The sequence below is a fragment of the Chthoniobacterales bacterium genome, from assembly GCA_035274845.1.
GTDB lineage: Bacteria > Verrucomicrobiota > Verrucomicrobiia > Chthoniobacterales > UBA10450 > AV80.
Window position 1 is genome coordinate 57,672 of sequence record DATENU010000012.1, and the last position, 115,025, is coordinate 172,696.

Below are 115,025 nucleotides of genomic sequence, written 5' to 3' on the forward strand. Positions count from 1 at the left end.
GCCGGTAAATGCTCTCGCCGCTTTGGGCCGCGAGGCGGTCGAGGTTATCCTGATATTCCTGGGCGGCGGTCTGCGGATCGATCTCGCCGCGCATCCGGGCAATCGACTTTTCCGGCACCCCGGCGAGAACGAAAAGTGATTCGCGCGCCATTCGAAAATTGCTCTGCTCGTCATTGGGCGGAACACAACGTTCGTCGCCGAAAGTGAAAAATATCCGGTCCCAGGGAAGGTCCCTCCCGATCCGGACCAGGTCCGAATAAACCGGGCGCGGAGTTCTCCCACCGGAAAGAGCGATTCGGAATTGGTCTCGCTCGGAGAGAGCGGCGCGGGCCTGGTCGAGAATGAACTGGGCGGCATCCGGCACGAAATTTTCCGACCGAATAACGTCCCGCTTCATGCGCTGATCAGAGCGCGCAGTGAGACAGGCCGCGCTTCTCGAGATACCGCTGGTGGTATTCCTCCGCGCGATAAAATGCCGGCGCTGGCTCGATGAAGGTCACAATCGGATTCTTGAACCGGCCGCTCTGGTCGAGCCGCGCCTTCGATGCTTCCGCCGCCGCCTGTTGTTCCGGCGAATGATAAAAGATCACCGACCGATATTGATCGCCCACATCGGGCCCCTGGCGATTCAGCGTCGTCGGGTTGTGGTTCGCCCAGAAAACCTCGAGCAACTGATCATAACTCACGGTCGCCGGGTCGAACTCCACTTCGACAACTTCCGCGTGGCCGGTGGTGTGGCTGCAAACGTCCTCGTAGGTCGGGTTCTTTGTTTTGCCGCCGGTGTAACCGACAATGGCCTCCTTCACGCCGGGAACGGCACGAAAGGTCGCTTCAACTCCCCAGAAACATCCCGCGCCGAAGGTCGCTTTTTCTGTCGCCATTTTACAGCATCAGACGAGAAGGCACCGCGCGCAAGGCACGCTCTAACGCCCAACGAGGCGTTTTCTGGCGCTGATCGAATTGGCGTCGAGCCTGGTAAAATCCTCCACCAGGAGAAGTTCGCAGGCGCCGTTGCCGGTATCGTCACGTCGCAAGGAACTGCGCCATGTTCCAATGCCCGGACCGGTTGCCTCCACCAGTTCGCCCTCGAGATGAATCAGCTCGCCGCCCCGCAGCGATTCGCAAGCGTTCGCGATGGTATCGTTCGCGGGAATGATGTGAATGTTGGTGCTGTGCCGGACGATTTCATCCTGGGGAATCGGGGGTGGCAACCGATATTCATACCAATAAAAGCGCATGCTTTGGCTGATCTTGAGCTGATCGAGCACGGCCTGGTCCGACATGCGTCCCCAACCGACGGCGAGATCCACCGGAACGAGCGCCGATTGGTTATCCCAGCGATACCGCTTTGAATGGAGAAGGCGCGCGTCGATGGAAAAATGCGCGAGCGTTTTCAATTGAAAGCCTCCGTGCTCAATCGACGTCTCGTCAGGCAGATCGGTTTGCTCCGGATCGGAGGCAATCAGAATGCCTGGTGGATAAACGATCGGCGCAGTGAGATGCCGATAGCCTAACCAAAGGAGAGCAATCGCGATGAGCGCGCAGAGAATCTTCACAGACGTCGGCCATCTGTGAAGCAGCTTCGGTGCTACATCACCATCCCGCCATCGACCGTCAGCACCTGCCCGGTGATGTATTTCGCTTCCGGCGAAGCGAGAAACGCCACGGCGCTGGCGATGTCGTCAGGATGGCCAAGCTTTCCGAGTGGCACTTTTTGCAGGATGCCCTGGCGCACTTCGTCGGAAAGCACACCGGTCATGTCGGTCTCGATCAACCCCGGGGCCACGGCATTGACGGTGATGCCGCGGCTGGCCAGTTCGCGCGCGAGCGATTTCGTGAGGCCGATCAACCCGGCCTTGCTGGCGGCGTAATTTGCCTGGCCCGCATTGCCGATCAGGCCAATGACGGAACTGATGTTGATGATCCGGCCGCTCCGTTGCTTGATCATCGGCCGCATCAGCGCCTGGGTGAAATTGAACGCGCCTTTCAAATTCGTGTTCAAAACGGTGTCCCAATCCTCCAGCGGCATCCGCATGCTGAGGCCGTCCCGGGTCACACCGGCATTGTTCACCAGGATGTCGACGCGCCCGAACTCCTCCAGGATTTGTCCGGCCGCTTTCTGGACCGCGTCCTGTTCGGCAACATCGACGGCGTACGCCCTGGCCGCGTCGGCCCGGGTCGCGTTGATCTCCTCGGCCGTCTTTTTCGCATTTGCCTCAGTGCGGCTGACGGAAGCGACCCGCGCGCCTTCGCTGGCGAGACGAACGGCAATAGCGTGCCCAATCCCCCTCCCCGCTCCCGTCACGACCGCGACCTGGTTTTCGAATCTCATGGGACGAATGTTAGGCAACCTTCGTCTCGGGAACAACCATCAAGGAGAAGGTAGGGACGGCGCGCTGCGCCGTCCGCAAACGCGCGGCCACCTAAAAGGACGCCGCAGCGCGGCGTCCCTACCACACAAACACGCTCAGAAAGGCCACTTCGACGGCGAGCGCTTCCTGGATGTTTCGTCCGAGATGATCGCGCATGTCTTCCAGGCGTCGGATTCGCCGCAAAACATCCGGCGTCTCTAGCCGGGCGGCGAGCGCTTCCGTTTCGCGCTTCGCGCTCGGAAGTTCCCGGCGCGCAACGCCCGTATTCGCTCGCAGAACGTCCGACCACCAAAGAAAAAGAATCTCGACCAGACCGGCGCGCCGGCGCAGATACCGGCTTTCGGTCAGCGCCTTATAGTAATCCTCCCGATCATCAAGCCACGCGCCGTCGGTCGTGTTCTTGTAGCGGGCCACTTCAGCCTTCTCCGCCGCGTCATTCTCTTCCTGGATCGTTTGGCGAATCTGGCGAAGCAAACGTTGAAACTGCCCGGCTAAATAATATGCCGCCTGAATCCCCTCCGCTTTCGACTTTGCCGTTTGCCCGAGCAACTCGATCATCTCTTTCTCTTCAGCCGAGAGCACCGCTTTTTCTTCGGCGGCGAGCGGAACGGCCACGCAACGCGAAAGAATCGTGTCGGGCAAAACCTCCGGCATGGCGCTCAGGAGAATCAGAAGCGAATCTTTGGGCGGTTCCTCCAACGTTTTTAGAAATGCGTTCGCGGCTTGCGGCATCAGGCGATCAGCCTCGGCGATAATGGCGACTTTCCGGTGACCATTGCCGCTCCGCATTTGCAAGGTGTGTTCGAGGGCGCGGATCTGTTCGATCACGATCCGGCGTGATTTCGATTCCGGCTCCGCCAGATAGACACCGGGCGGCGGTGCGCTGAACACGTCCTCGGATTGCGTTCCCGAAACCAGATTCGACAGGTCGGAGGCGAGCGCCCGCTTGCCGCTGCCGGGCGGGCCGGAAATCAAATAGGCGTGGCCGAGGCGACCGCGCTCGTGCGCGCGGTTGAGGTACTCGAAGGCGCCGGTGCGGGTGAAGGACATGGGTCAGATTTGCGATTTGCGATTTGCGATTTGCGATTGAACCGCCGTCCAGACCTGGGCTTCGATTGCATCGGCGGATTGGGCGCCGTCGATCAGGATGAAACGATCGGGCTCGGATTGGGCGAGGTCGCGATAGCCGGCGGAGACGCGTTCGTAGAATTCGATGGGTTCCTGTTCCATCCGGTCTTTCACTTCAACCGGACGAACGCGGCGAAGCATCCGTTGCCGAGCGGTCTCGACGTCGACGTCGAGGAGGAAGGTCACGTCGGGGCGGGCGTCGCCGATGGCGAAGGCGTTCAGGGTTTGGACAATCTCCGGCGGGAGCTTGCGCGCGACGCCCTGATAGACGGTGGTCGAATCGAAAAAGCGATCGGAGATGACGATCATCCCCTGTTCCAGGGCGGGCGCAATCGTTTCGCGGACGAGCTGGGCGCGGCTGGCTTCGAAGAGCAGCAGCTCCGTTTCCGGCGTCATGGCGAAACTCTCCGGAGCAAACTGCAACAGGTCGCGGATCTTTTCCCCGATGGCGGTGCCGCCGGGCTCGCGGGTGACGAGCGTGCGCAGACCCGCCTGCTCGAGCCGGGTTGCGAGCCCAAGCGCCTGCGTCGATTTTCCGCAGCCTTCCGAGCCTTCGAATGTGATGAACAGGCCGCGAGCCATGGGAGCGAGTGTGAAACAAACGAGGGCCGTTGTCGAATCGGGCGCAAAATAACAGCATAAGCTTCAAGGAGCGGCGGTTTGAAACCGCCGATGTTTTTCTAGCGGCGCCCTCCATCCGTTGCAGGGGCTATCAACAAATCGATGCCCTACAGCCTCGGTCGGCGGTTTCAAACCGCCGCTCCTTGAAGCTTGTTGGCGGGTCGGAACGTGTTGTACTAATCGTCGCGTGAAACAATTCTGGCTGGTGAAACAGGAACCGTCGGCCTACTCGTGGACCGACTTTGTCCGCGACGGCAAAACAGCGTGGACGGGCGTGCGGAATTTCACCGCCCGGAACAATCTTCGCGCGATGCGCAACGGCGACGCGGCGTTTTTCTATCACAGCGTGACGGAAAAGGCGGTGGTCGGGATCGCGAAGGTCGTGCGGGAAGCGTATCCCGATCCGACGGCAAAAGAAGGCGACTGGAGCGCGGTTGATTTGGCGCCGGACAAGGCGTTGTCCAAACCGGTGCCCCTCGAGGAGATCAAGAAAAACGCGAAGCTGAAGCAAATGGCGCTGCTGCGTTTGTCCCGGCTCTCGGTTCAACCGGTGACGAGCGCCGAATTTGAAGAGATTGTTCGCATGGCAAGGTAGGGAGGCCGCGCTGCGGCGTCCGCGCTAATTGCGGATCGTTCAGCTACAGCGGACGGCGCGGCGCGCCGTCCCTACCATGATCTGCACGCGATCCACCATATTAGGCTTGTTTGCGGGCAACTTGAGATCGAAAATCCGGTGTGACCGGCGCCACTGCGACAACGTTGTCTCCCCTTTTCGCGCTCTCGGCGGAAACGGACCGGGATGCGTTGATCGTGTCGGTGCATGATGTGGCTCCGGTCACTCAGGCTGCGGTCGAGAAAATCCTGAGCGAGCTTTGCCAGCATCGGGTGTCGGTTTGTTCGCTCCTGGTAGTGCCGAATTATCATCACCGCGGCTCCTCGACGGAGGACAAGGTGTTCGTCCGATGGCTCCAGGAACTCGAGGCGAACGGACATGAGATCGTGATCCACGGTTATTTTCACCAGCGGCCCCGGCGAGAGAAAGAAAAGGTAACCCATAAATTTTTTACCCGGCTTTACACCAGTGACGAAGGCGAATTCTATGATCTCGATTACGACGAAGCGTTCCGCCGCATCTCCAAGGCCCGGGCTGAATTCGTCGCGGCGGGACTGACGCCTCGCGGTTTCATCGCGCCCGCCTGGCTTCTCGGCCCCGACGCGGAACGCGCGGCGGCGGAAGCGGAAATGGAATACACGACCCGGCTGACCTGCGTGCGCGACTTGCGGTCTGGAGAGAACTTTCACGCGCGAACCCTCGTTTACAGTCTCCGGAGCGGCTGGCGGCGCCTCGCCAGTCTGGCTTGGAACCGCGCCCTGGCGGCGCCTCTGGCCGACGCGCCCCTGGCTCGCGTTAGTATTCATCCGCCCGATCGAGACCATCCCGATATCTGGGACCAGATTCTGCGGCTGACCGACCGGTTGATCGAAAGCCGGACGGCAACGACTTACCGTGATTGGGTGGCCGAAAGGCGCGCCCGGCGCGGCGCCTAGCCGGCGTGAACCATGAGCCTTTGCGATCTCCATATTCATTCCCGGTTCAGCGCGCGGTCGGAGGAATGGCTGTTCCGGCGGTTTGATTTCCCTGACAGCTATTCCGACCCGCGGGAGCTTTATCGGCTTCTGCGCGAACGGGGGATGGATTTTGTCACGATCACCGATCACGACACGATTGAGGGCAATCTCCAAATCGCCGATCACGCAAATACTTTTATCAGTGAAGAGGTTACGACCTATTTTCCCAATGAACCGTGTAAAATTCATCTCTTGGTTTGGGGTATTTCCGAGACTCAACATTCCGAGATAACGGCTCTCCGGGAGAATATTTTCGAGCTGCAAGCTTACCTCCAGAAAGCGGTCATCGCTCATTCGGTGGCGCACCCCCTTTACAGCATCAATGGCAAGCTCGAGGCCACCCATCTCGAACGGCTGATCCTGCTCTTCAAGCATTTCGAAGGGATCAACGGTTTACGCGACGCTCTTCTCAGCATGCTGGCGCGGGAGCTTCTCTCGGGGCTCACGCCGGCGAAAATCGACGAGCTGGCAAATCGCCACAATCTTCAGCCCACGCATTCCGAGCCTTGGAAAAAAATCTTTACCGCTGGGTCCGATGACCACGGCGGACAGTTCGTTGCGGGCGCTCACACGGAGACGCCGCGGGCCCGCACCGCCGCCGATTTCCTCCAGCACGTTCGCAAGGGCGCCTGCACGCCGCGCGGGGAAGGCGGCACCCCACTGGCTTTGTCCCACGGCTTTTACAATACGGTTTCCTGTTTCATCCAGGACCGGTTCACGGAACGCCTCGGGGCAAGCGCTCCCCTGCTCGAAACCATGTTCTCGCGTTTCATGGAAGGGCGCGATCCCACCGAATTCACGTTGCGCGAAAAGGCGACCTTCATCGCGCAAGGCGTCATGTCGGGAAAAATCTTCGAGCTAGCCAAGCCGAGCAAGGTTTCACTCTGGAAAGGCCTCTCGAAGCATTTCGCGCGGCCAAAGGTGAAGGCGCGGCTGGCCAGGGAAATGGCCGGGGTGACCGAACCCGAGCGTCGAACCTTCCTCATGGCCAATCTCGTCTGCGAACAGCTCGCGTTTCGTCTCTTCGAGAAATTCGTCCAGCAGATCCGGAGCGGAAACGTGATCGAGAGCATGCAGGCGTTGAGCGGGATCGCGCCAATTTTGGTCGTGCTCTCGCCTTACCTCTACGCTTTCTCGAGCCAGGCTCCGTCTCGCAAATGGCTCCGGGAAATTTTCCAGCAAATGACCGGAGCGATTCCGCCCGAGCTGCAAAACCGAAAACGCGCCTGGTTTACCGACACGCTCGACGACGTGAATGGTGTCGCGACCACCATCCGGAAAATGACGGCGGCAGGCAAGGCGGCCGGCGAGAAGCTGATCGTGGTCACCTCGCGCCGGGACCTGCAAGTAGACAACATTCCGATCAAGAATTTCCGGCCGATCGGCGAATTCGAGTTGCCCGAGTACGAGCTGCAACGCCTGAGCTTCCCGCCGATCATGCAGATTCTTGATTACGTCCAGCGTGAGCAATTCAGTGAAATCATCATCAGCACGCCGGGCCCGATGGGTCTCACCGGATTGCTCGCGGCCAAGATGCTGAATCTGCAAACGAGCGGCATCTATCACACCGACATTCCGGAATACGTCCGGATCCTGACCGACGATCGGTTTCTCGAAAGCCTGGCCTGGAGTTACATGCATTGGCTCTACGGGCAGCTCGACACGGTTTTTGTAAACTCGGAGCAGTACCGGAAATGCTGGATCGACCGCGGGTTTGCGCCGGAGAAATTGAAGATCCTGCCGCGCGGTCTCGATACCGATCTTTTTAATCCGACCCGGCGCGATCCCCTGTTTCTGCAGGGACCCGGCGTAAATGGCAGTGAGGTCCGCCTGTTGTATGTCGGCCGTGTCTCGAAGGAAAAAGATCTCGATGTCCTGGTGGCCGCTTACCACAAGGTCCGCGAGACGGGGTTGCCGGTAAGACTTTTTGTGGTCGGGCATGGCCCCTATGCAGAGGCGCTGGCCGAGGCGCTGCCGGATGCGGTTTTCCTCGGCTACCTCAAAGGAGAAGCGCTCGCCAAGGCATACGCTTCCGCAGATGTGTTTGTTTTTCCGAGCACGACCGACACCTTCGGCAACGTGATTATCGAAGCACAGGCCTCAGGGTTGCCCGTGATCGTGTCCGACTTGGGAGGTCCGAAGGAGCTGGTGGAGGATGGGGCGAGCGGAATTATCACCAAGGCGCACGATGCCAATGATTTCGCCAAGGCCATCAGCCGGTTGGCTGGGGACGCGAAATTGCGGGCCCGGATGGGAGAAAAAGCGCGCCGGAGTGTCATCGACCGAAGCTGGCCGGGGGCCTTTCGCAAATTCTGGCAGGCGACCAATTTATAATTTTCATACGATAAAATGATGCAATATGCGCGTCCTTCTCTGCCTCTTGCTCCTGCTAGCCCTCCCCCTTGGACGGCTCAGAGCGGACGAAACCATCCGGCAGGTGCAGGAAGAGCTGCGCAAGCGCAATCTCTATTTCGGCAACATCGACGGTCGGACTAGCGACGAACTCGCCGGCGCCCTGAAGCGCTATCAGAACCGGAAAGGGTTCGTGGTCACTGGTAGCGTCGACCAGGAGACCGCAAATTCATTGCATGTGCAGGCGGCCACCGTCGCGTCAACGGCAACGTTGCCCGATGAGCCAGTCCTGCGAAGCGACTCCGCGAGCGCAATGCCGGAATCCCAACGTCTCGCCCTGCAAAAGGAAGCCGAAGCCAACCCGGACCTCACCCCGAGCCCGGCCCCACCGGCCGAGCCGCCTGCTGCCGGGCAGGACCTGAGTCCGGAGCGGGTGACAAAATTCGTTCAGGATTACTTGCGCGACGGAGAAAGTCAGGACGTGGCCAGCCAGGTAAAATATTACGCGTTTCCGGTCCAATATTTCGACCATGGGACCGTCGCGGAAGAATTTGTTACCAAGGACACCCGCAACTACGTCGAGCGCTGGCCACAACGAAAATATGCCCTGGAGGGTCCGGTGAGCTTTTTCGCAGGGGATGAAGGGACGACGAACATAGAATTTACGTATTCTTTTGAACTTCAGAGCGCGGCCCGAAAGACGAAGAAGAACGCCAGGGGCCGCGCAAAACACCGATGGACCATCCGATCGGAAGGGGGCGAACTAAAAATAGTTGCGATTAAGGAGCAGCGTTTACACGAATAAATAGATGGGGAAACCGTCTGATCGAGTCTGGCTTGCGTGACTCGGCGGCGGTAGGGCCGGGAATCAGGGATCCAGTATGAAAGTCCAAACCAAGATCACGCTTCTGCTTCTCGTCGTGGTCGCCACTTTCATGGCCGGCCTCGGGGCTTTCCGGCTTTACGATCGGCAAAAGTTTGCCCGGATCACCAAGGAGCGGGAAATCGAGCGCAAGCAGTCGTTCGAAGCATTTCTGAAAAAGGACGGTGAGCCGCTCAAAACGCTGGCGGATTACGACACCACCTGGGACCAGATGGTGCAGGCGATCCAGAAAAAGGACGCCGCCTGGTTCGAGGACAACGTCAACAAGGAAACTCTGCTCGGCTACAAAGCGAACGCGGTCTGGATATACGATCGCGACGGAAGCCTGGTCTACTCAAAAAACAGCACCGGCGAAACGCCTGGTCTTCTTCCCCTCCCCCCGGGTGGATTAGGTCAACTTTTCGCCAACGACCCGACGGCCCACTTCTTCGTCACGATCGGTTCCGACCTGTTGGAAATCCGCGGCGCCACTGTCCATGGCTCGATGGACTTCAACCGCCAGACTCCGCGACAGGGGTTTTTCTTTGTCGGCCGTTTGTGGAACGCGGCCGCCGTGGATGAGATGGCGATCTTTTCGAGCAACCAAATCCGGCTGGTTATGCCACCGAGCGAGCGCGAGATCCTGCCCCAGGACCGCGAACACGCCGGGGTGGTGACGTTTTCCCAAATGCTGACGGGCTGGGATGGAACGCCGCTCGCGCAATTGGTGGTTCGAAATGAATCCCCGGTTGTTCGCGAACTGACTCGTTCCAGCGAGCGGCTTCTTCTCTGGTTTTGCATCTTCGCCGTGGTCGTTCTCCTCCTGATTTCCTGTTCGCTCGTGCGTTGGGTTAGCCACCCTCTTCGCCAAATTATGGCGAGCCTGAGACGGAACGATCCGAAGCCGATCGAGGGCATGTGCAAGGATGACTCGGAGTTCGGAGAAATGGCGCGGACCACGAAGCAATTCTTCGAACAGCGCGACAACCTCATCCGCGAGATGGAAGAGCGGCGCGTGACCGAGGAGGCGCTGCGCAAAAGCGAAGAGGAACTCCGGCATTCGCAAAAAATGGAAGCGGTCGGCCGGCTCGCGGGCGGGGTCGCGCATGACTTCAACAACCTTCTCACCGCCATCATCGGTTATGCGGAATTGATCGCCACTCGCACGAGCAGCAATTCACTCGCGAAACAGAACGCCGAGCTGATTCGCAAAGCGGGCGAGCAGGCGGCCGCGCTCACCCGCCAGCTCCTGGCCTTTAGCCGCAAACAAATTCTCCAGCCGAAGGTCATCGACCTCAACACCCTGGTCGTGGAGATGGAGCGCTTGTTGCGGCGCGTTATTGGCGAACGTTTCGATTTGCAATCCCATCCCGACGCCGACGTCGGCCGGGTCAAAGCGGATCCGAGCCAGATCGAACAGGTCGTGCTGAATCTCGGAGTCAACGCGCGCGACGCCATGCCTCGGGGCGGTAAGCTCATCATTCGGACGGACAACGTCACCCTCGATTACAAGGCCGCCCGGCACCTCTCCGTCACTCCGGGCGATTACGTGATGCTCTCGGTCACCGATACCGGCGCGGGAATGGATGAAGAAACCAAGTCCCACATCTTCGAGCCGTTCTTTACCACGAAAGGGCCGGGCAAAGGGACCGGCCTCGGCCTCGCCACGGTTTATGGGATCGTCCGGCAAACCGGCGGCGGAATCTCCGTGGAAAGTGAGCCCGGCAAGGGAAGCACTTTCCGGATTTACCTGCCGCAGGTTTCAGCACCGATCGATTACACTCGAAGCCACTCCGCGCCCGTGGACAAATCGGATAATTTTGAGACGGTGCTCGTGGTCGAGGATGAGGACATTGTGCGCGAGCTGGTCTGCGAAGTTCTCGAAGACCAGGGTTACAATGTCATTTGCGCGGCCGATGGCCTCGAGGCCTTGAAGATGGCGGAGGAGTTCGACGGCACCATTCATCTTCTGGTCACCGATGTCATCATGCCGCATATGAACGGCCACGAATTGGCCGAAAAACTTTCCAGCCTCCGTCCCGAGATCAAGATCCTCTACGTCTCCGGCTACTCCGATAACGACATTGGCGACCACGGAATTCTCGATCCGCGGTTCGAGCTGCTTCAGAAACCGTTCACGCCCCAGACCCTGGCCCGGAAGATTCGCGACGTGATCCTCGAGGGCAAGTATGCCTGCGCCGAGAAATGAGTTGGCGCAGCGCGGACTCCTCCAAATCCGACTCCCGCGCCTGATTACCACGCGTCGGATCGCTGGGGGGTTGTTAGCGGCCACCACGTTGATCTGCTCTGATTGCAAGCGACCGGCCTCCCAAGCGCGGAGGGAACACGCGGAGGAAAAGCCGGCCGCATCGGCGCTCGCTTCCTCGCCGAAAGCGGAACCAGAAAAGAAAGCGGTTGAGCGCGAAGTTCACGCCGTGTGGTACGATGTGCCGGCTGAGTCGCTGGCCAAACGGCGCGCCGGCAACGGTGAATTGACCGCCGCTCATAATCACCTTCCGCTGGGAACGCTTGTCCGCGTGACGCATGTGGCGAACGGCAAGAGCGTGATTGTGCGCATCACGGACCGTGGCATCACCAGTCGACACGCCACCATTGATCTCTGCAAGGAAGCCGCAGAAAAGCTCGATATCCTTCGCGAAGGATCGGCGCTCGTCCGCCTCGAAGTATTGCCCGACGACAAAGGCGCTGCTGCGAAGACCGATTCACCCGCTCCCGCGCTGCCGCCCTAACTTTAGGGCATGCCCGGGGGAGTAGGTGGTGGCAACATTTCGTTTGGCGGCTGGGTGGACGCATCCGCCGGGGCGGCAACGCCGACCGCAGCCCAGACATCGTAGGGATCGCCAAATTGCCGGAAGAACAACAGCTTGAACGCAGCCATCCAGACGAGCGCGGGCAAAAGCAGCACCGTGTTGATGTAAGGCAGGCCGCCGATGCAGCAGGTCACGCATGTCACGATCGTCCCAATGACCGCCACCCCGACCGCCAGCACAATGCCAAACAGGATAAACAGAACAAACGGTCCCGGATTACCAAGAATCAGTTTGGCGACGTCGAGGAACGCCTCCTTCGCCCGGCAGCGCCGCCGATACATGACCGGGACCATAAACGCCGAGACCACTCCAAAGAACAAGGCGAAGGCCATCCAGATCAGGCCGATCACAACTATTCCAATGACGACAAACACTGTTCCGGGATCGGAGTCGCCATGAAACTTAAAGAAACAAAGCCACAGGAACAGCGCCGCGATTGCGACGATCAGGAGCGCGCCGCACGCAATCAGGAGCGAGAATAGGAAAAAGCTGTTGCCTTCGCGGCGATATTCCCGCCAGGGGTCGGCGATGGCCGCGCGGTTTTTCACGATGCAATCCGTGAAGATGAATTTGCCCCGCGCCGAAACCCACATCCAGACCACCGCAAAAACGAGAGCAACAAGAACGATCCCGACGACGATGCCAATGATCCACGGGGTTGCGTCCCAAGGAAGATTGCCGTGTGACTCGGAGCGATATTTCCAGTCACCCTTTCCCAAGTTGCCGAGCTGGCCGCCGGGATTAAATCCGCCGCCGACCGCGCCACTCAAAAAAGCAGCGAAGGCGATGACGAACCATCTCCCTGCATCGAACGGACGAAAAAGCATCGTCTTCATCCATTCGGAGGCCGCCCCAAACGGCGCGAAAATTTCGATCTTCGGTTTCTCCCCGTTCATGCCGGAATTTCACTCCTTTGCTGCGACAGTTTCAAGCTTCGTATCCCGGAATTCTAGCGCCCCGCGGATCGGAAGCTCGCCGCAAGATGGCTTGTCTTCGGAAGCGCCTTCCTTCGGCTGAACTTCGCGATAGAATGAAATCGATGGCGAACCGCAAACAAACCAGGCCCAAAACACCGGACGTCTGTCCAGTCTGCGGCGAAGATGTTCCCCGGGGCGCACTGGCCTGCCCTGAATGCGGCGCCGATCACAATTCGGGCTGGCGCGAAGATGCCGCCGATTATGACGGCCTCGATTTGCCGGACGAGAATTTCGATTACGACGATTTCCTCCGGCGTGAATTTCCTTCTGAAGTCAGACCGCCGGGAATCAAGCCGATTTGGTGGATCACCGCGATCGTGCTTCTCGCGCTTGGCATCGCGTTCTATTTTTTCAGGCACTGAAACGAATGCGTCTCCGCCACGTCTACCTCGCGCTCTGTCTCCCCGGGCTTGTCCTGCCCTACTGGAAACTCGTTCCCTGGATCATCGATCACGGCCTGAACCTGACGTTGCTTTGCCAGGAATTGTTCGCGACCCGCATCGGCGCGTTCTTTGGGCTCGACGTCGTCGTTTCCGCAATCGTCCTTTTCGTTTTTGTCGCGACCGAAGGCCGGCGCCTCGCGATGCCGCGCCTCTGGCTTCCCATCCTCGCCACCCTTCTGGTCGGCGTTTCGCTCGGCCTGCCACTCTTCCTTTATCTTCGCCAGCGCCGCCTCGACGCCGGCCCTCTGTAGCGGCGGTCTCAGACCGTCGACATCGAGACATCGCCCGCGCTCTCGTTGACTTGATTCGGATTGATTTTACGTTGCGGAACCGGTGCCGCGCCGGTTTGAAACCGTGAAAAGCGTCCTTTTCGTTTGTACTGGAAATATCTGCCGAAGCCCGATGGCGGAGGGCCTTTTTCGCCGTCTGCTCGGCAATCGCAAGGACATCGAAATCGCGTCCGCCGGTGTGCACGCAGTCCGGGGGCAACCGCCGAGTTTGCATGCCATTCACGTCTGCGAGCAGGAAGGGGTCGACATCCGCGGATTGCGAAGCCAGCCGCTTACCGCCGCGATGGTCGACCGCGCCACCCACATCTTCGCGATGACGGGCGCCCATCTCGACACGATCCACACCTACTTTCCCCAGGCGATCGACAAAACGTTTCTCCTTCGCGAATTCGAGGAACCCTGCGTGTCGCTCGATGTGCCGGACCCGATCGGGTGCAGCCGGGACGTTTACAACCACTGCGCCGGCACAATCAAAAACGCTTTACCGACCGTGCTCGCGTTCGTAGAACAAAGCGAACTCGCAGTCCCTGCGAAATCGCGCGGCGGCGGAACCTCATCTTTCACCATGGCAGATCCCGACATCTCATCCGGCTCCGGAAAAACATCCACTTCGACCGGAGGCCCGTTGAGCAAGGTCGATCCCGAAATTTTCGCCGCCGTCCAGGCCGAAGAGAATCGGCAACGCGAAAATATCGAGCTGATCGCGTCCGAAAATTTCACCAGCCGCGCCGTGATGGAAGCGCAGGGCAGCGTTCTCACCAACAAATACGCGGAAGGTTACCCGAAGAAGCGCTGGTATGGCGGTTGTGAAAATGTCGATACCGTCGAGCAGCTCGCGATCGACCGCGCGAAGCAGCTCTTCGGTTGCGAGCACGTCAACGTCCAGCCGCACTCCGGCGCCCAGGCGAACATGGCCGTTTACTTCTCGATGCTGAAGCCCGGCGACAAAATTCTTGCGATGAATCTCGCCCATGGCGGCCATCTCACCCACGGCCATCCCGCGAATTTCTCCGGCAAATTCTACGAAGTCTCGCAATACGGTGTCAGCGCCGAGACCGAGCAGATCGATTACGACGCGTTGCAAAAACAGGCCGAGGAGTTTCGTCCCGCCATGATCACGGCCGGCGCCTCAGCCTACCCGCGCATCATCGATTTCCCGCGGATGCGCCAGATCGCCGATTCCGTCGGCGCGCTTTTGTTCATCGACATGGCGCACATCTCCGGCCTCGTCGCCGGCGGCCAGCATCCCAGCCCGATCCCGCACGCCCAGTTCGTCACCACCACCACGCACAAAAGCCTGCGCGGCCCGCGCGGCGGCATCACGATGTGTACCGCCGAACACGCGAAAGCGATTGACGGCACTGTCTTCCCCGGCATTCAGGGCGGCCCGCTCATGCACGTCATCGCGGCGAAAGCCGTCTGCTTCCACGAAGCCCTCCAGCCCGGCTTCCGCGATTACCAGCGCCAGGTCGTGGTCAACGCCAAAGCCCTCGCCGCTGGATTAACCAAACACGGTTACCGGATCACCTCCGGCGGCACCGACAACCACCTCATGCTGGTCGATCTGCGCCCGAAAGATTTGAACGGCAAAGTCGCCCAGGAAGTCCTCGACCGCGCCGGTATCACCGTGAACAAGAACGGCATCCCCTTTGACACCTACCCCATCTTCAAACCCGGCGGCATCCGCATCGGCACACCCGCCGTCACCACGCGCGGCATGAAAGAAGAAGATATGCTGGAAATCGCCGACCTCATCAACGACGCCCTCCAAGCCCGCGACGACCAACCCGCACTCGACCAAATCCGCGGAAAGGTGCGCGAACTGACGCGAAGATTTCCGCTACCGAGCTAAGCCGCGACTGCAATGAAAACGAAAACGGTCGGTAAGCGTATGGCGAAAACCCCTGAGGAGTTTCACTCGCTCGGCGCGCAGCTTGATCTCGAAGCAAGAGCCTTGGATCCGAATCGCCCAACTGGTTTCATCGTAAAATTCCGCACTTGGGAGGATCACGAGCGCTGGGAGAAAGATCGGTTGGTCGAACAGGCACGCCGAGTCCGCGCCGGATGAACGAACAGGCGCCTTTAGTCCGGGTCTGTTCGCTATTAAACAAGCACGACGCGAGATACCTCGTGGTCGGAGCACGCGCGTGCTGGTTGCACGGCTATGTCAGAGCAACGTTGGACGTAGACATCCTCGTTCCTGAGGATTTGCAGAATCACAAGCGCATCATCGCCGCGCTTTCAGAATTAAGGGACGGCTTCGCTGCCGAGCTGAGCCCTCAGGATTTCGTTGAGAACGTCGTGGTAAAAATCGCCGACGAAGTTGAAGTCGATATCAGCACGCGCGCTTGGAAAGTCACGTTCGATGAAGCGGAGAAATCCGGGCTCAATCGGACAATTGAGGGAGTGCGCGTTCCGTATGTTGATTTACAGACCCTGATCAAGAGCAAAACTACTCACCGCGAACAGGACAAGGTGGATGTCGAGCGTTTGCGCGAGATTCAACGAGACAGCGATCGGTGACTTTCAGATCGCCCTCGGCGGGCAATGACTGCGAGATGATATGGCCCATTCCCACCGAAACTTGATGGCATCCGAATCGGCCGACCCGCCGTCACGACGCGCGACATGAAAGAAGAAGAAATGCTCGAAATCGCCGACCTCATCAACGACGCCCTCACCCACCGCGACGACCAACGCGCCCTCGACCAAATCCGCGCCAAAGTCCGCGAACTCACGCCGCGGTTTCCGCTTCCGTCGTAAGTTGTTTACCGGCCCCCGCTCGCTTCACCGCTCCCGCATCCTTTCCGTACCCACCTAAGCCTCTTTGCCCTTGTCGCGCGCAAACGCTTTTGATAAACAAAACTGTGTTTTCCCTTTTGCGCGCATCAGCCGCTCCCCAGAATTGAGTTAAGACCGCTCCAGTAACACGATACCAATGCGGCGAATCTCGCTTATCCTTCTCTTACTTTTAGCCGTCCTGCTTGGACTATTCGTCGCACTCAGATGGTTCCCTGACACAGTTCGCAATGCGGCTCCGACGTTCAGTCTTTTGACCAATGTATTCGCATTCAGCTCTGTGGTCTTCGCGATCGCACTGTTGTCGTGGATTATGCGAACATTAGTGGAATCCGACCCGGATCCGTTCCTCCTTAATCTCACCTTTTTCGCTTTTGCCGGCCAATCTATCAGAACTATCGAGTTCATTTACAATGGTCATACCAACGGTTTTCTCCTCTTTCTTGGGTTGATCGCCGTCGGGATCGTAGGGTGTCAGGCACTCATCCTAAGAGCACATATGCACACAACCAAGACGCACTATAAAGCGCTCCTTGCAGAGTACAAGAAAACCAGTTGCTCTGATCATGAGATCGAGCATTGGGCAAGCGTTGTATTACAAATCACGGGAACGGATTTTTCGCCTGGCAATTATTTCGGCTTTAAGGGGCTCGAGAAAGTCTTCCCGTCGGGCCCCAGAGCGAAGAGCAGAATGGACGCATTATCAATCCTACCTGAAACAGATTTTCGAAAGGCTGGCCCAAGTGGGAGTGGTTTGACCGCTGAATTACTGGTTGTTCCCGCTGAAGACCGAGTAACACTTTGGTGTCTCTATCGTCGGGCATGCGCAGCAGCATGGATCGTTTTCATGATCGCCATACTGATCTCACAAAAGAAATCGTAATGCTACGCCATAACAGAAGCGTTTACGGTCACAGACCAGAGGGCTTTTCCTCCCTGTTTACCCCTTCCGACAGTGTCGACACGGCCTCTAGCGAAAGGCGAATCTCACCGAAAGGGAATATTGGCCCAATCATAAAGTTGCGTCATGTGAGGGTATGGCTAGTTCAATCAATAAGCATCACGAGAATAGTAGCTACGCTTCTATTTGCCGGACTGGCCTTTAAGAACATTTCGCATGTGTTGTTGTCATTGCTTTTTGGGACCGCGGTAGTTACTGATCTAATTGACGGGTATCTGGCACGAAAACTCCAAGTCCAGACGCAGTTGGGTCAGGTGATAGATTTAGTAGCCGATAAATCGTTGACGACTGTTTCTCTGCTATATGCGGCCGCCTGTGGAGTCGATATTCTCCCGATCGCCATAATCGCGATGCGCGATATCATCATGATCGGCATGCGACTGGTCATAGTCCAAGGTACTCAACTTCTTCCCACCAATCGATTGTTTGGCGGAGCCATGGCACTTCTCCTTTGGGCCAATACCCTGGTTCTGATATGTGCGCCGATAGAAGGCGGTTTCTTGCAGATCGCAAGCGGAGTATACTGGGCGTGCGCGATAATTTTCGCATGGAACCTTCTGTCGCGCCTTTACGTTAGCGTTCCGGCGATAAGGACAGCCTCCAACCTCAATTTGTTATCAGAGATAAGCGCAAAACGCGGTCGCCCGAAGCGGTTTTCTACCTCTGAATTATCAATTTCAAAGTTTCGACGTCATTTGGGTCAGGCTGGTGACACCAGGTGACCTTTCGGCTCTCGCAAGGCTGTTTCCTTCCACCACTCGGCGATTCTAGGCACAGCACTGAGGCTGGCGATGATAATCGCGCCGTTGGCGCTCATGAGATCGGAGGAAGCCGAGCGCACGCGGATAGGACGCGTGCGCGATAGCTTGGTTCCCAAGTTATCGGGATGTGGTCGCCGACGTTTCGGCGGCAGGAGGCGCGGGCTTCCTGGACGCGTTACCGTTTCCGGACGAACCCGCGAATTGGCGGATGAAGTCCTCCAGCGGTTTGGAACCGGCGGGGTTTTCCTGGATGTTGATGCCGGCTTTTTCGCTCAGGATGAGGCTGAGCAACGTTTCGAGGACGCTGCCGCCACTTTGACCTTCGCCATCCGTGGCGCCGCCGCTGTTGCTGATGAAGAGACGGCTCGGGACGAGCGGTTGGACGCTTTGCGAGAAGCGGTCGGCGAAGACATTGAGCGCATACAGGCGCGGGTCGCGGTAGGCGCCGACCTTTTGCAAGGTGACCGCGGCTTCGGCGAGACCGACCTGGGCGATCCGTGAGGATTCGCCTTTGCCGATTAGCTCTTTCGAGCGCGCTTCGCCTTCGGCGAGCGTGACCTGTTTCTTGGCCAGCTGCTCGGCCTCGGCGAACTGGGCTTCACCACGATTCGCGGCGATCTCGACGGCGATCGCGCTTTGGGTCAGCTCGGTTTGGCGTTCGGCTTTCGCTTTCGCTTCGTTGAGCGCGACCTGTTGTTGCGCGGCTTCCTCCTGCTTTGCGTAGGTGGCGCGTTGTTCGTCGGCCAAACGGCGCATGCGGAGCTGGTCGAACAACGTTTCGATCGGGTCGGCCTGGCCGGCGGCGATCTCGCGCGATTCGGGCCGGCCGATCAGGACGGCGACGACGTTGATGTCGTATTTTTGGAAACGCGCGCCCAACTCTTCGGTGGCGTGCCGTTGGATTTCTTCGCGTTTCGTCAACAGATCCAGCATGTGCGAGGTCTGCGCGACGTCGCGGAAGTAGGCGGTCAGGATGGGATCGAGCGTCTGGGTGATGAGGCGCTTCACGTCACCGAACCGTTGCACGACGGACGGCGCTTTCTGGTAGTCGATGTGGAGGACGAGCGAGAGCGGCAGGCGCGGCTCGTAACCATCGGCCGTGATCAGGTCGATACTGGTCAGGTCTTCGTCGTAATGGTGCGCTTCGGTCTGGCCGCTGATCCAGCGCAGGACGAAGTTGATCGTCGGGACGAGCTCGACTTTCACCGCATAGGGGTTCAACGCGTACTTGCCAGGCGTGAGCGCGGAACGCCAGACACCACGCTGGCCGGGCTCGACCTGTTCGCCGTAACGGAACGATTCGCCGGTGGTATCGTCGCCGGCGGCGCCGTGATACGACACGACCACGCCGACGTAACCGATCGGGATCAGCGTCTTGGCCTTGATCTCGACGGTGCCGAACCAGCGGTTGATGAAGAACGTGCCGTCCGTCAACACCTGGAGCTGTTTACCGCGTTTGCCTCCGAGGGCGAGGAACGCCTCCGGATCCTGGAAGTAATTGTGATCCTTTCCGGGAATCGCTTTCACTTCCGGCGCGATGATTTCGCCGGAGCCGATGGTCGGACCGTCCTGGATGCTGACGACGCCGATCGTGTCCGTGCTCGGATTGAAGTCGGGCGAGGCCGCGGCCAGTGACGGCGGCGAGCCGGCTTCAGTCGCGCTCGTGTCGCCAAGATGCGCCGTGAATCGGCTCTGCCCGGCGCCGATGACGACCGGATCGAAGGCGCGCAACGACGCGAGCTGCGCTTTCCACGACTCATAACGGTCCGCCGATTCCTTCACCGGCCCGGAGAAGACGCGGTCTTCGGTGATGACCACGAACAGCGCCAGGTTAATGGCGTAGACGCCTTCGCGCAGAATGCCGCGCTGCCGGCCGCGTTGGCCCTGCGCTTCGAGGAATGCCATCGCGTCCTGGAAATGGTTGGAGTCGACGGTGCGGCCGAGCGTTTGGATCGGCTCGAGCGGCACGCCGTCGCGGGCATAGACGTAAGCCATCTTGCCTTCGGCGACGACAACGAGCGGTTCCTTATGAATGCGGTATTGCCACGGATACAATCCGAAGTGAATACCGCCGCGCAGGAACCTGGCCTGGTAACCGGCCTCGCCGTTGCGCGCGATGATCTGTCCTTCGCGCAACGAACCGCGGCTGCTCCAGATTTTTTCGATGATACCGACCTGCGTGTGCGGGATGTAAACAATCCCGAGCAAACGCGGCAGGCAGATCATCAGAATCAGGACTGCAATACCCCCCACCCCATACACCCACGGGGCTTCAGGAAGTGTGAGAGCGATTAGGTTGTTCATATTTTATCCTTTTTTAACCTTCATCGCGTTCGACACCACGCCGCGTCAGACGCTGAATGGGTTCATTCGATTTTTTCCAATAATTCCGTGGGGTGGGCATGGCAGTTGTTGCCGTGTCGCAGCGACAGAAAGACACTGTGGGCCTAACGAGCCGCAGCCATGCAGGTTCCGCGGCTTGGCATGCGGATTGAAACCAAGGAGCGGCGCTTTCCGAACCGCCGTCTTTCCGCGCTTTCAGCGCGAGATACTGGTCGCGCCGTTGGCGCGCCTCGGTGGTTTGGAAAGCGCCGCTCCTTGGGTTTGCAATTTTGCTCTTACCTAAGCGGCGCTATTCTGCCTAAATCGATATCGCGCCATGAGCACGACGGGAGAAACACAGCAGACGAATCCGCTCCGGGAAGGGCTCTCGGCCCGGACGGTGCCGCAGGCTTGTACGGTGGTGATTTTTGGCGCGACGGGCGACCTGACCATGCGGAAACTGATTCCGGCGCTCTACAACCTGGCGGCCGATGGAGAGCTGCCTCCGCAGGTGGCGATCGTCGGTTTCGCCCGGCGGCCTAAAACGGACGACGATTTTCGCAAGGAACAGGAGGAATCGACCAAAAAGTTTTCGCGCCAGCAGGTGCGCGACGAAATCTGGAACGGTTTTGCGCAGGCGCTCTTTTATCACCAAAGCGAATTCCACGACGCGAACGGTTACAAGACGCTGGCGGAACGGCTGGACAAAATCGACCAGGAGCGCGGCACGGGCGGGAACCGGCTCTTTTATCTGGCCGTCGCGCCGGACCAATTTGAGCCGATCGTAAAAAATCTGAAGGACGCCGGGTTGAACGAGCCAGGCGAGAGCGGCGGTTGGACGCGGGTGATCGTAGAGAAACCTTTCGGCACGGATCTGGCGACGGCGCGAGAGTTGAACGCAATGGTTCGGCGGGCGTTCGCCGAAAACCAGACCTATCGGATCGATCACTTCCTCGGAAAAGAAACGGCCCAAAACATTTTAGTGCTGCGTTTCGCGAACGCGATCTTCGAGCCGATCTGGAATGGCCGTTATGTCGATCACATTCAGATCACGGCGGCGGAAACGCTCGGCGTGGAGGGACGCGCCGGCTATTACGAAACCTCGGGCGCGCTCCGCGACATGGTGCAGAATCATCTACTCCAGCTTCTCTGCCTGGTGGCGATGGAGCCGCCGACCGATCTCGGCGCCGACAGCATTCGCGATGAGAAAGTGAAAATCGTGCGCTCGCTCCGCCGGATGACCGCCGAGGAAATCGAGCGGAACGTCATCCGTGGCCAGTACGCCGAAGGCGCGATCAACGGAAAGCCGGTGCCGGGATACCGGAGCGAGAAAAACGTGAAACCGGATTCCAGGACGGAGACGTTCGTCGCGCTCAAAGTTCGGGTGGACGATTGGCGGCTGGCGGACGTCCCGATTTACATTCGGGTGGGCAAGCGTCTTCCAAAATCAGGCACGGAGATCTCGGTTCACTTCAAGAAAGCGCCGGCCGTTCTTTTCAATCGCGAATCCGTTTCGCTCGATCAAAACGTGCTCGTGATCCGGATTCAGCCGGACGAAGGAATTTCCCTGCGGATGCAGGCCAAAGTTCCGGGAACCAGTCTGCGGATCGAATCGGTGAAGATGGATTTCCATTACGGAACCTCCTTCGGCAAGGCGAGTCCGGAAGCGTACGAGCGGCTTCTGCTCGATGCGATGAGCGGCGACGCGACCCTCTTCGCGCGGGGCGACGAAGTCGAAGAAGCGTGGGCGTTCATCGACCCGATCGAGGAAGCGTGGTCGGCCAAGGAGAATCAGCCTGGCCTATTCATGTATCCCGCCGGCTCATGGGGGCCGGAGGAAGCGGACGAGCTTTTGGCGCGCGACGGTCGCGCCTGGCGGCGATTGTGAATGGATTAGTGGAGTAATGGGAACGGAAACCACAACGACCAATACTCCAATACTCCAACACTCCATTTCCCCCGGTCTGCCGGTCGAGATCGATAAGATTGGGCGGGAACTCAAAAGGCTTTGGGGGGAAGGCGGGGGCGCGAAAACACGGGCATCGCTGATCAATCTCGCAATCTACAGCGAGGTGCCGGGATCGCTTCCGGAGAATACGCGAATCATTTCTGAGATCACGGAAGACCATGCCTGCCGGGCGATCGTCATCGGCGCGAATCCGGCGGCGAAAGAGAACCGGGTCGAAGCCTGGATCAATGTTCATTGCCACGTCAGCCGGGCGGGAAGCAAACAGGTCTGCTCGGAACAACTTTCATTCGTGCTCGCAGGGCCCTCGACCCGTCTCCTGCCGAACATTGTTTTTTCGCAGTTGGATTCAGATTTGCCGCTGGTGCTTTGGTGGCAGGGCGAGTTTTCCGACCCGATGGACGCGCAACTGTGGGCCTGGGTCGATCGGGTGGTTTACGACAGCCAGACCTGGAAGGATTTCCGGATTCAGATCGAGCGGGTCGAAACCGCGCAGGCGGAAGCGAAGCAACGGATCGTTTTGTGCGACTTGAATTGGACGCGGCTCGTCCAAATCCGCCTCGCCCTGGCGCAATTCTTCGACCACCCGGCTACGCACGCGAAGTTCGATGAAATCGAGAACGTCGAAATCGATTATGCGCCGGGCTTTCGCTCGACCGCGATCCTCCTGGCGGGATGGCTTGCCGCCCAGTTGCATTGGAGCGAGGGGAAGAAATCTGCGGAAGATGGGTTGAGTTTCCGCGGCAGCAAGAAAAATGAGATCGGGATCGCGTTAAAGGAAAAGGAGGGCGAGCCGATCGGGCGCTGTGCGTTGCAATGCGGGGCGGTCGCGTTCACGGTCAGCCACGCGCCGAAGGCGGACCTGCTTGACGTGGCGGCCGGCGAACGGCGCTGCCGGATGCCGGCAGGGCATAATGATGCCGTGCGTTTGATGAGCGAAGAGCTGATGCGCGGCGGGCCGCACAAGGTTTATCTGCGGGCCATAAATTGCGTGCGGGATCTTCTGTAGCGGCGGTCTCTGACCGTCGAGCCCGTTCGATTTTCGGCGGTCAGAGACCGCCGCTACAGGGCGAAAATCGCCTGCAATTGCCGCGCGCTATCCTGGATCGAGAACTTCTCTTGCGCGATCTCTCTGCCGCGGTCGCCCAACTCGCGGGCCCGTTCAGGATTGTCGAGCAGGCGTTCGACGGCCGCACCGATCGCCTCCGGATCATGCTCGGGCACCAGCTCGCCGTTGACGCCGGGTTCCACCATTTCGGGAACGCCCGCGAGCGGCGTCGAGATCACCGGCAGCCCGGCCGCCATCGCCTCCATGACGACTGTGGGCAAATTGTCCATTCCGCCGCCCTCTTCGCGCGCGCAGGGCAGGACGAAAATCGTGGCCTTCGCCAGGCGCTGGGCGATTTGCGGCTGCGTTTGCGGACCGATTAATCGTACGACGCCTTCTAAACCGGCGCCGGCAATCTGGGCTCGCAAACTTTCCTCGAGTGGACCTTCCCCGATGATATCGCAAACAACCCTTCGTCCCCGGTTCTTAAGGAGCGCGCAAGCCCGGATGAGATCCGCGAAGCCTTTTTTCTCGATTAACCTCCCGATGGAAATGAGCGCCGGGGTTTCGGCCCCAAAATCGGCCGGCTGAAAGCAGGAAAGATCGATTCCATTGTAGACCCGATGAATTCGAGCGGACTCGTTCGGAAAACGGGTTTTCAGAAAATCGGCCGCGTAATCGCTCACGGTGACGATCGCCGCGGCGCTTTCCATTATTTTCGGCAAAGAGATGGCGAAATCGCGCGGCGCAAAAATATCGTTGGCGTGTCCGGTAAAGCTGAACGGGATGCCGAAGAACTGCTTGATCCACCAGGCGGTGCGCGCCGCCATCCCGGCAAAGTGGGCATGAAGATGACCCAGACCCTTCTCCTGCATCCGCTTTCCGACATAAATCGCCTGGTATAGCCGGAGGAAGTCGGACTGCCTCCCCCATTGCTGGATCGCGGTCCGGGGCGCACCCGAGAGAGGTTTTTGCCGAAGCGTGGCCTCGACTTCCTCAACGAGGGGTTTCTCCTCCGGAAGATAATGGACGCGGTCGACGATCTGTTTGTCCCAATCCTGTGGAGGCTCATTGGCCGGCCGCCGGATCGAGAAGGCGTGCACTTTCGTCCCCTGCCGCTCCAGTTCCGCCACCTCGCGATAACAAAAGGTCTGCCCGAAGGAGGGGAACCGCTCGAAAAGGTAGGCGACCTCGCGCATGGCCGAAAATCAATGCGAACGCCACGGATGCAACTGAAGCCGGGCACGGCACCGTGCAATTGGAGCCGGCACGCCATCGTGCAATTGGAGCCGGCACGCCATCGTGCCGGGGGAAAGGGCGACGCGAATCCCTCCGGCCTGAGGGCAGGCCGGCTCCAAGTAAAAGGGGTCCAGGCCGGCTCCAAGGGGCGGGTTCCAAGCGGGGCTCCCGGCATTATTGCGGGTATTACGGAGCACGACTCCTGCTTTTACGCAGGTATGCCGAATAACGATTTCTTTGGCTTTTGCACCACTCTTAAGGTGCTGGAATTGAAAGCCATAGGGGAGCTTTCCCATGTTCGGCATCTCTGCGAGGGCGAAACGATCTATTCCACCGGGGACCCCGGCGACGCCATCTATATCATCAATCGCGGGGCGGTTGAGGTGGTCCAGCCTGCCGGCCAGAAATCGGGCGCGGCCTATCTCTCGCGCGGCGACGTTTTCGGTGACGTGGAAGCCTTGAGCGACATGACGCGCAAATATGTTGTGCGCGCCTGCGAGCCTGTGAGTCTGCAATGTTTCGCCCGCAAAGACTTCCCCGAGATCGCGCGGCGGGTTCCGTCGTTTTTTCTTTACCTGAGCGGGCAGCTGGCTTCCCGGCTTTTGCACGCCAGCGACCTGGCCGTGACCCAAAGCCATTGCCTCGAGCTCAGCGGGAACCTCGCGAACTTCGATCTGGTTACCGTTTATCAGACGATCGCTAATTCCGCGCAGACCGGCCAGCTCCGGATCAGCAACGCCAACGCCGAACTGGTCTCGGCGTTGTTTTTCGAAAAAGGCCAGCCCCGTTTCGGTCAGTTCGAGCACCTCACCGGGGAAGAAGCTTTCTGGCAACTTTTCGTGAGCGAAGATCTGGCGGGCACCTTCTCCTTTTCCGAGTGCGAAATGCCCACAAAGGATTGGATTCAATCGGAACGGATCACCAAGAGCGCCGGGGAAATGCTGATCAACGCGTTGCAAGGCCGGGACGAGTTCGCGGAATTGAAACGACAATTCGCCGAAAGCGGCGAGACGTTGGAGAAAAGCAAGACCAGTCTCGCCTGGCCGGCCGACGCACCGGCTGAATCGAGAGCCGTCGCGGATCAGATTTGGCAGGCGGCGTCCCGTGGACCGGTGACGGTTTCCGAATTGTTCCAAAAATGCGTGGTTTGTGAATTGAAAGTTTATCAGGTAGTGGATGAGCTGATTCGATCCCGTCACCTTACCTGGTCTCGCCCCGTCGTGGCCGCGAAGGTGGCGTAAGAGAAAAGAAAAATGGCCCCCTTCAAATCACTCTGCCTTCTCCTGCTGCTGGCGCTGGGCGCCTCGGGGTGCTCGATGTTCTCCAAGACCAGCAAGGAAGAGCGCGCCTACGCCAAGTACGTAAAGAAAAACAGTTCGGCCCGCCAGCATCAGCGAACCAAGATCATCCAACAGCGGGCCGAAATGCCGACGCTCCGGCCCAGTCCGGGCCCGGTAAAGGAATCGATCCAGACTTCGGAAGGCGAATAAACGGCGCCGAAACACTCATCTGTTTTGTTCCTCGACCTTCGTAGACGGGCCCATGGCCTGACGATTCACGATTCGCGTTGAACCGGGGTCGGTTTTCCGTCCGGCCCGAGCGCGACGTAGGTGAACACGCCCTTGGTGACCAGCACTTCCTCCCCCGACATGTAGCGATGGACCCAGACCTCGACGGGAATCAACATCGAGGTACGGCCGATCTTTTCCACCCAGGCGTAGCACGCCACCCGATCGCCGACTTGGACCGGTCGGAGGAACGACATCCCTTCGATCGCGACCGTCACCACCCGAGTCTGGGCGACCTTCGCGGCCAGCAGACCGCTCCCGAGGTCCATTTGGGAAATGATCCAACCGCCGAAGATGTCGCCGCTTGGATTCGTATCGGCCGGCATCGCGATTGTCCGAATGACCATCTCGCCTTTGGGTTTATCCGTCATCGGGCCGAGAGTAGCGGACTGCGCTCAGAGGATCAACATGCAGTCGCCGTAGCTGTAAAAACGGTAACGCTCCCGGATCGCCTCCTGATAGGCGCGCAGGATAAACTCCCGGCCGGCGAAGGCGCTCACCAGCATCAGCAAAGTGGAGCGCGGCAGATGAAAATTCGTCAGGAGCACATCAGCCTGGCGAATCTGCATCGGCGGATGGATGAAAATGGCGGTGGCGCCCCCCTGCTCCACGAGTTTGCCTTCGTGATTGCGTGAGGCCGATTCCAAAACACGGACGGTGGTGGTCCCAATCGCGACAATTCTCTGGGCCGCATTGATCGCGGCCGCGGCGGACGCGGAAATCGAAAATGCTTCCGTGTGCATTTGGTGCGCGGAAATATCCTCCGATTTGACCGGCTGAAATGTCCCCGCGCCGACGTGCAGGGTGATGAACGTGTGCGGCAAGGTCCTCAGCATTTCCGCGGTGAAATGCAGGCCTGCGGTGGGCGCGGCCACGGCCCCCGCGGTTTCCGCATAAACCGTCTGATAACGCTCCACGTCTTCCCCATTGCCTTGACGCCGCAAGTAAGGCGGCAAGGGAACGATGCCTCCATCCCACGGATTTAGCTCGTGCTCGAACGAGACGATCCGCTCGCCGTTCGGGCAAATGTCTTCCACTCGCACGGCCACGTCCTTGATGAACGTCTGCGCGCCCCGACGCATTTTTCGGCCGGGACGAACGAGGCATTTCCAGCGCGTCCTCCCCTGATTTTCCAGGAACAGGAATTCGACCTTGCCGTCGTCCGAGAAGCGGCGCGCATTCACCACTCGGGTGTTGTTCAGGACGAGGAGGTCGCCGGGTTTGAGGAACCCGGGGAGTTCTGCGAACTGCCGATGCTCGATCCGCTGCTCTCGCCGATGCAGCACCATCATGCGGGAATCCTGCCGGTTCGGCAGCGGCCGGGTAGCAATCAGCTCTTCCGGCAGCAGGTAATCGTAATCGGAAAGCGCCAGGCTCATGGTTGTGGTAACGACGGCGCTCTGTCGCCGTAAGAACGCCATCGGCCATTAGCGCGCCCTTACGCCGCCAGAGCGGCGTCGCTCTAACAGCTTTCTCTGAAGCCGACGGGTTGCAAGAAAATCAAAGGAATTGCGATCTCGCGCAAAACCTCAGATGGTCGGCAAGGTGGCGACTGAATTTACCCCGGCTCTGGACCTGGTGCTCGACGCTCTGGAGCGAATGCGCGAAGCTGGCGGCAGGTTGCCGCGGGCGTCGAGAAATTCACTCGCGCACCTGCACCAGCGACTCCCAGCTGCTAGAGAGGCTCCTTCGACCCCGGCGCCAGTGGCGCCGGGCGTTTCGGACAAAGTCGCTCGCCTCGCGGGGGTCCAGGCCCGCGTCGCTCCCTGCACCAAATGCCCGCACCTCGCCCGTTTCCGCACGCAAACCGTCTTCGGCGTCGGCAACCCGGACGCGGATTTGATGTTCATCGGCGAAGCCCCGGGCTTTGACGAGGATGCCCAAGGAGAACCGTTCGTCGGCCGAGCCGGCCAATTATTGACGAAGATCATTACCGCGATGGGATTCACCCGCGCCGAAGTCTATATCGCAAATGTCCTGAAATGCCGGCCCGACATGCCGCGGGGTAGTTCCGGCAATCGTCCACCTACCCCGGCGGAGATGCAGACCTGTCTTCCCTATCTGGCCGAACAGATCGAGATCATCCAACCGAAGGTGTTGGTCGCGCTCGGAGCGACGGCGGTGGAGGGCTTGCTCGGCACGCGCGGACCGATGCATGCGATGCGGGGTCGCTGGCATGAGCACCACGACACGCCGCTGATGATTACGTATCATCCCTCCTATTTATTGCGGAATCAGGCTCCCGCGGAAAAACGCAAGGTCTGGGAAGATATGCTGCTGGTGTTGGAACGGCTGGAGCGCCCGATTTCGGATAAGCAGCGCCGCTATTTCACGTAGAGCGTCCGAGCAACATCAAGGAGCGGCGGTGTCTTCACCGCCGATGAATTAGGACGGCGGTTTCAAACCGCCGCTCCTTGAAGCTTTTCGAACTTCGCGCGCAGAGAGCGAGGTGAAGCGAGCGCGCCCGACAGGATCAATTTTCTGACTTCGCCGCGGGGAATTTTCACTTTTCGCTCGAGCGCATCTGGACCCGCTTCGCGAATCAGCGCGAGCGTCCTCGCGCCAATCATCGCCGGCAGAGCAGTCGCAAACCGGACCCGGCGGTTCCGGATCGCAGCGGCGTATTCCATTCCCGCCTCGATCCCCTGCTTCGCCTTTTCGCGCCATTTCTTCATGACCGGTTCGACCCGGTTCGGATGGCGACGAATTTCTCCAGGTGCGACGCCTGCCGACTCCAGTTCGTCGGCCGGAAAATAACAGCGGCCGTTGCGAAGATCGTCCCCGGCGTCGCGCAGGATATTGATCAGCTGCAATCCCTTGCCATAGCGGATTCCCAGTTCGCGCATTTCGGGTTCGGAACGCGCGGTAAAATTCTTAACGTGACGAAAGCAGAGGCGCGTCCAGAATTCGCCGACACAGCCGGCCACGAGATAGGTGTATTCGTCCAATTCCTTAGCGGTCCGGAGCGCCTTAATGCTCGTGCTCGTGCTCGAATCGAAACGCTCCAAATCGAGCGACTGTCCGCGGTTGATCTTCACCAGAACGCCCCGCACATCTTCACGATCGGCAGCCGGCAGGTCCGCGAGCCAATTCAGCAGGGCCGGGATCTGTTCGATGAGCTGTCGCTCGGCGTCGTCGGTCTGCTCGCGACCAAAGGAATTACGGAGCTCTTCCAGCGTTTCGATCGGCGCCGTTCCCTGGATTGCCGCCGCCAACTGGCGGAGCGCCTCTATTCGCAGCGCGACGGGCGGCTGCGCCGTATCCGCGATGGTATCGGTCGCGCGCGCCAGAAGGTAGGCGAGCGACAGCGGACCGCGCAGCGCCTGCGGGAGAAAGCGCAACGAAAGGTAGAAAGAACGAGAGACCGAGCGCAGGATGGGGCCGCGCAAACGACGATAATCGCTCGACCGATTCATCGGTCGACCTTTCGCATTTCGATTACATCCGCGTTGCCGATCCCAATCTGCGCGGCGTACTGCACGTGGATCGCCAGCGGCACGATGGAAGGAAATCGGCCTTTAAGGCGCCATTCCTCGATTTGCCGAACAGTGATCGCGTCCACCGCCACCGGATCCTTGCTGGCCAGAATCGTCGCATAATGGACCGAGAAATTCGGTTGGGCCGCGGGCGCCCCCGCATATTGCGCGACGAGCCCATCCATGATGTTGAGCACGACCTTTGGACCAATAACCGCGGTGCGATAAATCTCGGCAATGGCGGCGCTGCCCGAACCAAACCCCTGGGCGAAGCGTCTCCAGTTGTCGATGTTCGGAAGGGTGACGTTATAAAGGCAACCGGCGATCCCGGCAGTGGAGCTGTCGCTCATCACCGGCACGTTGATAATTTTTGTGACTTCGCTGGTCAGGATTTTCGCGAAGTGGCTGTCGTCACTGGTCAATTCCTGGTCGGAAAGGAGCGGGATCACGCCGCGATCGGAACGATATTCGAGATCGCCCCAGATTAGCTTCCCGCTCAGCGGCGCGGTGAAGATGGTTTTGGGATCATAGCCATCGTGCGGCGTGATCGACCTCAACTGATAACCTTCCTGGTCGGGGCGATACCCGGCGTCCTTTATTCCTCCCAGGCTGCGGTCCCAGACAATGATGTTTTCTCGCCGATGCCCAGCCGCGACCAGGCCGTCCACGATGGCGTTGACGATGTCCCGGTGCGTGGTGAAAAGTTCGCCCCCGGCCGCGGAGATCTTGACGCCGACCTTGTCGCTCGGCGAAACGAGCGAACCCCAGGCCTTGGCCAGATCGGGCTGGCCGGTGACCGCCAGGACAAGACGATTGACCATACCGCGGACGACGGCCGGGTTGGTCCGATACTCCTTGATTGCGGCGGGATCATGCGCGGAGTACACGATCGATGGCGGAGGAGCCTTCTGGGCCAGGGCGACACAGAAGCTGGCAAGAAAACAACCTAGAATAAGAATCCGCACAGTAGAGAGTGAGAGCGAGCTTATGAGGGATGGAGAAAACGTCCAACGTCCAACGTCCAACGTCCAACGCCGAACTTCAGGGACGATTACGCATCTCTACGTTCATATTCCGTTTTGCGCGAGGATTTGCCCCTACTGCGCTTTTTACAAGGAGCGCGCAGACAGCTCCCAAACCCAGCGGTTCTGCGAAGCGCTCCTGCGGGAAATTGAGAGCGTCGGCGAGCTGCACCCGTTGCAGCCGCGAACGATCTTTTTTGGCGGTGGGACACCAACGGCGCTGACGACGACGCAATTGGAATTTCTCCTGAGTGGAATGCGCGAGCGCCTCGATTTGACGGAGCTCGTGGAATGGACATTGGAAGCGAATCCGGGGAGCGTGTCGCCTCGCAAGGCGGCATTGCTCCGGAGCCTGGGCGTCAGCCGCCTCAGCCTGGGCGTGCAATCCTGGGATGACGAATTGCTGAAGCTCCTCGGTCGTGAACATGACGCTGCGCAGGCGGAGACCTCTTTTCGAATCCTGCGCGAGGCCGGGTTTCAGAACATCAGCATCGACCTGATGTTCGGTTTGCCGGGACAAACGCTGGCGCAATGGCAGTCCGATCTGAAAAAGACGATCGCGCTTCAGCCAGAGCATATCTCGACCTACTGCCTGACCTACGAGGAGGACACGGAGTTTTTTCTCCGGCATGCGCGCGGCGAATTCCGGGAAGATTCGGAATCGGACGCGCGTTTCCTGGAGGCGGCGATGCAAATGCTCGAGGAGGCCGGATTCCAGCACTACGAGATTTCCAACTACGCGCGGCCCGGCTTCGCTTCCGCCCATAATCGCGGGTACTGGGCCGGCGACGATTATCTGGGGATCGGGCCGAGCGCCTTTTCCACCATCGGATTACGGCGCTGGCAAAACGTAGCGGATTATCGCGCCTACGCGGACCGGGTGCTGGCGGGTTCGTCACCAGTCGGTTCAACCGAAGTCCTTACGTCCGAGATGAAGCGAACGGAACGGATCGCGCTCGCCTTGCGGACGCGGGAAGGAATTTCCTCGAGCGAGCTGATTTCATGGCCCGAAGAGAGTCGCGAGTTCGTTAACCTGGGTCTTTTGCGGGAACTCAACGGCAATTTTGTTCTTACGTCGCGCGGCAAGCTACTCGCCGATTCCGTCGCCGAAGCGTTCGTCCCGTAACTCTTGCTCTAGCTCCTACTCTTACTCTTGCTCCCGAGCCGCTAACCACACTCGGCGTCGATGGGAGAGAGCAAGAGTATGAGCAAGAGAAAAAGTAAGAATGGGGCAGTCGAAGCGTTATACCCCGCCGTATCTGCGATTTCGGTTCCCAAAATCGTCGACGGCCTCGAAGAGATCCTTCTTCGAAAAATCAGGCCAAAGCTTTTGGGTGACGTACATCTCCGTGTAGGAAAGTTGCCAGAGCAGAAAATTCGAGAGCCGCATCTCGCCGGAGGTGCGGATCAGCAGATCGGGGTCGGGGTAGTAGCGGGTGTAGAGATGTTTACTGAACATGTCGACGTCGATCATGGCGCGGTCGATGTGCCCGGAATCGATCTGGCGCAGCAGGCTCTTGATCCCATCGATAATCTCCAGCCGTCCGCCGTAACTGAGCGCCAGGATCAGGGTCAGGCCGGTATTTCCGGCGGTGCGCTCAATCGAATCGTGCAATTGTTTCTGGCAACTTGCGGGCAAATCGGTGAGCCGCCCAATCGCCTGGAGCCGAACATTCTTCTCGAGTAACTCCGGAGTCCGTTCTTTCAGGAAACGCTCGAGCAGGCGCATCAAGGCGAAGACTTCGGTCTTCGGCCGCTGCCAGTTTTCGGCCGAGAAAGCGTAGAGGGTCAGGAATTCGATCTTCAGTTCGCCGCAGGCCTCAACGCACGCCTTGACGGCGTCTGCTCCCTTTTCGTGCCCCTTGATCCGCGGAAGGCCGCGGTTCTTCGCCCAGCGCCCGTTCCCATCCATGATGATCGCGATGTGGCGAGGAACGAGTTTGGGCGCCGCGGACATGAATCCTAGAGAATGATTGTTTCGTTGCGCGTGGGGCCAACGCTGACGATGCGCAGCGGCGCGCCGGTCAATTCGGCAATGGCGCGCACATATTTTTTCGCGGCGGACGGCAGCTCGGAAAATCGCCGGGCCGATTGAGTAGGCGTTTTCCAGCCTGGGAAATCGCGATAAATCGGTTCGCAGTTCTCCAGCTGGGCGGCGTCACACGGAGGAACGTCGAGCCGTTTCCCATTGAGCCGATAGGCCACGCAAACACGGATGGGATCGACGCCATCGAGGCCATCGAGATTGGTCACCGCCAGCTCGTCGATTCCATTAATCATGGTCGCGTAACGGGTCGCCGCCGCGTCGAACCAGCCGCAACGGCGCGCTCGCCCGGTGGTCGCGCCGAATTCGCGCCCCATCTCGTGCAGCGTATGCGCCAGCCCGGCGTCTTCCGTCGGCAAAGCCCCTTCGCCCACCCGGGTCGTGTAGGCCTTCATCACCCCCAGCACCAAGTCCATGCGATGAGGCGGAACTCCCGTGCCGGTGCAGGCGCCGCCGGCGGTCGTGTTCGACGAAGTGACATACGGGTAGGTGCCGTGGTCGATGTCCAGGAACGTCCCCTGGGCGCCTTCAAACAGAATCTCTTTCCCGCGCTGCAATGCCTGATGCAGATAGACGACGGTATTGGTTACAAACGGCCGCAGTTTTTGGCCGGCCTCGAGATAGCGCTCGTTGACCTCGCGGTAATTGATCGGTTCTGCTCCCAATGCCTGGAGAATACTGTTGTTCTCGCGCACCTTGGCCTGCAATTTCTTCGAAAACAGGATCGGCTGGATCAGGTCCGATATCCGCAAACCGGTCCGGGCGGCTTTATCGCCGTAGGCGGGACCGATGCCCCGCTTGGTGGTGCCGATCTTCACGTGCCCCTTTCGGAGCTCCCGCTGTTCATCGAGAACGCGGTGATACGGCAGGACAAGGTGGGCGCAATCGCTGATTAACAAATTCTTGCCGATGTGAACCCCGAGCTTCCGTAACCCCTCGATCTCCTCGACGAGCGCGAGCGGATCGATCACGACCCCGTTGCCGATCACGCACCGCTTTCCCCGCCGCAGAATCCCGGAGGGAATCAGATGAAGAATATATTTCGTCCCGCGATGGATGACGGTGTGGCCGGCGTTATTGCCGCCCTGGCTGCGCACAACGATGTCTGCCTTGGCCGTGAGAACGTCGATGATCTTGCCCTTGCCCTCATCCCCCCACTGCGCGCCGATCAAAATTGTGTTCGCCATGAAAAAAAAGACAACAAATTGTCCCGACGCATCCGGTTGGACACATTCGGGACTGCGCAAAACGATAGGGTGGGCCGATGCCGCTGCAAGGGATTTTACGGACGCTCTTTCCAGATCCTCTTACTCTTGCTCTTGCTCCCGAGCTTGACTAACGCGGCACGTCTACCAGGGAGCAAGAGCAAGAGTATGAGCAAGAGCAGAACGAGACAGAGAAAAGCATTGTCGCCCCGAAAGCGGCCCCCTACTCTCAGCTCATGCGCAATATACTCCTGATTATCCTAATCCTGCTGTTGATCGGGGCGTTCCCAGGTTGGGGCTACAGTTCGGGATGGGGCTATTATCCCTTTGGCGGAATCGGGCTGATCCTGCTGATCGTGCTCATTCTCGCGCTGACCGGGAAATTATAGGAGCGCTGGCGACGGCACGCCATCGTGCCGTTGGCGCTGTCTTCCCCGCCTACCGCGTGCTGGTGAGCGCCCGCTTCAGGGCCGAGGAGGATTCCGACGTGCTCCGCCTCTTGGAGGAAAAGTTGCGGTTCGTGTCGAAGTGATAACTGCCGTCGTGGGTGAAGGTATTCATCGCCACCCGATAATTCGCTCCGCCGCCGGAGAGTTTCCGGTGTGATGCGATGAATTTCGTCGGGTCGAAGTAATTGCTGAAATCCTTCTGGAATTTCGAGCGGCTCATCCCGATCTCCAGGTTCTTGCGAATCTCGAAATGGAGATGGGCATCATACTGGCCGTGCGCGGTCCCCATGGTGGCGATTTGCTGACCGCGCGAGACTTTCTGCCCGCGGCTCACCAGCATCGTATTCAAATGCCCGTAGAGCGCGTCGATGTATTTGACCGTCCCGCCTTCCCGATAGGCGTGGCGCACGATGATCACGTTCCCCCACCCCAGATGGACATCGCGCGCGAAAACCACGATCCCGTCGCCAATGCTGTAAATCGGATCCCGGAGATCGGTGTCGCCGCCCCGGACGCCGTCCCAATCCTCGCCCATGTGTCCATGGACGCGGTAGCCGCGAGCCTTGTAATAACCTTCCGCTTCCGGTTTACCCACTGGGAAATCGAATCCGTCCGCCATCTTGGTAAAGGCGGTGTCGAACGAGGAACTGTTCGCCGGAATCAGTGAAGGGGGCGTTGCCAGTGACGAAACCGAAACCGGATCGACCTTCGTGGTCAGGGTTTTCGGGGGAACCATCGGCTCCGGCTTCGCGGCCTTTTCTGCCTTTTCTGTGGCGGATTCAGGCTTGGCCGCCACGATCGGCAGCTTTTCTTTCGATGTGGCCACCTTCTCTGCCTTTGGCGTTACCGGCTCAGCCTTCGCCGTGTCGGTTTTCGAGCTGGGTTTTGTGGAATTCTCGTCTTTCGGCGCGCCTTTCTCCTTCTTTGCGACGGTTGCCTCGGTCTTCTCGGTCTGGGCCTTCGCCGTGGCGCTGGCCGATTTCTCCTTGGCCGCGCTCTTGTCTCCCTTAACCGGTTCGGCTTTGGCGGTCTCGGTTTTCGGGTTTGCTTTGCTGGCGACCTCATCCTTCGGTGCGGCCGCCGCTTTATCCTTCTTCGCTACCACCGGATCAGCCTTTTCCGGCTGGGTTTTCGCGGTCGTGGCGCTGGCCGGTTTTTCCTTTACGGCGCTGGGCTTGTCGCCTTTGGCTGATTCGGCCTTCGCGGTCTCGGTTTTCGAGCTAGGGGTAGAGACCATCTCATCTTTCGGCGGGGCGGCCTTTTCCTTTTTCGCGACAGCCTGATCAGCTTTTTCGGTCTTCGCCTTTGCGGTCGAGGCGGTGGCTGCTTTCTCCTTGGCCGCGTTGTGCTTGTCCTCTTTGGCTGGTTCGGCCTTCGCTGTCTCGGTTTTTGGAGTCGAGCTGGCGGCAGCCTCGTCCTTCGGAGGAGCCGCCTTTTCCTTCTTCGCGACGACTGGATCCTTCTCCTTCTTCGCGGCGGCCGGATCGACTTTTTCAGGCTGCGCCTTCGCGGTCGTGGCGCCGGCCGGTTTCTCCTTTACGGCGCTGGGCTTGTCGCTTTTTGCGGGTTCGGCCTTCGCGGGCTCGGTCTTCGCAACCGAGTTGGCTGCCGATTCTTCCTTCTCTTTCGCTTTCTCCGTCTTCGCCTTCGCGGTCTCAACCTTGGCGGAATCTTTGGGGGTCTTGGCGGAGGTTTCGGCTGGATGCGCCTTCTCGGTCTTCTCCTTGGGCGGTTCGGTTTTCGCCACCGTCTTGCTCGCGGATTCCTCCTTCACCGGAATGGCTTTCTCCACCTTTGAGGAATCGGTCTTCGCGGTCTCGGTCTTTGCCGAAGAGGCGGACGCGGTCTTTTCTTTCGTTACGGCAGGTTTTTCGGTCTTTGCAGTCGCGACCTCCGTCTTCGGCTTCTCTTCCTTCTTCGCCGCGGTTTTGGCGGCTGATTCTTCTTTCGCCACCAGAGGTTTCGCAGCCGGCGCCGATTTCTCCTTCGTCTCGACCGGCGTAACCGCTTCGGCGCGTTTGACTATTTCCTTCGGGGGCGCGGCTTTGGGCGCCTTCGCTTCCGGGGCGGCTCCCTTGGTCGGCGGATGGACTGGAGTGGCCTTCAATTCGCGGGGAATAAAGATCTCCTGGCCAAAGCAAAGGCCGGACATGGCAAGCCAGCAAAACAGTGTCGTGGTGACGGTACGCGACATGAAACGCTCTTTTTAAAACACCCGGGGGGCCCCTGGCAAGCGTCTTATTCTGAATTTTACGGGAACTTATTGCGGCTGGGCCATCGCAATTCGGACCACCGGCAGCGGAAATCGGAAGCGCAATTCGTTCTCGAGAAAGATTTCGACGTGGTGCAATCCGAACTGCTGGAACTGGACGCCGCCAAAGTAATGGACGTTGGTCGCGTGCCCTTCCATCTCCTTGAGCTCGAATTCCACCTCGGCCTGGGCCAGGACGTGTGCCTCGTCCACCCCTATGATCCGGGATTTTTGGCGGAATTTGCCGGACCCGCTGCACCAGCGCGTCCAGATGCAGAGCCGGAAGTAGTTGATCGGAAGACCGGTGGCCGGGATGACGTTCAGGACGCCGACGAGGGTCTGCATGCCATTGAGCTCGCAACGCACGTCCTCGCAAAGCACGCAGCTTTGCAGGTCTGGCAGGATCGCGCTCTGGTCCATCTCGAGTTCCTCTAAATGGAACCGCGGGCGATCAGGATCAACAAAAGGACCCCAACCACGATCCGGTAAAGGGCAAAGGGAGCGAAACCCCGCGCCCGCACCCAGCGCATGAACCAGGCGACAACGCCAAGCGCCACCACGAAAGAAACGGCGAACCCAATCGCGAGCACGATCCAGTTATGGCCGGTCATCACGAGCGGCGCGAGGCCGGCTTCATCGTGATGGGGCCGCACGGTCTTCAGTAAATCGTACCCGGTCGCAACGACCATGGTCGGCATGGAAAGAAAGAACGAGAACTCCAGGGCGGCTGGACGAGAGAGCCCGGCCGTCTGGCCGGCGGCGATGGTCGCCATCGAACGGGAAGTGCCGGGGAAGACCGCGGACAAGATCTGCACGGCGCCGATCCAGATTGCCTGCGGCAACGTCATTTCCTCCATCTGCTGCGTCCGCGGCCGGTTGCAAAGCACGTCCACCGCCCACATGACGACGCCGCCCAGCAAAAGCGCCCACGCCATGACACTCAAGCTCTCGAGGTTCTGGCCGATCTGCTTCTTCAGGAGATAAGCCGGGATCGCCGTCACGACGAAGGCGATCAGCGTCAGGCTGAGTGGATGAGTCAGGAAGGTGCGATCGCCTCGCTCCCCGCGCGGGAATGTCCCGAGAAACTTCATGATCCGCGCCCAGAAATAGACAGGCAGCGCCAGGATCGCGCCGAGCTGGATGACGATCGTGTACATTTTCCAGAAACTATCCTGGAGATTGAAGCCGAAGAGCGCTTCCACGATCCGCAGATGGGCCGTGGAGCTAATCGGGAGGAATTCCGTCAGCCCTTCGACAATTCCAAGAACGAACGAGACCAGAAAATCATTCATGCTGTTGCTTCCTTCTTTTTTGCCACTGCGTCGGCGGCCGCCAGCTCCGCTTCCACCATCTCGCGCACAAGATCGTTGAATGTGCCACTCGGCCGCCAGCCAAGCGCCGCCTTTATTTTCTCCGGAGAACCGACGAGCCGGGTCGGGTCGGCTGGGCGATCGAAGGCCGGATCTCGCTTCACGTATTTGTCCGGCGGCAGATTGACGACCGCGAACGCGGCTTCGACAAACTCCCGGACCGAGTGCGTTTCGCCCGTCGCCACGACGTAATCATCCGGCTTCTGCGCTTGGAGCATCAGCCACATCGCCGCGACGTAATCCTGGGCCCGTCCCCAGTCCCGCCGGCTCTCGAGACTGCCAAGGTTCAGCTCGTGGTCCAGTCCTCTTGCGATCCGCGCCGCGCCCTTTGCGATCTTGCGGGTGACGAAATTTTCGCCGCGCCGCGGCGATTCGTGGTTGTAGAGGATCCCGTTGCAGACAAAAAGGCCGTAGGACTCGCGATACACCCGGGCGAGCTGGGTCGCGAAAGCCTTCGCGCAACCGTAAGGACTGGCGGGCTGGAGCGGCGTCGTTTCCGTCTGCGGCGATTCGGCGGTGTGTCCGAAAATCTCGGAACTGGAGGCGTGATAAAATCGCAACGGCTTCGGTTGGTCCCGAGCGATCTCGAGCAACCGGAGCGTCGCCATTCCGATTTCTTCACAGGTCGATTCCGGGATTTCGAAACTCAGACCGACATGGCTTTGGCCAGCCAGGTGATAAACTTCGTCCGGTTGCACCTCCGAAAAAATCCGGCGCAGCGTCGTCCCATCCGACAAGTCGCCGTAATAGAGCGAAAACCTGGCGTTCGCGCGCCGCAAATGATCGATCCGGGACCGGAGCAGATTGCTCGTCCGCCGGACGACACCGTGGACGGCGTATCCCTTTTCCAGGAGAAACTCCGCCAGATACGAGCCGTCCTGGCCGGTGATCCCGGTAATCAGCGCGGTTTTTTTGTCCTCAGCCATCGAATCCAAGACCAATCATCGAGCCCGGCATTTCGCACAAGGAAGAACGCAAGACGGCGGCTTCCTTTTCGCCGTCGTCACACTTTTCGCCCGAACTTCTTCTCCAGTTCAGCGTGGGAAATCTGGATCATCGTCGGCCGGCCATGCGGGCAGCAATAAGGCAGGTCGCATTCGAGCAGATCCCCGATCAATTTTTCGACTTCCAGATAACGCAGCGGATCATTCGCCTTCACCGCATGGCGGCAAACGGTCTTCGCGATCATTTCCTCGCCCAGGCGCAGCGGCGAACTGCCGTTGCTGGCGCTCTTCAAGCCGTCGATGACCTTGCGCATGAACGTCACCGGATCGGCCACGTCGAGAAAAGTCGGAAGGCTGTCGATTTTGAAGGCGTTCTGGCCAAACGGCTCGATGCCGATCCCCATTTTTTGGAGCGTGGCGACATTGCGCTCGACCCATTCGGCATCACGGGGCGCCAGCTCAAAGGTTTGGGCGAGGAGCAGTCGCTGCGATGGAACGCCCTGTTCCTCCATCCGGCGGCGAAGTTCTTCAAACAGGATCCGCTCATGCGCCGCGTGCTGATCTACCAGGACGAGCCCTTCCTGGTTTTCCATGAGCACGTAAAGCTTGTTGAGGACGCCGATGATTTGGAATTGCTGGGAGCCCGGCGATGCAATCGCCGGTTGAGGATCCCAACGCGGAGCTGACGCGACCGATTCCTGTGGCTCGGTGTGTCGTAGCGGAAGCGTTGTCGCTGGGGTGGATGGTCCAGGTTCCGTTGTAAATGGGATCGGCCTTGGAGCCGGGATCGATGATCCCGGATCGATCGGGACAACTGCCGGCGCGGGAATCGGGCCGGGATCGACGATCCCTGCTCCAGCGGCCGGCTTTTGAAATTGCTGCTGCCAATCGCGCCGGCCGCTCTCGAGCGTTTCGCGAATCGCCGCCACCAGCGCTTCCCGGACGCCGCTCGGGTCGCGAAAACGGACTTCGCGTTTGGCCGGGTGAACATTCACATCCACCGCGGCCGGATCGAGATCGAGGAACAAAAAGGTCACCGGAAACTGGCCTTTCATCAGGGCGGTGTGATAACCCTCGCGCAACGCCGCGGTGAGGACCGCATTCTCCACGGCCCGCCCGTTCACGAACACCAGCTGTTGCGCGCGCGTCTGCCGGCTCACTCCCGCTTGCCCGATCAGGCCGCGAATCCGGATCGGTCCCTCCTTCGGTTCCTGGACCGGTAACAGACGCTCCACGACCTCCTTGCCGTGAAGATCGCGAATTCGATCCAGCAAGGTCGCAGCGGGCGGAAGCTGGAAGACCACGCGTTCATCGCGAACAAACACGAAAGCGATTTCCGGATGACCCGTCGCCTGCAAATGAAGCTGATGCTCGATGTTGCGGCTCTCGGTGTTTTCCGAGCGCAGAAATTTCCGGCGCGCGGGCAGATTGTAAAAGATCGAGCGCACTTCGATCTGGGTGCCCGGCGCTTCCCCGCCGTCGCGCACGGTTTCGATCTTCCCTCCCGCGACGATAATTTCAGTCCCGGCCACCGCGTCATGCTCTCGCGTGGTGAGCCGAAAGCGCGAGACGCTCGCGATGCTCGGCAAAGCTTCCCCGCGAAAACCGAGCGTCGCTATCGCCGCCAGATCGTCCTTTGTGCGAATCTTACTGGTCGCGTGTCGCTCGAGAGAGAGCAACGCGTCGTCGCGGTCCATCCCGCAGCCGTCATCCACCACTCGCATGAGCGAAATCCCGCCGCGGCGGATGCTGACCTCGATCTTGCCCGCGCCGGCGTCGATGCTGTTCTCGACCAGCTCTTTCACGACGGAAGCCGGCCGCTCGATCACTTCGCCAGCCGCCACCTGGCTGGCGAGAATTTCCGGCAACAGGCGAATGCGGCTCATCTAATTTCCAATTTTAGGTTGCCGAATTGCGATTGCGAAGGAAAAGCGCGAAAACAGATGGCGACGTTCGCATAGAGACACCTGCATGGAGACGGCTCGCCGCGGCGAGCCGTTGGGGAAAAGCGCCGCGAATCGCAACGGCGCGAGGGCGCGCCGTCTCCATTGACTTGCCCTCTCCACACGATAATTTCGAACGACCGATGATTACCGTGACGGAGAACGCAGTTCGACAGCTTCGCACCCTGCTCGAATCCCAAACCGCAGCTGAGGGAAAGGGATTGCGCGTGGGGATCGCGAAGGGCGGCTGTTCGGGCCTTCAATACGAAATGTCGCTCGATGCCCAAAAAGAGGGCGATGCCGTCGTGGCCCAGGACGGAGTCGAATTTTTCGTTGATCGCGAGAGCGCGGACTATCTGCGGGGGTCGACCCTGGATTATCGCGACGGCCTCACGGGCGCCGGCTTTCATATCGAGAATCCGAATGCTGCCCGGACTTGCGGGTGCGGTACGTCTTTCGAAGCAGCCCGCCCTGCTTGAAAACGAATCGTTCGCGAAGCAGGCGCGTTTAGATGGCCCGGGATTATTATCGTTACGAAGAGTCGTACGGGCGTCCGCGGCGGAAAAAGACCAACCTCTTTGGCTGGTCGATCGCCATCCTTCTCCTGACTGGGTTCGCTTTCGCGGCCTGGCTGGGAAGCTTCTACATTTTCTGGCAACCGGAGCGGCCGCAGAGCTATCGCATTCTCAAAAAGCTCCACAAGATCGAGCCCGCCAAGCGCTTTGAACTGACCGCGGCCCCGGCCGGCGAATTCCTCACCTCGAAGCAGCTCTACGATCGTTATATCGCCCTGAGCCCGACGGAGCTCGCGAACGTGAACGCCGAGTTGATCCGCAATTACATCCGGAACTATCAGCAGGTGCGCGGCCTCGTTCCCTACGTCATCGGCCGGTTCAACCTGATGGAAGCGCGCGAGCTTACGGGAGATGACCTGGTGACCTCCGGTATGGTCGCACTCACCAACGCGGTCGATCACGGCGAATTGCTGCTCGAGCATGTTTATCCTTCCGATGCACAGTCGCTCCCTTTGATGAAGCAAACCCTGGTGACGGGTTTGGAGATCAAACTGGAACGGACTCACGATCTCTCCGCGATCATCCATGCCGAGCGTTTGTCCGACGGACGCATCATGATCACGGCCATGCCGTTGCTCTACCTGAGTTACGCCGGCACACGTGGGCCGGGCACATTCACGCTCGAGCCTCCGCCCGATCTGAACCTGGCCGCCGGCTGGCCGCTCTTCAAGGAGGCGGACCGCCGCAATGCCGAGGCCCACTACGCCACCTTTCGCGACCGGGTTCAACCCAACCGGCAGAATGACGCCGTCGCCGGGCTAGCGCCCACGCCTCCCCCACCGGCGACGAATGCATTGATCCAGGTTGTGCCGGCTGTCCCAGTCGATACGCCGCGAGTCGCGGTCGTAACTCCGCCGCCCCCTCCGCCGACGCCGACTCCCAAACCAGCCAAAGGCAGCAAAAAGAACCAAAAGCCCACGCCGGCGCCCACCCGCACGCCCGCCGCGATGATGGCCCAGAATTCTCCGGCGCCACCCAAGCCGACTCCGGGTCCGACGTTGGTAGCGTCAGCAAAAACTCCGGCGCCTTCCGCGGCCCCGCCGGCAGCGACGACTCCACCAACAGTCGCGGCGGCTTCGCCTGCCAGCTCGGGCGCACCCTCAGCGACGCCTGTTCCTCCTGAGAATTCGCTCGCCTCGACCGCAGGCGGCGGCACCTGGAAAACCTATCTCCCGGGGAAAATGCCGCTCGGCCGTTTGATCACGCCTTCCGACGTGCGCGATCTGGCCGATCGCGGATTGGCCGGGGAACGGGTTTACCTGAAAGGCCAGTTTGTCGTCAATTTTACGGAGCCGAACCGGGCCGTGCTCCGGCCGAAAACGGGAATTACGGATGCAGTCCTAAAGTTGGCGGGCGGAGGCCAGAACATGCGCATCGTCGTGGAATACCCGGCCGGGTATAATCCGCCGACCCGCGGCTCAACCGTGACCCGGGATGACGCGCGTCCCTACGAGATCACAGAGGTGCGCAAGCAAAGCGACGGTCAGCTCAACGTTTTCGTTCGCGAAATCATGCAGTGACTCTGCAGCAACGGCGCTGTGTCGCCGTTAAAAAGAACACGTCGGGTGTCGCTGCGGCTTTTTATGCCGACCCGTAAAGCAGACCAAAGAGCGAGGCCGGCTTTCAAAGCGGCGCTGCTGCAGACGGCGGTTTGGAAAGCGCCGCTCCTTGCTCCGGCTTAGCGAATCGACCAATTGGATCATGCCAAACCTGCCATTCCATCTTCGAAGGCGCGCCGCAATCTTGACGGCTTTAAGCCGTCAAGATCTGGGCACGTGCTGTAGCAACGGCGCTCTGTCGCCATTAAAAAGAACACGTCGGGTGTCGCTGCGGCTTTTTATGCCGACCCGTAAAGCAGACCAGAGAGCGAGGCCGGCTTTCAAAGCGGCGCTGCTGCAAACGGCGGTTTGGAAAGCGCCGCTCCTTGCTCCGGCTTTGCGAATCGAGCAATTGGATCATGCCAAACCTGCCATTCCATCTTCGAAGGCGCGCCGCAATCTTGACGGCTTTAAGCCGTCAAGATTTGGGCGCGTGCTGAAGCAAAGGCGCTCTGTCGCCGTTCAACGCTATCCACAGCGATAGAGCGCCGTGGCTACAGAGGAATGCCCCTACCGCACCCCGGGGATGGAGCGGCCGCCGTTTTCGATGATGACCTTGTTGCCTTCGATGGTGAAACTCGTGATCCCCCATTCGGACGCGTATTGGTCCGCGTAACTGCGCAGGGAACGAAACCCAAGGAGCGTGTTCAGGACCTTGTCGGACACCCCTCCCGAGGAGACCTCCGTGATTTCCACGTTGCGCGGGTTGCCGTCCGGCGCCGGCTTGAGCTGAAGCTCGCCATTGAGGAAACGTCCCCGGAAACCGACCTTGTCCAGGGGAATGCTGATTTGCGCGCGGAGGATGTTGTTTTCGATAAACACGAAAGCCTTTCCGCGCGCATTCCGGCTCGCCGCGATGAGCTGGTTGATATCGCCGGCGGTCAATTCAATCCGATTGCGCGCCGGTGTCGGCGTGGCTGCCGTCGTCTCCGAAGTCTGCGGCGCAACCTGAAGCTGGGGATTGTCGCTCGCGCTTTGGAATTCCTCCCAACGCGTCTGCACCGCCTGTTGCTCCGTCTGCGAGGTTTCAATCTGCGGAATTGGACGCGGCTCCGTCGAAGTCACGACATAACGCACCCCAACGTAACCCCCGATGAAAAAGGCGAGGGCCAGAAGGATGATGAAAACTACGAGCGTCATGCAGCCTTTGCCCAGACAACCCGTTCCTTTTTGCTTCGGCGGTGGCTCGATCCAGTTGCTCATGATTTCGTGGTGCTGTCTTTTTCAATCCGCGTTTGGGTCGCGATCAGTTTTTCATAGAGACTGCGCAAACCTTCCGAAAGCATTTTTGTTCCCGAAAGAACCGGCATGAAATTCGTGTCGCCATTCCACCTCGGCACAATGTGCAAGTGAAGATGATCGGGGACGCCGGCGCCGGCGCACTGGCCAAGGTTCAGGCCGACGTTGAATCCCTGCGCCTTCATGGTCTCGCGCAGGAGCCGCTGGCCGTGCATGGCGAGATTCCAGAGCTCAAGCACTTCATTCTCCCCTAACGCGGAGGCGTCGGCCGTTTTCCGGTAGGGCACGGCCATGAGATGGCCGACGCTGTACGGATATCGGTTCATGATCAGAAAGGCATTCTTCCGGCGCGTCACGACCAGATGCGCGGCGTCGTCGCTCGTCCGGGCGGCATCCGAAAGAAAATCCGGATTTGGCGTTTCCTGTTCGAAATACTCCACGCGCCACGGGCACCAAAGCGCTTCGATCTCGGCTTTAGGATACTGCATCAGGTCGTTCAAGTCGGACGCGAGACTACAAATCGCCTGGGCAAAGTCGAGCGGCTTTTCGCCCCGTCGCCGCTAGAGGACGATGGCCGGACGAGCAGCAGATAGCGTCTGCGATATCGGCCCGCGGGCTCCGAGCGCAGGAACATCTTCGGATCGCCCCCCTCGAAACGCTGGAGCAGTCCCTGCATTTCGTCTTCCGGCACCACCAGGGCGTCCCATTTCCCGGCGTTCCATTCGGCCACGGCCTGGTCCGGTTCTTCGATGAACTCCAGCCGGCGAACATAGAGCAACAGTCCTTCGTCATCGCCGCCGACAATTGCGTAGCGCCAGCCGTGTTCCTGCGCCGCTTTTACCACCGCTCGGCCAAACTGGGCGAACGCATCCCTGTGTTTCCGATTCGCGTCGATGATTCGATTGGCCGCGTAACCAGTCGTCAGCAGGAAACCGAGGATAATTCCCACCGCGGCCGAGCAATCGATGGTCCGTCGCAGTCCTTCTCGCTTTCGAAAGTCCGCCATCATCGCGGCCAGGAGCAGACACAGAGGCGGCACTATCGGAAAGATGCGGTCGATCCGTTTCGAGGGAACAAAGGACATCACCACTAATCCGCCGAGACTCCAGACCACGAGCCAGAATGTTTCCGGCGACATCCGGCGCACCGCCGCTCGCATCCCATCGCCACTTTTGCGGATCGCCAGGATCGGCAGCAGGATCAAGAGCAGACTCCACGGCGCAAAACGATGCAACAAGTGGGGCAAATAAAAGTAAATCGGCTGGGGCCGGTGCATCTCGTCGCTGAATCTTCCGGCAAATTCGCGCAAAACGACGTGCTCGATGAATTCCGGCACGAAATGAATTCCGCCGGCCACCCAGAGCAGGAAGATCAGAAACGAGGCCAGCCAGGGCAACCACCCTCCCCATCCGGCTGCCGCGTCGCCATTCCGCCGCTGTCTCCATTCAAACGCTACGATGCCGGGCAACAGAAAGGCGTAAATGATCGGGCCTTTAATCAACATGCCGGCGCTCAGGAGGAGAAAGAGGAGCAACCGATCTTTCGTCGTCCAGCTCTCGCGCCGCCGAATTTTTTTCCAGATCAACCAGCCGATGGCGAAAACGACCAGCGCCAGCGGCATATCCGTCCGCACCAGTGAGGCCAGGCGCGGCACGAAGAGATTGAAACTAAAGGCGCAGCCCGCCAGTAAAGCGGCCAGGCGTCCGTATGTCGCCGCCGCGCGCACAATGAGCGCGAGCAACGCCACCGCCGCAAGAAAAGAAGGAAGCCGCCACGCCAGCTCCCAGGTTCGCGTCCCTGCGAAAAATGCAGCGGAGATCCAGCCGACCAACGGAGGCTTGGTCGCCACCCAGCCATTCGGCGTGTGTTGATACAACCAGTGACCGCGCTCCACCATTTCGTAGGAGGTGAAGGCTTGTTTCGCCTGGTCGTAATCATCCAGGTGCCAGGGCACATTCGAGATCGCGAAAAGCACGAGCGCCACTGCCAGCAGGCCCCAACGCATAACCCGGGAATCCAAAAAATCAGTCACAACGACTCAATCCCGCCAAATCACCGCCCGGACCGGCCCGGCATCGCCGCCGTTGATCCGCAACGGCAGCGCCGAAAAATGGTAGGTGCCCGCCTCGATTCCACTCAAGTCGAGCGACTCGACAACGGCAATTTGCGCAGCGGCCAACGCGTGGTGGTTCACCAATTCCTTCGCCTCGATCGGATCGACGGAAGGCAGATCGAACCCAAGCAGTTTCACCTTTCGAGCGCGCAGCCATCCCGGCACATCAGGCGCGATGATTGGAATCCAGTCGGGGAAAAATTTCGAATCCTTCCAGACGCAGGTCTTGAGCAACAACCGCGGCGCCTTGCTCAGCGCATCCGAACACGACTCGATATCGGCGACGGTGATTTGTCGCGCCCGATCAGCCCCGAATTTCCTGGTCAGGTCCACGACAACGGCGTCGCCCAAATAATTTTCGAGCGACATCTGCTCGATCGTCTCCGCCCCTTCCTCGAAATGAAACGGAGCGTCCGCATGGGTGCCGTTGTGCACACCCATCTGGATCGCCCCCACGTTCACCGTGGCCCCTTCCGCCATCTTCCATTTCAACTCGAAATGAAACGGCGCATCACCCGGCCAGGGCGCGAGGTCATTGGAGAGCGCCCGCGAAATATCGAAGATCTGCATCCGAACCATCATGGTCGAAAGACCAGACCCCTACAATCTCGGACGGATGGTTTGACGCTGCGCGGGTAAGGAAATAGCCTCGATCCATGGCCAATCTTGCTGAGCCTCCATCGCCCACGACCGGGGCGGCCCGCACCGATTCCAAAGTGCAACCGCCGGTTAATCTCAACCACTGGATCGAAGAAAACCGGCACCTCTTCAAGCCGCCCGTCAGCAACCGCTACCTCTACGACGGCCGCGACTTCTTTGTCATGGTCATTGCCGGGCCCAACGCCCGGAACGATTTTCACCTGGTCGATTCGGAAGAGTATTTCTACCAACTAAAGGGAGACATCAAAGTGCGGATTCGCGAGGGCGACCGAATCGTGGATCACCTGATCCGCGAGGGCGAAACCTTCTTCATTCCGCCCAATGTTCCGCATGCGCCGGTTCGCCCGCCTGATACCATTGGCGTCGTGGTCGAGCGCCGCCGCCCGGCCGGCGAACACGAGCATGTTATTTTTTACTGCGAGAACTGCGGCGCCCTGGTCGAAGATATTGATTTCGATTGCGGCGACATCGTCCAGCATTTCAGCCAGGCGATGCTCGACTTCTGGAACGATGACGCGCGGCGCACCTGCAAGAAATGCGGCCACAAAGTCCCGAAGCCCGAGCCGGTCAAGCCATTCTGAGGTAGGGACATCGCGCTGCGATGTCCGTGGACGCCGCAGCGCGACGTCCCTACCATGTCTTTGTGAAGATCGATCTCCACACTCACATCCTCCCCCGCGAGTGGCCCGATCTCGACGCGAAATACGGCTATCCCGGTTTCATCCGTCTCGAGCATTGCGACGCCTGCAGCGCGCGGATGATGAAAGGCGACCAGTTCTTCCGGAAAATTGAGTCGAATACCTGGGATCCCGCGTCCCGCGTCGAAGAGATGGACCGCGATGGAGTGTCGATGCAGGTCCTTTCGACCGTGCCGGTCATGTTCAGCTACTGGGCCAAAGCGGCCGACACCCTCGATCTTTCCCGCCTCTTGAATGATCACATCGCTGAAGTCGTCCGGGCGCAGCCGACGCGCTTCGCAGGCCTCGGGACAATTCCGTTACAGGATCCCGATCTCGCGGCCGGGGAACTCCAACGCTGTGTTCGCGATCTCGGTTTGCGCGGCGTGGAGATCGGAAGCCACGTCGACGCGAACGAGCATTGTCAGGGCGCTGACTGCCGGAACCTCGATCATCCTTCGCTCGACGTGATCTGGCGGACGGCCGAGGAACTGAATGCGGCTGTCTTTGTTCACCCCTGGGACATGCTCGGAAAGAGGCGGATGCAAAAATACTGGCTGCCGTGGCTGGTCGGGATGCCGGCCGAAACCTGCCTCGCGATCTGTTCCATGATGTTCAGCGGCGTTTTCGACCGTTTTCCGAAGTTGCGAGTCGCCTTCGCGCATGGTGGCGGTTCGTTCCCGTTCACCATTGGCCGGATCGAACACGCCTTTCATGTCCGGCCCGATCTGGTCGCCGTTGATAACAAGAACAACCCGCGATCTTACCTCGCCGGTAACGGCAATCCGGCACGCTTCTATGTCGATTCGCTGGTTCACGACGCCGATGCGCTTCGCCTTCTCGTGAAACTGTTTGGCGTTAACCGCGTCGCTCTCGGTTCCGATTACCCCTTCCCGCTCGGCGAAGCGCATCCCGGCGCACTCATCGATTCGATGAGCGACCTCGCAGCGAACGAGAAGACGCAATTGCTCGCCGGCACCGCCCGCGAGTTTCTCGGATTATGAAAACCAAAAGCGCGACGCCTCCCAACAAACAGCTCGCCACAATTGCTAAGCGTCTGCGCGATTTCGCCCTCGATTTCCCTGAACGACGGAGGCCTTCCCCTGGGGAGAAAGCGCCTTCAAGGTGAAAGGCAAGACGTTCGTCTTTATGCGACTGGATGGCGACGACCTCAGCTTCTCGGTGAAACTTCCGCACTCCCGCTCCAAGGCTCTCGCTCTCCCAGGTTCGGAGCCGACTCATTATGGGCTGGGCGCGAAAGGCTGGGTCACCCTGCGACCCAAAGCGAGAACGTCCGTCGCGCAGCTTCTCTCGTTCGTCGACGAAAGCTACCGCGCCATCGCTCCCAGGCGGGTTCTTGGAGTGCTCAAGGCAACAAGAAACTAATCCATGGTCTTGTGGGTCCCGGCGTTTTGGCACGTGGACAGCTTTGTCATGGCGTTCCATGGGCAAGTTCCTCCGATCGCTGCTCCAAATCCTCTGCACTCTCACCATCGCCGTTGGATGCGTGACAGGCCTGTGTTCGCTCCTTCTCGTGGGCGCGATGTTGCTCGGGTGGGCGCACGACGGGCGACTAGTTGCGCATGAGGCGAGGCTTCTTACCAAAAGCGTCGCGGTGCTTGTCCCGTCGTCTCTTGTTATCTGGCTCGCGGGCTTCCTCTATCGGCGATTTATTGCCATGGGAGACGATAGTTTTCGACTCGTACGTTCTTCCTCCGGCCGCCAGGAAAGAAGTGCCAACGGCGTTTTCGACATACTTTTCTTCGCGGTCTTTGCCACGGTCCTTTTCGGTCTTATTCCAGCGAGCCCGCTTCGAATTCCGACCCTAATCGCGTGGCTGTTGGTCGCCTTCGTCGGCTTACATGCCCATATTTTTCTGCATGAATTCGGACACCTGTTCCTTGCCGCCATTCTTCGTTTCAAACTGGCCGAACTGCATGTTGGCCTTGGAACGATGCTCGCGGCCAAACGGCTGCCCGGTGGTGTCCGCATCGTCTGGCGCCTCTGGCCTCTGGGCGGATTTGCGCACGCCTCCGATCGTGGAGGAAAGAATCCGAGGATCCGGCAGTCGCTCTTCGTGATTGGTGGACCGCTGGCAGATGTCACAGTCCTGGCGCTGGGCTATGGTTTGATTACGCGAATTTGGGGCGGATTTGGTGAGGCATTAACTCGCAGTCCCGGAGGTTTTGTCACTGCGGCCCTGCTCTTCCGCGTCTTCGTCACGGTCCTGAACGGACTGATTCCACAGACCGTCTGGATAGGCGGCCGGACTTTGCGAAGCGATGCCTGGCTCTTGTGGCGAACATGGTTCGCGCCGCGCGGCGTAATTGGCTTTGCCGGCGATCCCAGCTGGCTTGACGTCTTGTCTTTGCTTCGATCTCCAGATCCGGACGCTCAATTGGCCGGACGCTCGAGCTACACCGCATCAGGAACTGCGTCTGAGCCAGTCAGTTTTCGGACACAGCAGTTGCGCCTGCAGTCGCGGATTCGGCCTGGCGGGCGTTGAACCTTACTGCATCCGGCGCAGATATTCCCGATCCCAGGCTGCGGGGATCGACTCCCGCGAACTGTAGGGTCCCGGCTCATACGCTCTCGACGCGATTCCCTGCTGGCTCAGCTCGCACACGTGCCAGTCCTGCTTGTTGGTAATATCCCAAAACTCTATTGCATCCTCCGGCCGGAAAACGTCGCGGTCGAACGCGTCCGGGTGGAAAAACCAATCGCACACGATCAGGGTCCGCTCGGGCGATTGTGGCCAAAGCTGATGCACCATCACGTAGTCCGGGTGCATGCTTAGGAGCATGTTCGGAAAAATCGAGTAGTAGAAGACGTGGTCCCCATCTTCGTGATGATAACCGATTGCCATCGCGCAGGCCTCTCCACTCATGGTCAGGCTTTTTCCTTTATTGACCTTCATGAATCCGCCCAGAAACGGTCCCTCCGACAGGTCGTTCTCCGCCGAGTCGTAAGGCGATATCTTCGACAACATTGGGTGCACTCCCGGACAGTGATAACACTCGGCATAATTCTCGAACATCAGCTTCCAGTTTGCCTTCACGTCGTACTCGACCCGCTTTGCTGATCGCAGTCCTGACAAATTCCATTGCGAAAACTTCCCTCGCAACGGCGCGAACCATTCCTCCAGAGAACCCGGACCGTCGTCCAGGTTCACAAAGATAAATCCCTCCCAGACGCCAACGTTCACCGGGCACAGCGAATATCGCTCCTTCTTGAACCCCTTGACCTCATCCATGTGCGGCGCCCCGATCAACCGCCCGTCTAGTCCATAGGTCCAGGCATGATACGGACACTGGATCGCCGCGCCGTGGCCCCGCTCCTCCTCGCAAAGGCGCGTGCCCCGATGGCGGCACACGTTGTAAAACGCGCGCACCTCTTCGTTCTTGTCGCGGACGATGATCAGCGATTCGCCCGCCACATCCCGAACGAAATAGTCCCCCGCCTTCGCCACCTCCGACTGATGCCCGACCAAGACCCAATGCGTGGCAAAGACCTTCTCCAACTCCTCTTCAAATAGTTCCGGCGCTATGAAGTAACGCTGCGGCAAGGTTTTTGCGTCCTGCCCAAATGGGTCCGCGGTTTTTCGGGACGTGGCTGCGGCTTGGGACTGCATCGTCGGGCGAAGCATAAGCCGTTTTCGCGGTTTGCGCAGGCGGTGTCGATCGGGCCACTAAGGCGAAACTCGGCTGACCTCCAGGTCGACCAGCGTCGCATCGAGTTCGGGGTGCGTAGCCAGAATTTGCATCGGCCCATAGATAAGGTCGGCGGAGTGCGCGGCGTCCGGAGTCCATCCGGGCAAGTTAGCAATGGTCAAAGTGGGGTCGTGGTGTGGAGTGGCAAGGGCCAACCGTTTAAACAAGGCGATGTTCTGGCGCGTGGGATCGTGGCGCGAGGGAAAGACAATCCCGTCAATCATATGGGGGTGTGACATCATCCGCATGGCCCATACTTGCGTGCCCGCATACTCGCCCGTGTACATCTGCGCATCCATTCCGATTTTTGACAAATGGTTGGGGCCGCCGCAGTCAAACAGCGTCACCGGGGGCAGATAAATCAGGGTTTCCCAGGTTTCATTGAGTTGTTGCTCAGTCAAGCTGCGACTGTCATCTCCCGCCGGACCCCACGAGTCGTCGAACTTCTCCATCAGGGCGCCGCCCAACGATTGACCGACGCACATGGTGCCCACTCCTCCAACCGGGTCGAAGCGAGTCGTGCCGCGGGTACTAAAATAGATGGCAGGCCATGGATCCGACGTGTCCAGATTGAGCACGTGGAGCCGCCGAAACAGGCCAGTCTCGGTTCGGCAATAACTGCGCAGGGGGATTTTTTTGTCGAAAGCAGCCTGCGGCGGAGGCTTTGCAACTTTACCAGCTGCCTTCAGCTGCGTTGTTCTGGGCATGGGAGATCACTTTTTCTACCTCCCCCGAGCGCAGCAAGTCGAGCGGCTTTTTGCCCTCGAGCTGGCGCCGGGGCGAGAGAAAATAACGCATGACCCGCCACTCGTCCGTGCTGTTGAAAACCTTCAGGATATCTTCGATGCCCGGCCGCATCGCTCCAGCCTCGGTAAATTGCCACTGCGGATAGAAAAAATCATGCTTGGCATCTCGCCAAAAGACGATTCGGCGCATCTTGCGACGGCCATGCAATGTCGCCGAGGTTAGACCAAATCGCTCGTTCAGCTCCCTACCGCTCCATGAGCCGCCTTCCGACTCCTTCAGTTTCTGCACCAAGGCAAGCCCGGCCGCGCGTGGATCGAACGCCGCCACTTTCGCCATTTTGGCGTCATCGCCAACATCGGTAAGCGAAACTTTCACCACCACCTGTTTATCCTCGGTCCCGACTCCGTGCGCGGTGAGCGCACTTTTCAACTCCCTGGCTAGCTCGCGAATGCCCTTTTGGCTCGAGAGTGGCCGTTCGATCACCAACACCTCGTCCCCTCGCGTATCCTGTGATTTGACCTTGGTAGCTTCCCTTGTTGCCGTCGCTGTCATATGATCAATGATATCAACCTGATCAATTGTGTCAACAACATAAAGAATTGTTCTGTGCCGCGGACCAGCCGCACTGCCGGGCCTGCGACCTACTGAGCCCGTAACGCGATCATCGGGTCGACGCGAGTCGCACGGAGCGCGGGGAGGTAACTCGCCAGGAGGGCGACGGCCAGAAGCACGAGTGAGATGCTGATGAAGGTGAGCGGGTCGGTGGCGCTGATGCCGAAGAGGAGGGTCGCCATTACCCGGGTGAGAACGAAGGCCGCCAGGAGGCCAATAATCAGGCCCAGGCCGACGAGCTTCAGCCCCTGTTTCACGGTCATCTTCAGGACGTCGCTGCGCTGGGCGCCGAGGGCCATGCGAATGCCGATCTCCCGGGTTTGCTGCGCGACGGAGTAGCTCATGACGCCATAAATCCCGACGGCGGCGAGGATAAGCGCAACGCCGGCGAAGATCGCCAGGAGCAACATACTGAAACGCTGGCGCGCCACGGCCCCCGCCACGATTGTTTCCATCGAATCCATGTTCGAGACCGGCTGGTCTTTGTCGACCGCCCAGACGGAGTTCCGGACCGACGTTGCGAGGCTTAGAGGATCGACCGCTGTCCGGACGACGAGCGCATTCGCGACCAGGCTTCGGACCTGCCGAAAGTTGAAATACATCTGCATCTTTGGTTCGGCGATGAAATCATTTTGCCGGACATCCTTCACGACCCCGATCACAGTCCGCCACGGGCTCGAACCCGCGGTCGAACCGGGCTTGAGACGTTTGCCGATCGGGTCCTCGTCAGGCCAATAACGTTTGGCAGTTTTTTCGCTGATCACCACGCCAAGGGTGGTGTCGAGCGTGTCCTGGTCGGTGAAATCGCGGCCGCGCACCAACGGGATTCCCATGGTGCTGAAGTAATTCGGGCCGACCGTGCGAAAAATCACATCCGGCCATTGATCCGGTGGGGGATCGGGAATCCCTTCGACACCGATGGGCATGGAATCACCGTTGTAGGTGAACGGCAGATTCCCGGCGACGGCCACGGAGCGGACACCCGGCAACGCTTGGACGCGCCGCACCACTTCGTCGAAGAAGGCAGTTCGCTTCGCCGTGTCCGGATACTTCACCTCCGACAGATCGACGTTCAGAGCGAGCAAATGATCGGCACGAAAACCGGGATCGAGATTCCGCAGGTGCATGAAGCTGTTGATCAAAAGGCCGGCGCCGATCAGGAGAAGGAACGAGACGGCCACTTCGCCGATGACGAGCGCGCTCCGCAATCGCTTTCCCCGAGGGCCGGCGCCGGAATCACGGCCGCCTTCTTTCAAGGTGTCGTTCAGATTGAAATGCGTTGCCTGGCTGGCGGGGGCGAGCCCAAAAATGAGCCCGGTAACCAGAGCCACGAGCAGCGTGAAGAGAAGTACTTTCGCGTCGATCGCGATCATGTCCGCGTGGGCCACATCCGGCGGAATAAAACGGGTCAACACCTGGAGGCCGGCATAGGCCAGGGCCAACCCGACGGCGCCGCCGAGGAGCGAAAGCATTACGCTTTCGACCAGCAGCTGTTTCGTCAGCCGGACGCGATCGGCACCCAGGGCAAGCCGGAGCGCGATCTCCTTGTGCCGCGCCGCCGCGCGAGCGAGCAACAAATTGGCGACATTCGCGCAGGCGATGAGGAGCACGAAGGCAACCGCGCCGAGCAGAATGAGCAGCGCCGGCTTCATGTCGCCGACGATCTCTTCGTGCAACGGCGTCACCACGGAGCCGATCCGCGTGTTTTCCTCCGGATACTGCTGGGCCAAGCGCGCGGCGATCGTTTCCATTTCGGCTCGGGCCTGCGGGAGCGTCACGCCGGGTTTCATCCGCCCGATGACTTCCAGAAAATGATTCCCGCGACTGGCGGCTTCTTCCGCCGGGAATGCCAGTGGGACCCAGACCTGGTCTCGCCAGTTTCCGAAGCCCGGAAGCCGGACACTGTTTGGGAGGACGCCGACGACCGTATAGCTCTCGCCGTTGAGCGCCAGGGCGCGCCCGATGACGCCGGGGTCGCTTCCGAAGCGACGTTTCCAGAGACTCTCGTTCAGGAGAGCGACCTTCGTCCCGGGTTTGTCTTCGTCCGGGACAAAGGTGCGGCCGAGAATTGGTTTCACGCCCAACAACTCAAAGAGGTTCGCCGAAACACGCCGGCCTTCGAGCCGCTCCGGCTCGCCCACGCCGGTCAGATTGAAAGTGCGCTCGGCGAATGCGCCCATTCCGGTGAAGAGCGTGTTCTGCTTTTGCCAGTCGAGAAAATTGGCTGGCGACGGCGTGTTCTTTGGAAATCCGAGGTGGGTCGCATTTTCCCAAATGACGACCAATTGCTCCGGGTTCTTATAGGGTAACGGCCGGAGCAGGAGAGTATTGACCACGCTGAAAATGGCGGTGTTTGCTCCAATGCCAAGGGCAAGCGCGAGCACTGCGATAATCGTGAACGCCGGATTTTTCATCAGCATGCGGAGGCCGTAGCGAACGTCCTGGCGAAGATCTCCAATCATATTTGTTTTCCTTTCCGTTCCCATCTGGATGGGGTTTTGGGGGACCCGCCGCTCGACGCGTTTCAGGGCCGGAGCCAGCAGTTCATTCCCGCTGAGCTCGGATAAGATCGCCTCCCGGGCTTCGGCTTCCGATGCGCCGCGACTAAGCGACTGCTCGTACTGATCCTCGAGGTGTTGAGACAACTCCTCGACGATCTCGATCTCGCGGGCCGGAGAGAGATTTAATCCCTCGAGTCGCTTCCTGATTTCTTCCTCGAACTCAGGCATGTTGAATTCCCGTGATCCGACTGATCGCTTCGACGAATTCGCGCCAGCCTTCCCGCTGCGCTTTCAAAATCTTCTCCCCGGCCGGGGTGAGCCGGTAGTAGCGCCGGCGCCGCTGCCCCGCTTTCTCCACCCAGCGGCCGCGAATCCAGCCGCGCTTTTCCAAGCGATAGAGCAACGGATAAAGCGACGCGACATTGAACCGGAGCGTCCCGCGCGAACGCAGTTCGATGAGCTGCCCGATGTCATAGCCATGCCGGGGCCGATCCTCCACCAGAGACAGGATCAAAAGCTCGGCGCTGCCTTTCTTCAGTTCGCGATCAAGATTCGTTGAAGCTATATGTTATATAGCCATATATGATTTAAACGAATCTCCAAGCGAAATCTGTCTAAACTTTTCTCGTTGCCACTGGGATCTCCGATCCCGGCCGTGGAGAGCGGGCGCCTCGTGGAAAAGGTAACAATCGCGTTACCTTTCGTCGGTCGCGGCTCTTGCCTGGTTTTTTTATAAACAGCGTATGAGCTACGCCACCGTTCGCGCCACCTTCACCGCACTTTTGCTTCTCACCACCGTCGAATGGTCGGTCGCGTCAAAGGGTTCCGGATCGCGTCCAACTCCTACTCCGCCGCCCACTCAGAACGGGCCGGCGGCGCCCGCGCTCGTCGCACCGGCCAGCGGCGCGTCGCTCGTCCAACCGATCACGCTCGATTGGGACGCGACGTCCGCCACTGGTGGACCGATCGGCAGCTACACTTGGCAGGTCGCCACTACCTCGGGGTTCACATCGATTGTCGCCTCCGGCTTCACCAACATGGACAACGTTCCCTCGGTGCCAACGGCGACGCAGGCTCAACTGAGCGGTCTGCCGAATGGAACGTATTTTTGGAGAGTCAAAGCCACCCAGATGGTCGGGGGCGCGACCGGTTCGGTGGACTCGGCCTGGTCGGCCGTTCGGAGTCTCTCCGTCACCGGGTTGGGACCGGCGCCGGCCGGGGTCCCGCAGTTCATCACGCCGGTGAACAACGCCCAATTTCATCTCGTCGAAACCTTCGACTTGAAATGGTCCGCCGTGCCGGGCGCGCACTATTATCTGCTCGAGATCGACGACGAACCGACCTTTTCGTATCCGCTGACCCTGACCAACAATTCGCTGGTGTTCGGCACTTTCGCGCAGGGAGGCTGGGGTAACGCCCTGGCCAATGTTTACTACCGCGTCCGAGCGGTTTCGGCGGATAACGTGCGCGGGCTGCCTTCGGCAACGTTGACCGTTCACATCACAAATTCGGCGCCCGTTGCGGCCGCGCCGACGCTTCTGTCTCCGGCAGCCGGAGCGACCGCGAGTCTGCCCTTCTTTTTCGACTGGTCGGACACCGCGAACCCGCAGGTGCCGGGGTACGATCTCGACGTCGATACGGATCCCGCGTTCTCTGGCAGCTTCGGAACGCTCTTGCTTCAGGGGATCACTCGTTCCGACTTCATGATCACGCCGAACCTGCTTCCGCCCGGCAATTACTTCTGGCGCGTGCGCGCGCTGCATGGCGACGTCGCCGGCCCCTGGACGGCAGGCCGCGCCCTCACCGTTACCGCGGGTCAGGCGGCCGCACCGAATTTGAATTTGTTCGCCATCGTCACGGAGCCGGGAAATGGCTACGGCGGGAATTCCACCCAGGCCCGGGTCATGCTCGACGGGCCCGCGCCGTCTGGCGGCGCGGTTGTCACCCTGGCCAGCGACATTCCGCAAGCTGAAGTTCCCGCGCGCACGGTCACGATCCCGGCCGGAAAAACGGACGTCCTTGTCGGTCCGGTGACGACCGGCCCTGTTCCGCCTTTTGGCCTCATTGGAATCTTGCGCGCGACCTACGGCGATGTTTGGCAACAGAGTTCGCTCGGCGTTCTCCCGATTTTCTACGGACTGCACTTAAGCAACGAGAGCGTAGTCGGCGGGACGTCGGTGACCGCGACGGCGACCTTGCAATCGGCGGCGCCGCCGGGAGGCGTCACCGTCCGGCTGATCAGCGGCGATACGAGTCTCGTTAGGCCACCGGCCACTGTATTCATCCCCGAGGGATCAACTGACGTCGACTTCCCGATCGCGACGAGCCCGGTATCGGCGCCGACGAGGATCACTCTCGATCCCGGAACGGAGAGCGACAGTGGTGTTCATCCGTTCCAAGTTTCGATCGTGCTCACACCGGCGGGCAGCGCAGCCCCGCCCCCGGCGCTTTCGTCACTGGTCCTCAATCAACCTTCGATCGCGGCCGGACAAACGGCCACCGGCACAGTGCGGCTCACCTCTCCCGCCCCGGCGGGCGGCGCGGTGGTCGTGTTGCAAGGCAGCATGGAAGGGCAGGTCATCGTTCCGCCGAACGTCACCGTTCCGGCTGGCAGCATGAGCGCTACGTTCACCACCCTGCGCGCTCCGCAAGTAAACGCGCCGCATTGGGTGTTCATCGGCGCGATCTACGGCACATCCAACGGCGCGCAGGCCCGCATCCTCCGGATCGATCCGGCGCCGGGCCCGGCCACGTTGCAGGCCATCGGCCCAGCGTCGCAGAACGTGATCGGTGGCACCTCCGGCCGTGCGGCCGTGGGACTCGTGATTCCTGCGCCCGCGGGCGGCGGGACGGTCAGTCTGTCGACCGACAATCCATCACTCCTTCAAGTGCCGGCGAGCGTCAGCATCAGCGAGGGCAACAGCACCGCCAGCTTTGCCATCGGCACCAGTTCCGTTTCGGGCCTGACCACCGGAGCGAATATTTTCGCGACGGCCGGCGGCGTGACGAAATCGATTTTCGTCAACGTGAGTCCCGACCCGAATGCCGCACCACTTCTGCAATCGCTCACGATTAGTCCCGCGAGCGTGCCTGGTGGAACTAGTGCGACCGGCACCGTGTCTCTCAGCGCGCCGGCGCCATCTGGTGGAATCTCCGTGACCCTGTCGACGAGCAACCGCTTCGTCGCGAGTGTGCCCGGCGTTGTCAGCATTCCGGCGGGCCAGACGTCGGCAAGTTTCAGCATCAGCACTTTCGCGGTCTCCGCGGACACCTCGGCTACGATTAGCGCGCTCTATGACACGACGCGCTCAGCGAGTCTCCTGGTAACCCGCGGCACGGCCCCCACCCCGGCACCTTCGGTTTCACCGCCGCCCGCCACAACATTGCCGGCGCCATCGTTGCTCAGCCCGCCGGCCGACGCTCGTTTCGCGCCGGGAACCAACATCACCTTCGATTGGAGTGACGTGACCGGCGGCGCCAGCTACACCATTCAGATCGACGATTCAGAATCGTTCCCGACGCCGCTGATCGTTCAACAAACTGTCACCGCCTCTCAATTCAGCACGAGCACTCTGCCGGCGACCAGAATGTGGTGGCGCGTTCGGGCAAACAACTCGTCCGGCGCGCCGGGCGCCTGGTCAGCGGTGCGCCGGTTTGAAGTGAAAAACTAGACAGCGCGCGGTCATTCTGTCCGCAACGCCGTCATCGGACTGATCCGGGTGGCGCGCCGGGCCGGCAGCCAGGTTGCCACCAAGGTGGCCGCACCGAGAACCAGCGGGGCGGCCAGGAATGCGACGGGGTCGAGCGCGCCCACCTGATAAAGGATGCCGGCGAGGAGCTGTCCGGTCGCGGCGGCCAGCAGAAGGCCGATGACGATTCCGCTGGCCAGCATGACGGCGCCTTCGCGCACGATCATCCATTGCACGCCTTGCGGCCGCGCTCCGAGCGCCATTCGGATACCGATCTCGCGGGTGCGGCGCGCGACGGAGTAGGCTTTCACGCCATAAACGCCCACGATTGCCAGCAGCAGCGCCAGGGCGCCGAAGATCGAAAACAAGGTGGCTCCCGTGCGGATGATGAATATCTGCATGTTCGCGTCGAGATGCTGGGGAAATGTCTTCAGCGTCAGGATCGGCAACGTCGGATCGGTCTCGCGCACCGCCCGCCGGATTGCATCCGCGCTCTCGGTGACCGTCTTCGGGTTAAGGGAGGCGAATTGAACAAAGAAAAATGCGTTGTTGTGGAAACCGCGGGCGAACGGGACATAGATCGCGCCCCGCGGCGCATGCTCGATCACCCCGCCCCGCGTCACTGCGGAGATGCCGACCACTTCGATCGGCTCTTCCTGCTTGATGTTGGATTTGCCGCCCTGGTTGATCCCCATGTTCTGTCCGCCATCGTCACGCTTGGCGCGGGGGGCTGCGTCAGGCGCGTATTGGATTCGCTGGCCGAGCGCGTCGCCATCCGGCCAAAGCTTTTTGGCGAGCGCCTCGTCAATAATTGCGACCGGCGGAGCATCCGCCTGCGTCGCTTCCGCGGCGGTGAATGCGCGGCCGCGGAGGATCGGGATGCCCATCGTCGCAAAATAATCGGCGCCGATACTGTTGTAGCGCGCGCTGTAGGCGAGTCCGTCCGCGGCCGTCCCGGGCTTGTCATCCTTGCCGACATGGACGCCGGCCCGCTGAATAGCCTTGCCGAGCGTGAGCATTCCGAAGGGCGCGCTCGCCGAGACGGAGACGTGCTGCACGCCAGGAAGCGCGGCGAGCCGATCGTTGAGGGTGCGGTAAAGTTGTTCGGCGCGTTGCGCGTCGAACCCGCCCAGGCTCGCGTCCACTTCCAGCATCAGGTTCCTTTCCATCTTCAATCCGGTTTGGAGCGAGGATGCTTTCTCCGCGCCGCGAACGAACAGGCCAGCCGCGGTGAGCAGGGCAAGCGAAAAGGCGGTCTGGATGACGACGAGCGGATTGCGCGGAAGGAAACGCCAGCGGCGGCGGACGACATCGTCCCCGGCATGCTCCTTCAAATCCCCGATCACACTCTGGCGAGAGAGCTTTAGCGCGGGCCCGAGAGCGAAGGCGACCGTGCCGACGAGGCAAAAGAGAAAGGTCGCTACCAGAATCGGCAGGTTTGGCGTTGCATTCCAAACCACGTCGAGCGGAAGCAGGGGGCTCATTGACATGGCGAGAAGCTTTGAGGTCCAAAGCCCGACCACGAGCCCAGCCGCGCCGCCGACGAGCGCGAGCAGCAATCCTTCCGTGAGCAATTGCCTGACGACGCGCCAGCGGCTTCCGCCAAGCGCGAGCCGGATCGCGATCTCTTTCCGGCGCGCCGTGCCGCGGGCGAGCAGCATGTTCGCCAGGTTCAGGCAGGCCACGAGCAAAACAACCGACGCCATCCCCAGCAGCATGGGCGCGGCGACTCCCATTTGGCTGTCGTCCGGCGGATCGTCGCTGATCGAGAAGCGCGAGAGCGGCGCCGTCACCAAGGTCTGGTCCTTTTGCTCCACGGGATAGGCACGTTCGAGATTTGTTGCGAGCGTCTTCAGCGCGGCTTCCGCCTGGGGAGTGGTCACGCCGGGCTTCAAACGCGCCATGGTAAGAAGTTGTTCGCTGGCGCGATTAGCGACGTTCTGCGCTGGGTCATTCGTCGGGTTCGGCGCGATGAGTTCCATCGCGCTCAGCGGCAGCCAGACTTCCGGTGACAGCACGGCGAGCGTGCCGGTGAAGGTTTTGGGCAGGACTCCGACAATCGTACAAGACCGGCCATTGATCAGGACCTGTGAGCCGAGGACAGCAGCGTTGCGGTCATGCCGTGTCCAATAGCTATAGCTCACCAACGCGACTGACGCGGCCCGGCCCGGCTGTTCTTCGTCCTGGGTGAAGCCGCGGCCAAGCGCGGGCTGCACGGCTAGCACATCAAGGTAGTTGGAAGTGACGACGGAGGCGAAAGTCCGACGGGTATTGTTCTTCTCTCCGATCCCGACCATGCCGACGTTGAAGCCCGCCACGCCGCTGAAGACTGAGTTTTGTTCCCGGATGTCGCTTAATAGCGGATACGAAAACGCCCGATAAACCTTCGGGTTCTTGGTGTCCTGGGAGAAGATCTGGACCAGCTCGTTCGGCCGGGGATAACCCGGCGGGGCGAACAACATTGTGTGGACGAGACTGAAGATCGCGGTATTCGCGCCGATCCCAAGGGTAAGAACCAGCACCGCCGCAATCGTGAACCCCGGCGCCTTCCACAGCTGCCGGACCGCGAACCGAAGATCTTGCATCATCTTGTCCTTGAGATGCGCGAACCCGCCTGGCCGGATTCAAAAATTTCTTTGATCTAACGGGAGCGCAACACGCTTGCCTTCCGGCGGTCTTGTCGTGCACGCTTCTTCACCCAACCACTGGCATCCCATGAAAACCAAACACCTGCTTCTCTTCGTCCTCGTCCTCGTCGTCGTCCTCCCTCTTTCGGCTGTTTCGCAGAGCTCCCCCGCCCCCGCTCCTGAAGCCGGCGAACTGACGAAATTGCTGAAAGACTTCCTCGCCGGCGCCTCGACCAACAACATCACCGTCCACGAGCACTTCTGGGCCGATGACCTCATCTACACCAGCGCGTTAGGCCGCCGGAAAGGCAAAGCCGACATCATGCGCGAGTTGCGGGCCGAAGCCGCCGTGTCTCCGACTCCCACGCCGGCGGATGAGGGCTCGACCGTTTACACCGCCGAAGACATTCGCATCCAGCAATACGGCACCACCGCCATCGTCGCCTTCCGTCTCGTCGCCACGACCAAGAAGGCCGACAAGACCGAAGTGGCGAACTATCTGAACACCGGCACGTTCCTCAAGCGCAACGGCAAATGGCAGGCTGTCGGCTGGCAGGCAACCAAGATGCCGGCCGAAGCCGAGCCGAAGAAATAGCCCAGTTTGCCTGGCGAACTTTCGCTTCCTTGCTCGCCGTGAATGGAAGGAAACCCAAAAACTGGGTAATGCGGGCAACTCACAACATGTAGGAAGCAATAATGCTGGCCCACTAATCGCCAAGAATGCGTTCTCGCCAGCGCCGCACGCTACTCAAGTCCAGCCGTTCGCCTTTGAACTCGATCTGCTTCACTGCTCTGGTGCCGTTCTTACTTTCGCGTTTGAGGACGCTGGTGATTTCCATCCAGCGTACGTCGGCGAACTCAACCTTCCCTTTTCCGACTGCCCGCTCGTCCTCCTCGGAGAAAGTGCCGATCACAAGCATTACCGGGTAGGGTTGACTCATCCATGTCTTCACCCAGCGTTGTTTCTTGATCGGGAACATCTCGGCCCCGTCGGTCTTTCGCTGCTTTAGGAATGAGTTACCAGCCTTGAGTTGCAAGCAAAGCCCCTTGCCCACTCCATTGCCATCTTCGTTAGTGAATTCGAGCATGATGTCGATTCCGTCGTCTTCATCCCCCGGGATCTCGAACCACTTCTGATTTGCGCTCGTGATGCGGGCACCTACGTCGAGCACGAGCAGCTTCCCTTTTCTCCTGGTGGTCAACTTCGCAAGATCATCGGCCTGAAGTTCCTCGACCTGTTCGCGAACCGCCTCGCTTGCAAACTTTCGTTCCAGCGCATCCCAAAGTGGGAACCGTGTCTCGCACTTGTCGCACTCAGCATCCGCCGTTTCCTTCTTGGTGACGAGCTTCTCCATGAGCACTTGCGGGTTGCCCTTCGGCGTATGGCATTTTGGACAGACGTAGTGCCGAAGTCGTATCGCCTGTTCGCACGTGTCACCAAGATGCGCGTGGATGTAGTTTGCGAAAATCACCTGCTCCTCCTGTGTGACGCCCGGTCCGAAATAGACGCTAATACCCCCATCGCTGCCACTCTCGCGCGTCAGTTTGATCCCCATATGGAAATCTCCGCGAAGCGTCACGAAGTCTGCGGCATCGCGCCAGAGTTCTTTAAGTTGGAAAGATTCGCTGTCCGCCAGCTTCACTACCAGCGTCGCATAGATGTCGTCAAGGTAACCCTTCACCGCGTAGGTCACAAAAACGGATGGATGCTCCAGCACTGCCGGGCGCTCACGTCCGCAGTGGCTCGGGAAGACCAGCTTGTCTCCCTGACGCAGGCATAGGCCGCGCTGCTCGAGTCGCCGCTCCATCTCGCCAAGCACCACGCGCTCTTCGGTGTGCGGCAGGCGCTTCATCTCCACTGGAACACCGTCGCGCCCTATGCTCTGGTAGATCAGTTTCCCCTCAGCGATGCTGCGCAGCGGCAGCACGCCGAGATCGTTCTCCGCACTTCGTAAGGTGCGGATTACCGCCTGCGCGTAGGCATTGATCCACTGCGGCGCAAGCAGGATATAAGTGCCGTAGTCGAGCTCCTTCACTACGCCGGGCCCATCCAACAGTCCAATCACCGTCTGTAAAGTCTCGTCCGTGAAGCGCGGTTCGCCCGGCAGGCGCCGCCACAGCAATTCTCGCAGTTCCTTGAAGGTATGCAGCACCTGTCCTTCGTCCCGCACCTTTAGGATTTCGTCCTTGATCAGCTTGAAAATGCGGGGCGACGTACGCTTCTCCATCTGCGCCCACGGGATGGCGTCGATCATGGCCGTGCGCAACTCGCCGCAGCCATCGCCCGCTTTTGCGCTCGTCTCGTGGTAGGCGAGCCCCTGTTCCTTCGCAAAGGCTTCCAGTTTTCCCCGGCTCGCCTTGAAACCGGTGTCGATTCGCCCGGCCACGAGGAAGTGCGGAATCTTCTCCTTTACACAACGTCGCAGTGCTGTCTGCCAATCGCGCAGACCGGGCAGGACATCTTCTTGGTCCGCATTGAAGAGCAGCAGGATGAGCGCGGTGCGATCCATGTAGAGTTGGTGAATAAGCCGCTGATCCGCCTGTCCTCCGAAATCCCACAGCCAGATTTCACGATCAACACCTGGCGCCGCGTTGGCGTCCTTGATCGGCCATTGCGTCGACCACGCGCCAACGGTGGAGTCTTCGCTAGGTTTCCATTCACCAGTTGCGAGACGATGCGTCAACCCGGTCTTTCCTGCGTTTGTGTCCCCGACTAGGAGAACTTTGGCGTTAGAGTATTGGACCTGGTCCGGTGTGGATGCCGCAATTCCGGCCTCGAAGATAAAGTTCGACAAGTTCCATACTCGGATATCGCCCGTTCTATCCCCAGATAGAACGCAGCGTCCATCCGCGGTCCACGCAACAGTCACCACCTGTGCACGATGGCCTGCAAGCGTGTGGAGACAGCGCCCTACTTCAACGTCCCAAAGCCGAACGCTACCAACATCGTCGCAGGAGACTGCGAGTCGACCATTAACATTCCATTTTACGTCGTTTACGTCGCCCTCATGACCTTCGAGGATGCGCACGCAATCGCCCGTGTTTACGTCCCATAATCGAACCGTATCATCCACAGAGCAGGAGAGAGCAAATCGTTGATCCGGGCTCCACGCGACCCCCCAGACTTCGCTCGCATGCCCTTCGAATACCCGCAAACAGCGCCCGGTCCGCAAATCCCAAAGCCGCACAGTTTTGTCCGTGTCGTGGTCCGAACCAGATAGCGCGAGCTTCTGATCCGGGCTAAATGCAACACAGTGGATATAGCTCTTATGTCCCTCTAAAGTTTGCAAAGTTCGACCGCTCTCCAAATCCCAAAGTCGCAATGTTTTGTCGTACGATCCGCTCAGTACGTGTTTATTGTCCGCGCTCAATGCAACGCTCATCACCCATTGGGAATGGCCCTCGAAAACGCGCAGGCATCGCCCTGATTTCACATCCCACAACCGGACCGTTTTGTCGTGTCCGCCGGATAAGATTCGCGCTTGATCCGCGCTCCAGGTCACGCTTTCGACTGCGTCGGTATGCCCTTCAAAAACGCGAATGCAGCGTCCGCTGCTAAGATCCCAATGCCGCACTGTCTTATCATCACTCGCTGTGAGGGCCCATTTTCCATCTGGGCTGAATCCATAAGACATTATCTCCGCGTCTTTGTACTCGAGTTGGAGAGCGCTTACGGTAAGAGGATCGCTTGTTGCCTCTACGTGATCAGCCTTTAGATTCGCGAAACCCCAGCATCCCTCGAGTAATTTCGTATACTCATACTCGCGGACGGCAGGCAACCAGTTGATGTAGAGGAATTGCGCCAGGGAGCCTTTGATGGGCGCGTTGTCTAGACGCAGGGGAATGAAGCGGCGCTCCTTGTTCAGCGGATCGCGGAAGCGAAATGTTCGGGATTCCAACCTGGCCCACTCCGAACCGAACGCGTTCGCCGACATGCAGAACACAAGCACACGCGAGTTCGCTAACGCGGCTTCGATCCTTTCCGGCGTATGGTCTCCCGTTTCCAGCTCCCAAACATCGAACCAGACCCGCAAGCCATCCGCTCGCAGACGATCGGCAATCTCACGCACCGCTTTTCTGTCCTTTCGACTGTAGCTGAGAAAAACGTCGTATTGGAACACAGAGTCTGGGGCAGTCATCTGAGGTTAGTTAAACAACTACCCGTAACCGTTGCATCAGTCCATATTATCTGACCAAATCTTCGCCACCTATTTAGCTAACGAAACAGGCTGTGGACGAAGTGGCACCGCCGTAGCAGCGACTCTCTCAAAACTGTTTTTGGTTCGCGGAGGGTCGCGTAGGCTTCACAGATGTCGGGCGCGAGTAAGGTTGGGCGGGGAGCGAGGCGAAAAGAGCCCGTCGGGGGCATTGAGCGCCACATCATCCTGATCGATCAGAAGCCTTTGCGGCGCGCGACCGGGGCCGAATGCAGCGCGGCGATGGCGAAGCTCGATGACGCGCGCGCGGCCTGGCACCGATTTGAGCGGGAAGACCGGCCGAGCTTTGTCCGGTGGCGGGCCCGGGAGTTCGGTCCGCTTCTGAGCGAGCTGCGGGACGTGGAAGCGGGGATTCGCGAGAGCGAGGCGCTTGTGCATGAAGTGGAAATGGAAATGCGCCGCGGGTTCTACGATCCCTGGAGCGCTTATCAGCGAGTGATGTTTCGCCGGGAGAACCCATCCCTGGCGGATAACGGCGCCGAACCGGTGCACCGTCCGAGAGCGCGAGCCGGCGAGGAACAGAAATTCTTCACTGAATTTGAGAAGGAAGCGCTTTTCCAGGAATGGGTGCAGAAGTTCATCGGGACGAATCCGGACAAGCTGGATGACGAAGCTTACACGACGACGTTCGAGGCTTTCAAAACGCACATGTTCCGGACCCGCCCGGAAGAGCCGCCCCCCTCAACGAATTCCCGGGCAGCCAAGCCGGAACCCCGGCCAGCCGCCGAAGAAGAGCCGGCCCCGGCGCCGATTGATGCGCGGGTGAAGGAACTCTACCGGCTCCTGGTTCGCCGGTTGCATCCCGATCTGCGCGCGGACGGCAGCGCCGCGGTGTCCGCGTTGTGGCACGAAGTCCAGGAAGCGTACGGGGCGAGCGATATCGCACATCTCGAAATCCTGCTCGCCCTCAGCGACATCGAGTCCGATCGCTTCAGCGATCAAACGAGCGTGTCGCAAATGCGCGCGGTCCTGGCGGAACTGACCCGCGCCTTGTTCGCGCTCGAGGACAGCCTGCGCCAGGCGCGAGACGAGGATGCGTGGGGGTTCGCCCGCACCGGCCCCGTCTCCGGCTTGCGCGAGCGCGTGGAACGAGAGCTAAAAGCAACTCTGCGGATGCGATCCGACCGACTCGACCTGCTGAAGCGCACGATCGCGGATTGGTCGCGTTCACCGCTTACCAGCGGACCGATACAATTCGGTCAATCCCTGGGCACGTTTTCGCAAAAGCCGCGTCGCGCTATCTGAGCCGGATATCCCGTTGTCTATTCCTGGGGGCCGTTCCGGACTGGCAGTTTCGTGTAAAGCACGGTGAAAGAGACCTTCCGCTCCTCGCCTGGCTTGACCGGAATATTGAACTCAATCGTGTGCGCGTCCTTCTTCGTGAAGGGATCCGACTTGGCAGAAATATCCCAAGTATGCCAGCGACCGAGGCTTTCAACGACGCGAATCTCAACGGGAACCTTCTTATGGTTCCGCAGCTTGATCTCAAATGATTCCGTCGCGGTGTGTTTCTCAGAGTCGACCTCAAATTTCGTTCGGATTCGCTCCGCCACGAGGTCGAACGCGTCACCCGTCGTCGCCTGAACCATTTCATTGGCTGGCGTTGCCGGCGCATCATACTCGCCAATGAACTCGAGTTCGCCGTCCGCCGCCCGCCGGAAAAATCGCATTCGCCCCGTGGGTAACGGGACACCGAGATGGTTAGCCCCGCTATTCCTAAACTCACGCGCCACCGCTATCTTCGAAGAGGAATCAACGCCATCGTTTGGGTTCAAGTTAGCGCCGTTACCAGTGGTCCGGATCTCCGCCGCGCCCGCATAAACAAATATCTTTTTCGATTGAATGCCTTCTGCGCGGAGAAATTGCACCTGTTTTTGTTCACGGTCCTTGAGGGACAAGGGCGAGGGATGGGTGTAGACGTAATATTCGTCAAGCTCCTTCGCCACGACCGGGATGTAGGAACCGGTCACAACCACCCTCTCCGTCGTAGCCTCCTCTGGCACAGCAGGCTTGGCCTGCGGCTCCATTTTCGACATCATCCCGGCGACGAATTTCACCCGGGTATTCTCGAAGCTCTTTCCCGTTTCGTTGTCGATTGTCATCCAGCCCAGGAGCTGCACCAGGTCGGAATCCTCCGCCGTGATCACGTTGTAATCCGCGTACCAATGAATCCCGTAGGCCGTATAGGCGATCTCGGCATCGAGCTGCACCGGCGCCTGGGTCGCAATCTTCCAGAGAAATTCCGGCTTGATCGTTCGGTCGGCGGAAAGAGGCGGAAAGCGCGGTGTCCCCGGGAGCTCGAACTGTGTCTTGCCCTCCACCTCGATGATCGGCATGACTGACGGCACCTTTTGGCTACTGTCGTCCCGACTCTTATTCCGTCCGCTCCGGATGATTTTCCCAGTGACGACATGGCTCTTGCCCTCATCGTAGCGGAGGAATTCGATGGTCTGTCCTTCAAACCAGGAAAGCATCGTCTCTTGAGTCACGGCGCTTCCGCGAAACGCCTGCTCCTGAATGTCTAACTCTACCTTTCCGCTCTTGTCGCGAAGGATCACAGAGCTCGGTTCGGCGAAAAGCGCTACGTCGGAGTAGCGAATTTCATTTACTCCAGACTTGAGATCCAGTTTTAAGCTGTCGCGGATGATTGCGAAATCCTTGTTATAAATTGTGAGCGAAGTCTCGCCATCGATGCTTTTCAGGAGACTGAGAGCAATCAGAGCAGTCAGGAAGGGGGCTTTGCGCATGCGATCGGTGTAGAGAGTCTCAGCCGTCCCCGCGAGCATTAATTAAGCAACAGACAGCCGGCAGCACCAAAACGTGCGGCCGGACTATTTTGGCGGCTTTGGTTTCGTGGAGAGAGCGCGATAAGTCGCCAGGGTATTGAGAATCTCGGGGTCGCCCTGGGCCCATGCGTTGGAGATCGTGATCCGTTTCAGCCGCCATTTCTGGCCGTCACGGACGAGGTCGCAATCGTATCGGTTCATCAGGAGCGCGTTCTCCGCCCCGCGGCGGGCCCCCTGACGCGGCATGAAATGTTGCGCCATGATGAAGCCGGAAAGCGTCGCGGAATCGTCGCTGACCTCGATCTGGAGATTCGTCGCGGAGTGGCTGGTATCGAGCGGACCGATGAGCGGGAGCACCGAATTGACGATCGTCTGCCGTCCGGTCATCAAGGGGAAATCGAGATTCAGTTTTTTACCGGCAGGGCGGAAGTCCATGACACAATCTTCGGTGAGCGCCGAGGTGAAAGAATCGGCGTCGCCGTGATCCAGGCCAAAGCAGAAACGGTGGAGCGCGTCGGCGATTTCGTAACGGTCGTTGGCGAGTTGGGCGAGATCACTCATGGGAGGAGAAACGTCGAATACGCACCCCGCCTTCGCAAGGTAATGGCCTGGAAAATTAGACCGCGGATTACGCGGATAACACGGATGGGGAAAGAGTGGGAATCTGGAATTCCCATCCGCGAAATCCGCGTCATCCGCGGTTCAACTGAAGTATGCCGTGACGGATTCGTAGCGCGCGTGACATACTTCCGGGGTGCTGAAGATCGAGAACGTTTCAAAGAGATTTCGCGCGGGGAATTTCGGAGTGCGGGATCTGTCGCTGGAAGTGAAGTCGGGCGTAATCGGGCTGCTGGGCCCGAATGGCGCGGGAAAAACGACTTTGATGCAGATGATCGCAACGATCACCCGGCCGACGAATGGGCGCATCCTGTTTCACGGTGAAGATGTGGTGCGGCGGCCGAACGGATTGCGCCGCAAGCTCGGATATCTGCCGCAGGATTTCGGCGTTTACGATAATCTCACCGCCACCGAATTCCTGACTTACTTCGCCGCGCTCAAGGGCGTGCGCTCGAAAAAGCGGGTAACGGAAATGCTGGAGAGCGTGAATTTGCACGGCGTCGCCAACCGGACCGTGGGCGGGTTCTCCGGCGGAATGAAGCAGCGGCTCGGTATCGCCCAGGCCCTGATCAACGATCCCGAGCTGGTCATTGTGGACGAACCAACCGCCGGGCTGGATCCGGAGGAAAGGGTCCGCTTTCGCAATGTGCTTTCCGAAATTGGATTCGGGAAGCTGGTGATTCTGTCTACCCACATTGTCTCGGACGTGGAATCGATCGCCACCGAGATCGCGGTCATGAAGAACGGTTCGCTGCTGACGATGGCAACGCCGGAAATGTTGCTTCGGACCTGTGAAGGCCATGTTTGGCAGGCCGTGGTCACTTCCGAGCAATTCGATCAATTGCGCACGACCCTGAAGATCTCAAGCGCCGTCCGCAAGCCGGACGGAGTCCATGTCCGGTTCGTCGGCCCTTCGCCGGAAATCACGGCCCAGCCGGCCGAGGCGGAGCTGGAAGACGCGTTCCTCTATTTGATGAATTTCGGAACGGCCGCGCAGCCGCCGCCCCTGCCATGACGGCTTCGCTTTCTCGAATCGGCGCAATCGTCAGCGCGGATTTTCGGATCCGGTTCCGGCGAGTTTCGACCGTGATCGTGTTCCTGTTGCTGAGCGCGTTTGCCTACGTTTGGGTCCCCAATCCTTCGACCGGCCGGACGCTCATCCAGATCAATGGCCAGCGCGCAATCTACAACTCCGGTGCAATCGGAATGGCAACAGCCTCGCTCGCCATGATCTTCGTGGGCCTTTTCGGTTTCTACGTGATCTCAAATGCGGTCCGGCGCGACCTTGTGACGCGGTGCGGAGTCATCGCGGCCTCCACCCCGATGCGCTCCGGCGAATACCTCCTCGGCAAGTTTTTTGGCAACCTTGCTTTCCTCGCGACATTCACGAGCGGCTTCATGCTCAGCTCGATGGCGATGCTGGTGGCCCGGGGCGAAGCGCCTCTCGAGCCTTTCGTCTTCATCGGTCAATACCTCCTCCTCACTCCCGCCGCGATTGTCTTCGTCTCGGCCGTGGCGGTCCTGTTCGAATCGATTCGCTGGCTCTCCGGAAAATTGGGGGACGTCCTCTATTTTTTCCTCTGGATGACAGTGATCGGTCTCGTGGTCGCGAACGAAACCACGCACGGCCGGATCAATTGGGCGCGCTGTTTCGATTTCACGGGATTCGGGTTCATGATCGACCAGATGCAGCGGACGCTCCACACGGAGTCGGTCTCGATCGGCGCGTCGAGTTTCGATCCCACCAAACCGACGATCCTTTTTCCCGGATTAACTTTGACGCGCGAGTGGGTTTTGCCACGACTCATCTCAATCCTGACTCCGTTGCTCCTGCTGCCGATGGCGGCTCTCGTGTTCCACCGCTTTGATCCGGTCCGAACCGGGCGCGTTGCGGGAAAAGGTCGCCGTAACTGGATCGGGAAAATTCAGAGCCTTTTCAAGCCGCTGAGCCGGCGAGCAGCGGCCCTGATCATGGCGCCGGGCCGGGGAGGCTCGTTCGTTGGCGCGATGTGGATTGATGCCGCGCTCACTTTCACCCTGTTTCCGTTTGTCTTCGTGGCGTTCGTTGTCATCACGATCATGAGTTTATCAGGGCCGCCGGCCGGGAGCCTGCCGATCGTGTTCGCGGCGCTCGCGCTCATCATGTCGGACATCGCCACCCGCGACGCTCGCGCTGGAACGACGGCGTGCGTGCGCTCAATCTCGCGGCTCCGGGAAAACTACGTCTGGTGGAAGCTCGGCTCCGCCTGCCTGCTCGGTTTCCTTCTTTGCGCTGCGCCTCTCGCCCGGACCATCTCGCAGGGATCACTGGCGTTTGCCGCCCTTGCTTGCGGAATTGTGTTCGTCGCCTCAACGGCAACGGCCCTCGGGGTGGCGACAGCGAACCCGAAGACATTCATCGTTGGGTTCCTGACGTTCTGGTATGTGGTCGTCAACGATCGGGGCCTGAGTCCCAGGTTGGATTTCGCCGGCTTTTACGGCCATTCGACTCCCCAAACTATCGCGATTTATGCCGGCGTGAGCGTGCTCGCCGTGCTGTTCGCTCAATTGTTTTACCGCGCGCGCCTGGCGCGAATGTAAAAAAACAAAGTCGCGATCACGCCGCTACCGAGGGGGCGTGGGTCGATTGGTTCACGCGAATGCGTTGCGAAACGATCACCATGTCCGAAGCGGCTTCGCCAATCTGGAAGGTTTCCTCCAGCAGCGGCGCATTGAAGGAGGCCTGGAGATCGAGACGAAAGAGCGACTCCGTCAGGGAGTGACGCACATCATAGAAAAGGCGATCGAAGATTTCGCCGAAATCGGCTTCCAAACGCTCTCGAAACCCCTGCTGAGAATCGCCGAGCCGCTGCTTGAAATCCTTGAGCACGCTCGACCGGCGCCAGAGCAGCCCCACCGCGATCAGAAAGATACCCGCGCCGAGGAAAATTCCGCCCGTGATATCGAGCCAGAGAATCGGCGAGAGCGCCGCGATAATGACTCCGACCAGTGCGAGGAGACTACCGGCAACGGCCAGTTTCCTTACCCCGGTGGTTTCCTCTAGCGCTCCCCGAAGAATGGTGTCATCCACCCGGATGCCCTCCAGTTTCGTCTGCAATAGTTTCAGGGTCCCCAATTGATCGGCAGCTTTCGGGAAAAGCACGTCGGCCCGGATCCGCTCGTGCCTTCGCGCAATGCTCTGATTCAGATCATTCATCATCGCGCGCATTTCGTTGAAAAGATCATTCGAAACCTGCGCGGCTTCGGCCTTGATTTCGCTTCGAGCCGATTTCTCAAATTTCCCCTTCACATCCTGGAGCCACGCCTCCGTGTTTTTGTCCCGCAAGAAAGGAACGGCGCGCCGCATGAGCTTGCCCACCCGCAGTCCTTTCGCAAAGTCGTCCTCCGATCGCCGGGCGAGGCTGTTGTAGGTGGCCGCGAGCTTATCGACAATCAACTGCTTCAAGCCCCTCGCCTTCTCCTCCCGCACATCCACCTGGCAAAGCAGCTCCTGGTAAAACGCGCGTTCCTCTTCCACCGCAATTTTCTCAGCCCGAAGGTGAGACAACAACCGCGTCATGACCGAGCGGATGGTTTGATAAGAGCCTTCCACCTTCATCCGCCACGCCTCGCCGCAGGCAATCGTGTTTTGGAGGAAGTTACGAAATTCGGCGAAAGCCTGTTCCGGAATGCCTTCCATCTCGCGCTTCGCCGAGAGGATGAAGACGGTCGGATTCTCGACCTGGCGTTCCCGCGCATATTGCTTCACGTGTTCGAGATTTGTGCTCAGCTCCGTCTGGCTCGCGCGGTCCGATTGCTGGAGAACGAAAACCATCTTGCGGTGCCACTCCTTCTTGATCAGGGTAAGCAACTCCCAGGCGGACTTGGTGTGAGGGTTCACCGCCGAAAAAACGAAAACGACGAGATCGCTTTGCGGGATGTAATTCTCCGTGATCGTCTGGTGATCTTTTACGATCGAATTGGTGCCGGGAGTGTCCACCATGGTGATTTCGCGGAGAACTTCTTTCGGCAGTGAGACCCGCTGCCACGATTCCCCCAGCGTTTTGACGCTACGTTCCGCGCCATAAATCAATTCCTGGATGCGGACGGTGCAGGGACCCGGCGCCACTTCGCAGACGTGTTCCCGAAGGAGCGCGTTGATGAAACTGCTCTTGCCCGCTTTCACTTCGCCGACGATGACGAGCAGCGCCGCCGCCTGAAGATTTGTCAGCCGAGCCCGAAGAATCTGGGTGGCTTCGATATCCGCGCATCTCTCCGCCAACCACAACGCACGTTGCAGCAAACTGCGGAGCGTCTCGAACTGCTGCTTCAATTCCGGACTCAGAATGTGAGGGGCAACCGCGCGATTCTCGCCTCCGTGTTCTGGGTGCAACTGTTCCATTTGGCTCATGCGGCGCCGATCATAACGACCGACTTCTTTCCTGCCTATTGGAATTTTGGAAATCATCCGAAGTTATTAACAACGGCTCTGGAATCGCCTTAAATGCGGGACGCAAATCCTCCACGACCCCTGCCATTCCTCTGCTAAATTGTCGGTCCGATGTTTGAGATCAAAGCCAGGGACAAAATGGTGGAGCGCGCCCTTCTCATCGGCGCGTACACCGACGCCGGCCAGAAGGCCGAGGCGCTGAGTTTGCTCGAGGAGCTCGAGGAACTCGTTGATACCCTTGGCATTCCGGTCATCGAGCGGAAGCTGGTTCATCATCGGGAACAGCACCCTCGCTACCTGATCGGCTCGGGCAAAGCGCAGGAGATTGTCGATCACGCCAAAGACCTGGAGTGCGATGTCCTGATTTTCGATAACGAGCTGAGTCCGTCGCAGCAACGCAACTGGGAAGAGCTCGCCGGCATGACCGTGGCCGACCGGCAGGAGATTATCCTCGATATTTTCGGCGCTCGCGCCCAAACCCGGGAAGCGCGCATCCAGGTGGACCTCGCCCGGATGTCGTATTCGCTTCCGCGTCTCACCCGCGCCTGGAGTCACCTCGGTCAGCAGGGGGGCGGCATTGGCGCCAAGGGCGAAGGCGAAAGTCAGCTCGAGCAGGATAAACGGAAGATCCGTCTCCAGATCGACCGCCTGAAGCGCGAGCTGGTGGCAGTCCGCAGTTCACGCGCCACCCAGCGAAAGGACCGCAAGCGGGCCCCGGTGCCCAACGCCGCGATCGTCGGCTACACCAACGTGGGCAAGTCGTCGCTCCTCCGCCGGCTCACCGGCGCCGATGTTCTGGTTGAGAACAAACTCTTTGCCACCCTCGATACGACCACGCGCAAAATCGCGCTCCCGAACAAGCAGCCGCTGTTGCTGACCGACACGGTGGGATTCGTGCGCAAGCTGCCTCACCAATTGGTCGAAGCGTTCAACGCCACTCTCGAGGAAGCCGCTCTCTCCGATTTTCTCATCCACGTCCTTGATGCGTCGCAGCCTGAAGTGATGGAATTTTACAATACCACCATGCGGGTCCTGGCCGATCTCGGCGCCGATACCAAACAGATGTTGGTGGTCTTCAACAAAGTCGACAAGGTGAGCGACCCGGCGGCGCTCTTTGCCCTGCGCCGGCATTTTCCGGAAGCGGTTTCGGTGTCAGCCAAGACCGGCGAGGGCATGCCAGAGTTGATCGAGCGAATTTCCGAATTCGTCGCGCGGGGAACCATGACCATTTCGCTCCGTCTTCCGGCAGAGCGGGCGGATCTGCTCGCGCGATTGCACCGCGAGGGCTCGGTCCACAATGTCCAGTACGAGGAAGGCTTTACCCTGGTCGCCGCCACGATCCCGACGCGGTCCTTGGAAGTGTTCGCGCCGTTTATCGCGGTCCCCCAACCGGCGACCCTGAACCCGATTGTCTCTTAAGGAGCGGCCCTACTTCAGGACGGCCTGATGAAATTCGTGCCAGTCGTCCAAGTTGTTCAGGTTCACCGCGTCCCTGGCGGCGGCACCGTCGTCGGGCAATCCACAGGAGCCCAGAATTTTCTTCCGGGTTTCATCGTCATGATTATACCCGCGGACCGAGGCGTTATGCTTCTCGATCGCTTCTGGCGTGAGGGTCTTCGCGTTCTTTTTCACCCACGCTTCGAACTCCGGATAGGTCGGCTTGTTTTGCTTGATGTAATCTTTCACTGCCTGCTCATCGAGCCCGAGGGCGGCACAAGTCATCGCGTCGTATCCGCGACCGATCCCAGGGTAACCCGCCGCCAGTTTGCCCGCCGCTTCAAGAGAGACCTTCTGCCAAAGCCGGGGCAGATGCAGAACGCCGAGAGGTCCGGCCGTGCCGGAACTGATTAATGGAACGTAAGTATCGCTCATGGTTTGCCGAGGCTAGCGAGCGCGCACCCGGAAAACAATCCGATTCAGCGACGCGGATCAACTCCTGCGATTCGTCGGTGAGCTGGCAATGTTGTTTGATCTGACGCGGGCCCATCCGGGCGTTGCAGTTCACTTTCCTGTCGGAACGAAAACGGGTGCGCTGTCTTTCGCGGGCCAGCTGGACGCGCTCGCGAATCGCGGCGGAAGGTTCTTCGGCGCGCGTGCTCGAGAGGTCGCGGTATTCGACGGCGGGCACTTCGATGTGGAGATCGATCCGGTCGAGGAGCGGACCGGAGGTCCGCCGGCGATAGCGCTGGACCTGAACCGGCCCGCAGCGGCATTCGCGTTTCAGATCGCCGAAGTAGCCGCAGGGAGATGGGTTCATCGCGGCGACAAGCATGAACTCGGAGGGAAAGGTGACGCTCCCGGCGGCCCGCGAAACCGTCACTTTCCCGTCTTCGAGCGGATGACCGTGTCAACACTTATTTACGCTGGTTCAACTCGACGGCCGCCGATCCCCGCGTCGGTGCCTCTTGGCCACACACCATCGGAAACCTAAGTGGGAACGCGCGCATTCACTAGGGTATTTCGATGCTCGAAGACCGAATCAGTCTCGAATCTATTGCGCTGTCACCAGAGGCGTGTCGATGTAACCAACCCCGACACAACGAGCATTTCCGGGAGGAGCCTCACTTTGGGTCTGTGTTTCCTGCTGCTCGATTGCTTAATTATACCGAGCGAATTTGCTGAGATTCTACGACTACCTCCTCCGCGTCCCTGACTCAGCGCCTGCCGGCTTGCCACACTTCTTCCAACAAAGCTAGCGAGCTCGCTCCTCCGAGGGCGACCACGGATTTCTTGAGCCTCTCTAACGAGCTATTAGGAAGATCCGTCGTGTAGTGTGAAATAATACTGATTGCCGCGTCTTTCTGTTTGTTCCAAACCATCAACACTATCGCGCTTTCAATATATGCTTGGTATCGGCTCGGCCTCATCTGTCGAAGCGCAGTCAAAATTTTCGCTGTCGCGTCTACTCTGCCGGTGCCGGCCGCTGTTCCCAATTCCAACGGATCACCATGATGGTTAAGGTGCAACGCTCCTTTACAGTCTAACAAAAAGGCGACCAAATCGAGATTGTCTGATTCGATAGCGTACCGCAGCGGGCTTTCCTCGGCAATTGCCGGATGGCGCTGGATTACGAACGATGGTTCGGCTCCAAGATCCACCAACGCCTTAACCGCTTCCAACTTCCCTAAACGACAAGCTGTAATTAATCCTGCATTTAGCTTGGCTTTCGGCACGCCGCGGACAGCTGCGACAAGCTGCTTGGTGTCTTCGTGATGAATCGCCGAAATCGCAGATTCAGGGAGTTCAAGCTCGGCCCAGTGCGCCCCTTGCGCCGTAGCGACAAGTAACAGTGAAGTAAGAATTAATACGCAAGGTCCTGCCTTCATCGGAAGGTCACCCCCCGTTGTGAGTCAACTTTCTTCCCAGCCCTGAAAGTGTTCCAAGTATTCTTAAGCCCCACGTCGTTCCCGTTAATCGTTCTTGGGTTAGTTTCCCCGACCGCACCAGACACAGAGATGTCGCCGCGCTGAAGTTTCGCAAGCTTTGCCGAGATATCTTGCGCCATCTCCGACGAATTGCATCCGAATAGTTTTACAGCGCCATCGGGTGCAACTGCTGTGGCCAGCGCATTGACAAGCGCGTCGATGGTCCTGGCGGTGGGTCCCACGACGGCCCCGTATGCTGCGGCCAGCGCAGTAGGGTTACCGTAAACTCCCGTCAGACTGTTACCCGTCAATGGCCCTTCGGGCGTTCCTCGAATACCGCCGCCACCGTCCGACCACATATGACCGTGAATTGCCAAACGTTCGACACCGGTCGTTGATGACAAGAGGCTAACCAAACTAGCCCCCGTAGGCGTTTCCACGGGCGATGTTCCTTGGAACATCGAAGCTCGCTGTTGAAAGGAGGTTGTGTCCCGCGGGTCGTCGGCGTTTGAAAAGAAAACTGCCATCGGATCCAAGCCCAAGGGATCGTTTTTATTTACCGGACCATTGTGGCAGTAGCGGTAAAGATTCAATTCGGATGCGATGAACGTCTCCGGAGCACCGCCCGTCATATACAGGGCCTTTTGCTCCGCCGAAAGCTTTGCGCCTTCAATTTGCAGGCCCAGCGGGTCTGTCTGGATAAAGCGCCCCAGCTCAGGGTGGTAAATCCGGTACCGGTAATCGTAAAGGCCGAGGGTGTAAATATACTCCCTCCCAGTGAACAGAAACCGGTTTCCATGGTTGCTGATCGGACGGTCACCTCCGTCCCACCCGGTGATGGTCGGCTTGCCGAAAACGTCATACGTGTATTTCTCCAGGCCCGGATTCGGCTCAACGTGGCTCGCCGGCGTTTTGGCCACTTGATAGAGCACCGATGGCTCGTTCGTAAACCCGTCCGATTTTTTGAGAGTCGCTAACGGTGACGTCGAGGTCCCGGAGAAGCCCGCCATGGAGTCCGTAAATCCACCCGTGGATCGCTAGTTCCTGGCCACGCTCCCACGCATCCCGGGCGATGGTCGTGCAACAGACGTTGGTCACCTGCTCGACCACATTCAGCTCACACAGCCGATCCACCGCTTCCGTTTCCGCCGCTTTCGCCAGCAACTGGCGGTGCTTTTCCCTGACATCTTGAATATGCCGAAGCCAGTTGTCGCTCAGGCCCAGGCGATCGCCCCGCAACGCCGCCCCCACCCCGCTGCACCCATAATGTCCGCAGACAATGATGTGGCGCACCTTCAGGATATCGACCGCGAACTGCATTACCGACAGGCAGTTCAGGTCCGTGTGCACGACCAGGTTGGCGATATTCCGGTGAACAAACAATTCGCCCGGCGCCAGGCCGACAATCTGGTTCGCGGGCACCCGGCTGTCCGAGCAACCGATCCAAAGATATTTCGGGGACTGTTGCCGGGAGAGCTCGAGAAAGAATTCCGGTTTTACCTGCCGAATTCCTTCGGACCAGGCCCGGTTATTTTCGAAAAGGTGGTGGAGGGTCTCCATGTGTCGGCAAAGGCGACGCAACGTAGACAGGATGCGTTAGTTTGCCAACCGCTCAATGTGGCGAACGAATCGAATTCCATCGGCAAATTGGGCGGAACGTCGGCCGCGGTAACCCGCTCCAACCTTAACCAAGGGCGCGATCCTCCCCGGCCGGTTTTCCGTTCGCTGCATTGAGTAACGGCTTCGTCCTCATTGGCAACGTGAAAAAGACGGTCCACGAACTCGCCCATCTTCATGCCGAGACCGGGAAATCGCGCTCGTGTCTGGAGCAACAAAGATTAGTGATCCAGGTTATATCTGCAGGCGGGTGCTGACCACGAGTTCTCCGGTCCGGTACCCGTTGGCTCTCAAATTACTTCCTCTCGGCGCCGGAGTTGGCAGGTCGACCGTTAGCGAGTCGGCCATAACATTCTGCGACGCTACTGGACGATCATTCAAAAAGACATCGAGACGATCGATATTGCTGCACTGGGCCGTAAATTGTCGGAGCGGGGACGCTGCGGCTGGGGACAAGCGGAGTGTCTGTTTCGGAAGGCCGGCAAGAATCTTGGCGCAAGCTGCGATGAGGTCCTCATTATTTCCGACCACGTCCGTTTTCGTTATGTAATAGCGAACATCAGGCACAACTCCGTAATCTTCGACGGGACTGCCGGATCGATTCCCAACCCTCGTGCAGCGTCGCGCAGCGACGCGCATTCCGGCTCCCTGCGGAAGAGGGACGAATGGGTTAGTCGGCTTAATGGCCAAGCGCTGAAGAAAGCCCGCATCCCAGACGTTCGCTCCGCCCGCTCCGGTGCTGGCATGGCAACCAAGGATGGTCCCAATCTGGTGGTCTTGAAACCCGGCAGAAAAGATGTCCGTCGTGCTATAGCAAAGAGCATCCGTGACTAACACGACTGGTCCTTGGTACATCTGTCCTAGCTCATTGCACGCCTTCGGGTCGGTCAGGGGAAAACCCTGCGAGAAGCTTGCGCCGGATTCGAGTCCCTGAACGATCGTCTCGTTCCAGGCATCGAGTCCGTTCTCTGGCGTGGCCATCGTTAAAGTCAAGGGAGTGGCAAGGAAATGAAATGGCTCGGGCGTAATCTCCCAAGGAGTGAGCATCTGCAAAATGCGCTCCCCGATATTGATGTATCCACCCCCATTGCCGCGAACATCGAGGATCAGGCCGGTCTGTGGAAGCGTGGCAAGAATTCGTCCCATTTCCGCTACCACGCGATCAACCACGTTGGAATCCTCCGAGTTTGGCGCAAACGACTTCAGCCGAATATAGGCGACGGTTCCGGACGGGGTCTTAACTTCTCCGAAGCGAGGAAATACTTCTGGAAAAACACTTACCGCTGACCGCGCGGGAGCGGGAACAGGCGCGGCGGCGGCCGATCCCTCCAGGTGGGTTGTGGCCTCCTCCTCCACAAAGACGGCCTGGGGATCGAAGACGAGCTTGCGGACCCGATCCAGAAGGACTCGATTCAAATCCAACCCCAATGCCAAGCTCGCCCCGACGGCATCGTTCAGTCCCGCAAGCAATGCCACCCGATCGAATGCATCGATCACTTCCCAGTCGAAGCGGGATTCGTAGGTCTTGGTTCCGTTCGTGTAGGTCAGATTCACCCAGTCCTCGTCCGGTGGCAGAGACATCCCGAGCCAGCGCAGGGTAAGAGCCTCTATTCCCTGAGCCCGGCGCGCATCTGAATTACTGCCGGCTTCCCGATTCCCGTTCCGGGCCACGGCCAGGTCGATGGGGCTTCCGTTCCAATGCGTCACAATCATTCCCTCTTTGAGACTGCTGACGGTGTTCACGGGCGATACCCACGAGACGATGTAATTCCGGATCCGAGCGGTGGTGTCCGGGTTTGGAGCTACTCCACCTTGTTCGTAATACTCTTCCACCCGGAAGGGTAGGAAAGCGAACTTCTGAGCATAACCGGTGGGGAGAATGTAATTGGTGTGCAAGTCTCGAAGACCTAGGAACACATCCATTAGCGCGGAATGAAATGCCCGTTCGTCTAGTCCCGCCTGGCGGAGGCGGAGCAGCCGGAGCGACTGGATCGGGTCGTTCGCGTGCAAAGCACGTTTGAGCGGCAAATGCGCGTACACCTTATCGAGAATGTCGAGCGCCTGGTCGATGAGCAGCTCGCGCTCCTTTGAGGTGAGCGGTATAACTGTCGATCGGTAGTCGGCGAGTTTGGTCCGTCCAGCGAGGTGCGTATCCACTGCCGAGATCGTGTCCGCCTTCGACATTTTCGGCCGGTACGGCACTGCTCCTCTGACCCTTACAGTAGCTGCGTTGACCAGCTTCTTGTTGCGAGCGTCACCCTTAGTCTTGTTCATCCGCGTTTACTACGGGCCACGCAGATAGAAGTTCCGTTGAATTCAAACAAGGCGTCGGGGCTTGTGAAATTTTGGCAGAAGTGAACGAGGAGAATCGGAGGTCGGATCAGCGTGGTTGGTATAGAGCGGGCCGATGAGCTCGTTCGCAAGCTGGGCGATGTCGGTGCTCCGAACTAGAACAGCCGGGCTACCAACAGCGCGACCAGCAGAAGGAGAATTCCAAGCCCGCCGTACACGATGGCGTCCTGGACGCGCGCGCGTGTTGCGGCCACCGCGTACGGCATCCGGGTGAAGGTCACCATCGTGTAGAGCGGGAGATAAATACCGGGCATCCAGCCTTCGAGCCAATGGTCGAGCTTTTTCTTGGCCCGGAATCTTTTTGAGGCGGTTTTGTCGCGCATCTCGACAAAGTTTTCGATCGCCAGATCGGCGAGCGCATCGGTGTTCTCCTTCCGGCGGGAAAAATAATGGGCGAAGGCGACCTTCCGGTTATCGGAGAATTCGGCCAGGCATTCATCGAGCACCACACAATCCTCGAATGCAGCGTTCATTCCCTGGCCATAAAACGGCACCACCGCATGCGCGGCGTCCCCGACCAGCGCGACCTTGTCGCGGTAGAACCAGGGAGCGCAACGAATCGTCACGAGCGATCCAGTTGGATTTTCTCGAAAATCTTCGAGCAACGTGGGCATGAGCGGGACGGCGTCGGGGAACTCTTCGTCGAAGAAACGCCGGACATCTTCGTCGGTCGTGGTCGTTTCGAAGCTGCGCGGCCCTTTGAATTCCCAGAAGAGCGTGCAGGTGAAGGAACCGTCCGGGTTTGGAAGCGCGATCATCATGAAGCTTTTGCGCGGCCAGATGTGGAGCGCTTCTTTTTCCATGCGCCACGATCCGTCCGGCGTGGGCGGAATAGTCAGCTCCTTGTAACCGTGCGGGAGGTAGCTCTCGTCGTATTGGAAACCGCCGATTTGTTTCTGCATCGATTGCCGGACGGCGGAGAACGCGCCATCGACTCCGATGACGGCGTCGCCGGAGGCAGAGACAAGTTGAGCGTTTGAGGAATCGGTGAATCGCGCCGTGGCCGAGTCGAGGTCGACCTCCGTGCACCTGTGATTGAAATGCACCCGGACGTTCGGGTGACGCAGGGCGGCTTCAATCACCGTGGTGTTGAGCGCGGCGCGCCCGATCGAATTGATGAATTTGTTCGGGTTGCGATCGTAAGGTGAGAAATGAAGCTCGCCTGATTTGTCGTGGATCATGCGGCCCCGCATCGGGATGGCGTGCTGGAGGACTTCCGGCGCAATGCCGAGCTGCTGAAGCGCATGGATCCCGCGGGTCGAGAGGGCGAGGTTGATCGAGCGTCCCCCGACGATGTTGCCTTCTCGCGGATCGCTCCGCCGTTCGTAAAGCTCCACCTGGTGTCCACGCTTACCAAGAAACGCGGCGAGCAATCCCCCGGCAAGGCCACTCCCGATCAGCACAAATTTTGTTGCCATAAAATCAATCCGCGGCCGAAATCATCTCGCACAACGGCCACAAAGGACACAACTTAGCCGATCTCGACAATGAAACATTCTTATCTCGCCCTGCTCGTCGCTTCGATCTGTTTTTGTCTCGCGGCAAGATCCTCGTTCGGAGAAGAACCAAAAACCGATAAGCCGCAGCAATTCATTTACGTGCTCCGGCTCGTCCCGCGGCTGCATTCCGATTCAGCCTGGACCAAGGAAGACAACATGGTGATTTCGCGTCATTTCACGCGCTTTCAACACGCCATCGAGACCGGCGAGCTGATCCTGGCCGGGCGAACGAAGGAGCCGGGCGACAAAACTTTCGGCATCGCGATTTTCGAAGCGAAGGACGAAGCCGCCGCGCGCGCCTTCATGGAAAGCGATCCTGCCGTAGTGGCCGGCTTGATGACCGCGGAGCTGCACCCGTTTTCGGTGGCGCTCAAGCGGTGAAGATTGTTCGTTAATCAAGTCGATGACTTTTCTCCGCCACCTGGCTCTTGGTCTGGCCGCTTTTCTATGGGCAGTTCTCAGCAGCCCGTTCCTCAACGCCGCTCCTTCCGATGATCCAGACAAGGACCCTGACCTGCCGAAGCGCCTTCACGAGGCGCGCGCCTTGATCGACGACAAAAAACCGCAGCCCGGGATAGCGATTTGCGACAAAGTGATCGCGGCCTTCCAGGCGCATTACGGGAAGAGCAAACACAAGATTTATTGCGCGCGCAGCCAAACTGAGAACCTGGCCTACCTGGTCACGGCCGCGGCAGCAATGAGCAAGGGAGAGTTTGATAAAGGCAAAAAGGATGCGATTTGCCTGTCGTCCACCTGGGCAAACGCATTCTATATTAAGGGTTACGCGCTGCAGGAACTGCGGCGCCTAGCGGAAGCCAAGGCGGCACTCAAAAGGGCGATCGAATTTTCGCCACAACATTCTCAATATCTTTCGGAACTCGGGAGCCTTTATGTGCTCGAGAAGAATTGGGATGACGCCATGAAAACCTTCCTGGCCGCCGAGGACGATGCCGCGATCTCGCCAGATGATGTGCGGAGCGACGAATTAGGACGGGCTCGGCGTGGAATCGGTTACGTCCTCGTCGAGCTCGGCAAATTGGACGAGGCGGAAAAGAAATACGAACAATGCCTCGCGGATAATCCGAAGGATTCGCGCGCGGCCGAAGAATTGAAATATGTCCGCAATCTGAAGGCGAAGAAGCGCGGAAACCTTAATTAATCCGGTTCACGGCTGAAAGATGGCCGGGAACTTGAAGCGGTAGACCCAGAGAAGGAAGAGCGCCAGAACGGCGGTCGCCAATGCAATCGGCAGGCCCTGCGTTTCGAGGAAGATGTGGAAGAGAACGATGTTGACGATTATCGGGCCGAGAAAAGTGAGTCCGAGAGGAACAAAGCGCGCGCCGAGAAGCAGACAAAGGCCGCCCAGAACCTGAAACACCGCGATGGCCTGCATATAGCCACTGCTCATTAACGCGTTAATGAATTCCCCGGCATGTCCCGACATTTCCGGCGGTGGCCCCATAAACTTGAAAAACGCGTTCGAACCGAAGACGACGAACATGAGACCGAGCAGGACGCGAACAATGATGATGACGTATTTCATAGAGCGGCCCCGTGTTAACGCAGTCCGGCGCGAAATGAAATGCCTATTTGCGGCCAATCGCCCGTAACGCCCTGACAAATCGCTAACGTTGAGCTATGACTGTCAGGCAACAGGCCCAATTTCGAATTATGGCGGACGAAAAACCACAGACCTCGACCCAGCAGGCCGTCCACCCGCTCCCGCTCAAAGCGGTCCTCGTGGTGGACGACGACAAGCAACTCGCCTCGGCGTTGCAATGGATCCTGGCCGATGAAAATTATCTCGTCGACGTCGCCTTCGACGGAGAAGAAGCGCTGCTCAAGCTAAAGGTTCACGAATACGATGTGATCATCTGCGATCTGCTCATGCCCCGGATGCGAGGCGACGAGTTTTATTTGCAAGCGAACGAACTGCGGCCGGACGTAGGAGAACGTTTCATTTTCATCACCGGTTTCGCGGCCGATTCCCACAACAAGGAATTTCTGAGCCGGCGGGGTATCAGGTACTTAATCAAGCCGTTTCCGATCAATGACTTGATCGCGGCAGTTCAGGAACTGTTGGCCGAGCACTCTGGCGAAGCGGAACCTGGATAGCCGCTCCAACAACACTCTTCCGGCACGGAAATCACCGTAGCCGGTCACGATTCGCTTGGTGCGAATAGCGGGACAATCCGCAAATCATTTGAAGAAGAATTGGGCGACCGTCGTTTCCCATTCCCAGTAAATCATGGCGTAGGCGGCGAGATCGAACGCGACATGCGCAATCATTAGGAAGTAGAGCCGTCCGGTCACGGCGAAGATCGAGCCGAAGATCAATCCAACCACAGTCGAGTTTTGAACGCCCATGGTCCCTTGAAAACCGTAGTGGGCCCAGCCGAACCAGGCTGACGTTATCAGGATTGCGAGCACCTTCACCCACAGCGCGTCGCCGAGCAGGCTGCGAAAGCGCTCGAAGGGCCACCCGCGGAAGATCATCTCTTCGCCGAACCCGGCTCCAATAACAATGATGTAGAGCATCGCCGGAATTTCCGCCGGGTTATGCGCGAGATAATGGAAAGGGCCGTTGACCGGAGGCGCACCCAGCAATGGCATCACGATCGATTTCATGGCGAACTTGAGCGCGACACCGAAAACACATCCAAGCGCAATCGTGCGGGGCCAGCTGCGAGGCCGCGCCAGGCCGAGCTCGCGCCATGGCGTTTTCGACAGCCAGGCCCAGACGAGAATGAGAATCCCGCTCAGCGGGACGAAGAGCAGGTTCCCTCCGAGGATGATCACGCCCGCGACGATCCCGAGAGGGCCGAAACCGCGCAGATGCTTCGCGAGCCGATCTTCCTGTAGCGGCGGTCTCGGACCGTCGACTCCTTCCGCGTCGTTCACCGAGGTGCGCTCATGATCTGCGCGAATCGCCAGACATCGTGGAACGAATTGTAAAGCGGTGTCGGCGCGGCCCGGATGACATTGGGCTCGCGGAAATCCGCTTTTACTCCTGCCGCTTCAAGCTCTTCGTGCAATCGCTTCGGATTCTGATGGGCCAGGATCGAGAGCTGGCAGCCGCGCGCCTCCGGTTCGCGGGGCGTGATCACGGTGAAGCGATCCGACCCGGCGCGCTCCAGGAGAAACTCGAGATAACCAGTGAGCTTCTTCGATTTCTCGCGAAGCGGCCCCATTCCCCCGGCCTCATCGAAGATGGCAAGCGAGGCGATGAGCGGCGCCATGGAGAAAATCGGCGGGTTACTGATCTGCCAGCCGTCGGCGGAAGGAACCGGAATGAATTCCGGATTAAGCTGCATCCGGAAGCGCGTGTTCGGATCGTTGCCGAACCAGCCGGCCAAGCGCGGCAACTGCGTGTTGGTCGCATGCCGTTCGTGGACAAATGCGCCCGCGATCGCGCCTGGGCCGGAGTTCAGATATTTGTAGGAACACCAGACGGCGAAATCGACGTTCCAATCGTGCAGCGACAGCGGCACGTTGCCCACGGCATGCGCGAAATCGATGCCGACGGTGATGCCGTGTTTCCGCGCCGCTGCGGCGATCGCCGGAATATCAAAAAACTGGCCCGTGAAGAAATTCACCGCGCCGATCAGCACCAAGGCGAGGGAATCAGCGTTGCGTTCGATTAACTCGACAATGTCCTCTGTGCGCAAGATCGCTTCGCCTTCGCGCGGATGCGCCACGAGCAACGTCTCCTTCGGCGTGAGCCCATGATGAACGATCTGCGTTTTGATCGCGTAGTTGTCGGAAGGAAACGCGGGGTCTTCCATCAGGATTTTAAAGCGCGCCCCGGTGGGCCGGTAAAATGTCGCCATCATCAGGTGGAGATTCACCGTCAGGCTGTTCATGGCGATCACCTCGACCTGCTTCGCCCCCACCACTCGCGCCATCGGTTCACGCAGATTCTCGTGGTAGGAATACCAGGGCGTGGCCGCTTCCAGGTGCGCGTCGACGCCGAGCCGCGCCCAGTCATCCAATTCCTGTTCGACAATCTGCCTCGCCGATTTCGGCATGAGACCCAGCGAATTGCCGGCGAAATAGATGAGCGGCTGGCCGTTCTTGCCCAACGGCATATGGAATTTCTCGCGGAACGAGCGCAACGGATCGTTCGCATCCATCTGGCGCGCGAAATCTTCCTCAGGAGAAAAATCCATTGAACCGCAGATTACGCAGATTTCGCGGATTCAAAAAGGAAAGCACTGTTCCGCAAGCTAAATTTCCCCGCCTCTTATCCGTGCCATCCGCGTCATCCGCGGTCCAATTCTCAGCTCGGCATCTGCATCAACTCGATAGTCGTCCCGTCGGGGTCGCGGACGTAGATGACGCGCTTGCCGGCATTCGGACCCACGGTCAGCGTTTGCGGTTTTCCGGCGGCTTTCCAGCCAGAATCCGCCATTCGCTCCAGGATTTCTTCGAGGTTCTCCACCGTCAGCGCAATGTGGACATGGCCCAGATCGCAGGGACGAAGGTGATTCTGTTTTTTGCGATCGATCGGTGCGCGGTATTCAAGCAGCTCGATCTTGTGTCCTGGCGCCTTGAGAACCGCGATCACGATCTCCGCCCCGGCAACCCCGGTAATCTGTTCGGCGAGCTCGCCCTTTTGATGGGCACGATGGGAAAGCTCAAATCCAAGAACATCCCGCCAGAATGCGAGCGAGCGCTCGATGTCCGAGACCGTGATTCCGGTGTGATCGGCCGCGAGGATTCGAAAAGACATTACGCAAGCCGGTTTGATGGCCGCGCGCCTATTTGAACGCCGCGATCACTTTCAACTCGATCGCGATCGGCGTGGGCAGCGAGATAATTTCGATCGTGGTCCGGGTCGGGTTCGGTTTTCCTTCCCCGGCGAAATACTCGGCGTAGAGTTTGTTATAGATTGCGAAGTCGTCTTTCATGTTCGTGAGGAACACCGTGACATCGACGATGTCGTTCCAGCCCGCGCCGGCATCTTCCAGGACGAGCCGCACATTTTCAAAAACGGCGCGGCATTGCGTCTCGATGTCGTAACTGACGATGTTGCGCGCCGCGTCGAGCGTTACGCCGGGAATCTCCTTGCTCCCGCGCACCCGCGGTCCGATCCCGGAAAGAAACAACAAATTCCCGACCCGCTTCGCATGGGGGAAAGCGCCGACGGGTTCCGGCGCGCGTGAGCTTTCAAACGATTCCGGCATGAAATCACCTCGTTGTCAGAGTCCAAACGCTCACGCGTAGCGATGCTCGGGAATCGCAAACCGTTTCGCCGAACGCGCTCGCGCTTTGGCCGCTTCAGTCTCGCGATCGCGCGGCGGCGCGTTGCTGACGAGCGACGCGAGCAGATGTTCGGCGGCATGCGTAACGTCGTGCACGGCGCGGTTGAAGGCTTCTTCGTTCGCTTTCGAAGGCCTCGTGAAACCGCTCAGCTTGCGGACAAACTGGAGCGCGGAGGCGTGCACTTCGTCGTGGGTCGCCGGGGGCAGGAAGTTATGCAGGGTCTTGATATTTCGGCACATGATGATGGGAAGTAAGAATTAGGAATTAAGAAAAAAGAACCTGGAAGCAAGCCTTGAGATCATAAGAGAATAAGTTTTGAAAACGAGCTGCACTGTTACAGCCTCAGGCGTCCCACTCCGTGACCACCTGGCCGTCGACCTCGTACTCGACCGTTTTGCAATCCGGAGCGTGCAATTTGACTGTCTTTTCCAGGGCTCCTTGAATCGATTGCGAAAGCGAGATGGGGCTATCGAGATACAACATCGCGTCACCCGAGAAACGCAGCGTCACGGTTTTTCCCTTTTTGCGAACGCCCCGAAAATACTGGTAGAGCGGCCCCTTTTTCTCATAAGCCACCCTTCCGACCGACTCCGGAAAGAATGGTGCGGTTAGGCTCTTATTCGGAGCCTGCGGTGAGAGGGTAAGGAGGGCGAAAACGATCGTATCAAGCGATTTGAAATCGCCTGGGACCGTGGTTTCTACAAAGGGGTTCTTCTCTCCGTCGGCAACTTTTTTCGAATCGGGCAGGATGATTTTCGTGTCGGCGCACAGGGGCGTGGCTGCGGCCAGGATAAAAAGGCAGATCAGATATCGGCAGCGCATATTTTTAACTCCATTAGAAGGTCAGTCTCATAGGATCCCTGGGGGTTAAGGTTCGGCCCGTCTCTTCACCCGCCGGCAATCGCGCCCATGATGAAGAACGGCTCGCTCCCATTCGCGATGGCGTCCGGCAATGGAGTGTCTGGCGATTCGTGGGACAAATCCTCGCCGCAGACGAAAAAGCGCACCATCGGGCGGCGTTTAAGGGTGCCGTGATCGCGGATAGTTCCCTGGAGCATGGGATACTTGGTTTCCAGAGCGTCGAGCACGGAATGGATCGTCGCCGAACCGTCGAGGTCGAGCTGAACTTCTTCAGTCACGCGAGCGAGAGTCCGGAGATGGTGTGGAAGGACGATGCGAATCATGGTTTCAAAATCCCAAATCCCAAACTCCAAATCCCAGGTAAGATTCAAATTCCAAAATCCAAAGCCGAGTTTCGCCGCCCGCTGTGATTTCGTTGGCCATTGAGATTTGTTTGAGATTTGGACCCTGGGATTTGGGATTTACCGCCGCGCGTTAGCGCAAGGTCTGCACTTCTACTGATAGGACGGCGGGTAAGTCGCGCACGATCGCTTTCCAGTTATCCCCTCCATCCGGCGAACAATAAACCTGTCCGCCAGTGGTCCCGAAATAAATTCCGCACGAATCCAGCGAATCGACTGCCATGGCATCGCGCAGCACGTTTACGTAACAATCCTTCTGGGGCAGACCCTTCGTTAGTTCCTCCCATTCGTTCCCGCCGCTCCGGCTGCGATAGACGCGCAGTTTGCCGTCGAGTGGAAAATGCTCCGAGTCGCTCTTGATCGGAACGACGTAAATGGTTTCCGGCTCGTGGGCGTGAATGTCGATCGGGAACCCGAAATCGGTCGGCAGATTTCCGCTGACCTCGCGCCACGAGTCGCCGGCGTCATCGCTCCGCATGATGTCCCAGTGTTTCTGCATGAAGAGCGTCGACGGACGGGAGGGATGCAGGGCGATGTGATGAACGCAGTGGCCGACTTCCGCTTTTGGATCGGGAATGTATTGCGAATGGAGACCCTGGTTGATTGGTTTCCAGGTCTGGCCGCCGTCGTCGGTTCGAAAGGCGCCCGCGGCCGAGATCGCGATGAAAATTCGCCGCGGGTTCTTAGGATCGAGCAGGATCGAATGCAGACACATCCCGCCCGCGCCCGGCTGCCACTGCGGCCCCGTACCATGTCCGCGCAAACCGGGCAGCTCCCGCCAGTTTTGGCCGCCGTCCTTAGACTCGAACAAGGCGGCGTCTTCCACGCCGGCATACACGTGATTGGGATCGGTGAGCGACGGTTCGAGATGCCAGACCCGTTTGAATTCCCAAGGATGCTGGGTGCCGTCGTACCACATGTGGGAGGTGAGTGGCTTGCCGGTTTCCGGTGAAACATCGTAGGCGAACTTGTTGCTCTCCCCTTTCGGCATTCCGTCGGGGGTGGTCGTCGGTTCCCCTGGGGCGAGCCCGGGCTGGAACCAGGTTTTCCCGCCATCATCCGACCGTTGAATAATTTGTCCGAACCATCCGCTCGTCTGCGACGCGTAGATCCGGTTTGGATCCACGGGTGAGCCTTTCAGGTGGTACAACTCCCACCCCGCGAAAAACGGCCCGTTCACTTCCCAATTCTCCCGCTTCCCATCCGCCGTCAGGACAAAGGCCCCTTTGCGCGTCCCGACCAAAACTCGAACTCCGCTCATGTTTTATCCTCCGTCGTTATCGTCCTCGTCCTCGCCCGCCACGCCGTAGCGTCAGCGAAGGCGGGTGCTCGAAGAAATTTGTAACCGCGGATTACGCGGATGAAAACGGATTTCTTGTTCGGCCCACTCCGTCATTGCGGTGATTTCCTCCGTTGCTCGGCCAGCCATTTGAGCACGTCGGGGCGATCGAAAACATCGAGGATGTAATGGTCGCGATCGGGGAAAAGGGTGAACTGCGGATGGCCGCCAGCTGCGACAACCGCGTCGACCAATTCCTTGATTTCCTTGACCGTCGTGAATTGATCGTTCGCACCATGAAACACCCAGAGCGGAATCGCAGAAAGTTTCTCGGCCCATCCTGTGATCGGGCAAACCGGGCTCAATGACAATACCGCGGCAAAACGTCCAGGCATTTTGTAAGCCGCGTAAAGTGCGCCCCGCCCCCCCATGCTGTGTCCGGCGACGTAGACGCGATCCGGGTCCACCCGGCAGGTGGCCATAACCTCATCGACCACAGCCGCAAGCCCGTCCATATCCGTCCAAATTTCTCCCGGGTGACATTGCGGCGACACGACGATGAAAGGGAAGTTCGGATCAGCTTCGGCCTTCTGCGCTACGCCCAAGCGCTTCATTTTGGTGATGTCGCTGCCACGAACCGACCCGCCATGAAGATAGAGAATGAGCGGATACCGATCCGAGTTTCCAGCATATCCCTTCGGCAGAGACAAGACGTATTGAACCCGGGCGTGATGCGACACGACCTTCTCCAAGGTGTAGTTTTGAATTCGCGAAGAAGAATTCGTCGGCCTGTTTTCCGTTGTCTGCGCGCTACTCGTTCCGACCACCCATGCCGTCAGTAGCAGAAAAACTAACGGCTCTTTTCGATTCATCATTTCGCGATGCAGACGTTCTTGGGCTCGGTGAAGAAGCGGAGGGCTTCTTCGCCGCCTTCACGGCCGACGCCGCTTTGTTTCATGCCGCCGAAGGGGACGCGCAGGTCGCGGACGAGCCAGCAGTTTATCCAAACGGTGCCGGTATGGATCTTTTCGGCAACGCGGTGGGCGCGGCTGAGATTCTGGGTCCAAACGCTCGAAGCCAGGCCGTATTCGTTGTCGTTCGCGTAGCCGACCACTTCCTCCTCGCTGTCGAACGGCGTGATGGTGACGACCGGGCCGAAGATTTCTTCGCGGTTTGTCCGGCAGGAAACGGGGAGATCGGTAAGGACAGTCGGTGGGAAAAAATAGCCTGCGCGGCAACGATCGTTAATCGATTCCGGCGCTTTCCCGCCGAGAACCACTTTGCCACCTTCCTTTTGCGCGAGGTCGACGTAGAACTTCACTTTGTCGAGCTGGGTCTGGCTCACGATCGCCCCTTGCTCCGTTTTTTCGTCGAGCGGGTCCCCCTGCTTCAACTGGCCGACCTTCCCGACGAAACGATCGACGAAATCGTGGTAGATCGAGCGTTCGACGAAAACGCGCGAGCCGCAGAGACAAACCTGGCCCTGGTTCGCGAAGGACGACCGGACGCTGCCGGCAATCGCGGCCTCCAGATCGGCATCCGCAAAAATGATGTTCGGATTCTTCCCCCCGAGCTCGAGCGAGACCTTCTTGAACAACGGCGCAGACGTCTCCGCAACTTTGCGGCCCGTGACGGTACCGCCAGTGAACGAGATCGTGCCAATCTTTGGATGCGCGGTTATGGCCGCGCCGACGTTGGGCCCGGTGCCATGCACGACGTTGAGGACGCCCTTCGGCAAACCCGCTTCCGCGCACAGCTCGCAGAGAAGAAATGCCGTCATCGGCGTGAGCTCACTCGGCTTGGCGATGGCGGTATTCCCAACGGCAATGGCCGGCGCAATTTTCCAGCTCAACAGATAAAGCGGCAGATTCCAGGGCGAGATCAATCCGGCGATCCCACGCGGCTGGCGCAGGGTGTAATTGAACGCCACGCCGTCGGTGACGTGCGCTTCATTTTCGGTGTGAAGAATCGCGGTGGCGAAGAAACGGAAATTGCTGGCCGCCCTCGGAATGTCGAGCGACCGGGCGAGCGAGAGCGGCTTGCCGGTGTCGATCGATTCCGCGCGGGCGAGTTTTTCGAGGTCGCGTTCGATGAGGTCAGCGATGCGAAGCAGAATGCGGGAGCGATCAGCCGCAGGTGTCTTCGACCACTCCGGAAAAGCTTTGTCCGCCGCGGCCACGGCCAGCTCGACGTCGCGGGCCTCGCTGTCGGGCACCTGGGAGTAGGGCTTTCCTGTCGCGGGCTCGATATTCTCGAGATATTTGCCGCCAAGCGGTTCGAGAAATTGGCCGTCGATGAAATTGCGGATCCTCAGCATCTCGGAAGACATCGGGAATTCTTTAGCCACAGATTAACACGGATGAAACACGGATGAAGATTGTTTCAATTCTTTCCGTCCGTGGCAATCCGTGTTCATCCGTGGCTAATGCTCCCCTCCCAACTCCTCCAGGATCGCCCGCGCGGCTTTTCCGCTGGCCCCGGCTTCACCGAGCTTATCGATGATGGCGTCGAACTCCGTCACCATTTTCTGCCGGGCCGCCGGATCGTTCAGAAGCTTCAGGGTGGCGGCCGCGATCGCTCGCGGCCGGGCCTCGTGCTGGAGAAATTCAGGAACGATTTCGCGATCGGCCAGGACATTCGGCATCCCGAGAAATCTTGTTCGAATAACGAGCCGGGCGGCGAAATAGGTGGGCCAGGAAACTTTGTAAACCAGGACGAACGGCATTCGGAAGTAGGCCGATTCCAGGGTGGCAGTGCCTGAGGCGACCATTCCGGCACAGGCGCGCTGCATGGTTCCGGAGCTGTCCGCGGTCACGATTCGCAACCGGTCCCCGAGAGAGGCAGCGGCGCTCATCCGGTTGATTTCGCGCGCCAGGGTTTCGGAGGCAGCCGCGACTTCAAAACGAGATTCCGGCCGTTGCTTTGCGATCTCTGCCGCGGCTTCGAGCATGATCGGGAAAATTTTCTTCACCTCGCGCGCTCTGCTGCCGGGAAAAAGCCCGACCAGGTTGGGATCGCGGGGTTCGCCCGTGCGACGCTGCGCGAGATTCTCGATCATCGGATGGCCGACAAAGATCGTGCGCAACCCGGAGGCGTTGTAGAGCTCGGCTTCGAACGGAAAGATGCAGAGCATCAGGTCGAGGTAGCGCGCCATTTGCGAGATCCGGCCGCGATTCCAGGCCCAGACTTGGGGACTGATGTAGTAGATAATTTTCGTTCCGGGTGCGTGCGCACGCAGGGTCCGCGCGAGCCTCAGATTGAACCCGGGATAATCAATCAACACGACCGCATCCGGCTGGGCCGCCGCGATCTCGCGCAGGGTTTCGTCAAATTGCTTGCGGAAATAGGGATATCGCCGCACGACTTCCCAGAGCCCGACGACCGCCGCGGCATCGATCCAATTGTTAAATCTCTCCCCGGCGATTGTCTTCATGCGAGGACCGCCCCGGCCCTGAAACTCGCAATCCGGCGCGAGATCCCGCAGAGCCCGCATTAAGGCCGCGCCATGCTCATCCCCACTGGCCTCGCCCGCGACGAAATAAAGTCGCCTAGCCACGCGCTCCGGAATCGATCCGCTTTGTGATTTCGACGGCCAGCTCCAGGGCGGCGGCGGCCTGAAAGCCGGAGACTTTCGGAGCCCGGCCGGTAGCGGCGCATTCGAGAAAGGCGGCGAGCTCGCGCTTCAACGGTTCCTCGCGCTCAATCTCAACTGCGTCACGCTCGAGACCTTTCGCCGTTCGCCGGTAGATTTCGCCGCTCTGGTTTTGGTAATCGAGGGAAAGATAAACATCCTCCTGGAACACGCGGATCTTGCGCATCTGTTCCGGACTGATCCGGCTCGAAGTAATGTTGGCGACGCAGCCGTTCTCAAAGCGGATCCGGGCATTGGCAATGTCTTCGCCGCGGCTCAACACCGGCACGCCGACGGCATCGATGCTTTCAACCGGTGCGCGCACCAGGTGCAAAATGATTTCGAGATCGTGGATCATCAGATCGAGAACAACGCCGATATCGGTGCTGCGATTTGGATAGGGCGACAGCCGATGCGCCTCGATGAACCGCGGGTTGGTGAGGCGTTTTTCGAGCGCGCCCAGGACCGGGTTGAATCGCTCGACGTGGCCGACCTGAAGGACCAGTCCGCGCGCCGCGGCCAGCGCCGCCAGCTCGCTGGCATGCGCGGTATTGTGGGCAATCGGCTTTTCGACCAGCAAATGCTTCCCGCGCCGCAGAAGTTCGCTGCCGATCTCGAAATGGGTGTTCGTCGGCGTAGCGATCGAAGCGGCATCGACCAGGCCCGCAAATTCCTCCAGCGATCCCGCCACTTTGGCTCCGAATTCGGCCGCGCGCTGCTCGGCCACGGCGCGGTCGCTGTCATAAATCGCCGTGAAACCCGCCCCCGCCAACTCCGCATAAAGCCGGGCGTGATTTTTCCCGATATGGCCGACGCCGACCACCCCCACGCGTGGCCCTTTCATCGTTTGTTTTCCAGAAACCATTCGTAAGTCCGCCTGAGACCCTCGCGAAAACCGATCTGGTGGCGCCAGCCAAGCGCGTGAATCTTCGAAACGTCGAGCAACTTTCGCGGTGTGCCATCGGGCTTGGTTGTGTCCCAGGCCAGCTCGCCCTTGAAGCCGACGACCTCGCAGATCAAGCCGGCCAGCTCGCTGATCGAGATGTCTTCCCCGCAACCGACATTAATCACTTCGGGGCTGTCATATTTCTCCAGGAGGAAAACGCAGGCGGCGGCCAGATCGTCCACGTGAAGAAATTCCCGGCGCGGCCGGCCCGAGCCCCAGACCACCAGCTCGCGAGCGTTTTCCAGTTTGGCGATGTGGGCCTTGTGCAGGAGAGCCGCTGCCACGTGCGAGGAAAGCAGGTCGAAGTTGTCGTTAGGCCCATAAAGATTTGTCGGCATCGCGGAAATGAAATTGGCGCCGTACTCCCGGGCATAGGCCTGGCAAAGCTTGATCCCGGCAATCTTGGCGATCGCGTAGCCCTCGTTGGTCGGTTCGAGGGGCCCGCTGAGGAGCGCGCTTTCGGGAATCGGCTGGGGCGCCATTCTTGGGTAGATGCAGGAGCTCCCCAAAAAAAGAAGCTTTTGCACGCCGGTTTCGTAGGCGGCCCGGACGACATTGTTCTGCATCTCGAGATTTTCGAGGAGAAATTCCACGGGCGAATCGTTGTTGGCCTTGATGCCTCCCACTTTCGCCGCGGCCAGGATGACAAACGCGGGCTTCTCCGCCGCGAAAAATTGAGCGACGGAGGCGGCGTTACGCAGGTCGAGTTCCCCTCGAGTCCGGGTGACGATGTGGGCAAACCCATCTTGCTCAAGTCTGCGGACGACAGCGCTGCCCACCAGGCCCCGGTGGCCGGCGACGAATATTTTGTCGGATTTTTGCACGGCCACAAAGGAGTGTTTGCCTACCATTTTCTGTTTTGGCCCGATACGCAATCCTCACTTCTCGGGATAACCGCGTCGTGGGCGGTCAGACCTCGATTTTTCAGGCCGTGCGGCTCACCTCCGGGCCGTAATAATGGGCAGTTTCGCGGGCATCGAAATAGCTATGGTAGAACGCATAAAATGCACGTCCCCAGTCTCATCGAAAAGAAACGCGAAGGTCAGGAACTAACCGCAGAGGAACTCTCCGACCTCATTTCCGGATTCACCACCGGAGAGGTCCCCGAGCACCAAATGGCCGCCTGGGCCATGGCGGTCTTTTTCAACGGGATGGCGCCCGCGGAAACCCGCCATCTTGCTACCGCGATGATGGAGAGCGGGAGCGTCCTGGAATATCCGGCGGATTCGCCGCCGAAAGTGGGCAAATATTCCACGGGCGGCGTGGGCGATAAGGCCTCTTTGATCCTGGCGCCGTTGCTGGCCTGCGATGAAAACTGGGTGCCGATGATTTTGGGACGCGGCCCGGGCAATGCCGGTGAAACGCTCGACAAGCTCGAAAGCATCCCGGGATTCAATAGTCGCCTCGACGATCGCCGGGCCCGCGCCCAGCTCCAGAGCATCGGGGTATTCGTGATCGAACAAAGCGCGGACCTCTGCCCGGCGGAGACCAAACTGGCCGCGTTGCGTGACACGACCGGAACAATGCCGTCCGAGCCCCTGATCGTGGCCGGCATCCTGAGCAAGAAGATCACCGAGAATCTGGATCGTCTCGTTCTCGACCTGAAGTTCGGGAGCGGCACGTACGTAAAAACACGGAAGGCCGCACAAGCACTCGCGGCGGCCATGACGAAAGTGGGCAAGCTCATGGGCGTGCAAGTCCGGCATGTTCTCAGCCCGATGAAGGAACCTCTCGGGCGCACGGTTGGCAACGCGCTCGAGATCGCCGAATGCGTGGAAGTCCTGCGCGGCGGAGGCCCGAAGGACGTGGTGAAACTTGTGCTCGACCTGGCTGAGCAGGTTTCCAAAGCGAAGCGCGCTCGCCTTGAGACCTGGCTCAAGGATGGAACGGCCTGGAAAAAATTTATTTCCCTCGTTTACGCGCAGGACGGTGACGCGTCGTCGCTGGAGAAGCTCGGCGAAATCCACTGCGCCCCGATCATCCATCCCTTCGCAGCCAAGTCGTCGGGGAAAGTGAAAAAAATGGACGCCGAATCTATCCGCCGGGCTTTGCTCCTCCTGGGCGGCGGCCGGGCAAGGAACGAGGACGCGATCGATTTCGCCGTGGGATTTTCCGGGATAAAGAAGATTGGCGAACAGGTGGAAAAGGGCGAGCCGCTTTTCAACGTGCACGCCCGGACCGAAGTGGCCTTGCGCGCGGCGCTGCCGGCTCTCGAGCAGGCCGCAGAGGTGTAAAGCCAGGGCTGGATCTCGTTCGTTCGCTAAGGGCGTTCGATTTCAAGTCGTAGGCAGGACGGTGGCCGGCGCGACCGTTTGGGGAAGAGGTGGAGCAGGCGCTTTCCCAGGGCCCGGAGCTGGAGGATTGGTGGCTCCCGGCGGGGCTTTTTCCCCTTCCTGTTCGGTGGAAATATTTTGCGCCACTTTGGTGCGCAGGCTGGCCATGCTCTTGAGGGCATTAAACCAGAAGGGAGCCCCTAAACTTAGGAGCGCGGCGGAGAAGATCATCCCCCAGAGATGTTTTAAGAACCCATCGGACCAACTGTCTCCCCATCGTCCTTTCCCATTGAGTGGAACAAGGGCGAAACCGGTATGGTCGAGATCGAGCTTTACCTCGCTGAGCTGTTTGGTGGAGGCCTGCACAGAAGTCTGAACCGTCTCATCAATCGTCTTATCCAGGTCTGCCAACAGCTTCTCCGCGTCAGCGACACCGGCTTGGTCCAGGGCTTCTTTCACCTTTTGCTGGAAGCGCTCCCGGGTGTCGGTAGCGGGAACAGCGACCTTCTCCACCGCCGTCTTTGCCTTGTCGTCTGACAAGCCGGTTTTCCAGGTATTAAAGGCCTGTTGCAGGACGGTGGAGCTGTCGCCCAGGATTTTTTCCGCCTGCCTGGTCACATTGGTGGATTGGGCGACTAAAGCATCCCGAACGGCCCGATTGGTCGAGACAAGCTTGTAGATCTCGATGGTGTCGAGTTGAAACCAGAAGGCAAAGATGATGGCAAAAACAACCGTCCACCAACGCGTGTGCGTGGTAAACCATTGCTGCGCCCTTTCCTGGCCAACTTCGAACCAATACTTAAACTTCTTGTAGGCGGCTTCCACGGCTTGAGCGACGGCGGCCGCATTCTGATGGAGTTGCTGGACGGCCGCGGTTTCATAGGAATTAAGCCGATCCGAAATCGCCGAGACTGCCGCCTGGACAGTTGCTTGTTGTTCCGGAGGCAGCTGCTGAATTACCGCGGCGGCATTGTCTTTCAGTTGCTTGACGGTGTTTGTCACCTCTTGAACTCCAGTCGCAGCTGCCACTTGAGCCGTGGCATGCTCCAAATCCGCATCCGTTAGGCCCAGTCCCTTAAGCAGAAGGCGCGCGTTTTCCCTTAATTCCGGCAAAGCCGCGGGCACCCTCCCCGTCGCGATCCGGTGAATCGCATCGAAGACTTCATCGGGACGCGCCGCCGACGCCACGCGTTTCGTGCTTTTTCGCACGCTGCTATCGGAAAGAAGCGGACCACTCAGGATCTGCTTGACCAGGTCCCTGGCCCGGTCCTCCAGTCCGGGAATAATCACGGTCACGGTATGGATCATTCCTTTCACCAGGTTTTTGCCGCGAAGATTAAGCAGGGTGGACGCGATTTGGACGGCCACCGTGATGAGGATGCTCACGACGAGCATGATGGTTACAAAAGCGATGATGGTATCGATGCTATCAAGCATAGAGGTCTAAGTAGGGTGATGGAGTTAGGTTACTGCTGGAATCCAGGGAAATGGGTCGATGGCATTCCAGAGGGAGAAATACGAGATTCCGGAAGGGAATTCTCCGTGCCGGCCTGATGGGAGTCGGCTCGCCGGCGACATAGGGCGCGGGGGATCACGCACCGGATCAAAGCAGGCCACTCCTAAAGGGATCAAGGAAAAACTGGGATGAGCGAAGCAGAACCACAAGCCGCTTGCCCATCGAGGAGACGGAAGTGATGTTAGCCGGGTGATTGCGGAAGCACCAGTATCTCTTGAATTTGACGCGATTGACGATGTCGTGCGGGACATCGCCGCGGGAAAACTCGTCATCGTGACGGACGATGCGGACCGGGAGAACGAAGGCGACCTGGTCATGGCAGCGGAAAAGGCGACGCCCAAAACGATTAATTTCATGGCGATGCACGGACGCGGCCTGATCTGTGTGCCGATTTCCAACGAACGGGCGGAGCAGCTGGGCCTGCAGAGGATGGTGGCGCAAAACCGGGAAATGTATCGGACCGATTTCACGGTCTCCGTCGATGCTTCAAAAGGGGTCACGACCGGGATCAGCGCCCATGACCGGGCCGCTACGATCCAGACCATCGCCGATCCAAAATCGACGCCGGAGGATTTGGTTCAGCCCGGTCATGTCTTTCCGCTGCGCGCGAAGGACGGGGGCGTCCTGCGGCGCGCGGGACATACCGAAGCCGCGGTCGATCTGGCGCGCCTGGCTGGCCTTCAGCCGGCTGGCGTTCTCTGCGAAATCCTCCATGACGACGGAACGATGGCGCGTTTGCCCGAGCTGATGGAATTCCGGAAGAAACATGGCCTGCGCATCTGCACGATCCAAAGCCTGATTGCCCACCGGCGCCTCACCGAGAAGCTGGTCGAGGCGGAGCAGATCGTGAAATTGCCCACTGATTACGGCGAGTTCGACCTGCATCTTTACCGATCCAGGCTCGACGGCGCCCACCATCTCGCCCTGGTCATGGGCAAGATTTCCAAAGAGCGCGCGACCCTGGTGCGGGTCCACAGCGAATGTCTCACCGGGGATGTGTTCGGTTCGCGCCGCTGCGATTGCGGGAACCAGCTGCACGCGGCCCTGCGGCAGATCGCCGAGGAAGGCAACGGCGTTCTCGTTTACATGCGGCAGGAAGGTCGCGGCATTGGGCTCGCGGCCAAAATCCACGCTTACAAATTGCAGGAGGAAGGCCTCGATACGGTCGAAGCCAACGCGCGTCTTGGGTTCGCCACCGATCTGCGGGATTACGGCCTGGGCGCCCAGATTCTTTTCGATCTCGGCGTGCGCAAATTCCGCTTCCTGACGAACAATCCCAAGAAAGTCGTCGGGCTCGAAGGTTACGGAATCCAGATGGTCGAACAGGTGCCGATTCGGAGCGAAGCGAATCCGCACAATGCGCGCTACCTGGAAACCAAGCGGACCAAAATGGGGCACGCCCTTTAATGTCCAAGCTCGCCCCGCACCGGCCGCGCCCTTCCCGGCGCAAACAGCATTTCGCGATCGTGGCCAGTTTGTTTAACCGGGTTTATGTCCAGGGACTCGTCGATCACGCCGTCGCCGAGCTGCGGTCGTTGTCGCCGTCGGCCGATATTTTCATCCATCAAGTGCCGGGCGCGTTCGAGATTCCCGTGGTCGTGCGCGAAGTCGCGCTCAGGAAAAAAGCGAACGCGATTCTGGCGCTCGGCGTGATTTTGCAGGGCAAAACGAGCCATGCCCAGAACCTGGCCCATTCCGTTACCGACGCCCTCCAAAAGGTCGCGATCGATTACGGCGTGCCGGTTATCAACGCCGTCCTGAGCCTGGAGAACGAACCGCAGGCCCGCGAGCGTTGCCTCGGCTCGAAGATCAATCGTGGCACGGAAGCGGCGCGCGCCGCGGTGATGGTGGGTGAAGTGTTGGCCGATCTGCGGACGAAATAATTATGGGCAAACGGCGCGCAGCGCGGCAGGCGGCCGTGCAATTTCATTTCTGGCGCGATCTCCATGGCGACGGCGCCCCGGAGCGAATGGACGAATTCTGGGAATTCTGCCCGGCTACACCGCGAGTGAAGGCCTTCGCCCAACCGCTTATCGACGGCATGATCGCGCATTTGCCGGAAATCGACGATCGCATCCGCAAGTATTGCGAGAACTACGATTTTCGCCGCATCTCCGCCGTCGATCGCAATGTCCTCCGGCTGGCCATTTACGAAATGCTCCACCGGGACGACATCCCGCCGGTGGTTTCCATTAACGAGGCGATTGAGCTGGCCAAGACGTTCGGCGGTCCTGACTCAGGGCGTTTTGTGAACGGCATTCTTGACCGCGTGAAAGACGATCTAAAAAGGCCGTTGCGGGAAGCCGCGCCGCCCGAGTCCGAGGCGGCCGAATGAATTTTCTAAAATCGCTCGTCCAAAAGTTTACCGGGCGTCCCGTCGATTGGGATGAGCTGGAGGCGATGTTGATCCGGGCTGATCTGGGCGTGCCGATGACGTTGCGCATTATCAAGGCGCTCCAGGCGCGGGCCGAGCGGACAACGATCACGTCGAACGACATTGCCGAGGTCGCGCGGGACGAGATCGGCCGGGTGTTGCCGATGGCGCCGTTGCCGATTACTCCCCACCCGGCGCGGCCGAAGGTCCTTCTCATCGTTGGCGTCAACGGCACCGGCAAAACGACCTCGACCGCAAAGCTGGCGCATTATTTCAAACGCAATCGCCACAGCGTAATGCTCGCGGCCGCGGATACGTTTCGGGCGGCGGCGATCGAACAGCTGGGAGTCTGGGCCGAACGCATCGGCGTCGAAATGATCCGAGGCCAGTACAACGCCGACCCGGCCGCGCTTTGTTACGAGGCCTATGCGGCCGCGGACCGCAAGAACATCGAGTTTTTGATCTGCGACACCGCCGGGCGGCTTCACACGAAAAGCAATCTGATGGCGGAGCTGAGCAAGGTGAAACGCAGCCTGGCGAAGCAAAACGAGAAAGCGCCGGACGAAACCTTGCTCGTCGTGGACGCGACCACCGGCAGCAACGCGCTCTCGCAAGCGCGTGAATTTCACCAGGCGATCGGGTTGACCGGTCTGATCGTGACCAAGCTCGACGGCAGCGGCAAAGGCGGCATCGTCATCGCAATCCAGGACGAGCTCGGTCTTCCGACGCGTTTTGTCGGCACCGGCGAGAAGCTCGAAGACCTGGCGCCGTTTGATGGGCGCGATTTCATCGCGAACATGGTGTAAATCCCAAGTCCCAAAATCCAAATTCCAAGTAGGTTTCAAATTTCAAATCTCAATACATCGGCGCTGCACTAATTTGGTCATTGAATTTTGGGGATTGTTTGGGATTTGGGACCTTGGGATTTGGATTTTCCGGCGATGACCGATGAGCAATGCAATAAAAATAACCCCGGGTGAAGAACACGCTCCGGCAGGCGGTTTCGCCGGCTTCATCGGCAAATTCACGGTCCTCCGCGGCGCGCAACGCGAGCTCTGGCTGACGTTCCTCCTCAAGTTCCTGATCTACGTGGCCTACTCGGTCACGAACAAGACGATGGTCCTGTGGCTCTCAAAGGATCTTGGCTTCAGCGACCAGGCCGCGGGCGCGCTCGTGGGCTGGGGCTGGGCGCCGGCCATGACGATCTTCACGCTGCTGGCCGGCTCGCTCACGGATGCGATCGGTCTTAAGCGAACGTTCTATCTCGGCGTCGCGATTTGCACCGTCGCCCGGACGGTCATGGTGACGACCACGATTCCGTGGCTCGCCCTCCTGGGTGGCGTTCTGCCCCTCGCGATCGGCGAGGCGCTCGGGACGCCCGTTCTTCTCGCGGCCACTCGGCGTTACTCGACCACCGCGCAACGCTCCATGTCATTTTCCATCATCTACATGGTGATGAATGTCGGTTACTTCGCCGCCGGTTACATTTTCGATTTCGTCAGGCGTCTCGATACGCGTTTTACCCTCTTCGGGTTCGAGCCTACGACGCACCAGAAGCTTTTCATGGTGAGCCTCGCCATCGAGATCGTGATTTTCCCCGCGATTTACTTCCTCCGGCGCGGTGAAGATGAAGAGCGCGAGAAGAAGGTCGTGGCGAACGCCGGATTCCTGCCCGGAATCTGGGACACCGTCCGGCAGAGTGCGGTTGAGACAGTTCAGTTGTTCAAGCGGCTCGCGGGTCAATCCGCTTTTGCGCGCATCCTCTTTTTCTTCCTGCTCATTGGCTTCCTCAAGGCCATCTTCCTGCAGATGGATTATGTTTTTCCAAAGTTCGGCGACCGGGAACTGGGAGCGCGCGCCCCGGTGGGCAAGCTCGCCAACATCAACGCCATCATCGTCATTTTTCTGGTTCCAGTTATCGGCGCGCTCACCCAGCGGTTTTCAGCTTATCTTATGGTGATAGTCGGCGGGGCAATCTGCGCGACGGGAGTCTTTATCATGGCGTTGCCGCCGCCTTGGTTTGCCGTGGCGACGGATAGCGGCCTCGGTCAGTGGCTGGGTCACAGCTATCTCGGGCTGGAGGGAGCAATCCATCCTTATTACATCATGGCCGCGCTTTACCTGATCGTGTTCTCGATCGGCGAATGTTTCTATTCACCCCGCGTTTACGAGTATGCCGCCGCCATCGCGCCGAAAGGGCAGGAAGCCTCCTACGGCGCGCTCGCCTACCTTCCTTTCCTTATCGGCAAACTGCTGGTCGGCACGAGCGGCTGGATTCTGGCCGCATTCTGCCCCGCCGAAGGCCCGCGCCGTTCCGATCTCATGTGGCTCGTCTTCGCGCTCGCCGCTTCTGTCGCCCCGGTCGGCCTCCTCCTCTTCCGCCGCTACATTCGCGTCCCCGAAGCGGGCCGGACCGACGATTAGCGATTTTTTCTACTGGAATTGCCCCGGCCATTTCACCGGCTGCTTGCGAATCAATCAGGGGTATCAATTACGTAACGCACTGGGGGAATGCGTTTTCTCAGGAAGGGTTTTATTCCGTCTTTAAGATGACCAGGATCGTTCATCCATCGTCACTCGCTTCGCGTCTCACTTTTATCGGTGCAATAATGGTCGCCATTGGTCTGGCTATCGGCCTCATTTTCTGGAGCCACGCCCAGGAAATGAAAATCAGTGAAAGGCTCCACCCGCTCGAGGTCCCGGTGCCGCCCGACCGGGATCTTCGCCGATTGCTGAGTCAGGAACAATATCACGTCACCCGCGAAAACGGGACGGAAACCGCGTTTCGAAATTCCTACTGGGACGAAACTCACCCCGGCATTTACGTTGACATCATCACCAATGAGCCGCTCTTCTCTTCCACCGACAAGTTCGACAGCGGCATCGGCTGGCCCAGTTTCACCAAGCCAATCGCGCCCGAACACGTCGTCGAGAAAGTCGATCAAAGCTACGGCATGACCCGCACCGAGGTGCGCGCCAAAAAAAGCGATTCGCATCTCGGGCATGTTTTTAATGATGGCCCGCCGCCGACCAACTTGCGTTACCAGGTGAATTCAGCCGCGCTCCGCTTTATTCCGCTGGAAAAGCTGAAGGAGGAAGGCTACGGCGAATATCTCCCGCTCTTTCAGCAAGCGACGCCGGCTGGAAAATAGCCTGGAGACGGCTCGCCATCGAGCCGTTCGGAGTACGCGCCGCCCGCAGCCTTGATTCCCCTGCCCGGCACGATGGCGTGCCGGCTCCAGCGTCACTTTCCTAGAATGTCTTCAAATCGCGAATCGCCGCGCAACGGATCCCATTCGGGCTCGACTCGCAACGTGCCGGGCGTCGGGCCATTCGGGACCTTGATTAATTCCGCGAGCAATTGCAGCGCGCGATCCAGTTCGCCTGAGTGCGCGTAGATCACCGCCAGCTTTGTGGCGATGAGCGGCCCGTCGAACGCGTCTTTCGAAATCGGGAGCAATTCAGTCGCCCGCCGGCCAGCGGCGATCGCCTCCTGGTAATTGCCGCGCATCGCCAGGACCAGGCCGAGCATCGCGATGACTTTCACGTCGTCATGCGCTTTCGCGAGATCCTCCTCCACGATTTGTTGCACGGAGGCAAAGGCGCTCTCGGCCCCGGCCGCATTCCCGCGAGCCCGCTCGATCAGCCCTTCATACCAACTCTTTGGAAATGTGTACCCGTCCAAAATGCTCGCGGACCCGCCGACGCCGATATCGTTAAGCCGGGCGTACCGCGATTTCCTCAGCCAGCGCTCAGCCTCATCGTAATCCCGCGCTGAAAGATAAACGCGAACCGCGATGTTCGTTACGCCGCCGCCCGGATCGAAATCGGGCGGAATGGAACAGAGGACCGTGCAGAGCGGCTCAAGGTTCCCCTGGGTTCTAAAGGCAATTGCCGCTTGCGCCAAAGTAAACAAATGCGCATCCGCATTTGCCTCCTTCCCAATCGCAAATCCTCGCGTCGACTCTTCGCTCCGGCCCACGCAGGCGTAAGTCTCCGCCAGGTTCCAGAGCACCGAAGCATTACGCGGATCGAGTTCCTTGGCCTTTTCGAAATTGGAAATCGCGTCGTCCCACCGGCCCTGGCGACGATCGATAGCCGCGGCCGCATCCCAGGCTTCGGCGTCGTTGGGCGCCGCCGCGTGCGCAATGGCCAGCTCCGTCCGCGCCAGCTCATAGTCGCGGTAGCCGTAATAATAATAGTAGGCCATCGCCAGGCGGACATCGCTCGAGTCCGGTTGCAGCCGCAACGCCGTGTCGGCGGCAAGCTTTGCCTGCGTCAGGCGTTGCCGGCTTCGGTCGTACCCGAACCAGAAAAGCTCCGCGTGAAACCGCGAGGTGAGACAATGGGCGAGCGCGAAATGCGGATCGCGCGCCACGGCTTCTTCGAGCAACTTCAAGGCGCGCTCGCCATTTTCGCGCGGATCGCCGGACCCGCTCCAGCGAAAAAGGTCGCGGGCCCGCAAAAACAAATCGTAAGCCTCGAGATCGCTTGTCGGATGGGTTTGCAGGCGGACTTTTTCTTCTGGCGAAAGATTGGCGCGCAAGGCGAAAGCGATGCGCCGCGCCAGCTCAGTCTGAAGCGCAAACAGATCGGTGATCTCGCGGTCGAAGGTATCGTTCCAGACGTGGAGATCAGTCCGGGCATCGATGAATTGCGCATTGATCCGCACCCGGTTCGCCTCCCGCCGCACTGTTCCCTCGAGGATATAGGCGACCCCGAGCGCTTCACCGATTTCGCGAATGTTGCGCGTGCCGGTCCGATACTGGCGCACCGAAGTGCGGCTGATCACCTTCAGATCCGCCACCTTCGCGAGATTGGAGAGAATGTCGTCCTGAATTCCATCCGCAAAGTAGGTGTTCTGCTGGTCGTCGCTGAGATTTTCGAATGGCAGAACGGCGATGCTTTTTTCCGGAGGCGGAGACTTCGCGACCGGCATCGCGTCTTTCGCCGGCTCGATCTCTTCGGTCCGGATAATGCCGGCCGGCGTCAAATCGAACAACCAGGACAACAGCAGCGCCACGGGCAAGCCGAGGGCGAGCCCTATAATAATGAGCCGAACGATCCAGGCCGGAATCTCAAGAAACGGAAAGACCTGCGTCGCGATCTGGATCAGCAGCCAGGCCAGGACCGCGTAGGCCACCGCGACGCGATAGACCTTGCGCCGCTTGAGTTCGGAAAAAAACTTTCTGGCATTCATTCCCTCGGCAATCGCTTTTAGAATGTAGAGGCGCTTGTGCCAAGCGCCTGTTCAATTACTTAGGCGCCTGGCCCAAGCGCCTCTACAATCTCACCGATGTCTTCTCCAACTAATGCCGGCGCAGCGCGCGAAGACCGGTCCGGACTCATCGCCGGCATCGCGGCCTTCGGCGCCTGGGGATTCATTCCGGTCTACTGGAAGCTTTTCACCAGCCTCTCGGCCTCCGAAATCCTGGCGCACCGCTTCGTTTGGACGACCGGTTTCCTCGTCGGATTGCTGAGTTGGCAAGGGCGTTGGCCTGAGGTTCGCGAGGCCATTCGATCGCGCCGGGCGCTGTTATACTGCCTCGCCAGCGGCCTCGCCATCTCCGTGAACTGGTTTTGCTTCATCTGGGCGGTGAACGTCGGACGCGTCATCGAAACGAGCCTCGGATATTTCATGACGCCGCTCATGAATGTCCTCCTGGGTGCGACGTTTCTGCGCGAGCGGCTCACCCGCCCGCAACTGATCTCGGTCCTGCTGGCGCTCGTCGGAGTCCTGAATCTCACGCTGGGCTACGGCCGCTTTCCCTGGCTCGCGCTCACCCTCTGCGTTTCGTTCGGCCTTTATGGATTGCTTCGAAAAAAATCCGGTGTGCGCCCGATCCCGGGCTTGTTTCTCGAAACGACCCTGCTTACTCCCGTCGCCGCGGCGTGGTTGCTTTACCTCCAATTTGCCGGCCATTCCGCGTTCAGCTCCAACGGTTGGTCGATGGCGGCGCTCCTCGTCAGCACCGGCATCGTCACCGGGGTCCCGCTGGTCTGGTTTGGCCATGCCGCTCGCCATCTCCGGCTCACCACCCTCGGCTTTCTCCAATACCTGGCGCCAAGCTTCAGCTTTTTCCTGGGCGTTTTCCTGTATCACGAACCTTTCACCCGGGCGCATCTGATCACGTTCACCTTCATCTGGGTCGCCCTGATCATATTTACCGCCGAAGCCATCTGGCGCTGGCGCTCCGACCGCGCAGAACCAATCGCCGAACCGGTAGCCCGCGCCGCGCATTAGGTGGATCGCGCGCTACGTCGCGCGATTTTTGGCGCGTTTAACTCTTTTCAGCAGCGAATTTCCACAGTGACGCTGCACTCATCGAGCGACGTAGCGCTCGATCCACCTTGCCCTACCAATTACGGCCGTCCGCGATTACCGTAGACGCCGCAGCCATGACTGAAGACGATTTCCAATATGCGATCGAAAACACGCGCGTCATCGTGGCGCCGCAACAGCAGATCGCCAGCTTTGGCAGCACCAGTTTCCGGTTCTACCTGATCTCGGAATTGATGGATCGAGTGAACGAAATCCGGGTGCGCGACGGACGGATCCACGCCGAGCGTCCGCAGATTCTCACTCCCGACCATTACTGCCGGCTGCTCCTGGAAGGGTTTGGCGAAAAGGCCGAAAAATATGTCGAGCAACTCCGGGAACGCACCCGCAACATGGCGGTGCTCCGCTACGGATTTCAATTCCGCAAGACCGATGTCGTGGAAAACACCGTCCGCGACAGCATGGATGCAGTCGTCGAACGAACGAGGCGGCAGATCGAACATTCCAACGAACCGCTCAGCGCCGTCATCCAGGGCGTGGACGATGCCTGGGAAGTTTGCTTGCTGAAATTCACAATCGATCTCATCGAACGCTCCAGCGGCGGAAACATGGGCGATTTCCGCCGGCGCGGGCTGGTTTGACCGCGCGGTTTCTAAGACAAGGAGCGGCGGTTTGAAACCGCCGTCTGGAATTAGCAGACAGCGTCGCTTGCCTTATGGGGTCGGCGGTGAAGACACCGCCGCTCCTTGAAGCCGATCGCGACTTACGCGGGATAGTCCGCCCCTACAGTTTTCGATACCGCCGCATCAGCTTGAAAAAGCGGAGGGTGTCTCGCACCGGATGAATGCTGCTGACTTCGTCGGAATATACCGTGGTGATGGGCACCGATTCGATCCGGCAGCCTTTGCGACTGGCGATGATCAGCATTTCGGTCTCGTAGTCGAAGCGATCCGCGCCACCCAGTAATTCCGGAATGACACTGCGGTGCACCATCCGAAACCCGCATTGCGTATCCGGAACATCCTGCCCGCAAACCCGGCTGATCTTGCGGCTCATGTATCGATTGACCGCGCGACGCAACCGCGGCATGTCGCGCACGTCGTTCATCCGCGTCCCAATCAGGAGTCCGGCGGACGTGGCCGCGGCCGCGGCCAGGAACCGTTCGATTTCCTCGGGTAAATGCTGGCCGTCCCCGTCCAGGATCATCACATATTCGTATCCACGCTCGAGCCAGTGGCGCAGGCCGGTCTTGATCGACTCGCCCTTGCCGCGGTTCTGCTCGTGCACAATGACTTGGGCGCCGCTGGCCCGCGCGTTTTCCGCGGTCGCATCCGGGGAGCCGTCATCCACCACCAGGACTTGATCGAGTTGCGCCAGGGTTCGCCGGGCTACGTCACCGACGTGCTTCTCTTCCAGGTAAGCGGGAATGATCGCCGCGACCGTGGTCCGATTGATGGCAACGCCTTCCGAAAGCGCCGCCATTTTCAGCGAACGACCGGGTGGAAATCGGCCGCGTGATACGAGCTGCGGACGAGCGGACCCGAAGCGACGTGCGCGAACCCTTTGGCGCGCGCGATTTCACCGTAAGCCTCAAAGCGCTCCGGGGAAACGAACTCGACCACCGGGAGATGCTGCGGAGTCGGGCGGAGGTATTGGCCAAGAGTGAGCACCTGGCAGCCGATCTCGCGCAAATCGTCCATCGTTTCGAAAAGCTCCGGCTCCCGTTCGCCGAGGCCAAGCATCACTCCGCTTTTCGTCACGATCTTCGGCGCAAGCTCCTTCGCTTTTCGCAACACCTCGAGCGACGTCCGATATTTTGCCCGCGAACGCACCACCGGCGTCAGCCGTTCCACCGTCTCCAGGTTATGATTGAAAATATCCGGACCGGCCTCGAGCACGGTCTGGATCGGCTCGCCCTCAGCATGAAAATCGGGGACCAGCACTTCGACAATCACCGACGCGTCCATCTCGCGGATCGCCTGGATCGTCCGCGCGAAATGGTTCGCGCCGCCATCCTTCAGATCGTCCCGAGCCACGGCGGTAATCACGACATGCTTCAAACCCATCCGCCGCACGGCCTCCGCGACACGCGCCGGTTCGTCCTCTTCGAGCGCAAACGGCTTCGCGGTGGTCACCGCGCAAAAGCCGCAGGCGCGGGTGCAACGGTCGCCGGCGATCATCATGGTCGCGGTCCCCTGGCTCCAGCACTCCCAGCGATTCGGGCACTGCGCGCTTTCGCAGACGGTATGAAGACGCAAATCGGAAATCAGCGCCTTGGTCGAAAAGAAGACCGGGTTCGACGGCAAGCGCACCTTGATCCAGGGCGGCTTTTGCGCCTGGTGCAGGGCCGGATCGATCTTCGCGCAGGACATGGGGAAAGAAAGAGTGACATGTGACGAGTGACAAGTGACAAGTTCGACTCTCGCCGCGTCCCCTCACGTCACATGTCACACGTCACTTTCTTCAAAGCCTTGTCCCGTCCCGAGGTAGCGGGGCTGCGAGTCGAGGGTGGTTGAACTCAACGACAATTTCCGGGTCGATGAAAGGTAATCGGCGTCTTTACCGGACTCCGCGTATGGGGCTTAAAGCGCCATTTCCGAAAGGCAGCAAGGGCCTCCGCGTCACAACGAGGATATCCGGTGCTCTCCAACATGCGGGCGGACGTGACCTTTCCTGTATTGTAGTCGACGTCCATCAAGACGAGGCCACTGCCATGTCCGTAATCAGCCGGTAGAATTTTAGGGAACTTCGCGGATGGCTGCCCGTATGCCGACGCGCCAAGAATTATCGCCAGGATGATTGAGATGAGTTTTGACGCTGCGTTCATGAGTGGGGCTCTCTAATCCATCTGGGGAAAACGACGAATGATCGCAGGCCGGCGAGTTGGTGGCAACGGCGCTCTGATTGTGACAAGTGACAAGTTCGACTCTCGCCGCGTCCCCTCACTTCACATGTCACACGTCACTCGTCACTTCATTCAAAGCTTCGTTCGCCCGGACAAAGCTTGATACAGCGTCAACTCATCCGCGGACTCCAATCCCCCGCCCGCGGGAAGACCGTGCGCAATCCGGGTCAACGTTACCGGAAACGGCTTGAGCAATTCGACCAGGTAATTTGTCGTCGCTTCGCCTTCCACATCGGCGGACAGGGCCAGGATGATCTCCGAGAATTTTTCAGCTTCCACCCGGGCCAGCAATTCCTTGATCCGCAAATCGTCCGGACCGACATGGTCGAGCGGAGAAATCCGCCCGCCCAGCGCGTGGTAGCGCCCCCGAAACGCGCTCGTTTTTTCGAGCGGAAGAATATCCGTCGCCTGTTCCACGACACAAAGCAGGTCCGCCGCGCGGGTTGTGTCCGAGCAAATCCCGCACACTTCTTCCATGGTGAAAAATCCGCAGCGCGGACAGGGGCGGACCGTTTCCCGGGTCGTGGCGATCGCGCTCGAAATCTTTTCCGGCTGATCGCCACGCGCCTGGACAATCCAGAGCGCGATGCGTTCCGCGGAGCGCGGACCGATTCCCGGCATTTGCCGGAGCTGCGCGATCAAATCCCGGATCGCCGAGGGATATTCGGTCTTCCTCAAGGGCGGAGAAAAAACCTCACTCGTCTAGCGGCGTGTTGGTCAATTGGAGGGCGAGCGGCTCGAGCCGGCGGAGATACAACTGAAGCGGCCGATCCTCTTCTCCTTCGGGCCCACGGGCGTTTTGAAATTGCGAATACGCTTCGGCCCAGCGCTTTTCCCGGTAAAGGACCACGCCATTCCAGAAAGCGTCGCGCCGGGTAATGATCTCGCGCGAAGCGTTGAGGGCCAGGGCTACCGGCTCATAAATCTCATGCCGCTCGCGCACATCGACGCCGCTCAGGAAATCGATCGGGCGCGCCACGAGAATCTTGCTGGCCAGCTCAAATGTGCGCGGCCCGAGCAAAACGCGCGAGCCGTAAAAGCGATTGGCGATACAGAACCGTCGCGCCAATTCGACTGGCTCACCGGTCGCCAGCAGGTTGCGTTGCCCATTGTTTTTTACCGGCGCCATAATCATCGACCCGGAGCTGACCCCGGCGTGGAGTCCCGCGTTCCGGAGCGCGTCCACTTTGCTTGATTTGTTGGAGTCGGAAAACGACTGGGTGAGCGCCATCGCTTTGCGGGTCGCCTTTTCCGCGTGCTGCTTGTCGCTCTCCGGGTAACCGAAAATGGCGACGACCCCCTCGCCTCCCGCGGATTCGATGTAGGCGCCCTCCGCGCGCAACGCCTGGGTCACATGCGCGATGAATCTTTCCGTGATGTCGGCAAACATGGCCGGCTCGCATTCCTCCGCGATATCGTGCTTGTTCGCGAGATCGCACACCACCGCGGTCACTTCGCAAACTCGCGCGGCATCCGCGGAGCTGTCTCCGCGCCGGGCGCGGGCCCGCGGTTTTTCCACCACTTTTTCGACCACTCTTTCGGTGACCTTTTCCGGCTTTTCGGGCGCCACGGCCGGGACGAGCGCGATTGGCGCGGCGCGGGGCACCGGCGCCGGTTTGATTTTCGGCGGCCGCGAACGCCGTTCTTCGAGATAAGCGGTCAGTTTCTCCTGCAACCAGAGGTAAGCCGGCGGCGCGAGAAAACCGAGCACCACCGCTAACATCGGGGGGAATGGCTGAAAGAAGACCCGGAAGAGCGAACAAATCCACGCCACTCCCAACAGCTCAACGAGTAAAATCCCCACAATCCCGGCCATCCGCCCCAGCCGCGAGGTGGCCAGCGTCACGAGCGCGACTCCGATGGCCAGCAGGAAGGCGATGACGTACAGCCAGAGGTCCGGCACTTGTTGGGTCGTCTCTCCCCAGCGCGATACCAGATCGGCGAGCGCCCGCTCCGGCCCGGCCAGCCAGCCGCTCATGTGCAGGCCCACGATCAGGCCGCCCACGATCAGGCCAATGACAATTGCTGCGGTTAAATGCCGTTTCATTTAGGGACTGGTTTCAATTCTTTGCCGCGGACGCAAGTGGATAGTGTGATTGAACCACCAGTTCGCTCAAGAACTTATCGGGCGCATCAACCGCTTCCCGGCCCAGGGCGAACGTTTTTTGGCCGGTATTTTTTTGGATCAGGCTCAACCCAAACTGGTAATCTTTGAACAAATGGCCGCAGAGTTCCGCCATCGTCATCCGCTCGGCGTGGGCCCGCTCGATGAGCCGGGCGATCGCAGCGTCGTCGAAAACAATCTCCAGCCCGTGCGCACTCTCGAATCCTTCTGCGAAGATTCGCGCGTCGCGTTCAAGGGCCGCTTCCTCCTGCCGGTGCCCTTCCGCCCGCAACCGGTCGAGCACCTTCTTCGGCTCGCGCACCAGCTCGGCCGTGACGCGTAATTGGCTCAACCCCGAGCCCGCCAGGTAATATTTGTAATCGCGAAACAGCTTTTCCCAGACGGTAAGAAGACCGCGCGCCCCCGTTTTTTCCTTCGCGGCCGCTTCCGCCATCAAGCGGAGCGCTTCATCCTCGAAACTGATCTCGATCCCGTAGGCGCGAAACGCCCGCTCATATTGCCGGAGAATGCTCCCCTCCGAGAACTTCATGATCTGGAAAAGATCGTCCGCAATGAGTTCCTCGCAGACCACCCGCACCGGGAGCCGGCCAATAAATTCCGGCTCGAAGCCGTACTCGATGAAATCCTGCGTCTCCACGAACTGGAACAATTCGTTGTCCATCACCGGCCGCGGCTCGGTATTGAACCCGATCTGGCCCTGGGTGAGACGTCGCGCCAGTTGCTGCTTGAGCCGCTCGAACGCGCCGCTCACCACAAAAAGAATATGACGGGTGCTGATCGTTTCCCGCTTCGCTTTGCCGCCGCGCCGTTGGAATTCGAACGCCGCCTGGAGTTGCGCCTGCAAATCGTTCGCGCTCCGCACCGGCACTTCAGTTTCTTCCATTAACTTCAACAGCGTCGTCTGCACCCCGCGCCCGCTCACGTCGCGCCCCACCAGGTTCCCCGCCGCCGCGATCTTATCGATCTCGTCGATGTAAATGATGCCGAATTGCGCCAGCTCCACGTCCCCGTCGGCTTTATCTACCAGCTCGCGCACCAGATCTTCCACGTCGCCGCCCACGTAACCGGTCTCGCTGAACTTCGTCGCGTCCGCCTTCACAAACGGCACCTTGATCAGCTCCGCGATGTGCTTGATCAGGTACGTCTTCCCCACCCCCGTCGGGCCGACCAGGATGACGTTCTGCTTTGAATATTCCGTTTCCCCGGCCCGCGCGGCGTCCTCCGCTTCCAGCCGGCGCTGATAATTGACGTGGTTATAATGATCGCACACCGCGATTGAGAGCACCTTCTTCGCTTCGTCCTGTTTGATCACGAACCTGTCCAGGTGCGCCTTGATATCGCGCGGCAGAAAATCGAAAACGAACGGCTCCGTCGCGGGCGGCGCCTTCGGCTTTTCCTCCACGCTCGATTCCGCCAGCTCCGGCTCCGTGTAGGTCGCAAACGACACTTTATCGCCGAAATTCGTCTTCATGAATTCGGACAGCTTCGCCTTGAGTTCTTCAGGCGACGGAAACGGCGGATTTTGCGTCATCGAAACCGTAACCTAGCATCGGCATTTCGAGTGTAAACGGCGGCCGTCCCGGCCCCGCTCTTTCTCTTGCTCCTGCTTACTCTTCCTCCCCCTCGTTCTCGTCCTCGTTCTCGTCTCCGCATTCGAAATTCGAAATTTCCCCCTTCCCCCTGTTACCTTTCCCCGTTTGACCCCACCCCTCCGGAGCCGTATTTTCCTCTTATGAAACGGTTAATATTGGGTGCAGCGATTGGTGCCCTCACGCTCGGCTCGGCCGTGGCCGGCAAGCCGGTTGTGGAAGAGAAAACCCAGGCGGATAACGCCGATTACGAATACGTGACGGTTACCGGGTCGCATCTGAAACAGAAGATCCAGAAACGCAACATCATCACCACGACCAGGCACGGCAACGTCCTGACGATCGACCAGCGTGAGATGGAGCGGAACGGGAACGCCCCGATTGCGGATCAATTGAACCGCTATCCTGGCATCCAGATCAGCGGCCGGCACTAAGCGTAGTTGTAGCGTGCGCTGTCACCAGCGCATTAAAACGGCCTCCCCGAGGCCGTTGCCAGCCGTTTATTGCGTTGCAATCGGCACAATGGAGACGGCTCGCCACCGGGCCGTTGAGGGAAACCTCGTTTCTTCCTCCGCCCATTGGAGCCCGGTCGCCGCGGCGAGCCGTTGAGACAAGAGCTCCGCCTCGATTATTTGTTTCCCCCCCTCCGGCACGATGGCGTGCCGGCTCCAACCTCCCGCGCCTCTCGTCCCTCGTTCCCTGCCCGCAAATGCTAACAGCGTTGCACGGGGACTCTTCTCACGTCACATGTCACAGGTCACATGTCACTTTCCACGATTACGCTTCAGGTCGAAAAGCAATCCGCCGGTGCGCGCCTCGACCGTTTTCTCGCCCTGGCTCTCCCCGCCTTTTCCCGGGCCCGACTCCAAACCCTCATTCGCGACGGGTTCATTAAACTCAACGGCAAAATCCCCCGGCCGCGCGATCCCGTCCGTTCCGGCGACACCGTCGAACTGACCGAGCCCGAGATCGAGAAGGTCGAAGCGCTCCCGGAAACGATCCCGCTCGAGATCTTGTTTGAGGACGACGATCTCCTGGTCGTGAACAAGCCGGCCGGGCTCGTCGTCCATCCGGGC

106 protein-coding genes and 1 pseudogene (2 of these 107 cut by a window edge) are annotated in these 115,025 nt (G+C 59.5%); 46 read left to right on the plus strand and 61 right to left on the minus strand.

The genetic code is table 11. From position 1 onward, the window contains the following. From pgl to tmk, 6 genes are all read right to left on the minus strand, one after another. A protein-coding gene (gene pgl, locus VJU77_08410) for a 6-phosphogluconolactonase (protein ID HKP03365.1) crosses the window boundary here: on the minus strand, positions 1-397 show its 5' portion. Its footprint begins 299 nt before the window's first position; 397 of the gene's 696 nt are visible here — the first part of the coding sequence; its start codon is at positions 395-397; the stop codon falls past the left edge of the window. 7 nt (positions 398-404) lie between these two features. After that, on the minus strand, positions 405-881 hold the full coding sequence (msrA, locus tag VJU77_08415) for a peptide-methionine (S)-S-oxide reductase MsrA (protein HKP03366.1): 477 nt from the start codon (positions 879-881) through the stop codon (positions 405-407). Between the two features lie 42 nt (positions 882-923). After that, a complete protein-coding gene (locus tag VJU77_08420; GenBank protein HKP03367.1) occupies positions 924-1,556 on the minus strand; it encodes a hypothetical protein in 633 nt (210 codons plus the stop codon). A 32-nt stretch (positions 1,557-1,588) separates the two neighbouring features. Then, entirely contained in the window at positions 1,589-2,332 is a 744-nt protein-coding gene (fabG, locus tag VJU77_08425) for a 3-oxoacyl-[acyl-carrier-protein] reductase (GenBank protein ID HKP03368.1), read from the minus strand. Positions 2,333-2,450: 118 nt separating this feature from the next. Then, positions 2,451-3,422 (minus strand): AAA family ATPase, encoded by a 972-nt coding sequence (locus tag VJU77_08430; GenBank protein HKP03369.1) that lies wholly within the window; start codon positions 3,420-3,422, stop codon positions 2,451-2,453. Between the two features lie 3 nt (positions 3,423-3,425). Continuing rightward, positions 3,426-4,082, minus strand: coding sequence for a dTMP kinase (tmk, locus tag VJU77_08435; protein ID HKP03370.1), 657 nt, complete (start codon positions 4,080-4,082; stop codon positions 3,426-3,428). A 226-nt stretch (positions 4,083-4,308) separates the two neighbouring features. Between tmk and VJU77_08440 the strand changes: the two genes are divergently transcribed. The 6 genes from VJU77_08440 (at position 4,309) to VJU77_08465 (ending at position 11,714) form a co-directional block, all read left to right on the plus strand. Then, positions 4,309-4,716 carry an EVE domain-containing protein gene (locus VJU77_08440; GenBank protein ID HKP03371.1) on the plus strand — a complete coding sequence of 136 codons (408 nt, stop codon included), beginning with the start codon at positions 4,309-4,311 and terminating at the stop codon, positions 4,714-4,716. A gap of 140 nt (positions 4,717-4,856) precedes the next feature. After that, positions 4,857-5,669, plus strand: a complete 813-nt coding sequence (locus VJU77_08445) for a polysaccharide deacetylase family protein (protein ID HKP03372.1) — start codon at positions 4,857-4,859, stop codon at positions 5,667-5,669. A 12-nt stretch (positions 5,670-5,681) separates the two neighbouring features. Continuing rightward, entirely contained in the window at positions 5,682-8,084 is a 2,403-nt protein-coding gene (locus VJU77_08450; protein ID HKP03373.1) for a glycosyltransferase, read from the plus strand. Positions 8,085-8,109: 25 nt separating this feature from the next. Next, positions 8,110-8,907, plus strand: a complete 798-nt coding sequence (locus VJU77_08455) for a peptidoglycan-binding domain-containing protein (protein HKP03374.1) — start codon at positions 8,110-8,112, stop codon at positions 8,905-8,907. Between the two features lie 76 nt (positions 8,908-8,983). Continuing rightward, the gene (locus VJU77_08460; GenBank protein HKP03375.1) at positions 8,984-11,173 is read left to right on the plus strand and encodes an ATP-binding protein; all 2,190 of its coding nucleotides are present in this window, start codon (positions 8,984-8,986) and stop codon (positions 11,171-11,173) included. Next, positions 11,154-11,714 carry an RlpA-like double-psi beta-barrel domain-containing protein gene (locus VJU77_08465; protein HKP03376.1) on the plus strand — a complete coding sequence of 187 codons (561 nt, stop codon included), beginning with the start codon at positions 11,154-11,156 and terminating at the stop codon, positions 11,712-11,714. The genes VJU77_08460 and VJU77_08465 overlap by 20 nt, the downstream gene beginning before the upstream one ends. A gap of 2 nt (positions 11,715-11,716) precedes the next feature. Here VJU77_08465 and VJU77_08470 read toward each other — a convergent pair whose 3' ends face one another. Further along, the gene (locus tag VJU77_08470) at positions 11,717-12,691 is read right to left on the minus strand and encodes a hypothetical protein (GenBank protein ID HKP03377.1); all 975 of its coding nucleotides are present in this window, start codon (positions 12,689-12,691) and stop codon (positions 11,717-11,719) included. Between the two features lie 143 nt (positions 12,692-12,834). Between VJU77_08470 and VJU77_08475 the strand changes: the two genes are divergently transcribed. The 7 genes from VJU77_08475 to VJU77_08505 all read left to right on the plus strand — a co-directional run bounded on the left by VJU77_08475 (position 12,835) and on the right by VJU77_08505 (position 17,187). Next, complete coding sequence (locus VJU77_08475; GenBank protein ID HKP03378.1) at positions 12,835-13,134, plus strand: zinc ribbon domain-containing protein; 300 nt, start codon at positions 12,835-12,837, stop codon at positions 13,132-13,134. Positions 13,135-13,139: 5 nt separating this feature from the next. Then, positions 13,140-13,466, plus strand: coding sequence for a DUF2834 domain-containing protein (locus VJU77_08480; GenBank protein ID HKP03379.1), 327 nt, complete (start codon positions 13,140-13,142; stop codon positions 13,464-13,466). Between the two features lie 103 nt (positions 13,467-13,569). Further along, positions 13,570-15,357, plus strand: coding sequence for a serine hydroxymethyltransferase (locus VJU77_08485; GenBank protein HKP03380.1), 1,788 nt, complete (start codon positions 13,570-13,572; stop codon positions 15,355-15,357). Positions 15,358-15,369: 12 nt separating this feature from the next. Then, positions 15,370-15,573, plus strand: coding sequence for a hypothetical protein (locus VJU77_08490; GenBank protein HKP03381.1), 204 nt, complete (start codon positions 15,370-15,372; stop codon positions 15,571-15,573). 110 nt (positions 15,574-15,683) lie between these two features. Beyond that, a complete protein-coding gene (locus VJU77_08495) occupies positions 15,684-16,028 on the plus strand; it encodes a hypothetical protein (GenBank protein ID HKP03382.1) in 345 nt (114 codons plus the stop codon). A 105-nt stretch (positions 16,029-16,133) separates the two neighbouring features. Further along, positions 16,134-16,268: a hypothetical protein gene (locus VJU77_08500; GenBank protein HKP03383.1), complete on the plus strand. Its 135-nt coding sequence runs from the start codon at positions 16,134-16,136 to the stop codon at positions 16,266-16,268. Positions 16,269-16,443: 175 nt separating this feature from the next. Next, on the plus strand, positions 16,444-17,187 hold the full coding sequence (locus VJU77_08505) for a hypothetical protein (GenBank protein HKP03384.1): 744 nt from the start codon (positions 16,444-16,446) through the stop codon (positions 17,185-17,187). A 956-nt stretch (positions 17,188-18,143) separates the two neighbouring features. Here VJU77_08505 and VJU77_08510 read toward each other — a convergent pair. After that, positions 18,144-20,330 (minus strand): SPFH domain-containing protein, encoded by a 2,187-nt coding sequence (locus VJU77_08510; protein HKP03385.1) that lies wholly within the window; start codon positions 20,328-20,330, stop codon positions 18,144-18,146. A gap of 355 nt (positions 20,331-20,685) precedes the next feature. On the opposite strand from VJU77_08510, the gene zwf reads away from it, so the two are divergent. Further along, on the plus strand, positions 20,686-22,236 hold the full coding sequence (gene zwf, locus VJU77_08515; GenBank protein ID HKP03386.1) for a glucose-6-phosphate dehydrogenase: 1,551 nt from the start codon (positions 20,686-20,688) through the stop codon (positions 22,234-22,236). 16 nt (positions 22,237-22,252) lie between these two features. Beyond that, positions 22,253-23,323, plus strand: a complete 1,071-nt coding sequence (locus VJU77_08520; GenBank protein HKP03387.1) for a glucose-6-phosphate dehydrogenase assembly protein OpcA — start codon at positions 22,253-22,255, stop codon at positions 23,321-23,323. Between the two features lie 53 nt (positions 23,324-23,376). Here VJU77_08520 and VJU77_08525 read toward each other — a convergent pair whose 3' ends face one another. Next, on the minus strand, positions 23,377-24,561 hold the full coding sequence (locus VJU77_08525) for a glycosyltransferase family 4 protein (GenBank protein ID HKP03388.1): 1,185 nt from the start codon (positions 24,559-24,561) through the stop codon (positions 23,377-23,379). A gap of 12 nt (positions 24,562-24,573) precedes the next feature. On the opposite strand from VJU77_08525, the gene VJU77_08530 reads away from it, so the two are divergent. Further along, positions 24,574-25,842 carry a cyclic nucleotide-binding domain-containing protein gene (locus VJU77_08530; GenBank protein HKP03389.1) on the plus strand — a complete coding sequence of 423 codons (1,269 nt, stop codon included), beginning with the start codon at positions 24,574-24,576 and terminating at the stop codon, positions 25,840-25,842. A gap of 12 nt (positions 25,843-25,854) precedes the next feature. Next, the gene (locus VJU77_08535; GenBank protein HKP03390.1) at positions 25,855-26,091 is read left to right on the plus strand and encodes a hypothetical protein; all 237 of its coding nucleotides are present in this window, start codon (positions 25,855-25,857) and stop codon (positions 26,089-26,091) included. A gap of 65 nt (positions 26,092-26,156) precedes the next feature. On the opposite strand, the gene VJU77_08540 is transcribed toward VJU77_08535, so the two are convergent. Continuing rightward, positions 26,157-26,540 (minus strand): acyl-CoA thioesterase, encoded by a 384-nt coding sequence (locus VJU77_08540; GenBank protein ID HKP03391.1) that lies wholly within the window; start codon positions 26,538-26,540, stop codon positions 26,157-26,159. Between the two features lie 24 nt (positions 26,541-26,564). Next, positions 26,565-27,590, minus strand: a complete 1,026-nt coding sequence (gene queA / locus VJU77_08545) for a tRNA preQ1(34) S-adenosylmethionine ribosyltransferase-isomerase QueA (GenBank protein ID HKP03392.1) — start codon at positions 27,588-27,590, stop codon at positions 26,565-26,567. Positions 27,591-27,702: 112 nt separating this feature from the next. Here queA and VJU77_08550 point away from each other — a divergent pair, with 112 nt between their 5' ends. After that, positions 27,703-28,506, plus strand: a complete 804-nt coding sequence (locus VJU77_08550) for a uracil-DNA glycosylase (GenBank protein ID HKP03393.1) — start codon at positions 27,703-27,705, stop codon at positions 28,504-28,506. Between the two features lie 62 nt (positions 28,507-28,568). Here VJU77_08550 and VJU77_08555 read toward each other — a convergent pair whose 3' ends face one another. Beyond that, entirely contained in the window at positions 28,569-29,585 is a 1,017-nt protein-coding gene (locus VJU77_08555) for a phytoene/squalene synthase family protein (GenBank protein HKP03394.1), read from the minus strand. After that, positions 29,582-30,610, minus strand: coding sequence for a DUF362 domain-containing protein (locus tag VJU77_08560; GenBank protein HKP03395.1), 1,029 nt, complete (start codon positions 30,608-30,610; stop codon positions 29,582-29,584). The genes VJU77_08555 and VJU77_08560 overlap by 4 nt, the downstream gene beginning before the upstream one ends. A gap of 22 nt (positions 30,611-30,632) precedes the next feature. Between VJU77_08560 and hemW the strand changes: the two genes are divergently transcribed. Further along, entirely contained in the window at positions 30,633-31,793 is a 1,161-nt protein-coding gene (gene hemW, locus VJU77_08565; protein HKP03396.1) for a radical SAM family heme chaperone HemW, read from the plus strand. Between the two features lie 117 nt (positions 31,794-31,910). On the opposite strand, the gene VJU77_08570 is transcribed toward hemW, so the two are convergent. Beyond that, the gene (locus VJU77_08570) at positions 31,911-32,624 is read right to left on the minus strand and encodes an isoprenyl transferase (protein HKP03397.1); all 714 of its coding nucleotides are present in this window, start codon (positions 32,622-32,624) and stop codon (positions 31,911-31,913) included. A 5-nt stretch (positions 32,625-32,629) separates the two neighbouring features. Beyond that, positions 32,630-33,898 carry an adenylosuccinate synthase gene (locus tag VJU77_08575; protein ID HKP03398.1) on the minus strand — a complete coding sequence of 423 codons (1,269 nt, stop codon included), beginning with the start codon at positions 33,896-33,898 and terminating at the stop codon, positions 32,630-32,632. A gap of 254 nt (positions 33,899-34,152) precedes the next feature. On the opposite strand from VJU77_08575, the gene VJU77_08580 reads away from it, so the two are divergent. Beyond that, on the plus strand, positions 34,153-34,305 hold the full coding sequence (locus VJU77_08580; protein HKP03399.1) for a DUF3309 family protein: 153 nt from the start codon (positions 34,153-34,155) through the stop codon (positions 34,303-34,305). Between the two features lie 49 nt (positions 34,306-34,354). On the opposite strand, the gene VJU77_08585 is transcribed toward VJU77_08580, so the two are convergent. From VJU77_08585 to mutL, 5 genes are all read right to left on the minus strand, one after another. Continuing rightward, on the minus strand, positions 34,355-36,559 hold the full coding sequence (locus tag VJU77_08585; protein ID HKP03400.1) for a peptidoglycan DD-metalloendopeptidase family protein: 2,205 nt from the start codon (positions 36,557-36,559) through the stop codon (positions 34,355-34,357). A gap of 66 nt (positions 36,560-36,625) precedes the next feature. After that, entirely contained in the window at positions 36,626-37,036 is a 411-nt protein-coding gene (locus VJU77_08590) for a hypothetical protein (GenBank protein ID HKP03401.1), read from the minus strand. A gap of 11 nt (positions 37,037-37,047) precedes the next feature. After that, entirely contained in the window at positions 37,048-37,908 is an 861-nt protein-coding gene (locus tag VJU77_08595; protein HKP03402.1) for an undecaprenyl-diphosphate phosphatase, read from the minus strand. Then, positions 37,905-38,912, minus strand: a complete 1,008-nt coding sequence (locus tag VJU77_08600; protein HKP03403.1) for a GDP-mannose 4,6-dehydratase — start codon at positions 38,910-38,912, stop codon at positions 37,905-37,907. The genes VJU77_08595 and VJU77_08600 overlap by 4 nt, the downstream gene beginning before the upstream one ends. Before the next feature lie 77 nt (positions 38,913-38,989). After that, positions 38,990-40,816 (minus strand): DNA mismatch repair endonuclease MutL, encoded by a 1,827-nt coding sequence (gene mutL, locus VJU77_08605; protein ID HKP03404.1) that lies wholly within the window; start codon positions 40,814-40,816, stop codon positions 38,990-38,992. 200 nt (positions 40,817-41,016) lie between these two features. On the opposite strand from mutL, the gene VJU77_08610 reads away from it, so the two are divergent. Both VJU77_08610 and VJU77_08615 read left to right on the plus strand, forming a co-directional pair. Then, entirely contained in the window at positions 41,017-41,352 is a 336-nt protein-coding gene (locus tag VJU77_08610) for an iron-sulfur cluster assembly accessory protein (GenBank protein HKP03405.1), read from the plus strand. 32 nt (positions 41,353-41,384) lie between these two features. After that, positions 41,385-42,968, plus strand: coding sequence for a hypothetical protein (locus tag VJU77_08615; GenBank protein HKP03406.1), 1,584 nt, complete (start codon positions 41,385-41,387; stop codon positions 42,966-42,968). Between the two features lie 588 nt (positions 42,969-43,556). On the opposite strand, the gene VJU77_08620 is transcribed toward VJU77_08615, so the two are convergent. The 4 genes from VJU77_08620 to VJU77_08635 are packed head-to-tail and all read right to left on the minus strand — an operon-like array spanning position 43,557 to position 46,980. Further along, the gene (locus tag VJU77_08620) at positions 43,557-44,249 is read right to left on the minus strand and encodes a hypothetical protein (GenBank protein HKP03407.1); all 693 of its coding nucleotides are present in this window, start codon (positions 44,247-44,249) and stop codon (positions 43,557-43,559) included. Next, on the minus strand, positions 44,246-44,773 hold the full coding sequence (locus VJU77_08625; GenBank protein HKP03408.1) for an HIT domain-containing protein: 528 nt from the start codon (positions 44,771-44,773) through the stop codon (positions 44,246-44,248). The genes VJU77_08620 and VJU77_08625 overlap by 4 nt, the downstream gene beginning before the upstream one ends. A gap of 8 nt (positions 44,774-44,781) precedes the next feature. Further along, positions 44,782-46,290 (minus strand): glycosyltransferase family 39 protein, encoded by a 1,509-nt coding sequence (locus VJU77_08630; protein HKP03409.1) that lies wholly within the window; start codon positions 46,288-46,290, stop codon positions 44,782-44,784. A 33-nt stretch (positions 46,291-46,323) separates the two neighbouring features. Continuing rightward, a complete protein-coding gene (locus tag VJU77_08635) occupies positions 46,324-46,980 on the minus strand; it encodes a cyclase family protein (protein ID HKP03410.1) in 657 nt (218 codons plus the stop codon). Positions 46,981-47,054: 74 nt separating this feature from the next. On the opposite strand from VJU77_08635, the gene nbaC reads away from it, so the two are divergent. The 4 genes and pseudogenes from nbaC to VJU77_08655 all read left to right on the plus strand — a co-directional run bounded on the left by nbaC (position 47,055) and on the right by VJU77_08655 (position 50,241). Then, a complete protein-coding gene (gene nbaC, locus VJU77_08640; protein HKP03411.1) occupies positions 47,055-47,639 on the plus strand; it encodes a 3-hydroxyanthranilate 3,4-dioxygenase in 585 nt (194 codons plus the stop codon). Between the two features lie 62 nt (positions 47,640-47,701). Next, positions 47,702-48,739: an amidohydrolase family protein gene (locus VJU77_08645; GenBank protein HKP03412.1), complete on the plus strand. Its 1,038-nt coding sequence runs from the start codon at positions 47,702-47,704 to the stop codon at positions 48,737-48,739. A gap of 94 nt (positions 48,740-48,833) precedes the next feature. Then, positions 48,834-49,121: pseudogene (locus tag VJU77_08650) on the plus strand (MmcQ/YjbR family DNA-binding protein). A gap of 58 nt (positions 49,122-49,179) precedes the next feature. Then, positions 49,180-50,241 (plus strand): M50 family metallopeptidase, encoded by a 1,062-nt coding sequence (locus tag VJU77_08655; GenBank protein HKP03413.1) that lies wholly within the window; start codon positions 49,180-49,182, stop codon positions 50,239-50,241. Between the two features lie 3 nt (positions 50,242-50,244). On the opposite strand, the gene VJU77_08660 is transcribed toward VJU77_08655, so the two are convergent. From VJU77_08660 to VJU77_08680, 5 genes are all read right to left on the minus strand, one after another. Then, entirely contained in the window at positions 50,245-51,366 is a 1,122-nt protein-coding gene (locus VJU77_08660; protein ID HKP03414.1) for an aromatic ring-hydroxylating dioxygenase subunit alpha, read from the minus strand. Positions 51,367-51,423: 57 nt separating this feature from the next. Beyond that, a complete protein-coding gene (locus VJU77_08665; GenBank protein ID HKP03415.1) occupies positions 51,424-52,152 on the minus strand; it encodes an RES family NAD+ phosphorylase in 729 nt (242 codons plus the stop codon). Continuing rightward, positions 52,118-52,744, minus strand: coding sequence for a hypothetical protein (locus VJU77_08670; GenBank protein HKP03416.1), 627 nt, complete (start codon positions 52,742-52,744; stop codon positions 52,118-52,120). Before VJU77_08670 ends, VJU77_08665 begins: the two co-directional genes overlap by 35 nt. Before the next feature lie 89 nt (positions 52,745-52,833). Next, a complete protein-coding gene (locus tag VJU77_08675) occupies positions 52,834-55,533 on the minus strand; it encodes an ABC transporter permease (protein ID HKP03417.1) in 2,700 nt (899 codons plus the stop codon). Further along, on the minus strand, positions 55,526-55,870 hold the full coding sequence (locus tag VJU77_08680) for a PadR family transcriptional regulator (GenBank protein HKP03418.1): 345 nt from the start codon (positions 55,868-55,870) through the stop codon (positions 55,526-55,528). The genes VJU77_08675 and VJU77_08680 overlap by 8 nt, the downstream gene beginning before the upstream one ends. Before the next feature lie 178 nt (positions 55,871-56,048). Between VJU77_08680 and VJU77_08685 the strand changes: the two genes are divergently transcribed. Continuing rightward, complete coding sequence (locus VJU77_08685) at positions 56,049-58,976, plus strand: hypothetical protein (GenBank protein ID HKP03419.1); 2,928 nt, start codon at positions 56,049-56,051, stop codon at positions 58,974-58,976. A gap of 11 nt (positions 58,977-58,987) precedes the next feature. Here VJU77_08685 and VJU77_08690 read toward each other — a convergent pair whose 3' ends face one another. Beyond that, a complete protein-coding gene (locus VJU77_08690) occupies positions 58,988-61,582 on the minus strand; it encodes an ABC transporter permease (GenBank protein HKP03420.1) in 2,595 nt (864 codons plus the stop codon). Positions 61,583-61,709: 127 nt separating this feature from the next. Between VJU77_08690 and VJU77_08695 the strand changes: the two genes are divergently transcribed. Continuing rightward, the gene (locus tag VJU77_08695; GenBank protein ID HKP03421.1) at positions 61,710-62,216 is read left to right on the plus strand and encodes a nuclear transport factor 2 family protein; all 507 of its coding nucleotides are present in this window, start codon (positions 61,710-61,712) and stop codon (positions 62,214-62,216) included. Between the two features lie 112 nt (positions 62,217-62,328). Here VJU77_08695 and VJU77_08700 read toward each other — a convergent pair whose 3' ends face one another. Next, positions 62,329-65,760 (minus strand): TIR domain-containing protein, encoded by a 3,432-nt coding sequence (locus tag VJU77_08700; GenBank protein HKP03422.1) that lies wholly within the window; start codon positions 65,758-65,760, stop codon positions 62,329-62,331. Between the two features lie 171 nt (positions 65,761-65,931). On the opposite strand from VJU77_08700, the gene VJU77_08705 reads away from it, so the two are divergent. Further along, a complete protein-coding gene (locus VJU77_08705) occupies positions 65,932-67,083 on the plus strand; it encodes a J domain-containing protein (GenBank protein HKP03423.1) in 1,152 nt (383 codons plus the stop codon). Between the two features lie 17 nt (positions 67,084-67,100). Here VJU77_08705 and VJU77_08710 read toward each other — a convergent pair whose 3' ends face one another. After that, positions 67,101-68,585 (minus strand): hypothetical protein, encoded by a 1,485-nt coding sequence (locus VJU77_08710; protein ID HKP03424.1) that lies wholly within the window; start codon positions 68,583-68,585, stop codon positions 67,101-67,103. Between the two features lie 84 nt (positions 68,586-68,669). After that, a complete protein-coding gene (locus VJU77_08715) occupies positions 68,670-69,185 on the minus strand; it encodes a nuclear transport factor 2 family protein (protein HKP03425.1) in 516 nt (171 codons plus the stop codon). 244 nt (positions 69,186-69,429) lie between these two features. Between VJU77_08715 and VJU77_08720 the strand changes: the two genes are divergently transcribed. Next, positions 69,430-70,257: an ABC transporter ATP-binding protein gene (locus VJU77_08720; GenBank protein ID HKP03426.1), complete on the plus strand. Its 828-nt coding sequence runs from the start codon at positions 69,430-69,432 to the stop codon at positions 70,255-70,257. Then, the gene (locus tag VJU77_08725) at positions 70,254-71,822 is read left to right on the plus strand and encodes a hypothetical protein (protein ID HKP03427.1); all 1,569 of its coding nucleotides are present in this window, start codon (positions 70,254-70,256) and stop codon (positions 71,820-71,822) included. Before VJU77_08720 ends, VJU77_08725 begins: the two co-directional genes overlap by 4 nt. A 16-nt stretch (positions 71,823-71,838) precedes the next feature. Here the strand turns inward: VJU77_08725 and VJU77_08730 are convergent, their stop codons facing one another. Beyond that, positions 71,839-73,689, minus strand: a complete 1,851-nt coding sequence (locus VJU77_08730) for a dynamin family protein (protein HKP03428.1) — start codon at positions 73,687-73,689, stop codon at positions 71,839-71,841. 93 nt (positions 73,690-73,782) lie between these two features. Here VJU77_08730 and hflX point away from each other — a divergent pair, with 93 nt between their 5' ends. Further along, positions 73,783-75,090: a GTPase HflX gene (hflX, locus tag VJU77_08735; GenBank protein HKP03429.1), complete on the plus strand. Its 1,308-nt coding sequence runs from the start codon at positions 73,783-73,785 to the stop codon at positions 75,088-75,090. Positions 75,091-75,099: 9 nt separating this feature from the next. Here the strand turns inward: hflX and VJU77_08740 are convergent, their stop codons facing one another. The 6 genes from VJU77_08740 to VJU77_08765 form a co-directional block, all read right to left on the minus strand. Next, positions 75,100-75,543 carry a DUF5069 domain-containing protein gene (locus VJU77_08740; protein ID HKP03430.1) on the minus strand — a complete coding sequence of 148 codons (444 nt, stop codon included), beginning with the start codon at positions 75,541-75,543 and terminating at the stop codon, positions 75,100-75,102. A gap of 782 nt (positions 75,544-76,325) precedes the next feature. Beyond that, positions 76,326-76,997: a hypothetical protein gene (locus tag VJU77_08745; GenBank protein ID HKP03431.1), complete on the minus strand. Its 672-nt coding sequence runs from the start codon at positions 76,995-76,997 to the stop codon at positions 76,326-76,328. Next, entirely contained in the window at positions 76,994-77,956 is a 963-nt protein-coding gene (locus VJU77_08750) for an RHS repeat-associated core domain-containing protein (protein HKP03432.1), read from the minus strand. The genes VJU77_08745 and VJU77_08750 overlap by 4 nt, the downstream gene beginning before the upstream one ends. Next, positions 77,928-78,596 (minus strand): carbonate dehydratase, encoded by a 669-nt coding sequence (gene can / locus VJU77_08755; GenBank protein HKP03433.1) that lies wholly within the window; start codon positions 78,594-78,596, stop codon positions 77,928-77,930. The genes VJU77_08750 and can overlap by 29 nt, the downstream gene beginning before the upstream one ends. 291 nt (positions 78,597-78,887) lie before the next feature. Then, complete coding sequence (locus tag VJU77_08760) at positions 78,888-80,927, minus strand: S41 family peptidase (protein ID HKP03434.1); 2,040 nt, start codon at positions 80,925-80,927, stop codon at positions 78,888-78,890. Between the two features lie 173 nt (positions 80,928-81,100). Further along, positions 81,101-82,423 carry an NAD(P)/FAD-dependent oxidoreductase gene (locus VJU77_08765; protein ID HKP03435.1) on the minus strand — a complete coding sequence of 441 codons (1,323 nt, stop codon included), beginning with the start codon at positions 82,421-82,423 and terminating at the stop codon, positions 81,101-81,103. A gap of 69 nt (positions 82,424-82,492) precedes the next feature. Between VJU77_08765 and VJU77_08770 the strand changes: the two genes are divergently transcribed. Beyond that, positions 82,493-82,885 carry a YciI family protein gene (locus VJU77_08770; GenBank protein ID HKP03436.1) on the plus strand — a complete coding sequence of 131 codons (393 nt, stop codon included), beginning with the start codon at positions 82,493-82,495 and terminating at the stop codon, positions 82,883-82,885. 22 nt (positions 82,886-82,907) lie between these two features. Beyond that, positions 82,908-83,663, plus strand: a complete 756-nt coding sequence (locus VJU77_08775) for a tetratricopeptide repeat protein (GenBank protein HKP03437.1) — start codon at positions 82,908-82,910, stop codon at positions 83,661-83,663. A 6-nt stretch (positions 83,664-83,669) separates the two neighbouring features. On the opposite strand, the gene VJU77_08780 is transcribed toward VJU77_08775, so the two are convergent. Further along, entirely contained in the window at positions 83,670-84,047 is a 378-nt protein-coding gene (locus VJU77_08780; protein HKP03438.1) for a hypothetical protein, read from the minus strand. A 95-nt stretch (positions 84,048-84,142) separates the two neighbouring features. Between VJU77_08780 and VJU77_08785 the strand changes: the two genes are divergently transcribed. Continuing rightward, a complete protein-coding gene (locus VJU77_08785; protein ID HKP03439.1) occupies positions 84,143-84,619 on the plus strand; it encodes a response regulator in 477 nt (158 codons plus the stop codon). Positions 84,620-84,703: 84 nt separating this feature from the next. On the opposite strand, the gene VJU77_08790 is transcribed toward VJU77_08785, so the two are convergent. The 13 genes from VJU77_08790 to VJU77_08850 form a co-directional block, all read right to left on the minus strand. Next, positions 84,704-85,405: a type II CAAX endopeptidase family protein gene (locus VJU77_08790; protein HKP03440.1), complete on the minus strand. Its 702-nt coding sequence runs from the start codon at positions 85,403-85,405 to the stop codon at positions 84,704-84,706. Next, complete coding sequence (kynU, locus tag VJU77_08795) at positions 85,402-86,673, minus strand: kynureninase (GenBank protein ID HKP03441.1); 1,272 nt, start codon at positions 86,671-86,673, stop codon at positions 85,402-85,404. Before kynU ends, VJU77_08790 begins: the two co-directional genes overlap by 4 nt. A 110-nt stretch (positions 86,674-86,783) precedes the next feature. Next, the gene (locus VJU77_08800) at positions 86,784-87,236 is read right to left on the minus strand and encodes a VOC family protein (GenBank protein ID HKP03442.1); all 453 of its coding nucleotides are present in this window, start codon (positions 87,234-87,236) and stop codon (positions 86,784-86,786) included. 28 nt (positions 87,237-87,264) lie between these two features. Beyond that, the gene (locus VJU77_08805; GenBank protein HKP03443.1) at positions 87,265-87,690 is read right to left on the minus strand and encodes a RidA family protein; all 426 of its coding nucleotides are present in this window, start codon (positions 87,688-87,690) and stop codon (positions 87,265-87,267) included. 30 nt (positions 87,691-87,720) lie between these two features. Next, positions 87,721-88,008: a DUF2277 domain-containing protein gene (locus VJU77_08810; protein HKP03444.1), complete on the minus strand. Its 288-nt coding sequence runs from the start codon at positions 88,006-88,008 to the stop codon at positions 87,721-87,723. A gap of 103 nt (positions 88,009-88,111) precedes the next feature. Next, positions 88,112-88,591, minus strand: a complete 480-nt coding sequence (locus VJU77_08815) for a hypothetical protein (GenBank protein ID HKP03445.1) — start codon at positions 88,589-88,591, stop codon at positions 88,112-88,114. Positions 88,592-88,656: 65 nt separating this feature from the next. After that, positions 88,657-88,953 (minus strand): MoaD/ThiS family protein, encoded by a 297-nt coding sequence (locus VJU77_08820; GenBank protein HKP03446.1) that lies wholly within the window; start codon positions 88,951-88,953, stop codon positions 88,657-88,659. Positions 88,954-89,104: 151 nt separating this feature from the next. Then, positions 89,105-90,292 carry an exo-alpha-sialidase gene (locus VJU77_08825; protein ID HKP03447.1) on the minus strand — a complete coding sequence of 396 codons (1,188 nt, stop codon included), beginning with the start codon at positions 90,290-90,292 and terminating at the stop codon, positions 89,105-89,107. Between the two features lie 131 nt (positions 90,293-90,423). Beyond that, on the minus strand, positions 90,424-91,185 hold the full coding sequence (locus VJU77_08830; protein ID HKP03448.1) for an alpha/beta fold hydrolase: 762 nt from the start codon (positions 91,183-91,185) through the stop codon (positions 90,424-90,426). After that, complete coding sequence (locus VJU77_08835) at positions 91,182-92,639, minus strand: aldehyde dehydrogenase (GenBank protein HKP03449.1); 1,458 nt, start codon at positions 92,637-92,639, stop codon at positions 91,182-91,184. The genes VJU77_08830 and VJU77_08835 overlap by 4 nt, the downstream gene beginning before the upstream one ends. A 93-nt stretch (positions 92,640-92,732) precedes the next feature. Beyond that, a complete protein-coding gene (gene lpxB / locus VJU77_08840) occupies positions 92,733-93,866 on the minus strand; it encodes a lipid-A-disaccharide synthase (protein ID HKP03450.1) in 1,134 nt (377 codons plus the stop codon). Further along, positions 93,859-94,785: a Gfo/Idh/MocA family oxidoreductase gene (locus VJU77_08845; protein ID HKP03451.1), complete on the minus strand. Its 927-nt coding sequence runs from the start codon at positions 94,783-94,785 to the stop codon at positions 93,859-93,861. The genes lpxB and VJU77_08845 overlap by 8 nt, the downstream gene beginning before the upstream one ends. Next, entirely contained in the window at positions 94,782-95,738 is a 957-nt protein-coding gene (locus VJU77_08850) for a GDP-L-fucose synthase (protein HKP03452.1), read from the minus strand. Before VJU77_08850 ends, VJU77_08845 begins: the two co-directional genes overlap by 4 nt. Before the next feature lie 153 nt (positions 95,739-95,891). Here VJU77_08850 and VJU77_08855 point away from each other — a divergent pair, with 153 nt between their 5' ends. Continuing rightward, entirely contained in the window at positions 95,892-97,121 is a 1,230-nt protein-coding gene (locus VJU77_08855) for a thymidine phosphorylase (GenBank protein ID HKP03453.1), read from the plus strand. Positions 97,122-97,163: 42 nt separating this feature from the next. Here the strand turns inward: VJU77_08855 and VJU77_08860 are convergent, their stop codons facing one another. Continuing rightward, complete coding sequence (locus tag VJU77_08860; protein ID HKP03454.1) at positions 97,164-98,597, minus strand: hypothetical protein; 1,434 nt, start codon at positions 98,595-98,597, stop codon at positions 97,164-97,166. A gap of 268 nt (positions 98,598-98,865) precedes the next feature. Here VJU77_08860 and VJU77_08865 point away from each other — a divergent pair, with 268 nt between their 5' ends. The 6 genes from VJU77_08865 (at position 98,866) to msrB (ending at position 104,202) form a co-directional block, all read left to right on the plus strand. Then, positions 98,866-100,083 (plus strand): bifunctional 3,4-dihydroxy-2-butanone-4-phosphate synthase/GTP cyclohydrolase II, encoded by a 1,218-nt coding sequence (locus VJU77_08865; GenBank protein HKP03455.1) that lies wholly within the window; start codon positions 98,866-98,868, stop codon positions 100,081-100,083. Next, entirely contained in the window at positions 100,083-100,559 is a 477-nt protein-coding gene (ribH, locus tag VJU77_08870) for a 6,7-dimethyl-8-ribityllumazine synthase (GenBank protein HKP03456.1), read from the plus strand. Before VJU77_08865 ends, ribH begins: the two co-directional genes overlap by 1 nt. 2 nt (positions 100,560-100,561) lie before the next feature. Continuing rightward, positions 100,562-101,011 (plus strand): transcription antitermination factor NusB, encoded by a 450-nt coding sequence (gene nusB / locus VJU77_08875; GenBank protein HKP03457.1) that lies wholly within the window; start codon positions 100,562-100,564, stop codon positions 101,009-101,011. After that, positions 101,008-101,856 carry a signal recognition particle-docking protein FtsY gene (gene ftsY / locus VJU77_08880; protein ID HKP03458.1) on the plus strand — a complete coding sequence of 283 codons (849 nt, stop codon included), beginning with the start codon at positions 101,008-101,010 and terminating at the stop codon, positions 101,854-101,856. The genes nusB and ftsY overlap by 4 nt, the downstream gene beginning before the upstream one ends. Positions 101,857-101,998: 142 nt before the next feature. After that, positions 101,999-103,474 (plus strand): MFS transporter, encoded by a 1,476-nt coding sequence (locus tag VJU77_08885; GenBank protein ID HKP03459.1) that lies wholly within the window; start codon positions 101,999-102,001, stop codon positions 103,472-103,474. A gap of 125 nt (positions 103,475-103,599) precedes the next feature. Continuing rightward, entirely contained in the window at positions 103,600-104,202 is a 603-nt protein-coding gene (gene msrB, locus VJU77_08890) for a peptide-methionine (R)-S-oxide reductase MsrB (GenBank protein HKP03460.1), read from the plus strand. 92 nt (positions 104,203-104,294) lie between these two features. Here msrB and VJU77_08895 read toward each other — a convergent pair whose 3' ends face one another. After that, on the minus strand, positions 104,295-106,250 hold the full coding sequence (locus VJU77_08895) for a FlgO family outer membrane protein (protein ID HKP03461.1): 1,956 nt from the start codon (positions 106,248-106,250) through the stop codon (positions 104,295-104,297). Between the two features lie 96 nt (positions 106,251-106,346). On the opposite strand from VJU77_08895, the gene rarD reads away from it, so the two are divergent. After that, on the plus strand, positions 106,347-107,294 hold the full coding sequence (rarD, locus tag VJU77_08900) for an EamA family transporter RarD (GenBank protein HKP03462.1): 948 nt from the start codon (positions 106,347-106,349) through the stop codon (positions 107,292-107,294). Between the two features lie 155 nt (positions 107,295-107,449). Next, positions 107,450-107,971 (plus strand): hypothetical protein, encoded by a 522-nt coding sequence (locus VJU77_08905; protein ID HKP03463.1) that lies wholly within the window; start codon positions 107,450-107,452, stop codon positions 107,969-107,971. Between the two features lie 142 nt (positions 107,972-108,113). On the opposite strand, the gene VJU77_08910 is transcribed toward VJU77_08905, so the two are convergent. The 5 genes from VJU77_08910 to VJU77_08930 all read right to left on the minus strand — a co-directional run bounded on the left by VJU77_08910 (position 108,114) and on the right by VJU77_08930 (position 113,891). After that, the gene (locus tag VJU77_08910) at positions 108,114-108,812 is read right to left on the minus strand and encodes a glycosyltransferase family 2 protein (protein HKP03464.1); all 699 of its coding nucleotides are present in this window, start codon (positions 108,810-108,812) and stop codon (positions 108,114-108,116) included. Between the two features lie 2 nt (positions 108,813-108,814). Further along, the gene (lipA, locus tag VJU77_08915; GenBank protein ID HKP03465.1) at positions 108,815-109,702 is read right to left on the minus strand and encodes a lipoyl synthase; all 888 of its coding nucleotides are present in this window, start codon (positions 109,700-109,702) and stop codon (positions 108,815-108,817) included. A gap of 605 nt (positions 109,703-110,307) precedes the next feature. Continuing rightward, positions 110,308-110,913: a recombination mediator RecR gene (gene recR / locus VJU77_08920; GenBank protein ID HKP03466.1), complete on the minus strand. Its 606-nt coding sequence runs from the start codon at positions 110,911-110,913 to the stop codon at positions 110,308-110,310. Positions 110,914-110,929: 16 nt separating this feature from the next. Further along, positions 110,930-112,282, minus strand: a complete 1,353-nt coding sequence (locus VJU77_08925) for an adenylate/guanylate cyclase domain-containing protein (GenBank protein HKP03467.1) — start codon at positions 112,280-112,282, stop codon at positions 110,930-110,932. A 13-nt stretch (positions 112,283-112,295) separates the two neighbouring features. Next, the gene (locus VJU77_08930; GenBank protein HKP03468.1) at positions 112,296-113,891 is read right to left on the minus strand and encodes an AAA family ATPase; all 1,596 of its coding nucleotides are present in this window, start codon (positions 113,889-113,891) and stop codon (positions 112,296-112,298) included. 201 nt (positions 113,892-114,092) lie between these two features. On the opposite strand from VJU77_08930, the gene VJU77_08935 reads away from it, so the two are divergent. Both VJU77_08935 and VJU77_08940 read left to right on the plus strand, forming a co-directional pair. Further along, the gene (locus VJU77_08935; protein HKP03469.1) at positions 114,093-114,383 is read left to right on the plus strand and encodes a hypothetical protein; all 291 of its coding nucleotides are present in this window, start codon (positions 114,093-114,095) and stop codon (positions 114,381-114,383) included. A gap of 327 nt (positions 114,384-114,710) precedes the next feature. Further along, positions 114,711-115,025 carry the 5' portion of an RluA family pseudouridine synthase gene (locus VJU77_08940; protein HKP03470.1) on the plus strand. Its footprint extends 615 nt past the window's final position, so only the first 315 of its 930 coding nucleotides appear in the window; the start codon lies at positions 114,711-114,713; the stop codon falls past the right edge of the window.

Coding starts and splice junctions, on each gene's coding strand:
- VJU77_08580 (HKP03399.1), top strand. CDS start 34,153: ATGCGCAATATACTCCTGATTATCCTAATCCTGCTGTTGATCGGGGCG.
- VJU77_08590 (HKP03401.1), bottom strand. CDS start 37,036: ATGGACCAGAGCGCGATCCTGCCAGACCTGCAAAGCTGCGTGCTTTGC.
- VJU77_08705 (HKP03423.1), top strand. CDS start 65,932: ATGTCGGGCGCGAGTAAGGTTGGGCGGGGAGCGAGGCGAAAAGAGCCC.
- VJU77_08600 (HKP03403.1), bottom strand. CDS start 38,912: ATGGCTGAGGACAAAAAAACCGCGCTGATTACCGGGATCACCGGCCAG.
- VJU77_08535 (HKP03390.1), top strand. CDS start 25,855: ATGGCCCCCTTCAAATCACTCTGCCTTCTCCTGCTGCTGGCGCTGGGC.
- VJU77_08765 (HKP03435.1), bottom strand. CDS start 82,423: ATGGCAACAAAATTTGTGCTGATCGGGAGTGGCCTTGCCGGGGGATTG.
- VJU77_08770 (HKP03436.1), top strand. CDS start 82,493: ATGAAACATTCTTATCTCGCCCTGCTCGTCGCTTCGATCTGTTTTTGT.
- VJU77_08730 (HKP03428.1), bottom strand. CDS start 73,689: ATGATTTCCAAAATTCCAATAGGCAGGAAAGAAGTCGGTCGTTATGAT.
- VJU77_08710 (HKP03424.1), bottom strand. CDS start 68,585: ATGCGCAAAGCCCCCTTCCTGACTGCTCTGATTGCTCTCAGTCTCCTG.
- VJU77_08695 (HKP03421.1), top strand. CDS start 61,710: ATGAAAACCAAACACCTGCTTCTCTTCGTCCTCGTCCTCGTCGTCGTC.
- nbaC (HKP03411.1), top strand. CDS start 47,055: ATGGCCAATCTTGCTGAGCCTCCATCGCCCACGACCGGGGCGGCCCGC.
- rarD (HKP03462.1), top strand. CDS start 106,347: ATGTCTTCTCCAACTAATGCCGGCGCAGCGCGCGAAGACCGGTCCGGA.
- queA (HKP03392.1), bottom strand. CDS start 27,590: ATGGCGTTCTTACGGCGACAGAGCGCCGTCGTTACCACAACCATGAGC.
- VJU77_08700 (HKP03422.1), bottom strand. CDS start 65,760: ATGACTGCCCCAGACTCTGTGTTCCAATACGACGTTTTTCTCAGCTAC.
- VJU77_08480 (HKP03379.1), top strand. CDS start 13,140: ATGCGTCTCCGCCACGTCTACCTCGCGCTCTGTCTCCCCGGGCTTGTC.
- nusB (HKP03457.1), top strand. CDS start 100,562: ATGGGCAAACGGCGCGCAGCGCGGCAGGCGGCCGTGCAATTTCATTTC.
- VJU77_08815 (HKP03445.1), bottom strand. CDS start 88,591: ATGCGCTGCCGATATCTGATCTGCCTTTTTATCCTGGCCGCAGCCACG.
- VJU77_08855 (HKP03453.1), top strand. CDS start 95,892: ATGCACGTCCCCAGTCTCATCGAAAAGAAACGCGAAGGTCAGGAACTA.
- VJU77_08785 (HKP03439.1), top strand. CDS start 84,143: ATGACTGTCAGGCAACAGGCCCAATTTCGAATTATGGCGGACGAAAAA.
- msrB (HKP03460.1), top strand. CDS start 103,600: ATGACCAGGATCGTTCATCCATCGTCACTCGCTTCGCGTCTCACTTTT.
- ribH (HKP03456.1), top strand. CDS start 100,083: ATGTCCAAGCTCGCCCCGCACCGGCCGCGCCCTTCCCGGCGCAAACAG.
- VJU77_08520 (HKP03387.1), top strand. CDS start 22,253: ATGGGAACGGAAACCACAACGACCAATACTCCAATACTCCAACACTCC.
- VJU77_08450 (HKP03373.1), top strand. CDS start 5,682: ATGAGCCTTTGCGATCTCCATATTCATTCCCGGTTCAGCGCGCGGTCG.
- VJU77_08635 (HKP03410.1), bottom strand. CDS start 46,980: ATGATGGTTCGGATGCAGATCTTCGATATTTCGCGGGCGCTCTCCAAT.
- VJU77_08850 (HKP03452.1), bottom strand. CDS start 95,738: ATGGTAGGCAAACACTCCTTTGTGGCCGTGCAAAAATCCGACAAAATA.
- VJU77_08835 (HKP03449.1), bottom strand. CDS start 92,639: ATGTCTTCCGAGATGCTGAGGATCCGCAATTTCATCGACGGCCAATTT.
- VJU77_08615 (HKP03406.1), top strand. CDS start 41,385: ATGGCCCGGGATTATTATCGTTACGAAGAGTCGTACGGGCGTCCGCGG.
- VJU77_08595 (HKP03402.1), bottom strand. CDS start 37,908: ATGAATGATTTTCTGGTCTCGTTCGTTCTTGGAATTGTCGAAGGGCTG.
- VJU77_08460 (HKP03375.1), top strand. CDS start 8,984: ATGAAAGTCCAAACCAAGATCACGCTTCTGCTTCTCGTCGTGGTCGCC.
- VJU77_08810 (HKP03444.1), bottom strand. CDS start 88,008: ATGTGCCGAAATATCAAGACCCTGCATAACTTCCTGCCCCCGGCGACC.
- VJU77_08670 (HKP03416.1), bottom strand. CDS start 52,744: ATGACAGCGACGGCAACAAGGGAAGCTACCAAGGTCAAATCACAGGAT.
- VJU77_08860 (HKP03454.1), bottom strand. CDS start 98,597: ATGCTTGATAGCATCGATACCATCATCGCTTTTGTAACCATCATGCTC.
- VJU77_08725 (HKP03427.1), top strand. CDS start 70,254: ATGACGGCTTCGCTTTCTCGAATCGGCGCAATCGTCAGCGCGGATTTT.
- VJU77_08455 (HKP03374.1), top strand. CDS start 8,110: ATGCGCGTCCTTCTCTGCCTCTTGCTCCTGCTAGCCCTCCCCCTTGGA.
- VJU77_08470 (HKP03377.1), bottom strand. CDS start 12,691: ATGAACGGGGAGAAACCGAAGATCGAAATTTTCGCGCCGTTTGGGGCG.
- VJU77_08510 (HKP03385.1), bottom strand. CDS start 20,330: ATGAACAACCTAATCGCTCTCACACTTCCTGAAGCCCCGTGGGTGTAT.
- can (HKP03433.1), bottom strand. CDS start 78,596: ATGGAGACCCTCCACCACCTTTTCGAAAATAACCGGGCCTGGTCCGAA.
- VJU77_08825 (HKP03447.1), bottom strand. CDS start 90,292: ATGAGCGGAGTTCGAGTTTTGGTCGGGACGCGCAAAGGGGCCTTTGTC.
- VJU77_08895 (HKP03461.1), bottom strand. CDS start 106,250: ATGAATGCCAGAAAGTTTTTTTCCGAACTCAAGCGGCGCAAGGTCTAT.
- VJU77_08585 (HKP03400.1), bottom strand. CDS start 36,559: ATGTCGCGTACCGTCACCACGACACTGTTTTGCTGGCTTGCCATGTCC.
- VJU77_08610 (HKP03405.1), top strand. CDS start 41,017: ATGATTACCGTGACGGAGAACGCAGTTCGACAGCTTCGCACCCTGCTC.
- kynU (HKP03441.1), bottom strand. CDS start 86,673: ATGGATTTTTCTCCTGAGGAAGATTTCGCGCGCCAGATGGATGCGAAC.
- ftsY (HKP03458.1), top strand. CDS start 101,008: ATGAATTTTCTAAAATCGCTCGTCCAAAAGTTTACCGGGCGTCCCGTC.
- hemW (HKP03396.1), top strand. CDS start 30,633: ATGAGGGATGGAGAAAACGTCCAACGTCCAACGTCCAACGTCCAACGC.
- VJU77_08660 (HKP03414.1), bottom strand. CDS start 51,366: ATGCAGTCCCAAGCCGCAGCCACGTCCCGAAAAACCGCGGACCCATTT.
- zwf (HKP03386.1), top strand. CDS start 20,686: ATGAGCACGACGGGAGAAACACAGCAGACGAATCCGCTCCGGGAAGGG.
- VJU77_08910 (HKP03464.1), bottom strand. CDS start 108,812: ATGGCGGCGCTTTCGGAAGGCGTTGCCATCAATCGGACCACGGTCGCG.
- mutL (HKP03404.1), bottom strand. CDS start 40,816: ATGAGCCGCATTCGCCTGTTGCCGGAAATTCTCGCCAGCCAGGTGGCG.
- VJU77_08550 (HKP03393.1), top strand. CDS start 27,703: ATGGTCGGCAAGGTGGCGACTGAATTTACCCCGGCTCTGGACCTGGTG.
- VJU77_08800 (HKP03442.1), bottom strand. CDS start 87,236: ATGTCTTTTCGAATCCTCGCGGCCGATCACACCGGAATCACGGTCTCG.
- VJU77_08505 (HKP03384.1), top strand. CDS start 16,444: ATGCGGCGAATCTCGCTTATCCTTCTCTTACTTTTAGCCGTCCTGCTT.
- VJU77_08655 (HKP03413.1), top strand. CDS start 49,180: ATGGGCAAGTTCCTCCGATCGCTGCTCCAAATCCTCTGCACTCTCACC.
- VJU77_08805 (HKP03443.1), bottom strand. CDS start 87,690: ATGCCGGAATCGTTTGAAAGCTCACGCGCGCCGGAACCCGTCGGCGCT.
- VJU77_08845 (HKP03451.1), bottom strand. CDS start 94,785: ATGAAAGGGCCACGCGTGGGGGTGGTCGGCGTCGGCCATATCGGGAAA.
- VJU77_08675 (HKP03417.1), bottom strand. CDS start 55,533: ATGCCTGAGTTCGAGGAAGAAATCAGGAAGCGACTCGAGGGATTAAAT.
- VJU77_08740 (HKP03430.1), bottom strand. CDS start 75,543: ATGAGCGATACTTACGTTCCATTAATCAGTTCCGGCACGGCCGGACCT.
- tmk (HKP03370.1), bottom strand. CDS start 4,082: ATGGCTCGCGGCCTGTTCATCACATTCGAAGGCTCGGAAGGCTGCGGA.
- VJU77_08745 (HKP03431.1), bottom strand. CDS start 76,997: ATGAAGGCAGGACCTTGCGTATTAATTCTTACTTCACTGTTACTTGTC.
- VJU77_08625 (HKP03408.1), bottom strand. CDS start 44,773: ATGCAGTATCCTAAAGCCGAGATCGAAGCGCTTTGGTGCCCGTGGCGC.
- msrA (HKP03366.1), bottom strand. CDS start 881: ATGGCGACAGAAAAAGCGACCTTCGGCGCGGGATGTTTCTGGGGAGTT.
- VJU77_08760 (HKP03434.1), bottom strand. CDS start 80,927: ATGAACAAGACTAAGGGTGACGCTCGCAACAAGAAGCTGGTCAACGCA.
- VJU77_08830 (HKP03448.1), bottom strand. CDS start 91,185: ATGATGAATCGAAAAGAGCCGTTAGTTTTTCTGCTACTGACGGCATGG.
- VJU77_08715 (HKP03425.1), bottom strand. CDS start 69,185: ATGAGTGATCTCGCCCAACTCGCCAACGACCGTTACGAAATCGCCGAC.
- VJU77_08500 (HKP03383.1), top strand. CDS start 16,134: ATGAAAGAAGAAGAAATGCTCGAAATCGCCGACCTCATCAACGACGCC.
- VJU77_08525 (HKP03388.1), bottom strand. CDS start 24,561: ATGCGCGAGGTCGCCTACCTTTTCGAGCGGTTCCCCTCCTTCGGGCAG.
- VJU77_08775 (HKP03437.1), top strand. CDS start 82,908: ATGACTTTTCTCCGCCACCTGGCTCTTGGTCTGGCCGCTTTTCTATGG.
- VJU77_08930 (HKP03468.1), bottom strand. CDS start 113,891: ATGACGCAAAATCCGCCGTTTCCGTCGCCTGAAGAACTCAAGGCGAAG.
- fabG (HKP03368.1), bottom strand. CDS start 2,332: ATGAGATTCGAAAACCAGGTCGCGGTCGTGACGGGAGCGGGGAGGGGG.
- VJU77_08630 (HKP03409.1), bottom strand. CDS start 46,290: ATGCGTTGGGGCCTGCTGGCAGTGGCGCTCGTGCTTTTCGCGATCTCG.
- hflX (HKP03429.1), top strand. CDS start 73,783: ATGTTTGAGATCAAAGCCAGGGACAAAATGGTGGAGCGCGCCCTTCTC.
- VJU77_08430 (HKP03369.1), bottom strand. CDS start 3,422: ATGTCCTTCACCCGCACCGGCGCCTTCGAGTACCTCAACCGCGCGCAC.
- VJU77_08665 (HKP03415.1), bottom strand. CDS start 52,152: ATGCCCAGAACAACGCAGCTGAAGGCAGCTGGTAAAGTTGCAAAGCCT.
- VJU77_08885 (HKP03459.1), top strand. CDS start 101,999: ATGAGCAATGCAATAAAAATAACCCCGGGTGAAGAACACGCTCCGGCA.
- VJU77_08530 (HKP03389.1), top strand. CDS start 24,574: ATGCGAACGCCACGGATGCAACTGAAGCCGGGCACGGCACCGTGCAAT.
- VJU77_08690 (HKP03420.1), bottom strand. CDS start 61,582: ATGATGCAAGATCTTCGGTTCGCGGTCCGGCAGCTGTGGAAGGCGCCG.
- VJU77_08475 (HKP03378.1), top strand. CDS start 12,835: ATGGCGAACCGCAAACAAACCAGGCCCAAAACACCGGACGTCTGTCCA.
- VJU77_08540 (HKP03391.1), bottom strand. CDS start 26,540: ATGACGGATAAACCCAAAGGCGAGATGGTCATTCGGACAATCGCGATG.
- VJU77_08575 (HKP03398.1), bottom strand. CDS start 33,898: ATGGCGAACACAATTTTGATCGGCGCGCAGTGGGGGGATGAGGGCAAG.
- VJU77_08685 (HKP03419.1), top strand. CDS start 56,049: ATGAGCTACGCCACCGTTCGCGCCACCTTCACCGCACTTTTGCTTCTC.
- VJU77_08490 (HKP03381.1), top strand. CDS start 15,370: ATGAAAACGAAAACGGTCGGTAAGCGTATGGCGAAAACCCCTGAGGAG.
- lipA (HKP03465.1), bottom strand. CDS start 109,702: ATGTCCTGCGCGAAGATCGATCCGGCCCTGCACCAGGCGCAAAAGCCG.
- VJU77_08570 (HKP03397.1), bottom strand. CDS start 32,624: ATGTCCGCGGCGCCCAAACTCGTTCCTCGCCACATCGCGATCATCATG.
- VJU77_08465 (HKP03376.1), top strand. CDS start 11,154: ATGCCTGCGCCGAGAAATGAGTTGGCGCAGCGCGGACTCCTCCAAATC.
- VJU77_08555 (HKP03394.1), bottom strand. CDS start 29,585: ATGAATCGGTCGAGCGATTATCGTCGTTTGCGCGGCCCCATCCTGCGC.
- VJU77_08620 (HKP03407.1), bottom strand. CDS start 44,249: ATGAGCAACTGGATCGAGCCACCGCCGAAGCAAAAAGGAACGGGTTGT.
- VJU77_08780 (HKP03438.1), bottom strand. CDS start 84,047: ATGAAATACGTCATCATCATTGTTCGCGTCCTGCTCGGTCTCATGTTC.
- VJU77_08925 (HKP03467.1), bottom strand. CDS start 112,282: ATGAAACGGCATTTAACCGCAGCAATTGTCATTGGCCTGATCGTGGGC.
- VJU77_08905 (HKP03463.1), top strand. CDS start 107,450: ATGACTGAAGACGATTTCCAATATGCGATCGAAAACACGCGCGTCATC.
- VJU77_08820 (HKP03446.1), bottom strand. CDS start 88,953: ATGATTCGCATCGTCCTTCCACACCATCTCCGGACTCTCGCTCGCGTG.
- VJU77_08935 (HKP03469.1), top strand. CDS start 114,093: ATGAAACGGTTAATATTGGGTGCAGCGATTGGTGCCCTCACGCTCGGC.